The organism is Zoogloea sp. 1C4 (assembly GCF_009469605.1).
In the GTDB taxonomy this organism is placed as follows: domain Bacteria; phylum Pseudomonadota; class Gammaproteobacteria; order Burkholderiales; family Rhodocyclaceae; genus Zoogloea; species Zoogloea oryzae.
In genome coordinates this window covers 1-109,974 of the sequence record NZ_SSXU01000013.1, presented here as the reverse complement: position 1 = coordinate 109,974, position 109,974 = coordinate 1, and the positions used below count along the sequence as shown (strand labels likewise).

The 109,974-nt window shown below is 67.4% G+C and carries 115 protein-coding genes and 1 tRNA gene (1 of these 116 only partly in view); 54 read left to right on the top strand and 62 right to left on the bottom strand.

Annotated features, from left to right (window positions below):
- From lnt to GH681_RS15820, 4 genes are all read left to right on the top strand, one after another.
- Positions 1-1,137: the 3' portion of an apolipoprotein N-acyltransferase gene (gene lnt, locus GH681_RS15835; protein WP_194271254.1), read on the top strand. The gene continues 366 nt to the left of window position 1, outside the view; 1,137 of the gene's 1,503 nt are visible here — the last part of the coding sequence; its start codon lies beyond the left edge, outside the window; its stop codon occupies positions 1,135-1,137.
- Between the two features lie 77 nt (positions 1,138-1,214).
- A complete protein-coding gene (locus tag GH681_RS15830) occupies positions 1,215-1,613 on the top strand; it encodes a TerB family tellurite resistance protein (RefSeq protein WP_153162462.1) in 399 nt (132 codons plus the stop codon).
- A gap of 55 nt (positions 1,614-1,668) precedes the next feature.
- Entirely contained in the window at positions 1,669-3,039 is a 1,371-nt protein-coding gene (locus GH681_RS15825; protein ID WP_153162461.1) for a TrpB-like pyridoxal phosphate-dependent enzyme, read from the top strand.
- Between the two features lie 97 nt (positions 3,040-3,136).
- Positions 3,137-5,815, top strand: coding sequence for a cation-transporting P-type ATPase (locus tag GH681_RS15820; RefSeq protein WP_153162460.1), 2,679 nt, complete (start codon positions 3,137-3,139; stop codon positions 5,813-5,815).
- A 20-nt stretch (positions 5,816-5,835) separates the two neighbouring features.
- Here GH681_RS15820 and GH681_RS15815 read toward each other — a convergent pair whose 3' ends face one another.
- Positions 5,836-7,272, bottom strand: coding sequence for a methyl-accepting chemotaxis protein (locus GH681_RS15815; RefSeq protein ID WP_228111936.1), 1,437 nt, complete (start codon positions 7,270-7,272; stop codon positions 5,836-5,838).
- Between the two features lie 12 nt (positions 7,273-7,284).
- A complete protein-coding gene (locus tag GH681_RS23740) occupies positions 7,285-7,458 on the bottom strand; it encodes a hypothetical protein (protein WP_228111932.1) in 174 nt (57 codons plus the stop codon).
- Between the two features lie 300 nt (positions 7,459-7,758).
- On the opposite strand from GH681_RS23740, the gene glyQ reads away from it, so the two are divergent.
- From glyQ to gloA, 6 genes are read left to right on the top strand one after another with little or no spacing between them, the layout of a single operon-like run.
- Positions 7,759-8,667, top strand: coding sequence for a glycine--tRNA ligase subunit alpha (glyQ, locus tag GH681_RS15810; RefSeq protein ID WP_153162459.1), 909 nt, complete (start codon positions 7,759-7,761; stop codon positions 8,665-8,667).
- Positions 8,667-10,751 (top strand): glycine--tRNA ligase subunit beta, encoded by a 2,085-nt coding sequence (gene glyS / locus GH681_RS15805; protein WP_153162458.1) that lies wholly within the window; start codon positions 8,667-8,669, stop codon positions 10,749-10,751. Before glyQ ends, glyS begins: the two co-directional genes overlap by 1 nt.
- Before the next feature lie 20 nt (positions 10,752-10,771).
- Entirely contained in the window at positions 10,772-11,305 is a 534-nt protein-coding gene (gene gmhB / locus GH681_RS15800) for a D-glycero-beta-D-manno-heptose 1,7-bisphosphate 7-phosphatase (RefSeq protein ID WP_153162457.1), read from the top strand.
- A 14-nt stretch (positions 11,306-11,319) separates the two neighbouring features.
- Positions 11,320-12,072 (top strand): 1-acyl-sn-glycerol-3-phosphate acyltransferase, encoded by a 753-nt coding sequence (locus tag GH681_RS15795; RefSeq protein ID WP_153162456.1) that lies wholly within the window; start codon positions 11,320-11,322, stop codon positions 12,070-12,072.
- Positions 12,069-12,791: a M48 family metallopeptidase gene (locus GH681_RS15790; protein WP_228111931.1), complete on the top strand. Its 723-nt coding sequence runs from the start codon at positions 12,069-12,071 to the stop codon at positions 12,789-12,791. The genes GH681_RS15795 and GH681_RS15790 overlap by 4 nt, the downstream gene beginning before the upstream one ends.
- A gap of 17 nt (positions 12,792-12,808) precedes the next feature.
- A complete protein-coding gene (gene gloA, locus GH681_RS15785) occupies positions 12,809-13,195 on the top strand; it encodes a lactoylglutathione lyase (RefSeq protein WP_153162455.1) in 387 nt (128 codons plus the stop codon).
- Between the two features lie 25 nt (positions 13,196-13,220).
- Here the strand turns inward: gloA and GH681_RS15780 are convergent, their stop codons facing one another.
- The 7 genes from GH681_RS15780 to fliO are packed head-to-tail and all read right to left on the bottom strand — an operon-like array spanning position 13,221 to position 21,832.
- Complete coding sequence (locus GH681_RS15780; RefSeq protein WP_153162454.1) at positions 13,221-16,373, bottom strand: response regulator; 3,153 nt, start codon at positions 16,371-16,373, stop codon at positions 13,221-13,223.
- Positions 16,370-17,410: an HD domain-containing phosphohydrolase gene (locus GH681_RS15775; protein ID WP_153162453.1), complete on the bottom strand. Its 1,041-nt coding sequence runs from the start codon at positions 17,408-17,410 to the stop codon at positions 16,370-16,372. Before GH681_RS15775 ends, GH681_RS15780 begins: the two co-directional genes overlap by 4 nt.
- A gap of 38 nt (positions 17,411-17,448) precedes the next feature.
- The gene (locus tag GH681_RS15770; RefSeq protein ID WP_153162452.1) at positions 17,449-19,551 is read right to left on the bottom strand and encodes an ATP-binding protein; all 2,103 of its coding nucleotides are present in this window, start codon (positions 19,549-19,551) and stop codon (positions 17,449-17,451) included.
- 6 nt (positions 19,552-19,557) lie between these two features.
- Positions 19,558-20,340: a flagellar biosynthetic protein FliR gene (gene fliR, locus GH681_RS15765; RefSeq protein ID WP_153162451.1), complete on the bottom strand. Its 783-nt coding sequence runs from the start codon at positions 20,338-20,340 to the stop codon at positions 19,558-19,560.
- A 4-nt stretch (positions 20,341-20,344) separates the two neighbouring features.
- Complete coding sequence (fliQ, locus tag GH681_RS15760) at positions 20,345-20,614, bottom strand: flagellar biosynthesis protein FliQ (protein WP_153162450.1); 270 nt, start codon at positions 20,612-20,614, stop codon at positions 20,345-20,347.
- A 19-nt stretch (positions 20,615-20,633) separates the two neighbouring features.
- On the bottom strand, positions 20,634-21,389 hold the full coding sequence (fliP, locus tag GH681_RS15755) for a flagellar type III secretion system pore protein FliP (RefSeq protein WP_153162449.1): 756 nt from the start codon (positions 21,387-21,389) through the stop codon (positions 20,634-20,636).
- Positions 21,386-21,832 carry a flagellar biosynthetic protein FliO gene (gene fliO / locus GH681_RS15750; protein WP_228111930.1) on the bottom strand — a complete coding sequence of 149 codons (447 nt, stop codon included), beginning with the start codon at positions 21,830-21,832 and terminating at the stop codon, positions 21,386-21,388. Before fliO ends, fliP begins: the two co-directional genes overlap by 4 nt.
- A 202-nt stretch (positions 21,833-22,034) precedes the next feature.
- Between fliO and GH681_RS15745 the strand changes: the two genes are divergently transcribed.
- Positions 22,035-22,238 (top strand): hypothetical protein, encoded by a 204-nt coding sequence (locus GH681_RS15745; RefSeq protein WP_153162448.1) that lies wholly within the window; start codon positions 22,035-22,037, stop codon positions 22,236-22,238.
- A gap of 75 nt (positions 22,239-22,313) precedes the next feature.
- Here the strand turns inward: GH681_RS15745 and fliN are convergent, their stop codons facing one another.
- The 9 genes from fliN to fliF all read right to left on the bottom strand — a co-directional run bounded on the left by fliN (position 22,314) and on the right by fliF (position 31,002).
- Positions 22,314-22,772 carry a flagellar motor switch protein FliN gene (gene fliN, locus GH681_RS15740; protein ID WP_153162447.1) on the bottom strand — a complete coding sequence of 153 codons (459 nt, stop codon included), beginning with the start codon at positions 22,770-22,772 and terminating at the stop codon, positions 22,314-22,316.
- 3 nt (positions 22,773-22,775) lie between these two features.
- Entirely contained in the window at positions 22,776-23,774 is a 999-nt protein-coding gene (fliM, locus tag GH681_RS15735; RefSeq protein WP_153162446.1) for a flagellar motor switch protein FliM, read from the bottom strand.
- 15 nt (positions 23,775-23,789) lie between these two features.
- Complete coding sequence (fliL, locus tag GH681_RS15730) at positions 23,790-24,359, bottom strand: flagellar basal body-associated protein FliL (protein WP_153162445.1); 570 nt, start codon at positions 24,357-24,359, stop codon at positions 23,790-23,792.
- A 93-nt stretch (positions 24,360-24,452) separates the two neighbouring features.
- The gene (locus GH681_RS15725) at positions 24,453-25,568 is read right to left on the bottom strand and encodes a flagellar hook-length control protein FliK (protein ID WP_153162444.1); all 1,116 of its coding nucleotides are present in this window, start codon (positions 25,566-25,568) and stop codon (positions 24,453-24,455) included.
- A 73-nt stretch (positions 25,569-25,641) separates the two neighbouring features.
- The gene (gene fliJ, locus GH681_RS15720; protein ID WP_153162443.1) at positions 25,642-26,091 is read right to left on the bottom strand and encodes a flagellar export protein FliJ; all 450 of its coding nucleotides are present in this window, start codon (positions 26,089-26,091) and stop codon (positions 25,642-25,644) included.
- Between the two features lie 93 nt (positions 26,092-26,184).
- A complete protein-coding gene (gene fliI, locus GH681_RS15715) occupies positions 26,185-27,588 on the bottom strand; it encodes a flagellar protein export ATPase FliI (protein ID WP_153162442.1) in 1,404 nt (467 codons plus the stop codon).
- Positions 27,588-28,301: a flagellar assembly protein FliH gene (locus tag GH681_RS15710; RefSeq protein WP_153162441.1), complete on the bottom strand. Its 714-nt coding sequence runs from the start codon at positions 28,299-28,301 to the stop codon at positions 27,588-27,590. Before GH681_RS15710 ends, fliI begins: the two co-directional genes overlap by 1 nt.
- A gap of 15 nt (positions 28,302-28,316) precedes the next feature.
- The gene (gene fliG, locus GH681_RS15705; RefSeq protein ID WP_153162440.1) at positions 28,317-29,318 is read right to left on the bottom strand and encodes a flagellar motor switch protein FliG; all 1,002 of its coding nucleotides are present in this window, start codon (positions 29,316-29,318) and stop codon (positions 28,317-28,319) included.
- Positions 29,302-31,002 carry a flagellar basal-body MS-ring/collar protein FliF gene (gene fliF / locus GH681_RS15700; protein WP_153162439.1) on the bottom strand — a complete coding sequence of 567 codons (1,701 nt, stop codon included), beginning with the start codon at positions 31,000-31,002 and terminating at the stop codon, positions 29,302-29,304. Before fliF ends, fliG begins: the two co-directional genes overlap by 17 nt.
- Positions 31,003-31,147: 145 nt before the next feature.
- Between fliF and GH681_RS15695 the strand changes: the two genes are divergently transcribed.
- From GH681_RS15695 to fliE, 3 genes are all read left to right on the top strand, one after another.
- Positions 31,148-32,260: a PAS domain-containing sensor histidine kinase gene (locus GH681_RS15695; RefSeq protein ID WP_194271253.1), complete on the top strand. Its 1,113-nt coding sequence runs from the start codon at positions 31,148-31,150 to the stop codon at positions 32,258-32,260.
- A gap of 43 nt (positions 32,261-32,303) precedes the next feature.
- Entirely contained in the window at positions 32,304-33,704 is a 1,401-nt protein-coding gene (locus GH681_RS15690; RefSeq protein ID WP_153162438.1) for a sigma-54 dependent transcriptional regulator, read from the top strand.
- Between the two features lie 64 nt (positions 33,705-33,768).
- Positions 33,769-34,089, top strand: a complete 321-nt coding sequence (gene fliE, locus GH681_RS15685; RefSeq protein WP_153162437.1) for a flagellar hook-basal body complex protein FliE — start codon at positions 33,769-33,771, stop codon at positions 34,087-34,089.
- A 69-nt stretch (positions 34,090-34,158) separates the two neighbouring features.
- On the opposite strand, the gene GH681_RS15680 is transcribed toward fliE, so the two are convergent.
- From GH681_RS15680 to rpiA, 3 genes are all read right to left on the bottom strand, one after another.
- Positions 34,159-34,923: a flagellar brake protein gene (locus GH681_RS15680; RefSeq protein ID WP_153162436.1), complete on the bottom strand. Its 765-nt coding sequence runs from the start codon at positions 34,921-34,923 to the stop codon at positions 34,159-34,161.
- 161 nt (positions 34,924-35,084) lie between these two features.
- Positions 35,085-35,783 carry a phosphate signaling complex protein PhoU gene (phoU, locus tag GH681_RS15675; RefSeq protein ID WP_153162435.1) on the bottom strand — a complete coding sequence of 233 codons (699 nt, stop codon included), beginning with the start codon at positions 35,781-35,783 and terminating at the stop codon, positions 35,085-35,087.
- 58 nt (positions 35,784-35,841) lie between these two features.
- On the bottom strand, positions 35,842-36,504 hold the full coding sequence (gene rpiA, locus GH681_RS15670) for a ribose-5-phosphate isomerase RpiA (protein ID WP_153162434.1): 663 nt from the start codon (positions 36,502-36,504) through the stop codon (positions 35,842-35,844).
- 203 nt (positions 36,505-36,707) lie between these two features.
- Here rpiA and GH681_RS15665 point away from each other — a divergent pair, with 203 nt between their 5' ends.
- Positions 36,708-37,136, top strand: coding sequence for a YidB family protein (locus tag GH681_RS15665; RefSeq protein ID WP_153162433.1), 429 nt, complete (start codon positions 36,708-36,710; stop codon positions 37,134-37,136).
- Between the two features lie 80 nt (positions 37,137-37,216).
- On the opposite strand, the gene GH681_RS15660 is transcribed toward GH681_RS15665, so the two are convergent.
- The 10 genes from GH681_RS15660 to GH681_RS15615 form a co-directional block, all read right to left on the bottom strand.
- Positions 37,217-38,053: a hypothetical protein gene (locus GH681_RS15660; RefSeq protein ID WP_153162432.1), complete on the bottom strand. Its 837-nt coding sequence runs from the start codon at positions 38,051-38,053 to the stop codon at positions 37,217-37,219.
- A gap of 74 nt (positions 38,054-38,127) precedes the next feature.
- Positions 38,128-38,736: a tetratricopeptide repeat protein gene (locus tag GH681_RS15655; protein WP_153162431.1), complete on the bottom strand. Its 609-nt coding sequence runs from the start codon at positions 38,734-38,736 to the stop codon at positions 38,128-38,130.
- Positions 38,737-39,135: 399 nt separating this feature from the next.
- The gene (gene nifM / locus GH681_RS15650) at positions 39,136-39,954 is read right to left on the bottom strand and encodes a nitrogen fixation protein NifM (RefSeq protein WP_153162430.1); all 819 of its coding nucleotides are present in this window, start codon (positions 39,952-39,954) and stop codon (positions 39,136-39,138) included.
- A 3-nt stretch (positions 39,955-39,957) separates the two neighbouring features.
- Complete coding sequence (locus GH681_RS15645) at positions 39,958-40,434, bottom strand: nitrogen fixation protein NifZ (protein ID WP_228111929.1); 477 nt, start codon at positions 40,432-40,434, stop codon at positions 39,958-39,960.
- A gap of 31 nt (positions 40,435-40,465) precedes the next feature.
- Positions 40,466-40,807 (bottom strand): nitrogenase-stabilizing/protective protein NifW, encoded by a 342-nt coding sequence (nifW, locus tag GH681_RS15640; protein WP_153162429.1) that lies wholly within the window; start codon positions 40,805-40,807, stop codon positions 40,466-40,468.
- A 10-nt stretch (positions 40,808-40,817) separates the two neighbouring features.
- The gene (locus GH681_RS15635) at positions 40,818-41,360 is read right to left on the bottom strand and encodes a hypothetical protein (RefSeq protein ID WP_153162428.1); all 543 of its coding nucleotides are present in this window, start codon (positions 41,358-41,360) and stop codon (positions 40,818-40,820) included.
- Positions 41,361-41,367: 7 nt separating this feature from the next.
- Positions 41,368-42,147 carry a serine O-acetyltransferase gene (gene cysE, locus GH681_RS15630; protein WP_153162427.1) on the bottom strand — a complete coding sequence of 260 codons (780 nt, stop codon included), beginning with the start codon at positions 42,145-42,147 and terminating at the stop codon, positions 41,368-41,370.
- Positions 42,140-43,276, bottom strand: coding sequence for a homocitrate synthase (gene nifV / locus GH681_RS15625; RefSeq protein ID WP_153162426.1), 1,137 nt, complete (start codon positions 43,274-43,276; stop codon positions 42,140-42,142). The genes cysE and nifV overlap by 8 nt, the downstream gene beginning before the upstream one ends.
- A gap of 125 nt (positions 43,277-43,401) precedes the next feature.
- Positions 43,402-46,176 (bottom strand): HD domain-containing phosphohydrolase, encoded by a 2,775-nt coding sequence (locus GH681_RS15620; RefSeq protein ID WP_153162425.1) that lies wholly within the window; start codon positions 46,174-46,176, stop codon positions 43,402-43,404.
- A 129-nt stretch (positions 46,177-46,305) separates the two neighbouring features.
- Positions 46,306-46,725 carry a cyclic nucleotide-binding/CBS domain-containing protein gene (locus GH681_RS15615; protein ID WP_153162424.1) on the bottom strand — a complete coding sequence of 140 codons (420 nt, stop codon included), beginning with the start codon at positions 46,723-46,725 and terminating at the stop codon, positions 46,306-46,308.
- 270 nt (positions 46,726-46,995) lie between these two features.
- Between GH681_RS15615 and GH681_RS15610 the strand changes: the two genes are divergently transcribed.
- On the top strand, positions 46,996-47,358 hold the full coding sequence (locus GH681_RS15610) for a Crp/Fnr family transcriptional regulator (protein ID WP_153162423.1): 363 nt from the start codon (positions 46,996-46,998) through the stop codon (positions 47,356-47,358).
- A 9-nt stretch (positions 47,359-47,367) separates the two neighbouring features.
- Here GH681_RS15610 and GH681_RS15605 read toward each other — a convergent pair whose 3' ends face one another.
- Positions 47,368-47,616, bottom strand: coding sequence for a hypothetical protein (locus GH681_RS15605; protein ID WP_153162422.1), 249 nt, complete (start codon positions 47,614-47,616; stop codon positions 47,368-47,370).
- A 180-nt stretch (positions 47,617-47,796) separates the two neighbouring features.
- Between GH681_RS15605 and GH681_RS15600 the strand changes: the two genes are divergently transcribed.
- Genes GH681_RS15600 through aroQ form a run of 3 tightly spaced genes read left to right on the top strand, consistent with a single transcriptional unit; the run spans position 47,797 to position 49,461 of the window.
- Positions 47,797-48,552, top strand: a complete 756-nt coding sequence (locus GH681_RS15600) for a TerC family protein (RefSeq protein WP_228111928.1) — start codon at positions 47,797-47,799, stop codon at positions 48,550-48,552.
- Positions 48,549-48,977 carry a universal stress protein gene (locus tag GH681_RS15595; protein WP_153162421.1) on the top strand — a complete coding sequence of 143 codons (429 nt, stop codon included), beginning with the start codon at positions 48,549-48,551 and terminating at the stop codon, positions 48,975-48,977. Before GH681_RS15600 ends, GH681_RS15595 begins: the two co-directional genes overlap by 4 nt.
- 46 nt (positions 48,978-49,023) lie before the next feature.
- Entirely contained in the window at positions 49,024-49,461 is a 438-nt protein-coding gene (gene aroQ / locus GH681_RS15590) for a type II 3-dehydroquinate dehydratase (RefSeq protein ID WP_153162420.1), read from the top strand.
- Positions 49,462-49,467: 6 nt separating this feature from the next.
- On the opposite strand, the gene GH681_RS15585 is transcribed toward aroQ, so the two are convergent.
- On the bottom strand, positions 49,468-50,385 hold the full coding sequence (locus tag GH681_RS15585; RefSeq protein ID WP_153162419.1) for a LysR substrate-binding domain-containing protein: 918 nt from the start codon (positions 50,383-50,385) through the stop codon (positions 49,468-49,470).
- A gap of 151 nt (positions 50,386-50,536) precedes the next feature.
- Between GH681_RS15585 and GH681_RS15580 the strand changes: the two genes are divergently transcribed.
- Positions 50,537-51,742 carry a YbfB/YjiJ family MFS transporter gene (locus tag GH681_RS15580; RefSeq protein ID WP_153162418.1) on the top strand — a complete coding sequence of 402 codons (1,206 nt, stop codon included), beginning with the start codon at positions 50,537-50,539 and terminating at the stop codon, positions 51,740-51,742.
- Positions 51,743-51,861: 119 nt separating this feature from the next.
- Positions 51,862-53,469 (top strand): murein L,D-transpeptidase, encoded by a 1,608-nt coding sequence (locus GH681_RS15575; RefSeq protein ID WP_153162417.1) that lies wholly within the window; start codon positions 51,862-51,864, stop codon positions 53,467-53,469.
- Between the two features lie 78 nt (positions 53,470-53,547).
- Here the strand turns inward: GH681_RS15575 and GH681_RS15570 are convergent, their stop codons facing one another.
- From GH681_RS15570 to GH681_RS15545, 6 genes are all read right to left on the bottom strand, one after another.
- Complete coding sequence (locus tag GH681_RS15570; RefSeq protein ID WP_153162416.1) at positions 53,548-54,306, bottom strand: hypothetical protein; 759 nt, start codon at positions 54,304-54,306, stop codon at positions 53,548-53,550.
- On the bottom strand, positions 54,306-55,331 hold the full coding sequence (locus tag GH681_RS15565) for a hypothetical protein (RefSeq protein WP_153162415.1): 1,026 nt from the start codon (positions 55,329-55,331) through the stop codon (positions 54,306-54,308). The genes GH681_RS15570 and GH681_RS15565 overlap by 1 nt, the downstream gene beginning before the upstream one ends.
- A 107-nt stretch (positions 55,332-55,438) precedes the next feature.
- Positions 55,439-56,008, bottom strand: a complete 570-nt coding sequence (locus GH681_RS15560) for a YceI family protein (RefSeq protein WP_153162414.1) — start codon at positions 56,006-56,008, stop codon at positions 55,439-55,441.
- 37 nt (positions 56,009-56,045) lie between these two features.
- Positions 56,046-56,618, bottom strand: a complete 573-nt coding sequence (locus GH681_RS15555) for a YceI family protein (protein ID WP_153162413.1) — start codon at positions 56,616-56,618, stop codon at positions 56,046-56,048.
- Between the two features lie 27 nt (positions 56,619-56,645).
- Positions 56,646-57,185, bottom strand: coding sequence for a cytochrome b (locus tag GH681_RS15550; protein WP_153162412.1), 540 nt, complete (start codon positions 57,183-57,185; stop codon positions 56,646-56,648).
- 5 nt (positions 57,186-57,190) lie between these two features.
- The gene (locus GH681_RS15545) at positions 57,191-58,003 is read right to left on the bottom strand and encodes a dioxygenase (RefSeq protein ID WP_153162411.1); all 813 of its coding nucleotides are present in this window, start codon (positions 58,001-58,003) and stop codon (positions 57,191-57,193) included.
- Positions 58,004-58,139: 136 nt separating this feature from the next.
- Here GH681_RS15545 and GH681_RS15540 point away from each other — a divergent pair, with 136 nt between their 5' ends.
- The 6 genes from GH681_RS15540 to GH681_RS15515 all read left to right on the top strand — a co-directional run bounded on the left by GH681_RS15540 (position 58,140) and on the right by GH681_RS15515 (position 67,810).
- Positions 58,140-59,024 (top strand): LysR family transcriptional regulator, encoded by an 885-nt coding sequence (locus GH681_RS15540; protein ID WP_255425193.1) that lies wholly within the window; start codon positions 58,140-58,142, stop codon positions 59,022-59,024.
- Between the two features lie 173 nt (positions 59,025-59,197).
- Complete coding sequence (locus GH681_RS15535; protein ID WP_153162409.1) at positions 59,198-61,819, top strand: cytochrome c; 2,622 nt, start codon at positions 59,198-59,200, stop codon at positions 61,817-61,819.
- Positions 61,820-61,830: 11 nt separating this feature from the next.
- Positions 61,831-62,706 carry a hypothetical protein gene (locus tag GH681_RS15530; RefSeq protein WP_153162408.1) on the top strand — a complete coding sequence of 292 codons (876 nt, stop codon included), beginning with the start codon at positions 61,831-61,833 and terminating at the stop codon, positions 62,704-62,706.
- Positions 62,707-62,736: 30 nt separating this feature from the next.
- Positions 62,737-64,776, top strand: coding sequence for a hypothetical protein (locus tag GH681_RS15525; RefSeq protein ID WP_153162407.1), 2,040 nt, complete (start codon positions 62,737-62,739; stop codon positions 64,774-64,776).
- Positions 64,777-64,794: 18 nt separating this feature from the next.
- A complete protein-coding gene (locus GH681_RS15520; RefSeq protein ID WP_153162406.1) occupies positions 64,795-66,312 on the top strand; it encodes a cytochrome c in 1,518 nt (505 codons plus the stop codon).
- Between the two features lie 13 nt (positions 66,313-66,325).
- The gene (locus GH681_RS15515; protein WP_153162405.1) at positions 66,326-67,810 is read left to right on the top strand and encodes a c-type cytochrome; all 1,485 of its coding nucleotides are present in this window, start codon (positions 66,326-66,328) and stop codon (positions 67,808-67,810) included.
- A 3-nt stretch (positions 67,811-67,813) separates the two neighbouring features.
- Here GH681_RS15515 and GH681_RS15510 read toward each other — a convergent pair whose 3' ends face one another.
- A complete protein-coding gene (locus GH681_RS15510; RefSeq protein WP_153162404.1) occupies positions 67,814-68,158 on the bottom strand; it encodes a diacylglycerol kinase in 345 nt (114 codons plus the stop codon).
- Between the two features lie 399 nt (positions 68,159-68,557).
- Between GH681_RS15510 and GH681_RS15505 the strand changes: the two genes are divergently transcribed.
- Entirely contained in the window at positions 68,558-69,601 is a 1,044-nt protein-coding gene (locus GH681_RS15505; protein WP_153162403.1) for a polysaccharide deacetylase family protein, read from the top strand.
- A gap of 177 nt (positions 69,602-69,778) precedes the next feature.
- Positions 69,779-71,080, top strand: a complete 1,302-nt coding sequence (locus tag GH681_RS15500; RefSeq protein WP_194271252.1) for a sodium:proton antiporter — start codon at positions 69,779-69,781, stop codon at positions 71,078-71,080.
- Between the two features lie 6 nt (positions 71,081-71,086).
- Here the strand turns inward: GH681_RS15500 and mgtA are convergent, their stop codons facing one another.
- The 7 genes from mgtA to rpsU form a co-directional block, all read right to left on the bottom strand.
- Complete coding sequence (gene mgtA / locus GH681_RS15495; RefSeq protein WP_153162402.1) at positions 71,087-73,852, bottom strand: magnesium-translocating P-type ATPase; 2,766 nt, start codon at positions 73,850-73,852, stop codon at positions 71,087-71,089.
- An 80-nt stretch (positions 73,853-73,932) separates the two neighbouring features.
- Positions 73,933-74,706 (bottom strand): methylmalonyl-CoA decarboxylase, encoded by a 774-nt coding sequence (gene scpB, locus GH681_RS15490; RefSeq protein ID WP_153162401.1) that lies wholly within the window; start codon positions 74,704-74,706, stop codon positions 73,933-73,935.
- Positions 74,707-74,833: 127 nt separating this feature from the next.
- Positions 74,834-74,910: transfer RNA gene (locus GH681_RS15485), tRNA-Ile, on the bottom strand.
- 26 nt (positions 74,911-74,936) lie between these two features.
- On the bottom strand, positions 74,937-76,895 hold the full coding sequence (gene rpoD, locus GH681_RS15480; protein ID WP_153162400.1) for an RNA polymerase sigma factor RpoD: 1,959 nt from the start codon (positions 76,893-76,895) through the stop codon (positions 74,937-74,939).
- Positions 76,896-76,970: 75 nt separating this feature from the next.
- Positions 76,971-78,869, bottom strand: a complete 1,899-nt coding sequence (gene dnaG, locus GH681_RS15475) for a DNA primase (protein ID WP_153162399.1) — start codon at positions 78,867-78,869, stop codon at positions 76,971-76,973.
- Positions 78,870-78,922: 53 nt separating this feature from the next.
- The gene (locus GH681_RS15470; protein WP_153162398.1) at positions 78,923-79,369 is read right to left on the bottom strand and encodes a GatB/YqeY domain-containing protein; all 447 of its coding nucleotides are present in this window, start codon (positions 79,367-79,369) and stop codon (positions 78,923-78,925) included.
- A 149-nt stretch (positions 79,370-79,518) separates the two neighbouring features.
- A complete protein-coding gene (gene rpsU / locus GH681_RS15465) occupies positions 79,519-79,731 on the bottom strand; it encodes a 30S ribosomal protein S21 (protein WP_079432811.1) in 213 nt (70 codons plus the stop codon).
- A 142-nt stretch (positions 79,732-79,873) separates the two neighbouring features.
- On the opposite strand from rpsU, the gene tsaD reads away from it, so the two are divergent.
- Positions 79,874-80,917, top strand: coding sequence for a tRNA (adenosine(37)-N6)-threonylcarbamoyltransferase complex transferase subunit TsaD (tsaD, locus tag GH681_RS15460; protein WP_153162397.1), 1,044 nt, complete (start codon positions 79,874-79,876; stop codon positions 80,915-80,917).
- A gap of 27 nt (positions 80,918-80,944) precedes the next feature.
- On the opposite strand, the gene plsY is transcribed toward tsaD, so the two are convergent.
- Positions 80,945-81,556, bottom strand: a complete 612-nt coding sequence (plsY, locus tag GH681_RS15455) for a glycerol-3-phosphate 1-O-acyltransferase PlsY (protein ID WP_153162396.1) — start codon at positions 81,554-81,556, stop codon at positions 80,945-80,947.
- A 64-nt stretch (positions 81,557-81,620) separates the two neighbouring features.
- Here plsY and GH681_RS15450 point away from each other — a divergent pair, with 64 nt between their 5' ends.
- A complete protein-coding gene (locus tag GH681_RS15450; RefSeq protein WP_153162395.1) occupies positions 81,621-82,016 on the top strand; it encodes a dihydroneopterin aldolase in 396 nt (131 codons plus the stop codon).
- Positions 82,017-82,045: 29 nt separating this feature from the next.
- On the opposite strand, the gene GH681_RS15445 is transcribed toward GH681_RS15450, so the two are convergent.
- The 9 genes from GH681_RS15445 to leuS form a co-directional block, all read right to left on the bottom strand.
- Positions 82,046-82,426, bottom strand: coding sequence for an H-NS family nucleoid-associated regulatory protein (locus GH681_RS15445; protein WP_153162394.1), 381 nt, complete (start codon positions 82,424-82,426; stop codon positions 82,046-82,048).
- Between the two features lie 158 nt (positions 82,427-82,584).
- Complete coding sequence (ybaK, locus tag GH681_RS15440; RefSeq protein WP_153162393.1) at positions 82,585-83,076, bottom strand: Cys-tRNA(Pro) deacylase; 492 nt, start codon at positions 83,074-83,076, stop codon at positions 82,585-82,587.
- Between the two features lie 67 nt (positions 83,077-83,143).
- Complete coding sequence (locus GH681_RS15435; RefSeq protein WP_368666707.1) at positions 83,144-83,683, bottom strand: methylated-DNA--[protein]-cysteine S-methyltransferase; 540 nt, start codon at positions 83,681-83,683, stop codon at positions 83,144-83,146.
- A 16-nt stretch (positions 83,684-83,699) separates the two neighbouring features.
- Positions 83,700-84,290 (bottom strand): chalcone isomerase family protein, encoded by a 591-nt coding sequence (locus GH681_RS15430; RefSeq protein WP_153162392.1) that lies wholly within the window; start codon positions 84,288-84,290, stop codon positions 83,700-83,702.
- Between the two features lie 125 nt (positions 84,291-84,415).
- Positions 84,416-85,693: a glutamate-5-semialdehyde dehydrogenase gene (locus GH681_RS15425; protein ID WP_153162391.1), complete on the bottom strand. Its 1,278-nt coding sequence runs from the start codon at positions 85,691-85,693 to the stop codon at positions 84,416-84,418.
- A gap of 31 nt (positions 85,694-85,724) precedes the next feature.
- Positions 85,725-86,750 (bottom strand): DNA polymerase III subunit delta, encoded by a 1,026-nt coding sequence (gene holA, locus GH681_RS15420; protein ID WP_153162390.1) that lies wholly within the window; start codon positions 86,748-86,750, stop codon positions 85,725-85,727.
- Positions 86,747-87,304: an LPS assembly lipoprotein LptE gene (gene lptE / locus GH681_RS15415; RefSeq protein WP_153162389.1), complete on the bottom strand. Its 558-nt coding sequence runs from the start codon at positions 87,302-87,304 to the stop codon at positions 86,747-86,749. Before lptE ends, holA begins: the two co-directional genes overlap by 4 nt.
- Positions 87,301-87,513, bottom strand: coding sequence for a hypothetical protein (locus GH681_RS15410; protein WP_153162388.1), 213 nt, complete (start codon positions 87,511-87,513; stop codon positions 87,301-87,303). The genes lptE and GH681_RS15410 overlap by 4 nt, the downstream gene beginning before the upstream one ends.
- 17 nt (positions 87,514-87,530) lie before the next feature.
- Positions 87,531-90,221 (bottom strand): leucine--tRNA ligase, encoded by a 2,691-nt coding sequence (gene leuS / locus GH681_RS15405; RefSeq protein WP_153162387.1) that lies wholly within the window; start codon positions 90,219-90,221, stop codon positions 87,531-87,533.
- A gap of 239 nt (positions 90,222-90,460) precedes the next feature.
- Between leuS and GH681_RS15400 the strand changes: the two genes are divergently transcribed.
- From GH681_RS15400 to hisD, 13 genes are read left to right on the top strand one after another with little or no spacing between them, the layout of a single operon-like run.
- On the top strand, positions 90,461-91,264 hold the full coding sequence (locus GH681_RS15400) for an ABC transporter ATP-binding protein (RefSeq protein ID WP_153162386.1): 804 nt from the start codon (positions 90,461-90,463) through the stop codon (positions 91,262-91,264).
- The gene (mlaE, locus tag GH681_RS15395; protein ID WP_153162385.1) at positions 91,264-92,046 is read left to right on the top strand and encodes a lipid asymmetry maintenance ABC transporter permease subunit MlaE; all 783 of its coding nucleotides are present in this window, start codon (positions 91,264-91,266) and stop codon (positions 92,044-92,046) included. The genes GH681_RS15400 and mlaE overlap by 1 nt, the downstream gene beginning before the upstream one ends.
- Positions 92,046-92,519, top strand: a complete 474-nt coding sequence (gene mlaD / locus GH681_RS15390; RefSeq protein ID WP_153162384.1) for an outer membrane lipid asymmetry maintenance protein MlaD — start codon at positions 92,046-92,048, stop codon at positions 92,517-92,519. Before mlaE ends, mlaD begins: the two co-directional genes overlap by 1 nt.
- 58 nt (positions 92,520-92,577) lie before the next feature.
- Positions 92,578-93,318 (top strand): VacJ family lipoprotein, encoded by a 741-nt coding sequence (locus tag GH681_RS15385; RefSeq protein ID WP_153162383.1) that lies wholly within the window; start codon positions 92,578-92,580, stop codon positions 93,316-93,318.
- 48 nt (positions 93,319-93,366) lie between these two features.
- Positions 93,367-93,999 carry a phospholipid-binding protein MlaC gene (locus GH681_RS15380; RefSeq protein ID WP_153162382.1) on the top strand — a complete coding sequence of 211 codons (633 nt, stop codon included), beginning with the start codon at positions 93,367-93,369 and terminating at the stop codon, positions 93,997-93,999.
- On the top strand, positions 93,996-94,280 hold the full coding sequence (locus tag GH681_RS15375; protein ID WP_153162381.1) for a lipid asymmetry maintenance protein MlaB: 285 nt from the start codon (positions 93,996-93,998) through the stop codon (positions 94,278-94,280). Before GH681_RS15380 ends, GH681_RS15375 begins: the two co-directional genes overlap by 4 nt.
- A gap of 21 nt (positions 94,281-94,301) precedes the next feature.
- Positions 94,302-95,204: an ABC transporter ATP-binding protein gene (locus GH681_RS15370; protein WP_153162380.1), complete on the top strand. Its 903-nt coding sequence runs from the start codon at positions 94,302-94,304 to the stop codon at positions 95,202-95,204.
- Positions 95,205-95,223: 19 nt separating this feature from the next.
- On the top strand, positions 95,224-95,979 hold the full coding sequence (locus tag GH681_RS15365; RefSeq protein ID WP_153162379.1) for an ABC transporter permease: 756 nt from the start codon (positions 95,224-95,226) through the stop codon (positions 95,977-95,979).
- Between the two features lie 20 nt (positions 95,980-95,999).
- The gene (locus tag GH681_RS15360) at positions 96,000-96,254 is read left to right on the top strand and encodes a BolA family protein (RefSeq protein ID WP_153162378.1); all 255 of its coding nucleotides are present in this window, start codon (positions 96,000-96,002) and stop codon (positions 96,252-96,254) included.
- Between the two features lie 15 nt (positions 96,255-96,269).
- Complete coding sequence (gene murA, locus GH681_RS15355) at positions 96,270-97,520, top strand: UDP-N-acetylglucosamine 1-carboxyvinyltransferase (RefSeq protein WP_153162377.1); 1,251 nt, start codon at positions 96,270-96,272, stop codon at positions 97,518-97,520.
- 14 nt (positions 97,521-97,534) lie between these two features.
- Positions 97,535-98,812, top strand: coding sequence for an AAA family ATPase (locus tag GH681_RS15350; protein ID WP_153162376.1), 1,278 nt, complete (start codon positions 97,535-97,537; stop codon positions 98,810-98,812).
- Between the two features lie 53 nt (positions 98,813-98,865).
- The gene (gene hisG / locus GH681_RS15345) at positions 98,866-99,510 is read left to right on the top strand and encodes an ATP phosphoribosyltransferase (protein WP_153162375.1); all 645 of its coding nucleotides are present in this window, start codon (positions 98,866-98,868) and stop codon (positions 99,508-99,510) included.
- Positions 99,507-100,823 carry a histidinol dehydrogenase gene (gene hisD, locus GH681_RS15340; protein WP_153162374.1) on the top strand — a complete coding sequence of 439 codons (1,317 nt, stop codon included), beginning with the start codon at positions 99,507-99,509 and terminating at the stop codon, positions 100,821-100,823. The genes hisG and hisD overlap by 4 nt, the downstream gene beginning before the upstream one ends.
- A 74-nt stretch (positions 100,824-100,897) precedes the next feature.
- On the opposite strand, the gene hisC is transcribed toward hisD, so the two are convergent.
- A complete protein-coding gene (hisC, locus tag GH681_RS15335) occupies positions 100,898-101,980 on the bottom strand; it encodes a histidinol-phosphate transaminase (protein ID WP_153162373.1) in 1,083 nt (360 codons plus the stop codon).
- Between the two features lie 110 nt (positions 101,981-102,090).
- Between hisC and hisB the strand changes: the two genes are divergently transcribed.
- From hisB to tatC, 10 genes are all read left to right on the top strand, one after another.
- The gene (gene hisB, locus GH681_RS15330) at positions 102,091-102,678 is read left to right on the top strand and encodes an imidazoleglycerol-phosphate dehydratase HisB (RefSeq protein ID WP_153162372.1); all 588 of its coding nucleotides are present in this window, start codon (positions 102,091-102,093) and stop codon (positions 102,676-102,678) included.
- Entirely contained in the window at positions 102,678-103,316 is a 639-nt protein-coding gene (gene hisH / locus GH681_RS15325; protein WP_153162371.1) for an imidazole glycerol phosphate synthase subunit HisH, read from the top strand. The genes hisB and hisH overlap by 1 nt, the downstream gene beginning before the upstream one ends.
- Positions 103,317-103,382: 66 nt before the next feature.
- Complete coding sequence (gene hisA / locus GH681_RS15320) at positions 103,383-104,129, top strand: 1-(5-phosphoribosyl)-5-[(5-phosphoribosylamino)methylideneamino]imidazole-4-carboxamide isomerase (protein WP_153162370.1); 747 nt, start codon at positions 103,383-103,385, stop codon at positions 104,127-104,129.
- Positions 104,130-104,132: 3 nt separating this feature from the next.
- A complete protein-coding gene (gene hisF, locus GH681_RS15315; RefSeq protein ID WP_153162369.1) occupies positions 104,133-104,891 on the top strand; it encodes an imidazole glycerol phosphate synthase subunit HisF in 759 nt (252 codons plus the stop codon).
- A complete protein-coding gene (gene hisI / locus GH681_RS15310; protein ID WP_153162368.1) occupies positions 104,888-105,292 on the top strand; it encodes a phosphoribosyl-AMP cyclohydrolase in 405 nt (134 codons plus the stop codon). The genes hisF and hisI overlap by 4 nt, the downstream gene beginning before the upstream one ends.
- A complete protein-coding gene (locus GH681_RS15305; RefSeq protein ID WP_153162367.1) occupies positions 105,289-105,615 on the top strand; it encodes a phosphoribosyl-ATP diphosphatase in 327 nt (108 codons plus the stop codon). Before hisI ends, GH681_RS15305 begins: the two co-directional genes overlap by 4 nt.
- Before the next feature lie 21 nt (positions 105,616-105,636).
- Entirely contained in the window at positions 105,637-105,984 is a 348-nt protein-coding gene (locus tag GH681_RS15300) for a histidine triad nucleotide-binding protein (protein ID WP_153162366.1), read from the top strand.
- Between the two features lie 17 nt (positions 105,985-106,001).
- Positions 106,002-106,220: a Sec-independent protein translocase subunit TatA gene (gene tatA, locus GH681_RS15295; protein WP_153162365.1), complete on the top strand. Its 219-nt coding sequence runs from the start codon at positions 106,002-106,004 to the stop codon at positions 106,218-106,220.
- A gap of 101 nt (positions 106,221-106,321) precedes the next feature.
- Complete coding sequence (gene tatB / locus GH681_RS15290; RefSeq protein WP_153162364.1) at positions 106,322-106,861, top strand: Sec-independent protein translocase protein TatB; 540 nt, start codon at positions 106,322-106,324, stop codon at positions 106,859-106,861.
- Entirely contained in the window at positions 106,858-107,595 is a 738-nt protein-coding gene (gene tatC, locus GH681_RS15285; RefSeq protein ID WP_153162363.1) for a twin-arginine translocase subunit TatC, read from the top strand. The genes tatB and tatC overlap by 4 nt, the downstream gene beginning before the upstream one ends.
- Positions 107,596-107,779: 184 nt before the next feature.
- Here the strand turns inward: tatC and GH681_RS15280 are convergent, their stop codons facing one another.
- The 4 genes from GH681_RS15280 to GH681_RS15265 all read right to left on the bottom strand — a co-directional run.
- Positions 107,780-108,358, bottom strand: a complete 579-nt coding sequence (locus GH681_RS15280; RefSeq protein ID WP_153162362.1) for a recombinase family protein — start codon at positions 108,356-108,358, stop codon at positions 107,780-107,782.
- A gap of 213 nt (positions 108,359-108,571) precedes the next feature.
- Positions 108,572-108,910, bottom strand: a complete 339-nt coding sequence (locus tag GH681_RS15275) for a hypothetical protein (protein WP_228111927.1) — start codon at positions 108,908-108,910, stop codon at positions 108,572-108,574.
- Between the two features lie 2 nt (positions 108,911-108,912).
- Positions 108,913-109,200, bottom strand: coding sequence for a DUF6516 family protein (locus tag GH681_RS15270; RefSeq protein ID WP_153162360.1), 288 nt, complete (start codon positions 109,198-109,200; stop codon positions 108,913-108,915).
- Between the two features lie 184 nt (positions 109,201-109,384).
- The coding region (locus GH681_RS15265; protein ID WP_153162359.1) for a DUF3987 domain-containing protein at positions 109,385-109,974 on the bottom strand (590 nt) is incomplete at its 5' end.

Below are 109,974 nucleotides of genomic sequence, written 5' to 3'. Positions count from 1 at the left end.
AGGGCGGTGCCGGATGCCGCGCTTTTCGCCGCCTGCTGGCTGATTTTCGAATGGACCCGCTGCTGGATCTTCACGGGCTTTCCGTGGCTTGCCGTCGGCTACAGCCAGACGCCGCCCAGCCCGCTGGCCGGGTTTGCGCCGGTGGTGGGCGTGTTCGGCGTGGGCGGGCTGGTGGCGCTGGTGTCGGCCTTGGCCGTGGCCGCGCTGGCCGAGCGGCGTTGGCAGCCGCTGCTGGGTGTGGCGCTGGTGATCGGCGCCGGGGCCGGGCTGCGCCAGATCGCCTGGACGGCACCTGTCGGCGAGCCCGTCAAGGTGGCGCTGCTGCAGACCAACATCGAGCAGAGCCTCAAGTGGCGGCCCGAGATGCTCCAGCACTGGCTCGACCGCAACCTGACAATGGTGCGCGACAACCCGGCGCAGATCGTCGTGCTGCCCGAAACCACCATTCCGCTCCTCATCGACTACCTGCCGCCGGGCTACCTGGAGGCCGTCGGCCGCAGCGCGGCCAGCCACGGCGGCGACGTGATTCTCGGCACCTTCACCCGCGACGCGGAAGGCCATATCTTCAACGCAGCGATCAGCCTCGGCGCGTCGCCCTCGGGCCATTATGCCAAGCAGCATCTGGTGCCCTTTGGCGAGTATTCGCCGCCGATGTTCCGCTGGTTTTACGATCTGGCGAACATTCCGATGGCCGACCAGACCCGGGGCCCGGAGCGTCAGCCGCCGCTGGCCCTGGCCGGGCAGAAGGTGGCGATCAACATCTGCTACGAGGACGTGTTTGGCGAGGAGCTGATCCGCAGCCTGCCCGAGGCCACGCTGATGCTCAACCTCTCCAACCTGGCCTGGTATGGCGACTCCTTCGCCCAACCCCAGCACCTGCAGATCGCCCGCCTGCGCGCGCTGGAAACCGGCCGGCCGATGCTGCGCAGCACCAACACCGGGATGACCGCGCTGGTGAGGCCCGACGGCCACGTCGAGGCGGTGCTGCCGCCGTTCGAGGCGGGGGCGCTGCACGTGTCGGTGCGCGGCTATCAGGGCCTGACGCCCTACGCCCGCTGGGGCAACGGTCCGGCGGTTGGCATTGCGCTGCTGTTTCTGGGCGTGACGGTGCTCGCTGGGCGCCGCCGACGGGCCTGAACCTCCGGTGGCGGGAGCGCTGGCGCGTATGAGCGTATGATCGCGTTTCGCCCTTTATCGAACAGGATCATCGAACCATGCGCGCTTATCCGACCAACAGCCCCGAGGCGCTCGCACGCCTGATCGCCATGGCGATTCTCGCCGATGGCCGGCTGGACAACCGGGAAATCGACTGGCTCAAGCACCACGACACCGTCTCCCTCGTCGGCATCGAGCAGGACGTGCTCATCCAGGCGCTGCTCGACTGCTGTCGCGACGTCATCACCGAGGCCGAGCAGGAACGGGTGTTCCTCCTCGAAGAGCGCCGGCTGGCCCGGTTGGCCGACGACATCGTCGATCCGACCCTGCAGAAGGTCGCCCTGTCGGCGATCCTCATCATCGCCAAGGCCGACGGTGCCGTCAGCGAAGGCGAGCAGACCCTGCTGCGCTACCTGATGAAGCACTGGGGCATCGCCCTGGAAGATCTGGCCGCCTGAGCGTCGGCCGCCCCTTTCAAACACGACAAAACCAAGACCGATCAGGAGGAAAACCATGAGCGACCAGATCAAGTATCTGCTCGACGAATCCCGCATGCCCAAGGCCTGGTACAACATCGCCGCCGATCTGCCGGTGCCACTGCCGCCGCCGCTCCACCCGGGCACGCTCCAGCCTCTCGGCCCGTCCGATCTGGCGCCGATCTTCCCGAACGCGATCATCGCCCAGGAGATGTCCACCGAGCGCTACATCGACATCCCCGAGCCCGTCCGTGACGTGCTGTGCCAGTGGCGCCCCAGCCCGCTGTTCCGTGCCCGCCGTCTCGAAAAGCTGCTCGGCACGCCGGCCAAGATCTACTTCAAGTACGAAGGCGTGTCGCCCGCCGGCAGCCACAAGCCCAACTCCGCCGTGCCCCAGGCCTGGTACAACGCCCAGGAAGGCGTGAAGCGCCTCGCCACCGAAACCGGCGCCGGCCAGTGGGGGTCGTCGCTGGCCTACGCCGGCGGCCTGTTCGGGCTGGATGTGACCGTCTTCCAGGTTCGCGTGTCGTATGACCAGAAGCCCTATCGCCGCGCCCTGATGGAAACCTGGGGTGCCCGTTGCATCCCGTCGCCGTCGCCCGAGACCGATTACGGCCGCGCGGTGCTCGCCGAGCATCCGGACCACATCGGCTCCCTGGGCATCGCCATCTCCGAGGCCGTCGAGGTGGCCGCCAAGAACGACGACACCAAATACGCGCTGGGCTCGGTGCTCAACCATGTGCTGCTGCACCAGACCATCGTCGGCGAGGAAGCCATCCTGCAGATGGAGATGGCCGGCGACGACCCGGACGTGGTGATCAGCTGTGTCGGCGGTGGCTCCAACTTCGCCGGCATTGCTTTCCCCTTCCTGGGCCAGCAGCTGCGCGGCGAAACCACCAAGAAGCGCCGCATCGTGGCGGTCGAGCCCTCGGCCTGTCCGTCCCTTTCCCGCGGCAAGTACGCCTACGATTTTGGCGACACCGCCCACCTCACGCCGCTGGTCAAGATGCACACCCTCGGCAGCGACTTCACCCCGCCGGGCCTGCACGCCGGTGGCCTGCGCTACCACGGCATGGCGCCGCTGGTGAGCCACGTGATGGAGCTCGGCCTCATCGAAGCCCAGTCCTACGGCCAGACCTCGTGCTTCGAGGCCGGCGTGATGTTCGCCCGCGCCGAAGGCATCGTGCCGGCACCGGAGTCCACCCACGGCATTCGTGGCGCAATCCAGGAAGCCCTGCGCTGCAAGGCCGAAGGCAAGAGCGAGACCATCCTGTTCTGCCTGTCCGGCCACGGCCACTTCGACATGACCTCCTACACCAACTACCTCTCCGGCAAGCTGGTGGATCAGGCCTACGACGAGAAGGAGCTGGCAATGGCCCTGTCGATGCTGCCCAAGGTCGACGCCTGACGGTTTGCGGGGCGGCCCCGGCAGCGGCCGCCTCGTTGAACCCGCCTGGCCGGGCTGTGGTCCGACCAGGCAAACCGCTTCAATCTGCCACTGTGCCATGACCGCCTCCGCGCCCTCCGACTGGCATGCCCGTCCTCACGACGAGGCATTCACTGAACTGGCTTCGAGCGCCGACACGGGGCTCGCCGAAGGCGACGCTGCCGAGCGCCTGGCCCGCCACGGCCCCAACCGCATCGACGCCAAGGCCGGCCGCGGTCCGCTCCTGCGCCTGGCGCTGCAGTTCCACCAGCCCCTCATCTACATCCTGATCGTCAGCGGGGCCACTGCCGCGTTTCTCGGCGAATGGGCCGACGCCGGCGTGATCTTCGGCGTCGTCGTGGTCAATGCCCTGATCGGCTTCATTCAGGAAGGCCGCGCCGAGAACGCCCTGGCCGCCCTGGCCCGCAGCGTGGCCAGCGACGTGACCGTGCTGCGCGACGCCACCCGCCGCCGGATTGATGCCGTCGAACTGGTGCCCGGCGACGTGGTGTGGCTGGCTGCCGGCGACAAGGTGCCGGCCGATCTGCGCCTCTTCGACGCCCGCGCCCTGCAGGTCACCGAGGCGTCGCTCACCGGCGAATCCACCGCCGTCGCCAAGCACGCCGACCCGATCGCCGCCGACAGCGTGCTGGCCGACCGGGTCAACATGGCCTACGCCGGCACCCTCGTCGTGGCCGGGCAGGCCGGCGGGCTGGTGGTGGCCACCGGCCGCGCCACCGAGACCGGCCGCATCGCCGATCTGCTCGACGCCACCGAAACCCTCGTCACGCCGCTTACCCGGGCGATGGAGCGCTTCTCCAATTTCCTGCTGGTGGTCATCCTGGGCCTTGCCGCCCTTGGTTTTGCGGTGGGCAGCCTGCGCGGCGAGCCGCTCCTCGACATGCTGATGGCCGCCGTGGCGCTGGCCGTCGGGGCGATCCCCGAAGGGCTGCCGGCGGCGATCACCGTCACCCTGGCCATCGGCGTGGCGCGGATGGCGAAGCGCCGGGCCATCATCCGCCGGCTTCCGGCGGTCGAGACCCTGGGCAGCACCACGGTGATCTGCTCCGACAAGACCGGCACCCTCACCGAAAACCAGATGACCGTCCGCGCCCTCGTCGCCGGCGGCCAGCAGTTTGCCGTGGACGGTGACGGCTACGCGCCGGAGGGGGCGGTGACGCTGGACGGCCAGCCCGCCGCCGTCGCCGGACCGCTCCGCGACCTGCTGGTGATCGGCGTGCTGTGCAACGACGCCGGTCTGGCCCGGAAGGACGGCGCGTGGACGATCACCGGCGACCCCACTGAAGCCGCGCTGCTGGTGGCCGCCCGCAAAGCCGGGCTGGACGAGCAGCAGCTGCGCGCCGATTCACCGCGCGTAGACGAGATCGCCTTCGACTCCGCCCGCCAGTACATGGCCAGCCTCCATCGCCTGGACGGCCAGCCGGTGGCGCTGGTGAAGGGCGCGCTGGAGGCGATCCTGCCCCGTTGTTCTAGCCAGCTCGGCCCGGACGGCGAGCCCGTGGCCATCGACGTGGACGCCATCGATGCCCAGGCCCGGGCGCTGGCGTCCGACGGCCTGCGGGTGCTGGCCTTCGCCCGCGCCGAGGTGGCCAGCGAGCAACTGGACGAATCCGCCCTGGCCGGTGGGCTGTGCCTGGTCGGCCTGCAGGCCATGCTCGACCCACCGCGTCAGGCGGCGCTCCGGGCGATCCAGGCCTGCGCTGCGGCCGGGGTGGCGGTCAAGATGATCACCGGCGACCACGCCGAGACCGCCCTCGCCATCGCCCGCAAGCTCGGCCTCGCCGGCCCCACCTCGCGGGCCGTCACCGGGCGCGAGCTCGCCGCGATGGACGATGCAGCGCTGCAGGCGACGGTGGGCGAGGTGAGCGTCTTCGCCCGGGTCGAGCCCGAGCAGAAGCTGCGCCTCGTCCAGGCCCTGCAGGCGCGGGGCGAGGTGGTGGCGATGACCGGCGACGGGGTGAATGACGCGCCGGCCCTCAAGGCGGCCGACATCGGCGTGGCGATGGGCGCCGGCGGCACCGAGGTGGCCAAGGACGCCGCCGCGATGGTGCTCACCGACGACAACTTCGCCACCATCGAGGCGGCCATCGAGGAAGGGCGGGGCGTCTACGACAACCTCGTCAAATTCATCATCTGGACGCTGCCCACGAACTTTGGCGAAGGGCTGGTGATCCTTTTTGCGGTGCTGGCCGGCGTCACCCTGCCGATCACGCCGCTGCAGATCCTGTGGATCAACATGACCACCGCGGTGCTGCTGGGGATGGCGCTGGCCTTCGAGCCGATCCAGCGGGACGTGATGGGCCGGCCGCCTCGGGCGCCGGGCGCGGCCATCCTCGACGCGGTGTTGATCCGCCGCATCGTGCTGGTGGGCGTGCTCCTGCTGGTCGCCTCCTTCGGGCTGTTCCTGCGCTGGCGTGGCCTCGGTGCATCGCTTGAGGAGGCGCGCACGGTGGCGGTCAATGTTTTCGTGGCCGGCGAAATCGCCTACCTCTTCAACTGCCGCAACCTGCGTGGGCCGTTCTGGTGTTGCGGGTGGTGGTCGAACCCGTGGTTCTGGGGTGGCATCGGTGCGATGGTGGCGCTGCAGGCGCTGTTCACCTATCTGCCGGCGATGAACCGCGTGTTTGCCTCGGCGCCGATCGGTCCGATGGCGTGGCTGGAAATCGGGGCTGCGGCGCTTGCGACGGCGCTGGTGGTGGGGATGGAAAAACGCCTCGGCCGGGGCCGAGGCGTTTAGCTTCGTGCGGGGGAGGGGCGTCAGACCCGGAAGCGGGCGATCTGATCCTTGAGCCCGCCCGCGATGCGTTCGAGATTGACCGCCGCTTCGGCCGCGCCGCGGATGTTGGCCGAGGAGTTTTCGACCATGTGCGAGATCTCCTCGACCTGCTGGGCGATGGACGTGCTTGCGGCGCTCTGTTCGTGGGTCGCGTCGGCAATCTCGTGGGCGCGGGCCAGGGCTTCCTGGGCGCCGGCCTCGATGGCCGTCAGGGCGCCGGTGGCCGCGGTGGCCAGGGCGATGCCGTGATCCACTTCGGGCAGCGCGGCGTTCATCGCGCGGACGGCCTCGCCGGTGTCGCCCTGGATGCCGGTAATCATCTGCTCGATCTCGGTGGTGGCCGACGAGGTGCGTTCGGCCAGCTTGCGCACTTCGTCCGCGACCACCGCGAAGCCGCGGCCCTGCTCGCCGGCGCGGGCCGCTTCGATGGCGGCGTTGAGCGCCAGCAGGTTGGTCTGGCCAGCGATCTCCTTGATCACGTTGGCGATCGACGACACCTCGCCGATGCGCTCCTCCAGCGCGCGGATGCGGTCCGAGGCGCCGATGACGGTCTCCGACATCTTGCGGATCGCGCTGACGGCTTCCTCTACCCGGGTGCTGCCTTCGGCGGCCAGGCGCATCGACTGCTGGGCATTGACTTCGGTCTCGCGGGCGCTGGCCGAGATGTGGCTGGAGCTGACGGTGAGTTCCTCCATCGCGGCGGCCATCGCGGCGGTGGCGTCGGACTGCCGTTCGGCGGCGTCGGCCACCTGGGTGGACACCCGGGAGATGTGGTCGGCGTTGCTCACCAGCTGGTTGGCCCCGTCGTTGATCTCGCCCACCATCCGGCGCAGCGCCCGCATCATGCCCGACAGGGCGTGCAGCATGCTGCCTTCCCGGGTCTCGCCCAGGTCGGTGGTGAGATTGCCGTCGGCCGCCTGCTGCATCACCGAGGTGGCGCTCTGGGGCTCGCCGCCAAGCTGGCGGGTCACGCTTTCGCTGATGCGCCAGCCGAACACCCCCAGCACGGCCAGCAGCAGCGAGATGCCGCCCAGGATTGTGGCGATGGCGCGGAACTCCCGGTCCACGTCGTCCACATAGATGCCGGTGCCGATGATCCAGCCCCACGGGGCGAAGCCGGTGGCGTAGGACACCTTCGGGCTGGATTCCTGGGCGCCCGGCTTGGGGAACCAGTAGTCGACAAAGCCGCCGCCGGCGTTGGCCGCTTTCACGATGTCCTGGATGATGAACTTGCCGTTGGTGTCCTTCAGCCCGCTGGCGTCGCGGCCCTCCATCTCGGGCTTGGTGGGGAACAGCACGTAGTGATTGGCGGCGGTGACGACGAAGAGGTAGTTGTTGCCGTCGTAGCGCACCGCGCGCAGGGTTTCGGTAGCGGCCTTCTTGGCGTCGGCCTCGGAGAGCGTCCCGGCCTGGGCCAGCGCGTGGAAGTGCTAGAGAACGCTCGCGCCGCTTTCGACCAGATGCTTGGTCTGCACCTTGCGGTCGTCCATCATGGACGTGCGCAGGCTGCCCAGGCTGACGGCACACAGGGCGACCAGACCGAGCATCATCATTCCGATGAGCAGGCGCATACGTGCGGCGACGGCCAGGTTGGCTAACTTCATGGTCTGGATTCTCCTTGGTGACGCCTGCTTACCGTCCCATTCCCATGGCGGCCGGCCGAAATGGCCGCTCCCGGAGCAACGGCAGGTCGTTTTCATTGGCAAGTGGTGTGGCCCGAGCTATTACGGTTCGTGGAAGTAATTCCTTGAGTTAAGTAGGGATATTTGGCGGTCGCGCGGCTTTGGCGGGGTGGGCAGCGTGGTTTCCTGGGTTGCCCGTGCGGCCGGGCGTTCCCTGACTGCCCAAACACAGTAAAATCGATACTTTGCCCAAAACCGCGCGGCCCTCGCCGCGGAGCATCCATGTCCGTCCAAAAACCGACTTTCCAGCAGATCATCCTGCGCCTCTCGAACTTCTGGGCCGAGCACGGCTGCACGCTGCTCCAGCCTTACGACATCGAGGTCGGCGCCGGCACCTTCCACACCGCCACCTTCCTGCGCGCCATCGGCCCGGAGCACTGGAACGCCGCCTACGTTCAGCCGTCCCGCCGCCCGAAGGACGGCCGCTACGGCGAGAACCCCAACCGCCTGCAGCACTACTACCAGTACCAGGTGGTGCTGAAGCCCTCGCCGGTCAATATCCAGGAGCTCTACATCGACAGCCTGCGCGCGCTGGGCATCGATCCGAACGCCCACGACATCCGCTTTGTCGAGGACGACTGGGAATCGCCCACCCTGGGCGCGTGGGGTCTGGGTTGGGAAGTCTGGCTGGATGGCATGGAAGTCACCCAGTTCACCTATTTCCAGGAAGTCGGTTCGCTCTCCTGCCGCCCGGTGCTGGGCGAGATCACCTACGGTCTCGAGCGCCTGGCCATGTACCTGCAGGGCGTCGAAAATGTGTATGACCTGGTCTGGTCGATCGGCCCGGATGGCACGCCCGTCACCTACGGCAATGTCTATCACCAGAACGAAGTGGAGCAATCCACCTACAACTTCGAACACTCCAACGTGGAGTGGCTGTTCCGCCTGTTCGGCGAATACGAAGCCGAAGCCAAGCGCCTGATGGCCGTGCCGCTGGTGCTGCCGGCCTTCGAGATGGTCATGAAGTGCTCCCACACCTTCAACCTGCTCGACGCCCGTGGCGCGATCTCGGTGACCGAACGCGCCGCCTACATCGGCCGCGTGCGTGCGCTGGCCCGCGAAGTGGCCCAGGCCTATTACAACTCCCGCGAAGCCCTCGGCTTCCCGATGCTGAAGAAGGAGGCCGCGTGATGACCGGCGCGACCCTGCTCGTTGAACTGCTGACCGAAGAACTGCCGCCCAAGGCGCTGCCCAAGCTGGGCCAGGCCTTCTCCAACGCCATCGTGGCCGGCCTGCGCACCCGTGGCCTGGTGGCCGCCGAAGGCGATTTCCGCTGGTTCGCCACCCCGCGCCGCCTGGCCGTGACCGTGCCGCACGTGGTGGCCGAGGCCGCAGCCAAGGACGTCACCGAAAAGATCATGCCGGTCTCCGTCGCCCTCACGGCCGACGGCCAGCCGACCCCGGCCCTGACCAAGAAGCTCGAAGGCAAGGGCATCCCCCTGTCGGCCGTGGCCAGCTTCGAGCGTCGCATGGACGGCAAGGCCGAGGCCCTGTTCTACACCAGCACCGTGGCGGGCGCGAAGCTCGCCGACGTGCTCGCCGGCATCGTCCAGGACGCCCTCAAGGCGCTGCCGATTCCCAAGGTGATGCGCTGGGGCGACGGCGACGCCACCTTCGTGCGTCCCGCCCACAAGCTCACGCTGCTCCACGGCGCCAATGTGGTGCCGGGCCGCGTGCTCGACATCGAATCCGGTCGCACCACCCGCGGCCACCGCTTCATGAGCAAGGGCGACATCGAGATCGCCACCGCCGACGCCTACGAGCCCACGCTGCTGGCCGAAGGCAAGGTCATCCCCGACTTCGCCGAGCGCCGCGCCAACATCGAGAAGCAGCTCGTCACCGAGGCCGGCCGCCAGCATGCCACCCTCGGCGAATACGCCGACCTGCTCGATGAAGTCACCGCGCTGGTCGAGCACCCGACCGTTTACGTGGGCGAGTTCGAGGCCGAGTTTCTGGCCGTGCCGCAGGAATGCCTGATCCTCACGATGCGCGCCAACCAGAAGTACTTCCCGCTGTTCGACGGCGCCGGCAAGCTCACCAGCCGCTTCCTGATCGTCTCGAACATGGAGCTGGCCGACCCCTCCAACATCGTCGCCGGCAACCAGCGCGTGGTGCGCCCGCGCCTGTCCGATGCCCGCTTCTTCTTCGAGCAGGACATCAAGGCCGGCCTCACGCCGCGCGTGGTCAAGCTTGGCTCGGTGGTCTATCACAACAAGCTCGGTTCCCTGGGCGACCGGGTCGAGCGCCTGTCCACCGTGGCCCGCAAGATCGCCGGCCTGCTGGGCGCCGACGAGAACCTCGCCAACCGCGCCGCGCTGCTCTCCAAGGCCGATCTGCTCACCGACATGGTCGGCGAGTTCCCCGAACTGCAGGGCATCATGGGTCGCTACTACGCCCTGGCCGAAGGCGCCCAGCCGGTGGTGGCCGAAGCCATCGAGCAGCACTACCGCCCGCGCTTTGCCGGCGACGCGCTGCCCGACTCCAACATCGGCCGCGCCCTGGCCCTGGCCGACAAGCTCGACGCCCTCACCGGCTTCTTCGGCATCGGCCAGATCCCCACCGGCGACCGCGATCCTTTCGGCCTGCGCCGTGCCGCCCTGGGTGTGCTGCGGATCCTGATGGAGGGTCAGCTGCCTCTCGATCTGGTCACCCTCATCAACGAATCCGCCGGGGCCTTCAACCCGGGCGTGCTCGGCGCCGAGCTGCCCGGCCCGCTGTTCGACTTCATGCTCGAGCGCCTGCGCAACCTGCTGCGCGACGCCGGCCACGCCCAGGACGTGGTGGATGCGGTGCTGGCCCTCAAGCCGACCCGCATCGATCTGGTGGTGCCCAAGCTCGAGGCCGTCGTGGCCTTCCAGCAGCTGCCCGAAGCCGCCGCGCTCGCCGCCGCCAACAAGCGGATCGTCAACATCCTCAAGAAGACCGAGGTCGCCCCGGGCGAACCGGACGTGGCGCTGCTCGTCGAGGACGCCGAGAAGGCCCTGTTCCACGCCATCGTCGAGGTTGCTCCGCTGGCCCGCTCCCACTTCCAGAACGAGGCCTACACCGAAGCCCTGCGCGTGCTCGCCGGCCTGCGTGCGGCGGTGGACCGCTTCTTTGACGAGGTGATGGTGATGGCCGACGAGCCGCTGGTGCGTCAGAACCGCCTGGCCCTGCTGGCTCAGCTGGCGGGTCTGATGAACCAGGTGGCCGACATCTCGCGGCTCTCCGCGTGAGCCGGGCAAGGGGGCAGTCCATGAAGCTCATCGTTCTCGACCGGGACGGCGTCATCAACTTCGACTCCGACCAGTTCATCAAGTCGCCGGACGAGTGGCGGCCGATCCCCGGCTCGCTCGAGGCCATCGCGCGGCTCAACGAATCCGGCTGGCGGGTGGTGGTCGCCTCCAACCAGTCGGGGGTCGGGCGCGGGCTGTTCGACATGGACACCCTCAATGCCATCAACGAAAAGATGACCAAGTCGCTCGCCCAGGCGGGCGGGCGGCTGGACGCCATCTTTTTCTGCCCCCACGGCGCGGATTCCACCTGCGACTGCCGCAAGCCCAAGCCGGGCATGTTCCAGCAGATCGCCGAGCGCTTCAACGTGGACATGCGCGGCGTGCCGGTGGTGGGCGACAGCCTGCGCGACCTGCAGGCCGGCGTCGCCGTGGGTTGCACGCCGTTTCTGGTGCTGACCGGCAGGGGCGTCAAGACCCAGGCCGATCCGGCCCTGCCGCCCGGCACCCAGATTTTCCCCGACCTGGCGGCCGTGGCCGCGCAGCTCACCGTCTGACTGGAAACCCCTCCGTGGTCCTGATCCGCAACCTGTTGTTCATGCTCGCCCTGGGCATCTTCACGCCGCTCTACGCCCTCATCGGCATGGCGACTTTCCCGTTCCGCCCGCAGACGCGCCACAAGCTCATCCGGGGCTGGGCGCGGATCATGATCTGGGTCATCAAGCACGTGCTGGGCATTCCGTACCGGCTCGAAGGCGCCGCCAACATCCCGGCCGGGCCGGCCATCGTGCTCTCCAAGCACATGTCCGCCTGGGAAACCATCATGCTGCAGGATGTCTTTCCGCCGATGGTCTTCGTGATGAAGCGCGAGCTCCACAAGGTGCCGTTCTTCGGCTGGGGGATCTCCCAGATGCCGATGATCGCCATCGACCGGGCTGCCGGCAAGGACGCCCTCAACCAGGTGGTCGAGCAGGGGAGCGACCGCCTCAACCAGGGCTTCTGGGTCACCGTCTTCCCGGAGGGCACCCGGGTGGCGCCCGGCACCACCAAGCGCTACAAGCCGGGCGGCGCCTGGCTCGCGCGCGCCACCGGCACCCCGGTGGTGCCCGTGGCCCATAACGCCGGCGAGTTCTGGCCGCGCAACGCCTTCTTCAAGCGTCCTGGCGAAGTGGTGGTGAGCGTCGGCCCGGCCATCGACACCCACGGGCTGACGGTGGACGAGATCAACGCCAAGGCCGAAGCCTGGATCGAGGCCGAGATGCGCCGGCTGTTCCCGTCCCACTACCGCCACGCCGGCAAGCGTCAGGAGCCGGCCAAGGCGTGACCGCGCCGGCCGTCGAATCCCGCGAGATCCTTCTCGACGGGGTGCGCGTTGCCTACACCCTGCGGCGCAGCGTCCGCAAGACGCTGGGGCTGCGCATCGATCACCGGGGGCTCACCGTGGGCGTGCCGCTCCGGGTGGGTCTGCGCGAGGCCGAGGTCTTCATCCGCAGCCACGCCGCGTGGGTCGTCGAAAAACTCCACAACCGTCCGCAGCCCGAGGCCCGTCCGGCCTTCGAGGCCGTCGATGGCGCGGCCGTGCCCTTTCTTGGCGAGGCCTGGCGGATCTCCATCGGGCGCGGAAACAACCGGGTGCTGTGGCACGAGATCGGCCCGGAGCGGGTGCTGGAGCTGGCCCTGCGTAGCGGCGGCGATGCCCGCCGGCTATTGTTGCGGGAATTGCAACAAAGAGGCCTCGATTTGTTCAAAAACCGGGTCGAGGAGTTCTGCCTGCGGCTTGGGCGCCCGGTGCCGCCGGTGGCGCTCTCCAATGCCCGCACGCGCTGGGGCAGTTGCAGCAGCCGCAGCGGCATCCGCCTGCACTGGCGGCTCATCCATCTGCCCCTGGGCCTGATCGATTACGTGGTGGCCCACGAGGTGGCGCATCTTGTCGAGATGAACCACTCGCCGCGTTTCTGGTCCGTGGTTGAGTCCATCTATCCCGATCACGTCGCTGCCCGCAAGGCCCTGCGCCAGGTGGCGGCGAGTCTTCCTTCCCTCTGACTCTCAGGAAAACAACCATGCGTCTTCTGCACACCATGCTTCGCGTCGTGGACCTCGACCGTTCCATCGCCTTTTACACCGAAGTGCTCGGCATGCGCCTCCTGCGCCGCAACGATTACCCGGAGGGCAAGTTCACGCTGGCCTTCGTGGGCTATCAGGATGAATCGGAAGGGGCGGTGCTGGAGCTTACCCACAACTGGGGCGTCGAGTCCTACGAGCTGGGCACGGCTTACGGCCACATCGCACTGGCGGTGCCGGATGCCTACGCGGCCTGCGCGGCGATCAAGGCCCGCGGTGGCAAGGTGGTGCGCGAAGCCGGCCCGATGAAGCACGGGACGACGGTGATCGCCTTTGTGGAAGACCCGGACGGTTACAAGGTGGAGTTGATCCAGGCCAAGTCCTGACCCGCACCGGCCCCCGGCCGGGGGCTCAGGCGGCGGCGAAGGCTTCGCGCAGGGCAGCAAGCTCGGCGCGCAGGGCTTCGAGGGCCTGGGGTGCGTCGGCCATGCGCTTTTCGCGGCCGATGCGTTCGAGCTGTGCGGCCCCTGTCTGGGCCCGGCCGGCACAGAAGTTTGACACCGCACCCTTGAGGGCGTGGGCCGCGTTGTGCAGGGCTTCCGCGTCGCCCTCGACCACCGCGGCCTCAATGTCGGCAAACAACCGAGGCTCGTCCTCGATGAACATCCCGATGAGCTGTTCCAGCAGTTCTTCGTCACCGCCGAGGTTGAACAGCACTTTCTGACGTTCGAACACCGGGCCGCTGATGCTGGTGGGTTCGCTGGGCGGCGGCGGCGCCGGGTCGCCCCGTCCGGTGTGCTGGATGAGCACCTCGACCAGGTCCGGGGCGTGCACCGGCTTGGAGAGGTAGCCGTCCATGCCGGCGGCGAGGCAGCGCTCCCGGTCGCCCTTCATGGCGTGGGCGGTCATCGCCACGATGGGGGTGTGGGTGGCGCCGGCGGCTTCGCGTTGGCGTATCTGCGCGGTCGCGTCGAATCCGCCCATGATGGGCATCTGCACGTCCATCAGCACCAGGTCGTAGCGGTTGCGGGCGTGGAGCTCCAGCGCTTCCTTGCCGTTGTTGGCCACGTCGGCCTGATGGCCGAGCTTGCCCAGCAGGCGCAGGGCGAGGGTCTGATTCACCACGTTGTCTTCGGCCAGCAGGATGCGCAGCTGGCGCTTCTGCTCGCGCAGGCTGTGGCGGGTGATGAGGGGCGAGCGGTCGGCGCTGCTGCTGTTGCCGGTGTTGTCGTCGATCGGCTCCACCGACAGCAGGATGGCGTTGAGGAGGTCGGACGCCATGATCGGCATCGGCAGGTAGGCGGAGATGCCCATCTCGCGGCAGCGGGCGCCGTCGCCCCGGCGGCCTTCGCCGGCCAGCATGACGATGCACGGGGGCGGCGCGGCGGCGGAGAGGATGGCTTCGGCTAGGTCGAAGCCTTCGATGTCCGGGAGCTGGGTGCTGATCAGCACCACCTTGAAGGGTTTGTTCTCGGCGGTGGCGCGGGCCTGTTCGCGCAGGGCGCCGCTGGCGTCGGATACGGTGACGGGCTTCATCCGCCACTGGCCAAGCAGCTCGACGAGGGTTGCCCGTTCGGTGCTGCTGTCCACCGCGACGAGAACCGGCAGGCCTTCGAGGTGGGCTTGTTCGTCCAGCACCGGCGTGGCGTGGCCGGCTTCGAAGCGGGCGGTGAAGCGGAAGGTGCTGCCTTCGCCCGGAGTGCTGGTGACGCCGATCCGCCCGCCCATGGCCCGGACGAGCTGGGCGCTGATGGTGAGCCCCAGCCCGGTGCCGCCGTAGCGGCGGGTGGTGGAGGAGTCGGCCTGGGAGAAGGCTTCGAAGATCAGGCTCTGTTTTTCTGGCGGGATGCCGACCCCGGTGTCGTGCACGTTGAAGGCGAGCTCGACCTTGCCCGGGTCGCCGTTGCCGGCTTCGGTGCCCGGTTCGACCAGGAGGCGAACTTCGCCGTGCTCGGTGAACTTGATGCCGTTGGAGATGAGGTTGATCAGTACCTGACGCAGGCGATGGGGATCGCCGATCAGGTTGTCGGGCACCGTCGGGGCCACCTGGGCGGTGATGCGCAGGTTCTTCTCGTCGGCCCGCTGCTGGAGGGTGCGCACGGCGAGGGCGACGCAGTCGCGCAGGCTGAAGTCGATGTGCTCGAAATCGAGCTTGCCGGCCTCGATCTTCGAGAAGTCGAGGATGTCGTTGATGATGCCGAGCAGGGAGTTGGCGGAGGTCTTGACGAGGCTGAGGTATTCCCGCTGCTCGTTGTCGAGGGGCGTGTCGAGGGTGAGCTCGGTCATGCCGATGATGGCGTTCATCGGCGTGCGGATCTCGTGGCTCATGTTGGCGAGGAAGTCGCTCTTGGAGCGGCTGGTGGCCTCGGCGACGTCCCTGGCCTGACGCATGGCGGCTTCGGCGGCCTTGCGCTCGCCGATGTCGCGCACGTAGGCGGTGATCAGCCGGCGACCGGCGCTGTGGACGGCGACCAGGGCGACCTCGGCGGGGAATTCGACCGGGCCGCTGCCGGTGTGCCGGACGGCGATGGCCTCGGTACGCTGGGCGAGGGTGCCGGCCTGGGTGTCGGCCTGGGTGTCGGCCAGCAGGTCGAGGAGGGCCTGGGTCTGGGCGTCGCGGACACGCTCGGGGAAGAGCAGGGCCACGGCGCGCTGCCCGATGGCCTCGTGGGCAGGAATGCCGAAGGTGCGCTCGGCGGCCGGGTTGTATTCGAGGATGAGGCCGTCTTCGCCGATGGTGACGATGCTGTCGAGGGAGGCTTCGGTGATGGCCCGGTTGCGCGATTCGCTGGCGGCCAGGGCCGACTGGCCTTCGTGCAGGCGTACGGAGGTCTGGTTGAGGGCGTCCACCAGCTGGCGCAGCTCGGCGATCGGGCTGTCTTCGTCGAGGGTCTTGCCGTGGCTCGTCTCGAGGGTTTCGGCAAAGCGGGTGGCGCGGGCGAGGCTGCGCAGGGGCGGGCGCAGGAACTGGCGGATGACGAGGGTGCCGACGACGAGGGTGACGATCGCGGCGATCAGGCTGTCGATGATGATGTGCTGGAGGTTGTCGCCGGCCGCCGGGGCGACCTCGATGCGCAGCCAGCCGAGGGGGGCTGCCGCACCAATGCCGGCCCAGGCGACGAAGTGCGTGGAGCCGTTGCCGGTATTCCCCTGGGAGGCCCGGCGGGCGCTGTCCGGGACGAGGACGGGGACGCCTTCGATGGGCTCGACGGCGATCGGCGCACCGCCTGCGCTCCGGCCGACGCTGGTGAGCGGCACGCCTTGACGGTCGGTGACCGTGGCGCGGCGGATGTGGGGGTTGTATTCGAGTTTGAGCAGGTGGCCGGTGGCGCTGGCGATGTTGCCGCTGGCCAGGTGGGGTTCGAGAGCCGAGGCGAGGGCGTGGGTCAGTTCGTCAGCGTGCTGGCGTTCGAGCCGCTCGATGAATTCGACCTGCTCGTTGCCCAGGTAGATCGCGTAGGCGCCAAGGGACAGCGTGAGCAGGAGGGCGAACAGGGCAGTGAGCTGCTGTCCGAGGGTGTGCAGCCCAGCGCCTTGCGCCAGGCGGTGGAGGGCGTCTTTCATTCGTCTTTGAACCGCTCGCGGATTTCCAGTACTTCCGGGATCAGGTCCAGGAAGCTGTCGACGCAGGCCGGGTCGAAGTGGCTGCCGCGGCCTTCGCGGATGAAGTTGAAGGCGGTGTCCAGCTCCCAGGCCGGCTTGTAGGGACGCGGCGAGGTGAGTGCGTCGAAGACATCGGCCACGGCGACGATGCGGCCGACCAGCGGGATGGCGTCGCCGGAGAGCCCGTCGGGGTAGCCGCTGCCGTCGTATTTCTCGTGGTGGGTGAGGGCGATCTCGGCGGCCATCTGGATCATCGGTGACGACGAGCCCTTGAGGATGTCGTGGCCGATGCGCGGGTGCTGGCGCATGATCACCATCTCTTCGGGGGTGAGCCGGCCGGGCTTGAGCAGGATGTTGTCGGGGGTGCCCACCTTGCCGATGTCGTGCATCGGGGCGGCGGTGAGGATGCGTTCGCAGGTTTCGGCATCGAGCCCCAGATCGCGGGCGATGATCTGCGAGTAGTGGGCCATGCGCAGGATGTGGGCGCCGGTTTCCGGGTCGCGGAACTCGGCGGCGCGGGCCAGGCGGGTGATGGTTTCCTGTTCGCGGGTGACGATCTCGGCGGTTTTCAGGATCACGGCGGCCTGCAGGTCGTCGTTCCAGGTGCGCATGCGCTGGTGGCTGGCACGCAGCGACAACATGGTGCGCACCCGGGGGTCGAACTCGTGGCGGTCGATGGGCTTGGTGAGGAAGTCGTTGGCGCCGGCCGCGAGGCTTTCGTAGCGCACTTCCTTCTCGTGGGCCGCGGTGACCATCAGGATCGGGACGGTGTCGGCCGGGTAGAGCTTGCGGACGGTCTCGATGAACTCGATGCCGTTGAGGTCCGGCATCATGTAGTCGACGATGACCAGGTCGGGCTCGTGGCTGCCGCACCACTGGAGACCTTCCAGCGGCGAGCTGAAGGTGACGATCTCGGTGCCCGGTGGCGTGAGCTTGCGGACGAGGGCCTGGATCAGTGTGAGATTGAGCGGCGTGTCATCGACGATGGCAATGGCCATGAGTTCTCCCGGTAGGCCGCCGCTCCCGGCGGCCAGCGTCAGATTATCGGCCCGAGGTCGTCGAAGTTGAGTCCCGGGCCGGGGCTTGCGGCTGCGTCGGCGGCAGTCTGACCCTCGCCGCGGGTGGGCGCCGTGCGCGGCAGGGCGAGGACAAAACGTGTTCCGTTGCCGGGCGAGCTGTGCACGGTGATGCGCCCCCCCAGCACCTGGGTGACCAGATTGTAGACGATATGCAATCCGAGACCGGTTCCACCGCGCCCGAGGCGGGTGGTGAAGAAGGGGTCGAAGATGCGTCGCTGGTCGGCGAGCGGGATGCCACGGCCGTCGTCGGCAAACTCAATCTGGACGCTGTCTTCGTCCATCACCCGCGGGGCGACCGTGATGCTTCCCCGGGGGAGACCTTCGAAGGCGTGAAGCAGGGCGTTGGTGACGAGGTTGGTGAAGATCTGCCCGAGGGGGCCGGGGTAGCTGTCTAGGGTGAAGGGCGCCGTCTCGAGCACGTCGAGGGTGAAATCCCCGTGCTTGAACATGGGGCTGATGGTGATGGCCATCTCGCGCAGCACTTCGTTCAGCTCGAAGCGCCGGCGCTGTTCGCTGGTCTGATCCACCGCCACCTGCTTGAAGCTGCGCACGAGTTCCTCGGCCCGCAGCAGGCTGCGCATCAGCAGATCGACGGCCTGCCGGGTACCCTGGGTGAAGCGGTCGAAATCGGTGCGGCGCAGCTTGCCGGTGCTGTAGGCGGTGATCAGGTCGTCGGTGCGGGCGGCGAGGGTCGAGGCGACGGTGACGCTGTTGCCGATGGGCGTGTTGAGTTCGTGGGCGATGCCGGCGACCAGGGAGCCGAGGGCCGCCATCTTCTCGCTGCGGACGAGCTCTTCCTGCGTCTGATGCAGGATGCCGAGGGCTTTGGTGAGTTCGGCGGTGCGTTCGGCGACGCGCAGTTCGAGGCTCTGGTTGAGATCCTCGATGTGGGCCTGGACGCGGCGTAGTTCGGAGATGTCCACCATCGACCACAGGGCGCAGTCCTCGTCACGAACCCGCAGTCGCCGGGCCGAGACGAGGCAGTTGGCGATGCCCGGACGGCCGATGGGGCGCAGGCGGACTTCCCGCTGCCCGACCACGTCGCTGGTGGCGAAGCAGCCGTAGAGGTCGTCGTAGTCGGCGGGGTCGAGCCAGCAGCCGAGCTCGCCGCTGGTGCGGTTGATGATCTCGTCGCGGGGGCAGTCGAACAGGCGCTCCCAGGCCGGGTTGGCGTCGAGGTAGGTGCGGTCGCTGATGCGGGTGAGGGCGAGGGCGAAGGGCGCCGAGTTGAAGATGGTGGAGAACTTGTTCTGGCTGTCGTGGAGGTTGGCGACGGCGGCCTTCTGGTCGGTCACGTCGCGGATGATGCAGATCAGGCAGGTCTGGCCGGCGATGTCGACAGTTGAGGCATTGACCAGGCAATCCCGGTGGCTGCCGTCGGCGGTGCCAAGGGTGCACTGGAAATCCCGCAGCACGGCGTGCTCCTGGAGCAGCTCGACGATGGCGACCCGTTCTTCCGGGTAAGGCCACAGGCCGAGGGCGTAGGCGGTGGTGCCGAGGGATGTATCCCGCTCCCAGCCGGTGAGGGTGACGAAGGCGGGATTGACGGCCAGCAGCTTGCCGTCGCGGAGGCGGCTGAGGGTGATCGCCTCGGGGCTGGAGTGAAAGGCGGTCGAGAACATCACCTCGGAGATGCGCTGGGCTTCGGCGGCCTCCTGCCGGGCTTTCTCGAGGCGCCGCCGGGGGGTGATGTCCTGGCATACCGCGAGGATGCAGGTCTGCCCGTCGATGTCCAGCGTACGGGCGCGGAGCAGGGTTTCGACGGGCGTGCGGGCTTTGGTGAGGAGGACTACCGGGCGGTCCACCACAGTGTGGCCGGCCAGCAGTTCGGCGCGGATCTGGTGCAGATCGTCGGGGTCGTGCCAGATGCCCAGGTCGCTGCAGCTGTGGCCGACGCTATCTTCGCGCGCGTAACCGAGGGCGGCGGTCCAGTTGTCGTTGACGTCGATGAGCCGGTCGTCTTCCAGGGTGGCGAGGGCGACCATTTCGGGCAGGAAGCGGAAGAGGGCGGTGAAGCCGGCGTGGGCGGGGTCGAGGGGTGGTGTGGCGGGCGGTGGCATGGGGTTTCAGCGCAGGGCGCGGACCAGGTCGGCCATGGTTCCGAAGCCGACGTCGTAGAAGTGCTGGAGCAGCGGGGCCAGGTGATTGAGGGCCAGGATCAGCACGCCGAAACCCACCGTCAGGGTGATCGGGAAGCCGATGGCGAACAGGTTGAGCTGCGGCGCGGCGCGGGTCAGGATGCCCAGCGCGATGTTGGTGATGAGCAGCGCGGTGACGATCGGCAGGGCTATCAGCAGGCCGGCCGAGAACACCGTGGCGCCAAAGCGCGCCAGCAGCAGCCAGCCGCCCTTGTGGGGCGGGGTGGCGCTGATCGGCATCCACTCGAAGCTGTGGGCGAGGGCGTCGACCAACAGCAGGTGGCCATTGAGGGCGAGGAAGATGAGCGTGGCCATGAGGATCAGGAACTCGCCGACGACCCCGGTCTGGCCACCGGCCACGGGGTCGAAGAAGGTGGCGAAGGACAGGCCCATCTGCAGGCTGACGATCTCGCCCATCACGTCGAGGGAGGCGAACACGACCCGCAGCACGAGGCCCATCGCCACGCCGGTCATGGTTTCGAGCGCAATGATGAGCAGGCCGTCCCACGAGCCGAGGGGGATCGTCGGGGGCGGCGGCAGGGCCGGGACGATGCCGATGGTGATCGCCAGCCCCACCATCAGCTTGATCCGCCGCGGAATGCCGTTGTTGGAGAACACCGGCGCCATCCCCACCAGCCCGAGGATGCGGGCGAGCGGGAAGGCGAGCATCGCGAGCCAGGCGTCGAGCTGGGCGCTGGTGACCGACAGCATCGGGCTACCCGATCATCGCGGGGATGTTCTCGAACAGGCGGCGGATGAAGTCGGTCATCATCGTGATCATCCACGGCCCGGCCACCACCAGGGTGATGAAGGTGGCGATGAGCTTGGGCACGAAGGACAGGGTCTGTTCGTTGATCTGGGTGGCGGCCTGGAAGATCGACACCACCAGCCCGGTGACCAGCGCGGCGATGAACAGCGGCGCGGAGACGAGCAGGGTGAGTTCGAGGGCCTGGCGGCCGAGGTCGATGACGGTGGTGGGAGTCATGGCGGGATCCTTCCGGCGGCTATCCGAAGCTCTGCACCAGCGAGCCGATCAGCAGGTTCCAGCCATCCACCAGCACGAAGAGCATGATCTTGAACGGCAGGGCGACGATGGCCGGGCTCATCATCATCATCCCCATCGACATCAGCACCGAGGCGACCACCATGTCGATGATGAGGAAGGGGATGAACACGATGAAGCCGATCTGGAAGGCGGTCTTGAGCTCGGAGGTGACGAAGGCGGGGATCACCACGCGCATCGGCAGCTCCTCGGCCTTCTCGACGCGGGGCGTCTTGGCGAGCTTGGAGAAGAGGTTGAGGTCGGGCTCGCGGATCTGCTTGAGCATGAAGGCCTTGACCGGCACGGTGGCCCGGTCGAGGGCTTCGTTGAAGGTGATGCGGTTTTCCGATAGCGGCTGCCAGGCCTCGGTGTAAACCTTGTCGGCCACCGGCGCCATGATGAAGAAGGTGAGGAACAGCGACAGGCCGACGATCACCTGGTTGGGGGGCGAGGTCTGGGTGCCCATCGCGTGGCGCAGCAGCGACATCACGATGATGATCCGGGTGAAGCTGGTCATCATCAGCACGATGGCCGGCAGGAAGCTCAGGGAGGTGAGCAGCAGCAGGGTCTGCACCGACAGGCTGTACTCGGTGCCGCCACCGCCGGCGGGCGCGGTGGTGAGGGCCGGCATGGCCTGGGCCAGCGCCGGCAGGGGCAGCGCCAGGAGCAGGGGCGGGATGAGCGGCGCCACGCGGCGCAGGGCAGTGAAGGCTTTCATCGGGGGCGACGCTCCAGCGTCTGTTTGAGCCAGGCCTGGAAGTCGGCGCCGCTGGTGGCGGGCGACGGGGTGTCGCCGGGGGCGGTGGGCAGGTCGATGGCATCGAGGGTGTGCAGCGGGGTGATCCGGCCGGGGGATACACCCAGCACCAGCACCTTGTCGGCCACTTCAACCAGCACCACGCGCTCCCGCGGGCCGACGGCGGTGGCGCCGCGCACCTTCAGCAGCCCGGCCTTGCCGACCTGACCCGCGCCGAGGCGCTTGAGCAGGTGCAGGCTGCCGATCAGGAGGCCGATGATGAGGGCGAGGCCCAGCAGCATCTGCACGACGCTGCCCGTCACGTCGGCGCTGCCGTCGGCAGGCAGGACGGGGCCGGAGAGGAGCAGCAGGCCGGCTGCGGGCAGGAAGTGGCGCATGGCGATTGGGGGAGGAATCCGGGGCATTCCGGGGGGAGCCTGGAGGGGAGAATAGCCCCGGCTCGCGGCGCGGCATGGGCCGATTAGGCGGGCAAAACGGCACTTTTTCATGCTTTCGGCTTTTGCCTGCTGAACTGCGCCGGGCGCCTATACTCAAAACGCACGGAGCGCCCGATTCTTGCCGGGCGGCTCGGGAAGACTGCAGATCCAACAGAGTGGAGGTGCGATCATGTTGCTGTGGCATCGTGACAGCCAGCTCGCGGCTGGCGTGACGGACGGAGGGGTGCCGGGCGCGGCGTCGTCCGGCTACGAGGAGAAGCGTCAGCGGGCCCTCAAGATTCTCGGCGAGCGCTGGCTGCTCCATCGGGCCAATGCGCCCGACCGCCGCCCGGCGAGTTCGGTGCTGATGAGGGGGCGGACCGGGGCGGTGTGACGTCCGCCAGATCCTGAATGCAGTTCGGCCCCGCGGTGTTGCGCCGCGGGGCCGAGAGCTTTTGTGGGGCGGGGATCAGGAGCGCAGTTTGCGGATGCGCTCGGCGGGCGTGATGATGTCGGTGAGGCGGATGCCGAATTTGTCATTCACGACCACCACCTCGCCCTGGGCGATCAGGGTGCCATTGACGAGCACGTCCATCGGTTCGCCAGCGAGCCCGTCGAGCTCGACCACCGAGCCGTGGGCCAGCTGCAGCAGGTTGCGGATGGCGATCTTGGTGCGTCCCAGTTCCACGGTGAGCTGCACCGGGATGTCCAGGATCATGTCGTAGTCGTTGATCGAGCCGCTCTTGGCGCCGGCCTGGCCGAAATCCGGGAAGAGCTGGCTGGCGGGCTTGGCCTGGAAGGGGGATTCCTCGCCGAGGGCGGGCTCCGCCGGGTCGGTGAGGCCCTCGGCGGCGGCCTGCTCCTGCATTGCAGCGGCCCAGTCGTCGTCGCTGATCTGGTTGTCGTCGGGGGTATCGGTTTCTGACATGGCTCACTCCTGGCTGGGGGCCGGGGTATCTTCTTCCTGGGCGAGGAAGCGCTCGATCTTCAGCGCGTACTGGCCGCGCTGGACGCCGTAGCGGCATTCCATGAACGGGATGCCGTCCACTTCAGCCTGGATGGTTTCGGGGATGTTGAGGGGGATCACGTCGCCGGGCTTCATGTTGACGATGTCGCCCAGGGTGACCTTGGCGTTGCCCAGCCGGGCCACCAGCGTGACTTCGGCGCTCTGCAGCTGCTTGCCCATCATGCTCACCCAGCGGTTGTCCTGGGTGATGTGGTCGCTCTGCATCGTCGAATAGAGCGTCTCGCGGATCGGCTCGAGCATCGAGTACGGGAAACAGAAGTGCATCTCCGCCTGGGCGCCGCCGAACTCCAGCGTGAACGACGCCGCCACCACCACCTCGGCGGGGGTGGCGATGTTGGCGAACTGGGGGTTCATCTCCGAGCGGACGTACTCGAATTCGAGCTTCTGCACCGGCGACCAGGCCTTGGCGTATTCCTCGAAGGTGACCTTCAGCAGACCCTGGATGATGCGCTGCTCGGTGAGGGTGAAGTCGCGGCCTTCGACGCGCGTATGAAAACGCCCGTCGCCGCCGAACAGGTTATCCACCACCAGGAACACCAGGTTCGGGTCGAGCACGATCAGCGCGGTGCCCCGCAGCGGCTTGGACGTGAACAGGTTGAGGTTGGTCGGCACCACCAGGTTGCGGACGAACTCGCTGAACTTCTGCACCTTGATCGGGCCGACCGAGACCTCGACGTTGCGGTGCATGTAGTTGAACAGCCCGATCCGCAGGTAGCGGGCGAAGCGCTCGTTGATGAGCTCCATCGTGGGCATGCGCCCACGGACGATGCGCTCCTGCGTGGCGAGGTTGTACGGGCGTATGCCGTCTCCGCCCTCTTCGCCGGTGTCCTGCTCGTCGGACTCCCCGGTGACGCCCTTGAGCAGGGCGTCAACCTCTTCCTGGGAGAGAAAGTCCTGAGCCATGGTGGTTGTTCCTGCTTACTGCACGATGAACTGGTTGAACAGCACGGCCAGCACGGGGCCGTCATCCTCGGGGCGGCTGCGCTTGTTCTTCTTCTTGGGGTTGGGCGCGTAGCCCAGCACGTCGTTGGCCTCTTCCTTCACCTCGTCGGCGAGCTCCTCGCGGCCCTCGGTGGTGGCGAGGTCGGACGGTTTCTTGGACGACAGCAGCATGATGACCCGGTGCTTCAGCTCGGGCATGTAGAGCTTGAGCGAGTCGCCCACCTTGGCGTCGGACACCCGCAGCACCATCGTGGCCTGCAGGAAGTGGTCGCCCTCTTCGGGGGACAGGTTGACCGTGAACTGCTCGAGCTGCACGAAGACCGGCGGCTTGGACGGGTCCACCTTCACCTTCGGCGGCTCGTGGGATACCGGCTCTTCCTCTTCCTCGCCTTCGGCGTGCTTCTTCTTGCCCAGCAGCATGAAGGCAGCGCCGCCCGCGATCGCCAGGATCAGGACGGCAACGATGATGATGATGAGCTTCTTCTTGCCCCCCTTGGCAGGGGCTTCGCCTTCGGCGGCTTCGGCTTTGGCCGGTGCTTTCGACATGCTGGATTTCTCCTTATCTCAATGCATTGTTATCCATCACGTCCGCCCGGCAAGCCTCGAATAGGGGCCAAAGCCCCCGTCATTTGTGGCGATTCAGGCGAACGTATCCACCAATCCTTCTGCGCGCCGCAGCCAGGGGCTGGCGGCGGCGGTGCTGACGCCGATCTCGTTGGTGCCGCGCGAGGGGTTGAACTGCCCGCCGCGCCGGCCTTCTCCGGAGCCGCCGGGCTGGCCCGAGGTGCCCACGTCGGTCTGGCCCAGGTTGATGCCGCTCTGCTCCAGCACCTCACGCAGGCGGGGCAGGCTCTGTTCGATCAGGTCGCGGGCGGCCGGCGTGGCGGCGACGATCTGCGCAGTGGTCTGGTCGCCGCTGATGGTGATCGACACCTCCACCTTGCCCAGCTGGGGCGGGGTGAGGGTGAGCTCGGCATGGCTTTCCGACTGGCCGACCATCCAGCTCACCCGGTTGCCCACTTCTTCGGGCCAGCCGGGCGCGCCGGCCGGGGTGGCGACGTGCAGGGGCACCGGGCTCGCGACCGGCTGGGCGCTTTCGCCCCGCAGGTTGGCCAGGGCCGCTGCGTGGATCGCCGCGAAGTTGTTGGTGGGGGCGGCGGCCACATCGGCGCCGGTTTCGGGGCCGTGGCGGCTGCTGGTGATTGCGTCGGTGCCGGCGAGGTCGGCTGGCGGTGTCTTGGTGGTGGGGGCGGCATCCTGACCGGCAGGCGCGGCATGGTGGCCGGCAAGATTTGCCGCGTCGGCCGCCAGATCGGTCAGCCCTTGGCTGAGCTTGCCGGCCTCGCCGCCATCCACGCTGAGGCCCGCGGTAGTGTCGATGGCGCCCTTGGCGGATTCCGGCGTGACGCCGGTGGTGGTGCGGGGCAGCGGCGTCGGGATGGCGTTGGCTGCGGCAGCGGCGCCGGCCAGCAGCGCGGAGAGGTCGGCCGGTGCAGTGGGTGCCTGGGCCAGGGCTGCGTCTTCGGTGGGCTTGGCGGCCTTGTCGCTCGCGGCGGCGGCCCTGGCGTCGCTGGAGGCGGCCTCGTCGGGGCTGGATTCGCCGCGCATCTGGCGTTTCAGTTCGGAGGCGAAACCCTGCTCGGGCGCTTCCGTCTTGCCGGCGTCGGCGGACGCGTCGGGGCGCGTGCCGGTGGCGGTTTTGACGGAGGCGACGGGCGCAGTGTTGGCGATCGGGTTCAGGGCCGGTCCGGGCATGATGTTGAGTCCTGGTGAGGATGCTGACCCACGTTACCCAGCAAGCCACGTGCCAGGGCTGCGCCCGGGCGGATCACTCCTCTTCGGGGCGATCGCGGAATTGCTTGGCGGCGTGTTCGTCGGTGAGCCGTTGTTCCTGCTTGGCTTCCTTGCGGGCCTGCTCGCTCTGGTGGCGGTGCGACAGGGTGTCGAAGGCCTTTACCTTGTTGCGTTGATCCACCCAGGCTTGCTGGCCCTGCTCGGTGCGCTGCCGGGAGTCGGAGACAAGGCGCTGCTGCTGGGCGATCGCGTCATCGAGCTTGCCGAGGAAGGCGCTGAAGTTGCGCCAGGCGTCGGGGCCGATGCCGTTGCGGGCCGCTTCAACGAAGCGGGCCTGGTATTCCTTGCGATAGTCCACCAGCAGGGCGAGTTTTTCCTCCACGGCGTGTTCGCTTGCAATGAGCTCGCCGAGCTTGCGCGCGGCGTCGTCCATGCGGCTGTTCGCCAGATCCAGCAGGGTTTGCAGCGGGAACCGCTCAGTCATCTTCACGTTCCTTCGGCGTTATCGGGCAGGGGACGGGAATCTTTAGGGGCGGGGTGACATCACCTTTCGGGCGCCGGGGGGTGTGAAGGCTGCTCATGGCGTGGCTCCGAAAAGGGCGTGGAGCTTTTCAACGGCGGATTCGTAGGGTTCGCACTCTTCGATGCGTTGCTGCAGGAAGGCTTCGAGCCGTGGATACATGGCCACGGCTTGGTCGAGCACCGGGTCGGAGCCGGCGTGATAGGCACCCACGGCGATCAGGTCGCGGGAGCGCTGGTAACGGGAGAACAGCTGCTTGAAGCGCCGCACCATGTCGAAGTGCTGGCTCTTGACGAGGTTGTGCATGGCCCGGGAGATCGACTGTTCGATGTCGATGGCCGGGTAGTGGCCCTGGTCGGCGAGGTTGCGGGACAGCACGATGTGGCCGTCGAGGATCGCTCGGGCGGAGTCGGCGATCGGATCCTGCTGGTCGTCGCCCTCGGCGAGCACGGTGTAGAAGGCGGTGATCGAACCGCCGCCTTCCGGCCCGTTGCCGGCCCGTTCGACGAGCGCCGGCAGGCGGGCGAACACCGATGGCGGGTAGCCGCGGGTGACCGGCGGTTCGCCGATGGCGAGCGCAATCTCGCGCTGGGCCATGGCGTAGCGGGTGAGGGAATCCATGATCAGCAGCACCTGCTTGCCCTGGTCGCGGAAGTACTCGGCCACCGTGGTGGCGTAGGAGGCGCCCTGCAGGCGCATCAGCGGGCTGCAGTCGGCCGGGGCGGCGATCACCGCCGAGCGGGCCAGGCCCTCGGGGCCCAGGTTGTGCTCGATGAACTCCTTCACTTCGCGGCCCCGTTCGCCGATCAGCCCGACGACGATCACGTCGGCGGCGGTGTAGCGGGCCATCATGCCGATGAGCACCGATTTACCCACGCCGGAGCCGGCAAACAGGCCCATCCGCTGGCCGCGGCCGACGGTGAGCAGGCCGTTGATGGCGCGGATGCCGACATCCAGCGACTGGCTGATGGGCGCGCGCTGCAGCGGGTTGATCGGCCGCGCCTGGAGCGAGCGGCTGTGGCGCACCGCCAGCGGGCCGAGGCCGTCCAGCGGGCGGCCGGCGCCGTCGACCACGCGGCCGAGGAGCTCGTCGCCCATCGGCAGGTGCTTGGCCCGGTCGGAGGCGCGGCGGCGCGGTTCGATGCGTTCGCCGGCGATGAGCGGCGGCTGGGTTGGCTCGACGGGCAGCACCTGGGCGCCGGGCGCCAGACCGAACACGTCGTCGGTGGGCATCAGGAAGATTTTTTCTCCGTGAAAGCCCACCACTTCGGCCTCCACCGAGGCGCCGCCCGGGATCACGATGCGGCAGCCGGAGCCCAGCGGCAGCTTGAGCCCGGAGGCTTCCATCACCAGCCCGTTGATGCGCGTGAGGCGGCCGGACAGCTGATAAGGGGCGGTGGCGCCCACCAGCTTGCGGCTGTCGGCGAGGTAGGCGCGCCAGGTTTCGGTGCCGTGGTCCATCAGCTGCCGTCCCCATCCCACAGGACATTGCGGCCCAGGTTGTCCATGATGCGGCGCCAGCGGGTCTGCAGGGTGGCGTCGATCTGGCTGCCGGCGGCTTCGATGCGCGCGCCGCCACGGGCGATGCTGGCGTCTTCCACCAGCCGGTGGCCGCCGTGGGTGAGCTGCTCGCCCAGGTAGTCGCGGACCATCGCCAGGTCTTCGGGGTTGAGATGCACCATGGCGTGGGCCTGGGGTAGCTGCAGCAGGGCCTCGCGGATCAGTTCGGCGACGGATTCGGGGTTGTGGGCCAGGCTGTGGCGCACCATCTGGCGGGCCACCTCGATGGCGACGGCGAGAATCTCGTCGGCCACTTCCTGGTCGAGGCTGGTCATGGCGTTCTCGAGGCTCTGCACCAGGCCGTGGAGCTGCATCGCCTCCATCCGGCCGCGGGCCGTGGCCTCCTCGTAGCCGGCGTCGTAGCCTTCCTTGCGGGCTTCCTCGTGGATGCGCTCGATCTCGTCGGCGGTGGGCAGGTGGATGTGCGGTTCGGGGATCGGAATCTCGGGCTCGAGCTCGACGGGCGCCTCGAAGACGGGTTCGGGCGGTAGCGGTTCGGGCTCGGGTTCGGCGGCGAGGGCAGGGGCGTCGTCCACGGGCGCCGGCATCAGCGGCTCGTCGAAGGACGGCAGCTGCCAGCGCCGGTAGGCGCCGGATGCCTGGGTCGGGCTCATCGCAGCGCTCCGCCTTTACACGAAGGCATCGTCGCCGCCTCCGCTGGACAGCGCGATCTGGCCTTCCTCGGCCAGACGGCGGGCCGTCTTGAGGATTTCCTTCTGCTCGGCCTCGACCTCGGACAGGCGCACCGGGCCGCGGGATTCCAGATCCTCGCGGAGCATCTCGGCGGCGCGCTGGGACATGTTCTTGAAGATCTTCTCGCGCATCTCGGGCGGCGCACCTTTGAGGGCGATGACCAGCGAGTCGCTCTGGACTTCGCGCAGCAGGGTCTGGATGCCCCGGTCGTCGAGATCCATGAGGTTCTCGAAGACGAACATCTCGTCGAGGATCTTCTGGGCGAGGTCCGGGTCGTACTCGCGCACGTTGTCGAGGATCGCCGTCTCGGCGGCCGAGCCGACGAAGTTGAGGATGTCCGCCGCGTGGCGCACGCCGCCCATGGCGGTCTTCTTGACCGTGGTGGCGCCGGCCAGCATGCGGGTGAGGGCTTCGTTGAGTTCGCGCAGGGCCACCGGCTGCACGCCGTCGAGGGTGGCGATGCGCAGCAGCACGTCGTTACGCAGGCGATCGGTGAAGTGTTTGAGGATCTCGCCGGCCTGGTCGAACTCCAGGTGCACCAGGATCGTCGCGATGATCTGCGGGTGTTCGTTCTTGATCAGGTCGGCGGCGGTGGCGGCGTCCATCCACTTCAGGCTTTCGATGCCGGCGGTGTCGGAGCCCTGCAGCACGCGGCCGATCAGGTGGTTGGCGCGCTCGTCGCCGAGGGCCTTGGTGAGCATGGCCTTGATGTGCTCGTGGTCGGCCTCGATGGGCGAGCCCTTGTCGGAGAAGACGATCAGCTCGTCGAGGATGCCCTCGACCCGTTCCCGTGGCTGGGCCGTCATGGCGGCCATCGACGCGCCCAGCTTCTGGACTTCCTTCGGGCCGAGCAGCTTCAGCACTTCGGCGGCCTCGTCGGCGCCGAGCGTCAGCAGGAGCAGGGCGCTCTTTTCCAGCCCTTCATCGTTGCTGCTCATTGCTTCCCATCCATTCCTTGATCAGGTTGGCAACCATCCGCGGGTTGTCCTTGGCCAGGGCCAGGGCCTTGGCGAGCTTTTCCTCATAGGCGAGGCGCGCGGCGGCTTCGGGCGACAGGGCCACTTGGGCACCTTCCTCTTCGCCTTCCTCGCCCTCTTCGCCCTCCTCGCCGGCGGCAGCGGCCTCGGCGGCGGCTTCTTCTTCCTTGGTTTCCGGCTGCGGCATGACCTGCTTCAGGAGCGGGCGGATCACGCCAAAGGCCACGAAGGCGATCACCCCGGCGATGACCAGATACTTGATGAGCTCCTTGAACAGCGCGACGTTGTCCGGGTCCTTCCAGATCGGCGTCTCGAGCTGGTCCTTGTCCGAGGTCACGAAGGGGCTGCTGGCCACGCTGATGGTGTCGCCGCGGTCCTTGCTGTAGCCCACCGCGTCGCGCACCAGATCCTCGACGCGCTTGCGCTCTTCGTCGGTGAGCGGAACCGGCTTGGCGACGCCGTTCTTGTCCTTCTCTTCCTTCTGGTTGAGGGCCACCGCCACCGACAGCCGGCGGATCTGGCCCAGTGCCTTGCGGGTGTGCTGGATGGTCTTGTCCACCTCGTAGTTGATGGTGGCGCTCTTGGTGGTGCTCAGGGGCGGCTGCTGGTTGGGGCCGGCGGCACCGCCGACCGGCGGGGTGGTGAGCGGCGCGGTGGCCGGCACCGGCGGCTGGTTCGTGAGCGCGCCCGGCACGCCCTGGGCGGCCTGCTCGCGGGTGGTGCTCTCGTTGCTCTGCTGGCTGCGGATGGCCTGCTCAGGCGACGGGTTGGGGCGGTACGTTTCCGCGGTCTGCTCGGTGACGTTGAAGTCCACGTCGGCCGACACCTGGGCGCGGAAGTTGCCCTTGCCGAACAGCGGCGTGAGGATGGCGTTGATGCGCTCGATGTAGCCCTCTTCCAGTTCGCGGGTGTATTTGATCTGGGTGGCGTCGAGGTTGGTGCGCAGCGGGTCCGGCTTCTTGGTGAGCAGGGTGCCGTCCTGGTCGATCACGCTCACGTTTTCGTTGGTGAGCTGGGGCACGCTGGACGCGATGAGGTGCACGATGCCGGCGATCTGGCCCGGGTCGAGGGCGCGGCCGGTGTGGAGGTTCACCATCACCGAGGCGGTGGGTTTCTGCTCGTCACGCAGGAAGGCGGTCTGCTTGGGGATGGCCAGATGCACCCGGGCGCCGGCCACGCTGGCGATGGCGGAGATGGTGCGCGACAACTCGCCTTCGAGAGCGCGCTGGTAGTTAACCTGTTCGTGGAACTGCGACAGCCCGAGCTTCTGGTTCTCCATCAGCTCGAAGCCCACCAGCCCGCCCTTGGGGATGCCCTGGGCGGCCAGGCGCAGGCGCAGGTCGTGCACGTTGGCGGCGGGGACGAGGATCGCGTTGCCGTTGTCGGAGAACTTGTAGGGGATGTTCTGCTGCTGGAGGCTGGCCACGACGGCGCCCCCGTCCTTCTCGGCGAGATTGGAGAACAGCACGGCGTAGTCCGGCTGCCGGCTCCACAGGAGCACGCCGACGACCAGCGCAATGGCGAAGGCCAAGGCGGCGCCCGCGGCGAGCTTCTGGCGCTGCGACAGATTGCGGATGTTCTCCAGCACCTGATTGAAAGGTGAGGCGGGCGGCGGTGGAGCGACGGCGGCGTCTTCTGCTGCCATGGAAACATTCCCCTCTTACGGATGCTCGCATTCTCGGCGAGGCGCAATCCGATCAAGGGCAGGATTAGCAGCAGTTTTTGCCGCCTATTTGCCGGCTTGTCTTGCCGCCGACGGGCCTAAGCTGCGAACCGGTGAATTTCGCCCCATGCCCTTCATGAATCTGCCCGCCACCGAAGACCGTCTCGACGCCCGCCAGCTGGCCGAAGCCTTTCGCCAGTTCAGCGAGGCGTCGGAGGCCCTGACCGGTGCCTACGCCGGCCTGCAGACGCAGGTCGGTCAGTTGACCGAACGTCTCAGCGTGCTGATGGGCGCGCTGCCGGCAGGCGTCGTCGTGCTCGACCGGGACGGCCGCGTGGTGCAGGCCAACCGGGCCGTCGAAGCGATGTTCGAGGCGCCGCTGGCCGGCGTCGACTGGGCGGCGTTTTCTGCCGCCCGCCTGGCGCCCACCGAAACCCCGGGCGAATGGCAACTCGGCGCCGGCACCGAGACCCGCCGCCTGACCCGCGACGACGCCGCGCTTGAATCCGGCGAAGGCCACATCGTGCTCCTCACCGACGTGACCGATGCCCACCGGATGCGCCTGGCCGCCGAGCGCAACGAGCGCCTCGCCGCGATGGGCGAGATGGTCGCCGGGCTGGCCCACCAGCTGCGCACGCCGCTGTCGGCCGCGCTGCTCTACACCGCCAACCTCGTCCAGCAGGAAATGGGCCCCGCCGACCGGGAGCGCATCGGCAATCGGGCGATGGAGCGCCTGCGCCATCTGGAAAAGCTGATCCGCGACATGCTGCTGTTTGCCCGCGGCGAGACCCTCGGCCGCGAGCCCTTCGGCATCTGCGATCTGGTGGCCGAGCTCACCCACACCCTCGAACCCCTGGCCCGCGCCAAGGGGCTGACCCTCGAATCCGCCTGCGCCTGCGGCGACACCCTGGTGGTGGGCGACCGCAAGGCGATTGCCGGCGCCCTCACCAACCTGCTCGAGAACGCCGTCCAGGCGCTGGACGCCGGCGGCGTGATCCGCTTTCAGGCCCGGCTGGACGGCGCCATGGCCCGTTTCACGGTGGCCGACAACGGCCGCGGAATTGATCCGGCACTACAGTCGCGGCTCTTCGAGCCGTTCTTTACCACCCGGCCCGACGGAACAGGATTGGGCCTGGCGATAGCGCGGGGCGTTGCCCGGGCCCACGGGGGAGACATCGGCATCGATTCCGAACCCGGTCGTGGAACGGTTTTTTCGCTGACCCTCGCCATGGGCGGCTGACGCCCGGCTCGCCCAGTTGCACCCAGTTTTAGAGAGACGTCCCATGCCCGAAGCCCTCAACATCCTGGTAGTCGAAGACGATGCGCCCCTGCGCGACGCCGTGTGCCTGACCCTCGAGGTCGCCGGCCACGCGGTGACCGGCGTGGGCGACGGCCCGGCGGCCCTGTCCGAGGTGGAAAGACAGGCGTTCAACCTGGTCCTGTCCGACCTGAAGATGCAGCCGATGGACGGCCTGCAGCTGCTGGCCGAGCTGCGCCAGCGCCTGCCCCAGCTGCCGGTGCTGCTCATGACCGCCTTTGGCGACGTCGAGAAGGCCGTGGACGCCATGCGCGGCGGCGCCTGCGACTTCCTGATGAAGCCCTTCGAGCCCAAGGTGCTGCTCGAACACGTCGAGCGCTACGCGGTCACCCGGCGCGACGACGACATGATTGCCGCCGACCCCCACACCCGCAAGCTGCTGGCCCTGGCCGACAAGGTGGCTGAGACCGACGCCACGGTGCTCCTCAACGGCGAATCCGGCACCGGCAAGGAAGTCTTTGCCCGCTACCTGCACGAACACTCCTCCCGCCGCAGCGGCCCCTTCGTGGCCATCAACTGCGCGGCGATCCCCGATAGCTTGCTCGAAGCCACGCTCTTCGGCCACGAGAAGGGCGCCTTCACCGGCGCCACCAGCAGCCAGGCCGGCAAGTTCGAACAGGCCGAAGGCGGCACGCTGCTGCTGGACGAAATCTCCGAGATGCCCCTGGGCCTGCAGGCCAAGCTGCTGCGCGTGCTGCAGGAGCGCGAGGTGGAGCGGGTGGGCGGCAAGAAGGCGATTCCGCTCGACATCCGCGTGCTGGCCACCACCAACCGCGACATGAGCAAGGAAGTGGCCGCCGGCCGTTTCCGCGAGGATCTGTTCTACCGCCTCAACGTGTTCCCGCTGGCGATCCCGTCGCTGCGCGAGCGGCCCGGCGACATCGTGCCCCTGGCCCGGCATTTCGCGCTGCTCCATGGCGTGCGTCTCAAGCGCGTGGGGCGCCTGTCGCCCGAGGCCGAGGAGGTGCTGCTCACCTATCACTGGCCGGGCAACGTGCGCGAGCTGGAAAACACCGTCCAGCGGGCGCTGATCCTCAGCAGCGGTCAGGCCGTGTCGGGCGAGACCATCCGCCTGTGCCTGCCCCACTGGAACGGCGAACCGGTGCGGATGGTGGTGCCGCCGCCGGCGACGATGCCGGCACCGTTTGCCGTGGATCCGGCAATTTCTGCCGTCGATGCCGCAGCCGAAGCCCGCGAGGCCGCCCGCCCGGCCAACATGAAGGATCTGGAGCGCGAGCACATCCTGCAGGTGCTGAAAGAGGTCGGTGGGTCGCGAAAGCGAGCCGTGGCGCAGCTTGGCATCTCCGAGCGCACCCTCCGCTACAAGCTCCAGCAGTACCGGGAAGAGGGGCTTTTCAGCGGCTGACGCGCACCTTGTGCTCTGTGGCACGTCACTTGCTCTGCTATAGTCGAGTCAAAGGAGCAGGATCATGGATACCCGCGGAATCGATCAGATGTTGTCGGAGCTTCGCGCCACCTCGCAGGTGGCGTCGGGCAAGTCCGCCCAATCGGCCCAGGCTGCCGGCGAGACCGATTTCGGTCAGGTGCTTCAAACCGCCATCGACCAGGTGAGTTCCGCCCAGATGCAGGCCCAGGAAATGTCCAAGGGCTTCTCGGCGGGCGATCCGAACGTCAATCTGCAGGACGTGATGGTCAATCTGCAAAAAGCCAACCTGTCGTTCCAGCAGATGGTGCAGGTGCGCAACAAGCTCGTCACCGCCTATCAGGACATCATGAACATGTCGGTGTGACGGCAGCTCAGGATTTAAAGACAAAAGCCGGCGAAAGCCGGCTTTTGTCTTTGTGCGTGACCGCGGGACTCAGCGGATGCGTTCGCGGGCGTTGCGTTCCCGTTCGGCCTTGAGGATGTAGCGCTGGATCGTCGAGGCCATGCTGGCGGGGAGGTCGGTGAACTCGCAGCCGGCGCGGAGCATGGTGCTGCCGTCGCGGTTGGTGATGCGGAAGATGTTGCGGACCCGCAGCGAGGTGACGATCGGGCCCGTCTCGGGGAGCATCAGGCGGCAGTCGTTCAGGATGGTTTCCGGCTCCAGGGTCGGCTCGTTGGGCGGCAGGAGGATCGCCAGCCCGCCGCTGCTGATGTCGAGCACGGTGGCCTCCATCGACACCATGCGCTTCTCGCCGCCGCTGCTCACGGGGATCAGGCAGCTGAGGCTGTGGGGGTTGCTGGCGATCAGCCGGTAGTACTCGCGGCGTTGCAGGCGCAGCAGCACCTCGGGGAGCGCGATGCGGAAGGCGGTGTGGCCTTCGTGGTTGATGCGCACGGGCCTGTTCGCGGCAAACTGAATCTTGATCTTGTCGAGTTGGGTGACGCAGATCAGCTGCTCGGTACCATCCACGCGGTTGTTGATCACGTCGCTGCTGGCGGCGTCGAGGATCAGCGTGTCGTTGTCAGGATTGACGTCCAGGATGGCGGTGAGGAAGGAATCGGCGCTGGCGTCGATGAAGGCACTGATCATCGCCCGCTTCTGCACGAGGCTGCGCAGGTTGTAGAGGATGTCGGTCTTTCCGCGGAGCAGGTAGCGGGAGTGTTCGTCGGCCTGCAGGAGTTCGAACTTGAGCGGCATGATGGCAGTGGCGTTCGGAGATCGGCTGAAACACCGATTCTAACAGTCGGGTGGATGACCCCGACGGTGGAGCAAGTCGCATGCCCGATGAAATCTGCGATACAAAATGAATCGGGGGACGGTAAACCGTCCCCCGACTGACTGACCGACGGCCAGGTGGATCAGCGCGTGGCTTCCCGCTCGATTTCCTCGAGGCTGGTGTGGCGCACGTCGCGGCCCTTGACCATGTACACCACGTACTCGGCGATGTTCTTGGCGTGGTCGCCGATGCGCTCGACCGACTTGGCGACGAACATCAGCTCGATGGCCTGGGAGATCGTGCGCGGGTCTTCCATCATGTAGGTGATGAGCTGGCGCATGATGCCCTTGAACTCGGCATCCACCTCCTTGTCGTGACGCACCACCTGGGCGGCAGCCACGGTGTCGAGGCGGGCGTAGGCATCCAGCGCGGTGCGCAGCATGTCCACCACCGCGTCGGCGATGTGGCCGAGGCGGATCTGCGGCATGAAGGGCGAGCCGTTGCTGTGCAGCTGCTTGGCCGTCTTGGCGATCTTCTTCGCCTCGTCGCCGATCCGCTCCAGATCGGTGATGGTCTTCTGGACGGTGCTCACCATGCGCAGGTCGACTGCGGTGGGCTGGCGCTTGGCAATGACCTGGTTGCAGGCTTCGTCGAGCTCGATCTCGAGCAGATTGACCCGGTTGTCGTTTTCGATGACCTGATCGATCAGCAGCGGATCGCCGTCGGAAAGCCCTTCCATCGCCTTCACGATCTGCAACTCGACCATCCCGCCCATCTGGAGAACCCGGTTGCGGATTCCTTCCAGTTCGGAATCGAACTTCTTGGAGGTGTGCTCGTTCATTGAAAATCCTAAGGCTGGTAAGCGCAGCAGATTAACAGCGGTTCATGACGTTTTTGTTTCAAGTGCGTTCGTAGGTGACGACCCCGCCGGCCGTGGCGAGTAGCAGCACATCGGCGCCGCGACGGGCGAACAAGCCGTTGGTGACAACGCCCACGATACCGTCAACGGTGGTCTCGAAGGCTACCGGATCGGCGATCTGAAGGCCATGCACGTCGATGATGATGTTGCCGTTGTCGGTGACGAAGCCTTCGCGCAGCACCGGACGGCCGCCCAGCGCCGCGAGCTGGCGGGCGACCTGGGCGCGGGCCATCGGGATCACCTCGACGGGCAGCGGAAAGCGGCCGAGGCATTCGACCCGTTTGGTGGCGTCGCAGATGCAGATGAACTTGTCGGCCACCGCCGCGACGATCTTCTCGCGGGTGAGCGCGCCGCCACCGCCCTTGATCATCGCGAGGGAGGCGTCGATCTCGTCGGCGCCGTCAACGTACACCGGCATCTGGTCCACGTCGTTCAGATCGAACAGGCGGATGCCGTGGGCGGCAAGGCGCTTGGCCGAGGCTTCGGACGAGGCCACGGCGCCGACGATGCGGTCTTTCATCGTGGCCAGGCCATCGATGAAGAAGTTGGCCGTGGAGCCGGTGCCGACGCCGACGATGCTGCCTTCGACGATGTAATCGAGAGCACGCAGCGCCGCCTGTTGCTTGAGTTCGTCCTGAGTCATGGTGTGAGCTGCTTGAAAGCCAAAGCCCGGATTTTACCCTTCCCGGTGCGTGGTTTGCGGTTTGTCACGCTTGCATCTCCATTCCACAAAGCCTTACACCCGGGTAGCAGGGAGCGCGTAAAGTGTTACGCCGCTGCCACAATTTCCCGCTGCGGCGGGCCGGCAGGGTTTCCCGAAACAACACTCAAAGAAGGAGCTTCACGATGGGTTTGCTCGATCAACTGGCAGGTCAGGTTCTGGGGTCGCTGGCTGGCGGCGGCCAGCAAGGCGGTGGTGGTCAGGCTGCCCTGCTGCAACTGGTGATGAGTCTGCTCCAGAACAACGGCCAAGGTGGCCTTGGCGGGTTGCTGGAGCGGCTTGGCCAGGCCGGTCTGGGTGAGCAGGCGGCGTCGTGGGTGGGCACTGGCCAGAATCTTCCGGTTAGCGCAGATCAGATCGGTCAGGTCTTCCGCGGCGGTGAGCTGGGCGATCTGGCGGCCCAGCTGGGCATCCCGACCGAACAGGTGGCCGGCCACATCGCCAACGTGTTGCCCCAGGTGGTCGATCAACTGACCCCGAACGGCCAGGTGCCCGAGGGCGACGTGGACCTCGGCCAGGCGCTGTCCGGCCTGGTGGCCATGCTGGGCAAGTGATCGCCTGATGGCAAGAAAGCCCTGCCGAAGTGGCAGGGCTTTTTTACTGGAACGATGTTCCGTCTGGCGCCGGGTTCAGGTTAGTTCACCTTGAGCTGACCGCCCCGGCCGAGGCCGCCCTTGACGTCCTGGGCCTTGTAGTTGCGCAGGGCGACGACCATCTTGTTGTAGGCGTCGGTGAAGGCGGCGACGGTGGCCTTGCCTTCCGGGGTCTGGGAGAAACCACCCAGGCCGGCAGCGGCGCCAGGGCCGAAGCCGCCGAGGGCCGCACCGAAGTTGGTGGCGGTGGCGTTGCCTTCGGAGATGGCCAGCTGCACGCCCGAGCGGATGTCGAAGATGGTCATGGTGACCACCGAAACCTTGCTCTCGAGACCGGCGGCGAGGAGCGCGCCACCTGCGCCCAGGCGGCCGCCCAGGGCGCCGGCCATGCGGCCGGTGGAGGAGTTGTCGATGATGATCGACGGTTCCATGTAGTAGTCGGCGGCGACGCGCTGGCCTTTCTGCTGCTTGGAGCCGGCCCGGAACTCGCCCGAGTTGCGCTGCTTGTCGGTGATCGCCGACAGCTTGCTTTCGGTGCGGGCGTTGCCGATCGAGGTGATCACGAAGCAGTTGGACTGCTGCACCGCCAGGCGGATCAGCGGTTCGATGGTGGTGACTTTGGTGGCGGCGCCAAAGCTGGCGAACCATTCCTTGCCGCGGCCATCGTCGACTGCCAGCGTGCCCAGCGGGGCGGGGCAGCGTTCGAGGGTGGCATTGGCGCCAGCGCTGGTGCCGCCGCCGGCTGCGCCGCTAACCGCGGTGGCATCGGACGAGCCGGTGCTGATGGAGCCGCCGGCCAGCGGGTTGTTGGCGCAGCCACCAAGGGCCAGGGATGCGGCAATGACGCCGGCAAGGGAAGTCAGTTTAGTGTTCAGCATCGGCACTCATCCTTTGGAAGTAAGTCGTGGGGTGTTTTGTCGCAACCCCGGGGCCTGACGCCCCGGCGTGCTTTTCAGTAGCGTGGCCCGTAATAGGGCCGGTACTCGTACCAGCCGCCGTTTCGCCATTGCCACTCATATTGGTAGCGGTCCATCCAGTAGCTGTTCCAGATCGCCTTTTGCGAATCGACCCAGCGTCGATACGCCACCTCATTCTGCTTTGCCTTGGTGGCCTGGGCCAGCAGGGTCTTGGCTTCCTTGTCACCGCGACCGGCGGCGATGGAGAGCCATTTTTCGGCTTCGGCTGGGTCGGAACCCATTTCTTCGAGGCCCATCAGGTAGAGGCGCCCGACGGCGGTCTGGGCCTTGAGGTAGCCCCGCTCGGCGGCGTCGCGCATCCATTTGAGGGCCTGGTAGCTGTCCTGGCGCACGCCGTCGCCCCGGAAGTAGCGCAGGCCCAGGTCGTAGGCGGCGCGGGGGTCTTTCTCGGCCAGCGCGATTAGCTTGGCGGCCTGCTGTTCGGCGGCGGAGTCGCCCGGGGCGTTGGGGTTGAAGGTGACGGCGTCGCGCGGGCGTTCTTCGCAGCCACGGTCGTCGCAGATACGGACGGTCGGGGACTGCGTCTGCGCCAGCACGGCGGACGACAGCAGTATCAGCAGCAGGCAGACGGCGTGTTTCTTCATCTCGGCGCTCCTACGAATCCATCGGGAAAGATCACTCCGCGATTGCTGGTGGCTCGCCGCGCCCGCCTTGATGGCTGGGCTGCGCGGCAGGCCGGGGTGACGCAGATGCCCCGATGCAGCGAGAAACCAAGCGTGCCATCCAAGGATAGACGCCAATCCGCAAAACGGCGTGATCCGCGAACGGCGATGACTGCTGGATGGCGTGACAAGGGGGCAGAAACCTGCGTCAAGCTGACGGATTATCCCGCTGACCTTGGCCCTGTACAACCGGGTTTTGCTGTCGGGATGGAAGGATTTGGCAATGGGATTTCGATGGCGGGTGCATTTTCCCGCGCCATGCCTGCGCCGCCGGCTGGAGCCGGCGGGCAGCATGCCCTGGCGTCGATATCGCGACGGCGCTCAGCGCGGTGCGCCGAGGCGCTTGATCCAATCCCGCTGGGCTGTCTGGCGGCGTTTGTCGGCGAGGCGTTCGATGATGCGGTCGCGGACTTCCTCGAAGGGCGGTATGCCGAAGGGCAGGATCTCCTCGCACAGGATGATGTGCAGCCCGATGGGCGATTCGAGCACGGCGCTGATCTCGCCGGTTTCCAGCGCGAAGGCGGCGGGTTCGAGCTCGGGGAAGAGCTGGCCGCGCTTGACCGTGCCCAGCTTGCCGCCTTCCATCGCGGTGGGGCACTGGGAGTGGCGCAGGGCGACCTTGCCGAAGGCGTCGGCGTCTTTCACCGTGTGGCGCAGGGTTTCCAGGCGGGCGGTGGCGTCGGCCTTGTCCTTGCGGCTGTCGAAAGTGATGAGGATGTGGCGCAGGCGGCGGGCTTCGGGGCGGTCGAAGGCCTCGGGGTGCATCCGGTAGTAGATCTCGGCATCCACCGCGGTGACGGCGGGTACGGCCGCGGCGATACGTTCGAGCACGGCCTCGATGCGCAGGTCGCGGGAGACGGCCTCCTCGAGTCCGGCTTCGTCGAGCCCGCTGCGGGCGAGGTCCTGGGCCATGGCGTCCGGGTCGGTATAGCGCTGGCGGATCTCGCCCAGGCGGGCGGCGAGGGTGGCGGCGGGCACCACCACCTGGGCGGCCTCGTCGCTCTCGAGGATGCGCTGCTCGATGCCGTACTGGCGGCTGAGCACCTCGCTCACCCGGTTCATCTGGGCTGCGTCCAGCTCGCCCGGTGCGGTCTGGAAGAGTTCCCAGGCGAGCTTGAGCTGAAGGTAGGCGTCGTGCATGGCTTACTCTCCGTCGTCCTCGGCGGTGTTGCGGCCGGCGCCCTCCAGGATGCTCTCGGGAATCTGCAACACCCGGCCGGGCAGGTCGTCGAAGTGGATGTGGTAGGCCACGCCGCCGGGGGCGTCGCGGATGACCTTCATCACCTCGCCGATGGCGCCGTCGCGGATCAGCACCTCGCCGCCCACGGCGAGCTGGCGGGTGGCCTTCACCTTGTCGCGGAACTCGAAGCGCGAGGGCGTCCAGGCCTCGTCGGCGCCGATGAGTTCTTCCTCGCGGCAGCCGACGATCTTGCCTTCGTCCAGGAAGTTCACCGAGTAGATGACCTGATCCTGCAAGAACGTGCCCACGTCCACCACGTAGCCGATGCTGCCGCGGCGGACCAGCGGGGCGCCGGGGTCGAGGCCCGGGTAGGTGCCGTCGTTGCGCACGTTGCGCGTGAGGCGCACGGCTTCGCCGTATTCCCAGCGGGCGTTCATCATGGCGGTGTCTCCTGGCGTTGGCAGGGGCTCGTTACTGGACGAAGACCTTGTCGATGGACACGAAGGATTCCATGCCGCCGTCGGGCTTCGAGACGGTCTGGAACACCGCGAAGACCTTCTCGGTGAGGGAGTTGGAGACGACGAAATCCTGATACGCGCGCTCCAGCCACAGGCGGTAGATGCCGCGCTGCTTGTCCTCTTCGGGCGGCATGTTGGGCACCTGGCGGGCCAGGTAGTCGTGGAAGCGCTGCAGGATGTGCAGGCGGTTCACATGCACCACCGAGGGCTCGTAGGGCACTTCGAAGTAGTCGAGAAAGTCTTCGGCGGAAACCAGTTCTTCCATGGCTTCGGCGAGGGTCAGCGTGTCTTCCATGGCAGCCTCCTCAGGCTAGGGCAAGGTCATCGGTTGAGGGTGTTTCGTCGTCGGTGGCCGGCGATTCGTAGATGGCCACCACTTCCAGCAGGCGGGCGGTGCCGAGCTGGTCGCGGCTGTCGAGGGACGACAGTTTTTGCAGGCGCCGCCGCGAATCGTCGATCCGCCCCAGGCGCAGCAGCACCACGCTGGCGGCCTTCAGGGCCAGCAGGTAGAAGCGCAGCAGCCCGAAGGATTTGGCGGCGGCGTGGGCCAGCCAGGCTTCGTCGAGCTTTTCCCAGTTGTCGGGCAGGTCGAGGTGATGGCCGGAGAGCTGCATCGCCCGCTCGGCCACCTGCAGGGCGTCGTCGAGCCGGTGCTGGTAGAAGTAGTAGCGGTAAAGGCCGACCAGCACCGTGAGGTTCTCGGGCGCCAGCAGGTGGGCGCGCAGCAGGGCGGTTTCGGCCGACGGGTCGCCGTATTCGGCGGAGGCCTGGGCGAGCAGTTGCTCGGCCGCGGCCGGCATCGGCACGTCGAAATACAGTTCGCAGTCGGAGAAGTCGAGCAGGTCCATGGGGGCCTCAGTGGATTTCGGGGTTTTCGCAGCACAGGTCGCCGGCGGAGCAGACGGCGCACTGGCCGCTGTGGTCGGCGGGCGGGGCGTCGTGCCGGAGCGTGGCCAGTTCGCGTTCCAGCTGGTCGATGCGCTCGACGAGGCAGGAGATGGATTTGGCGACCGGATCGGGCAGCACGTTGTGATCGAGGTTGATGCCGTCCTCAAGGCGGCCACCGGCGGCGCGGGTATTGACGATGCGGCCGGGAACGCCGACAACCGTGCGGTCGGCCGGCACGTCGCGTACCACCACCGAGTTGGCGCCCACGCGCACGCGCTCGCCGATGGTGATGGGGCCGAGGATCTTGGCGCCGGCGCCCACCACCACGCCGCTCGACAGCGTCGGGTGGCGCTTGCCGCGGTTCCACGAGGTGCCGCCGAGGGTGACGCCGTGGTAGAGCGTCACGTCGTCGCCCACCTCGGCGGTCTCGCCGATCACCACACAGGCGCCGTGGTCGATGAAGAAGCGCCGGCCGATGGTGGCGCCGGGGTGGATGTCCACGTTGGTGACGAGCCGCCCGACGAAGGACAGGAAGCGCGCCGGGTAGCGCCAGCCGGCCTGCCACAGGCGGTGGGCCACGCGGTGGGCGAGGATGGCGTGGACGCCCGGGTAGGTGGTCATCACCTCAATGGTGGAGCGGGCGGCCGGGTCACGCTGGAACACGCAGGCGAGGTCTTCCTTGAGCAAGGTCCACAGGGCGGGCTGCGCGGCGAGGGCGGGTGGGGTCATGGTGATGGTGTCAGACATGGCGGTGGCTCCGGGCCGAGGCGAGCAGGGCGTGCAGGTCGGCCACGTCGGGCGAGTGCTTGTGGGCGGCGACGAAGAGCCGGATGTGACCGAGGAGGGCGCTGGCTTCGGCCTCGCCGAGGCTGATTCCCAGCCCGGCATAGACCACCTGCACCGCGCGGGGGCCGGAGTGCTTGCCGAGCACGATGCGGTGGCTGCGGCCCACGTCCACCGGGTCGAAGCCCTGGTAATTGTCCGGGTGCTTGAGCAGGCCGTCGATGTGGATGCCGGCCTCGTGGGTGAAGGCGCCGGGGCCGACCACGCTCTTCTGCCAGGGCACGTCGCGGCCCGAGGCGTGGGCGACGCTGCTCGACAGGGCCAGGAAGCCCTTCAGGTCGATGTCGGTGCGGATGCCGTGGAGCTTCTCGAGGCCGACCACCACTTCTTCCAGCGGGGCGTTGCCGGCCCGCTCGCCCAGCCCATTGACGGTGGTGTTCACGTGGGTGGCGCCGGCCTTGCACGCGGCCAGGGTGTTGGCGGTGGCGAGGCCGAGGTCGTCGTGGGCATGCATCTCGATCTCGAGGTCGGTGCGTGCCCGCAGGTGGGCGATGCGCTCGAAGGTGCCGAAGGGTTCGAGCACGCCCAGGGTGTCGGCAAAGCGCAGGCGGCGGGCGCCGGCGCGTTCGGCGGTCTCGGCCAGCTGGGCGAGGAAGTCCGGATCGGCGCGGGAGGCGTCCTCGCAGCCGATGCCCACGTCGAGGCCCAGGTCGAGGCCCATCGCCACGTAGCGGGGAAGCTCGTCCAGCAGCCACTGGCGCGGGCGGCGCAGCTTGTGGGCGAGGTGCTGGTCGGAGGCGGGCACCGAGATGTCGATGAGGTTGGCACCCAGGTTGGCGCAGGCGTCGATGTCGGCGGCGTGCATGCGGCTCCACACCATCAGCCGGGCGTCGAGGCCGAGGTCGGCCACCGCGCGGATCGATTCGCGCTCCTCGGCGCCCATCGCCGGGATGCCCACTTCCAGCTCGGGCACGCCGATGGCGTCGAGCTGGCGGGCGATGTGCAGCTTTTCGTCGAGGGAGAACGCCACGCCCGCCGACTGCTCGCCGTCGCGCAGGGTCGTATCGTTGATGGTGACAAAGGGCTGCTTCATGGCGTTCGGCCTCCTTGCTGGGGATATAGCAAGGCCGATGCCAGGCGCTAAGTCACTGATTTATATGATGGCAGTTTTCGGGCGTCGGGTTCGTGTCGGGAAACCGACAAGGCGGATGGCGGCTGTCAGCCCAGAACGCCCGGCGGCGGAGCGTGGCGCCACACCTCGTCCTGCACGAAGCGGGCGAAGAGGTCGGCGTCGATGATCCGCTGTTCGGCCATCCGGCCCATGATCGCCAGGGCTTCGTCGACGGTGTTGGCGCTGCGATAGGGTCGGTCGGCGGCGGTGAGGGCTTCGAAGATGTCGGCGACGGCGAGGATGCGGGCGGTGACGCTCATCTCGTCGGCCCGCAGGCGGCGGGGGTAGCCCCGGCCGTCGATGGTCTCGTGGTGGCCGCAGGCCATCTCGGGCACGGCGGCCAGATCGCGGGGGAAAGGCAGCCGGGACAGCATGATGATCGTCTGGACGATGTGCTCCTTGATCTTGAAGCGCTCTTCGTCGTTGAGGGTGCCGCGGACGATCTTCAGGTTGTGCAGCTCGCCGTGGTTGTAGAGCCGCTCGGGCACGGTCATCCGGAAGCCCCACGGGTTGCCGGCGGCAAAGAGGTTGTCGTTGGCGCGGGGAATCACCTTGTCGGGCCCGTCGGCGAGGAGGGGTTCGGTTGCCGGCAGGGGGGCGGGGGTGTCGGGCAGGCGGGCGAGTTCGGCGTTGGAGAGCCCCAGCCGATGGTCGAGGGTGCGCTGCCAGGTGCGGGTGGCGATCAGGTCGAGGCGCGCCAGATCGGCCTCGTTCATGCCTTCGCTGCCGCGGTTGCAGTGGGCGATGAAGGCGAAATCGTCGTCGAGCCGGCGCCATTCGGCGTCGCGGGTGGCCTGCAGATTTGCCTGGTTGCCACCGCCCGCCACGCCTTGCCAGAAGGCGATGTCGGCGTCGCGCTTGAGCACTTCGAAGCGGGTGCGGATCTCGTGGATGCGGTTGTGGAGGGTTTCGAGCTTGGTGGCCTTGTCGATGACGTATTCGGGGGTGGTGAGCTTGCCGCAGTCGTGGAGCCAGCAGGCGATCTCCAGCGCTTCCCAGCCGGCGGCGTCGAGCCGGTAGGCGGCCAGCGGGCCGTCGGTGGCGGCCTGGGCCGAGCGGGCCAGCGCCTGGGCGATCACCGTGACGCGCCGGCAGTGGCCGCCGGTGTAGGGCGATTTGGCGTCGATGGCTTCGGCCACCATGCTGATGACGCCCCGCAGCAACGCCTTGCGGCCCCGCAGGAGGCGCTGGTTTTCGAGGGCGACGGCGGCGCTGCCGGCAAGGGCGAGGAGAAAGCTGGCAACTTCGGCGCGGGCCAGTCCGCTGCCGGGGTGGCGCCGGTCCACCAGCATCAGGGTGCCGAGGGCATCGCCGTCGGGCGTGCGCAGGGGGATGCCGAGCACGTGCTCGTCCGGGCTGTCGGGGGTGGCGGCGATGAGGCTGGCCGGGCCGTCGGCTTCGAGGATGCATCGCGCCAGTCGGTCGGCGGCGAGGGCGGGCGGCATGGCGTCGCCGGCGGCGCGGCGCAGCGGGCCTTCGGCTTCGTCGATCACTTCGACCACGCTCAGACGGGCGCCGGCCACTTCCCGGGCGCAGGCCGCCACGTCGTCGAGCACGCCGCCCACGTCCCGCGCGGCGCCCAGATCGCGGCCCATTTCGAGGAAGCGGGAGATGGCGGAGCGCATCAGGGTGATGGCCAGGGCGAGCTGATCCACCTCCAGGATCACCGAGCGGGTTTCGGGCTGGGGCTGGAACTGCAGGGCCGACAGGGCGTGGGCCACGTGGGCGAGGCGGTGGAGCGGGGTGGTCAGGAGGCGCGACAGCCCCCAGGCGAGGGGAAAGCAGAGGAGCACGGCGATCACCGTGAAGCGCACCGCGTGGCGGCGCTGGCGGTCGGCTTCGGCAAAGATCGCGGCTTCGGGGGAGGCGATGACGAGGGTCCAGTGCTGTTCGCCAAAGCCGGTCAGGGGCGCGGTGGAGACCCGCCAGGCGCGCCCGCCGGCATCCTCCAGCTGCAGGCTGCCGGTGTGCCCGGTCGGGTGCGTGCGCAGGGCCGAGGTGATGACTTCGGCGCTGCCTTCTCCGTCAGCGTCGCCCGGGGTGTCGCGGCTGGCGACGGGGGCGTGGCGCCGGTCCACAAGCTGCAGGCGCGAGCCCGGCGGCGTGGCCGGGCGGGCCAGCAGTTGCGACAGGTTGTGCAGCCCGACGTTGACGGCGAAGACCTCGGCGCCACTGCGACGCGCGAAGGTGATGCCGGTCTGCCGGGTCTGGGGCAGGATTTGCGGCGGAGTGACGATCAGGCTGTCGCTCGCCGCGGCAAGCCGGTACCAGTTCGACAGCCGGGGCTCGTAGCGCGCGCTCGGCTGGGTGCTGGCGTCCACCAGCCGCAGGGCGGCGTCGAAGCGCGACACGATGGCGACCGGCTCCTCGTCCACATCGCCCTCGCGGCTCACGTCCACCACCTCCCACGGGCCGCGGTCGTCGCCCACCCGGCGCACCAGCAGGAAGTCGCCGTCGCCGTAGCCGATCATCACCGAGTCGATCACCGGGTCGGCTTCGAGAAAGCCGGTGAGTTCGGGCAGGAAGCGCAGCCGCTCGGCAAAGGTGGTGGCCTCGGCCAGGGGCGAGCCGGTGAGGAGGACGAAGCCGCGCTTCACCGCCCGGTCGGCGTCGCCGAGGGTGCGCTCGACCTCGGCGGTGATGCCCTGGAAGAGCTGGTCGTTGGCGGCGTCCAGGAGACGTCGGGTTTCGCTGAAGTGGTACAGGGTGATGGCCGTGCCGACGCCAAGGATCAGCAGCGAGAACAGCACCGCCACCGGGATGTGCAGCGGGAGGCGCCACGGCAGCATGGGGCGGGCATGGGGACGTGCGAGGGTTGGCACAGGCGGGTTCCGGCAGAGTGGGCGCGGCCATGCGCCGATGGGACGCGCGTCGCCCCACGCCCGCGTGGGTGGGCGCAGGGCGGTTCGATCAACGCCGGGCGGGGTGGCCCGGGGCCGCGGAAACGGACCTCAGCAGATGCGTTCCCAGAGATTCGTCTCACCCTCGAGCAGATCGAGTTCGAGGCCCTGGAAATCGCCACGGGAGACAATGCCCACGACGCGCTGCCCATCCACGATGGGCATGTGCCGGTAGCCGCAGTCGTGCATTCGCCGCAGGGCGTCGATGGCGGTGGCGTCGGGCGCGATGGTGTCGGGGTTCGGGGTCATCGCCTGGGACAGGGGCGTGCGCTCCGGATCAAAGCCCCGGGCGAGGGCGTGGACGGCGTCGCGTCCGGTGAAGATGCCGGCCAGACGCCCGTCGTCAACGACCATCACTGCGCCGACGTGGCGATCCCACATGCACTGGCAGGCTCGCTGGACGCTCACCGCCGACCCGAGCGTCAATGGGTCCTGATTCTTGACGATGTACTGCAGGCTGCGATTCGTCATGATGTGCTCCGCACAGGACAGGAAGAGGCCGCATTTCTCTTACTTTAGTGCTTCGGCACGGGGGGCGGGTTACAAGTTGAAGACAGTTGCTGCCTGCCTGTAAACAGGTTGTCACGTGCCTGAATTAGGCTTGTCATCATGTGGATTCTTGCCTTCCTGAAGCCCGACCGTCCGGCTCCGCAGTCTGTCGGTGGCGGGCTTTTTGCGTCGGGTGAGGCGAGTCCACTTCCTCTCCAACGACCCGCAGTACCTGCCAGGGAGCGTGCCACCATGGTCTTCTTCGAACTCTTCTCCAAAGCCCCCGAAATCGTTCGTGTTCCCCGCGGGGCGGTGCTGTTCCGGGAGGGGGCGCCGGGGGCCGCGATGTATGTGCTGATCCTCGGGCAGGCGTCGGTTGCCATCGGCGGGCGCGAGCTTGAGATCCTCACGCCCGGCGCCATCGTGGGCGAGATGTCCATCGTCTCGCCGGGCCCCCGCTCGGCGACGGTCACCGCCAGTGACGATTGCGAGTTTGTGGAGATCGACGGCCGCCGCTTCAACGAGCTGGTCCGTCAGGTGCCCGAATTTGCGCTGCAGGTGATGCGCACCCTGAGCGAGCGCTTGCGCCGCGCCGACTTTGCCCTGAGTGCCTGACGGCCGGCTTCAGGTAAGCCGCACCGGGCGGGCCGCGAGGGCGGCTTCGAGGGTGGCGAAACGCCGCCGTGGATCGGCGGTGAGGCGGAAGTAGCGGCAGTTGTCTTCTTCGCGGCCACAGTAGCTCTGCACCGTGACCCGCTGGATGCCGGGAAAGCCGGGGTTGTCCTCGATGCTGCGGATGGCGCCGGTGCCGGTGTCGTAGACGCCGGGTTTCTCGCACAGCCAGTCGGGCTTGAGGGGGAAGGCGTTGTTCATGGCGGGCCTCGCTGAGAACGGTTCGCAATCGTGGAAAAGCATAGCACCGGCGCCGCCCGGCTGCGGTTGGCGCATTGCGAAAGCGCGTGGCGGGCGCTTCGCCTCTACAATTCCATCTTTGTGCCCGGCGGCCTGTCGGGCGGCGTAGCGGGCGCGTGTCCGGCCCGGGGACATGGAATCATGCAGGGAATGGTGTTCGACCACGCCTTCTGGATCGCCCTGATCCAGATCGTGGGCATTGATATCGTGCTGTCGGGCGACAACGCGGTGGTGATCGCGCTGGCGGCCCGCGGCCTCAACCCCGTCGACCGCAAGCGCGCGGTGATGTGGGGCAGCACGGCAGCGGTGGCGATGCGCGTCACCCTGACCATCGTGGCAGCCGAGCTGCTGCGACTGCCGCTGCTCAAGGCGGCCGGTGCGCTGCTGCTCCTGTGGATCGCGGTTCAGCTGCTGGTGCCCGAGGACGAGAGCGACGGCGAGGGCGGCGCGGTGGTGTCGGGCATGGCGGCGGCGATCAAGACGATCATGCTGGCCGACCTGGTGATGAGCATGGACAACGTGGTGGCCATCGCCGGCGCCTCCAAGGGCAATCTGGCGCTGCTGATCTTCGGCCTGGGCCTGTCGATTCCGCTGGTGGTGTTCTCCAGCACCTTCCTGATGAAGCTGATGGAGCGCTTCCCGATCGTGGTGACGGGCGGCGCGGCGCTGCTGGGTTTCGTGGCCGGCGAGATGCTGGTCACCGACCTGATGCTCGGCCCGTGGATTGACGCCCACGCCCCGTGGCTGCACCGGGTGCTGCCGGTGGCCGGCGCGGTGCTGGTGGTGCTAGTGGGCCGGCTGCTCGCCGCCCGCGCCACCGAAGTCGAACGCGAAACCCTCGAACTCGATCTGGGCGAGGCCGCTGCCGGCGAGCCCGCCGCGAAAGGAAAGCCATGACCCGCATCCTGCTGCCCATCGACGGCTCTCCGGTGTCGCGCCGCGTGGCCGACGCGCTGCTGGCCCGGATCGACGCGGGCCTGACGGCGCCCGAGATCCACCTCATCAACATCCAGCGGCCGGTGAGCCAGGACGTGGGGCAATTTGTAAACCACGAGGCCCTGCGCGACTTTCATCGGGACGAAGGCCTCAAGGCCCTGGCCGAGGCCCGCGCCGTGCTGGAGGCCGCCGGGCTTGCGCCGGTTCCCCACGTAGTGGTGGACGACCAGCCCGCCGCGGCCATCGTCCGCTTTGCCGGCGAGCAGGCCGTCGACGAGATCGTGATGGGCAGCCACGGCCGCGGCGCGGTGGCGGCGATGCTGCTTGGTTCGGTGGCGCGGGAGGTCTCGCGGCTCGCCGGGATTCCCGTCACCCTGGTCAAATGAGACGCCGGCCCGCGCCGGCAATCTCAGCGTTAAAAGGACAGTTCAAGTGAAGACCATCCTCGTGCTCAACGGCATCAACCTCAACATGTTCGGCAAGCGCGACCCGGCCCAGTACGGCACGGCCACGCTGGCCGAGATCGACGCCGCCGTGGTGGCGCTGGGCGCCGAGCTGGGCGTGCAGGTGGAATGCTTCCAGACCAACCACGAGGGCGAAATGGTGGAGCGCATCCACCGGGCCTTTGAAGAAGGCGTGGCGGCGGTGGTCATCAACGCCGGCGCCTGGACCCACTACAGCTACGGACTGCGCGATGCGCTGGCGATCCTCAAGGCGCCCATCGTCGAGGTGCACATGTCCAACATCCACGCCCGCGAGGCCTTCCGCCACCAGTCGGTGCTGGCCGAGATCGCCAAGGGGCAGATCTGCGGCTTCGGGCCTGATAGTTACCTGCTGGGCCTGCGGGCGGCGGTCAATCTGATCGGCTGATCCGTCTCAGCGCTGGCTGGCGAAGGCCTCGACCCGCAGCCAGTCGGACAGCAGCCGCACCTCGGGCCGCGGATCGCCCGAGGCGGCGACCAGAAAATACGCCCGCTGGGAGACATGCCGGTAGCCGCAGGCCATCGGCAGCAGGCGCCTGCTGGCGAGGTGCTCGGCCAGCAGCACGCTGCGCCCCAGGGCCACGCCCTGGCCGGCCACCGCGGCGGCGATCAGCTGGTCGTAGTGGTTGAAGTGCAGCACCGCCTTGGGCTGCACGTCGGCCAGATCCAGTTTCTTCAGCCAGATCGACCACTCCAGCCACGGCTCCGGGGTCGAGTCGTCGTAGTTGAGCAGGGTGAGCCGGGCGATGTCCTCCGCCCGGGCCGGACGCACCGCCAGCTCGCCCAGCACCTCGGCCGTCGCTACCGGAAAGATGTCCTCGCCGAACAGCAGATGGCTGGCCGGCGGCGGCGGGTCGGCCATCACATAGCGCAGGGCCAGGTCGATGCCTTCGCGCTGGATGTCCACCAGCCGGTTGTTGGCCGAGATGCGCACGTCGATCTCCGGGTGCTCGGCCAGAAAGCGCGACAGGCGCGGCACCAGCCACAGGGCCGCGATGCCGATGGTGGTGGACAGCGTCACCGGCCGGCGCTGCCCGACGCGGATCGACTCGACGGTGCGCGTGAGGGTGCGGAACACCTCCTGCACGCTCGTCAGCATCGCCTCGCCGGCGGGGGTGAGGGTGAGCTTGCGATGGCCGCGCACGAACAGCGGCACGCCCAGCTGTTCTTCCAGCGTCTGCACCTGACGGCTGATGGCCGACTGGGTGAGGCACAGCTCGGCGGCGGCGAGGGTGAAGCTCAGGTGGCGGGCGGTGGCCTCGAAGCCCTGCAGCGGGGCGAGGCAGGTGAGCTGTCGGATCGGGTTCTGCATGCGGATTTCGCATTCGTTGGATGAAGATTCAGCGTTTGCTTGTATGCCTTCCGCCGACAATAATCAAGCTGAAACGGTGCGTTCCCGGCGTAGGAACGCATGCACCCGGCGCATGCGCTGCCGCGCCCCCAGCCTTACCGGAGACACATTCATGAACGACGAAGACCGCCAGCGGCTGAAAGTCCTCACGGCCGGCATCCTCGGCCTGCTGTTGTTCCTGGGCATCGCCCGCTTTTCCTATACCCCGCTGCTGCCCCTGATGCGCGAACAGGCCGGCCTCGGCGTGGCCGCCGGCGGCTGGCTGGCGGCGATCAACTACGCGGGCTACTTATCCGGTGCGCTGCTGGCGATGACCATCAGCAGCCTTGCCCTGAAGGATCGGCTGTACCGGGCCAGCATGGTGCTGGCGGTGGCGAGCACGGTGCTGATGGGCTTATCGACCAGCGAGCTGGTGTGGGCGGTGTCGCGCTTTGCGGCGGGGCTGTCCACGGCCGGCGGCATGCTGCTGGGTTCCGGGCTCATCATGAACTGGCTCATGCGCAACCGGCATCGCAGCGAGCTGGGCATCCATTTTTCGGGCATCGGCCTCGGCATCGCCGGGGTGTCGGCGGTGGTGGCATTGCTGAGCCTGTGGCTGGACTGGCGTACCCAGTGGTTCGCCCTGGCCGCGCTGGGCGCGCTGGTGGCGGTGCCCGCCTGGCGCTGGCTGCCGCGGCCCGACGTGACCCCGCTGGCCGGTAGCGGCGCCCACATGCAGGACAAGCCGCCCGGCCGAGCCTTCCTGCTGCTGATGATGCTCGCCTACTTCTGTGCCGGCGCCGGCTTCGTGGTGAGCGCGACCTTCATGGTGGCTCAGGTGGGCAGCCTGCCGGGCATGGCCGGCAAGGGTGCGCTGGTGTTCCTGGTGGCGGGCGTGGCGGCGGCGCCAGCCTGCATCGTGTGGGATCTGATCGCCCGGCGTATCGGCCAGCTGCAGGCGCTCACCCTGGCGAGCGGCCTGCAGGCCTTCGGCATCCTGCTGCCGGTGATCGGCGACGGGCTGCTGGCGGCGCTGGCTGGCGCGGTGCTGTTCGGCGGCACCTTTGCCGGCATCGTGAGCCTGGTGATGGCGATGGCCGGGCGCTTTTACCCGACCCGTCCGGCCAAGCTGATGAGCAAGCTCACCGCCGCCTACGGCGTGGCGCAGATCGGCGCGCCGGCCATCACCGGCCTGCTGGCGGGCCAGCAGGGCAGCTACGCGGCGGGCTTCTATCTGGCCTCCGGCGTGATGGTGGTGGGTACGCTGCTGTTCGGCGTGCTGTGGCTGGTGGAGCGGGCCGGCGGCGCGGCACCGGCGGGCACCCCGCGCACGGCCTAGGTTTGTGGCGGAGCGTCGCGGTGCCGTGCATTGCGGGGGCGCTCAGGGTAACCTGTCGCGCCTCGAACACATGAAAGTTTCATCCCGCGATGTTTGTGTCTCTCTTCCGGCCTCTGCAGATGCGCCCGCTGCGCATCCGGCAGGGGCTGCTGGCCGCCCTGATGGCGGTGTCCGGCCTGGCCTGTGCCGCCAATGGCGAGGCAGGGCTGCAGTGGTTTGACGCCGGCCGGCCCCGCAACACCGCGTGGACGGCGGTCGATCTCCTCCTCAAGGCGCCCGACGACGGGCTCGATGCCGACGACTACGACGCCGGCGGCCTGCGTCAGGTGCTCACCGCGCTGGAGGGCGGCACCAGCCTGCCCGAGGCCGATCTCGCTTCCCTCGACGGCGCGCTGACCAACGCGCTGCAGCGCTTTCTTTCCGACCTGCACTTCGGGCGCGTGCCGCCCAAGGCCGTGCGTGACAACGGCGGCTCCGCCAGCCTCGACCGCTTCGACCCGGCCGCTACCCTGCGCGCAGCGCTGGCCGCCAATCGGCTGGCTGATGTGGTGACCGACGCCGCCCCGGCCCAGCTGCCCTACACCAGCCTGCGTGAGGCCCTGCGCCGTTACCGCGAGCTCGCCGACGACCCGGCCCGAATCAAGGCGTGGAAAACGCCGCTCCCGGCCTTGGCCGGCCGCAAGCTGGAGCCCGGCCAGCCGTGGCCCGGCGTGCCCCTGCTGGCCGCGCGACTGGCGGCCCTGGGCGACATGCCGGCCACGACGCCCGGCGCCCGCTACGACGGCGCGGTGGTGGACGGCGTGAAGGCCTTCCAGGCCCGGCACGGCCTGCTCGCCGATGGGGTGATCGGCCGCGACACCCTGGCCCAGCTGGCGGTGAGCCCGGCGGAGCGGGTGCGTCAGATCGGCGTGAACCTCGAGCGTCTGCGCTGGACGCCCCAGCAGCGGGCCGCGCGGATGATCGTCGTGAATGTGCCGGAGTTCGCCCTGCGCGCTTACGCCCAGGAGGACGGCCAGCCCAAGGCCAGGCTGCAGATGAAGGTGATCGTCGGCAAATCCCTCGACACCCGCACGCCGCTGTTCGCCGAGGACATGCGCTTCATCGAGTTCAGCCCCTACTGGAACGTGCCGCCGTCGATTGCCCAGGCCGAGCTGGTGCCCAGGCTGCGGCGTGATCCGGCGCATTTCACCGATCAGGGTTTCGAGTTCGTGGCGGGGGACGGCCGGGTGCTCACCACGTTGTCGGACGAGAACCTGGAGGCGGTGATGCGCGGCCAGATGCGCATCCGCCAGCGGCCGGGGCCGAAGAACGCGCTGGGCGACATCAAGTTCGTGTTTCCCAACAACGACAACATCTACCTGCATCACACGCCGTCCACCCAGCTGTTTGCGCGGGCGCGGCGGGATCTCAGCCACGGCTGCATCCGGGTCGAGGCGCCGGTGGAGCTGGCGAAGTTCGTGCTGCAGGATCAGCCCGAATGGAGCGAGACGCGCATCCGTGAGGCGATGGAGCGGGGCAAGTCGGCGACGCTGCGGCTGAAGGAGCCGCTGCCGGTGGTGATCACCTACCGCACGGCGGTGGCGAAGGGCGGCAAGATGTATTTCTTCCCCGACATCTACGGGCACGACGCCCAGCTGGACGAGGCGCTGCGCAAGGTGGCAGGGCCGCTGCCCCGCGCCGCGGAGAAGACGCGGGGGGTGGGTTTGCGACCAAGACCACGGGCGTGATGCGGTCGGCGCGGCGCTGAGTCGTCAGTTGCAGCGGATTGCAGGGTGTGCCGGCTGGCCGTGCGCTTCCCCGTGACTCTAACGGAACAGACGGGCTGGCCAACTGTCACGGCGGGCGGCTTCCAGTTGGGGAAGGGCTTCGTGGCTAAAGAGCCGGCCGGGAAATCGGCTTTCAAGTTGGTGCAGGCGCAAGCCTTGGCCGAGGATCTGGCCCAGCGCTCCGAAATACACAAAGAACGACACCGCGTTCATTGCAATCACCGCGATGGCGATGCGCTCGGGCAGATCGAAACGGGTCTTGAGCCAGCCGTACAGCAGCACCGATCCTACGCCGGCGGCCAGCGCGCCGGGCAGGCCGGACGATTCGCCATGCTGTGCCGACAGCGTGCGCTGGCGCAGGTTGATCCGCGTTCCCGGCCAGTCGAGATGCTTTGCTTGCGCGTCGGCGGCGGGCAGTGGGGCGAAGCGCGCATGCCACAGCGCTGCGGTGATCAGGCTGCCGGCGTGAAGCGCGAGGGTGAAGAGGTCAATGCCCGCGATCTGCGCGCCTGTCACGTCCAGGAAGGCCGGCGCCAGCGCCTGGCTGGCTGGCCACAGCATGATGGCGGAGAGCGCCCAAGGCGCCCACAGGTTATGGGCCGAGCCAAATCGCGACCACACCGCGACATATCCGAACCATGCGGCTGAAAGCAGCGCCGCCGCGCCGGCAATGCCCCACGCCCAGCCGCGTTCGTCAAAGCGCAGCGCCGCCCAGCATCCCCACAGCAGGGCCGACAGCAGCGGGCTGCTCCAAAGCGCGGCGTAAAGCTGGTCGACGCGTGACGGTGGATTCAGCATCAGTCGAGCCATCCCTTGATGAGGTTGGCGCTGGCGTCGTCGCCGCCGAAATAGCCCCACGCCGCCTGAACGACGATGCCGACACCGAGCCCGACGAGGATCACCGGCGCGCCGGTGATGCCGATTGCGGTGACGGCTGCACCTGCGGCCAGTCCGGCGCCGAAGCCGAGGGCATTGCCGCTCTGGCTCTTGGCCGAGCGAACCGCGAAATCAGTGGCGAAGCCGGCGCCGGATGGCGCAGTGTAGCTGTCGTAAAGATCGATGGCGGCGCTCGGGCCGAAGGCCAGCACGCTGCCCTTGCCGTAGCTGGCGTAGCGCAGGACCCGGGAAGCCTGGGCACGCGCGCCGGCGACCGAGGTGGCGGCCTCCTCGATGCGCTGCACGTCGCGCGCGCCGATCCGTACCGTGGCCGTGCTGCCGCTGGGTTTGACGACGAAGGGCTGCTCCAGCTTCTGCAGGACGGTGGTTGGCAGGCCCTTGACGTGCACGACGAGCCGCGCGCCCTTGCGCAACTCGCCGCCCTTGCCGATCCGCGAGGCGGTGATGGTGATGTAGGGGCTGACACGGATGCTCGGCGCGTCGCCGGCGAGCAGCGTCTTGAAGCCGGCAGCGGCCTGCTTGCGCCACGCGGCGCGAAGGCCGGCCTCGACGCTGGCGCTGAGGTTGCCACCGATGTTGCCGCCGCCGATAAGGGTGTCCTGCAGCGATTTCAGCATTTTATCGAGCCAGCGGTCGGCGGCGGCCGGCGGGAGGGATTGCTCTGGCGGAAAGGTCGCGGCGAGCAGTACGGCGGTGCCGTCGGGGTCGGTCTGGGCGAGCTGCGGCAGCAGCGCCGCGAAAACGGGAAGGTCGAGCCCGAAATCCTGGTCGAGCGTGCTGCCGTAGGTGTCGAGATAGCCGAGCGGGGCGCTGACGCCGGGGGTGCGCTGGCCGGTGTACCCGGGCGCTGCGCAGAAATTGCGCAGGTCGTCTGTGCGAGAGAAGTTGATCTTCTCCGCGCGAGTGTGCGTCGCGTTCGATGCCATGGATACACCCTCCGTATGTCTCTGTGCTGCAGACGATTATCCACGCAGAACGCGTGTGGCGGAAGGCGGAAGGCGCCGCGCAGGAGGTCGCGCGGCGCCGGGCAGGCTTACTGCTTGATCGCTTCGATCGGCAGGGTGATGGTCACTTCGTCGCCCACGTAGGGGGCGTACTTGCCCATGTTGAAGTCGGTACGCTTGACCTTGGCGGTGGCGGTGGCGCCACAGGCGTCCTTCTTTACCATCGGGTGCGGCATGCACTGGAAGGAGACGACGGTCAGGGTCACCGGCTTGGTGACGCCCTTGAGGGTCAGGTTGCCTTCGACTGCGGCCACCTTGTCGCCATCGAAGACGACCTTGGTGGACTTGTAGGTGGCGGAGGGGTACTTCTCGGTGGCGAGGAAGTCCTCGCCCTGGATGTGCTGGTTGAACAGGGCCGAGCCGGTGCTCACCGAGGTGGTGTCGATGGTCACGTCCACCGAGCCGGTCTTGGCGGCGCGGTCGATGGTGACGCTGCCGGTGGTCTTGTCGAAGCGCGACAGCTGCTGGGAGTAGCCCATGTGGTTGTATTCGAAGCGCGGCAGGGTGTGGCTGCCGTCGATCACGTAGGTTTCCGGGGCGGCCAGGGCCGAAGTGGAGATCGCGGCGGCGGCAAGGGCGAGGGCGGTGAGTTTCTTCATGCTGTTTTCCTTTTAGGTCTTGAGTTGGGGTTGGGGCTTACTTCTTCGTCGGGGCTGCATTGGCCACGACGTGGAACTTGATGTCGATCTCGTTGGCGACGGCGGACACATCAGCCCACGGGCCTTCGCCGATGCCGTAATCCATCCGCTTGAGCACGAAGCCGCCGTCGAACACGCCGCTGGCGCCTTCCTGCTTGAAGGTGAAGGGGGCGACCACGTCGCGGGTCTGGCCCTTGATGGTCATCTTGCCGCTGGCTTCGTACTTGTTGCCGCCCAGCGCACGCACGCTGGTGGACACGAACTTCGCGGTGGGGAAGGCCTTCACGTTGAACCACTGCTTGCCGACCACCTCATCGTTGGCGTCCTTCGAGCCGGCGTCGATGCTGGCGAGGTCGATCTCGAGGGTCGTGTGGGCGGCGGTGGGCTTGGCCGGGTCGAAGCTGATCTGGCTGGTGAAGCGCTTGAAGTTGCCAGGCACCGGCACGCCCATCTGCTTGGAGCTGAAGGCGAGGGTGCTCTTGCCGGCGTCAACCTGGTTGAATTCGACGGCCTGGGCGGTGCCGGCGGCCAGCAGCACGGCGGCGGGCAGGGCGATGAAGCGGATGTTCATGGGTTTCTCCTGGAGATTCGAGATTCGTTATTTGCCGAAGGGCAGCATGCGGCGCAGGGTGGCATCGCGGTCGATGACGTGGTGCTTGAGGGCGCCCGCCACATGCAGGCCGACAAGCAGCAGCAGGCCGAAGTTGAGGGCTTCGTGGACCTCCTTCAGCAGGTCGCCGAGTTCCTCGCTCTTGGCCACCAGATCGGGCAGCGGCAGCACGCCGAAATACACCGTCTGAAAACCCTTGGCCGAGCTCATCAGCCAGCCCGACAGGGGCACCAGCACCATCAGCAGATAGAGCAGGTGATGGGTGCCTTCGGCGATCTTGTGCTGCCACGCGGGCATCGGCAGCGCGGCCGGCGGGCGGTGGGTGATCCGCCACAGGATGCGCGGCACGAAGAGCAGCAGCACGGTGATGCCGATCCACTTGTGATACGAGTAGAGCTTGAGCTTGGTGGGCGACAGGGGCAGTTCGTGCATGTAGGCGCCCAGCGGCCAGGCGGCGAGGATCAAGAGCGCGATGATCCAGTGGGCGGCGATGGCGGGGCCGGAGTAGCGTTGGGAGGCGGTGTTCATTCGGGTCAGTGTTCCGGAGTGAAAGGGGCGGGGCTGGCGTCCTGCCAGAGATAGGCGTCCATGGCCAGACCGCCATAGGTGGTTTCGGGTTCCAGGCGCAGCGGTTTTTCGCCGGGATTGGCGGCACCCAGGGCGGCGAACAGGGGCAGCAGGTGCTCCTCGCTGGGGTGGGCCTCGGCGCCGTAGGGGGCGAGGCGGCGGTAGTCGAGCAGGGCCGGGCGGTCGTCCCGTTCGAGGGCGTCGCCCACCCAGTTGGCAAAGGCCACCGACTTGGCCAGCGGGGCGCTGTTGGTGCCCCAGGTGAGCCAGCCGAAGTTGTGGGTGACCGCGCCGGAGGCGAGGATCAGCACGCCTTCGTCCCTCAGCGGGCGCAGCGCCGCGCCGATGCGGCGATGCCAGTCGGGCCCGGCGAAGGGCTGGAGCGCCAACTGCACCACCGGCACGTCGGCGTCCGGGTACATGGCCTTGAGGGGAATCCACGCGCCGTGGTCGAGGCCGCGGTCGGGCACCTGAGCGTTGGGCAGGCCGGCGGTGGCGAGGAGTTCGCGCACCCGGGCGGCCAGCTGCGGCGCACCGGGGGCCGGGTAGTTCATCGCGTAGAGCGCCGGCGGAAAACCGCCGAAATCATGGATGGTGTCCGGCGTGGCGACGGTGCTGACGGTCGGCTCGCGGGCGGCCCAGTGGGCGGAGATCACCAGGATCGCCTTCGGGCGGGGCAGTTCGGCGCCGAGCTGCGCCCACGCGGCCACGGTGGCGCTGGCGTTGAGCAGCACGTCGGGTGCGCCGTGGGAAACGAAGAGAACAGGGTGTCGGCTCATCTGGGGGCTCCTGACGGCAGTTCATCGACTGCCTGCATTGATGCAGACGAACTTTAGGCTTTTGATTCGTTCAAAAATAGCCTTTAATCGAGACATCTTTGTTGCTGAAATTGAAACAATGGACCGACTGAATGCAATGGACGTCTTCGTCCGGGTGGCCGAGACGGGCAGCTTTACCGCCGTGGCCGAGCATCTGGGCCTCGCCCGCTCGATGGTGACGCGCCAGATCACCGGGCTCGAGGCCCATCTGGGCGTCAAGCTGATCGCCCGCAGCACCCGCAGCCTCAAGCTCACGGCCGAGGGCGAGGTGTACCTGGAGCGCTGCCGCGAGATCCTCGGGCTGGTGGGCGCCGCCGAGGGCGATCTGTCGGGGGGCGGGCGGGCGCCCCGAGGGCCGATCCGGATCAGCGTGCCGGTGAGCTTCGGGGTGCGGCATCTGGCGCCGCTGGTGGCGGATTTCGTCAATCTGTACCCCGACGTGACGCTGGACGTGGATTACAACGACCGCCAGGTGAATCTCATCGAGAGCGGCATCGACATGGCGGTGCGCATCACCGGCCAGCTCGACCAGACCCTGGTGGCGCGGCGCCTGAGTTCGTCGCGGATGCTCACCCTGGCCTCGCCGGATTACCTCGCCCGCCACGGCATGCCCGAGCGCCCCGAAGATCTGGGCTGGCATCACTGCCTGGGCTACACCGGCACGCCCCGGTCGAGCTGGCCCTTCCGGGTGGGCGACGAGACGGTGTGGGTGCCGGTGAAGAGCCGCCTCCAGTCCAACAACGGTGAGGCCTTGCTGGATGCCTGCGAGCGGGGGCTGGGCATTTGCCGCCAGCCGAGCTTCATTGCCGCGCCGGCGGTGAAGGCGGGCCGGCTGGCGGTGATCCTGCAGAACTACCCGGGCCCCGAGGTGGGCATCAACGCGGTGTTCCCGAGCAACCGCTACCTGCCCACCCGGGTGCGGGCGCTGGCCGACTACCTGGCCGAACGTCTCGGCCCGGTGCCGGCGTGGGATCAACTGTGAAATTCATCGGGCGGGTTGACCTTAGGGCATGTTGCATTGCGACGGTCATGATCTTTGCTATAACACCATCATGACCGGCCCCGACAGAGAGCCCCGCGACCGACCGACGGAACATGGATTCCCAGGCGGTGGGGATAGGTGCCGGACTGCAATCTTCGGAAGGGGATGCAACCATGAAACGCACCTATCTGGCGGCGCTTGCCCTGGCCGTTGCCGCAATCGCTTTCTGGTCCTTCCGTCCTGAGGCCGATGTCTCCGGCGTATCGGGGGCGCTGGCCCAGAACACCCCCGCGGTGCAGCCCGCACAGCCCCACGCCCAGGCGCCCGAAACCGGCGTGCAGGATCAGAACCAGCCTTACGTCGAAGCCTGCGCCCGCGAAGGGCTGAGCGAATCGGAGTGCGTGGGCCGGCTGATCTGGTTCAAGGCCACCGGCGGCAACGAGCGCTTCCACACCTACACCTTCCAGCAGCGCGTGGGCGTGCTGGTGGATTGGTACCGGGTGCTGCGCACCGACCAGCGGGACGACCGCTTCTGGGCCTGGGGCATCATCAACGATCCGTCCTGCTGCAAGCCCGGCGACGCCAACTGCCCGGCCAAAACGCCCGACGAAACCTTCGGCCTCGACTGGTGCCCGGGCGACGACGTGCTCCTCAAGTACGTGGGCAAGCAGGGCTACATCGACCCCGCCTGCGGCCTGAAGGACGCTGCCCTCGACGCGGACGACCCCCACAGCCAGGGCGGCAAGCTCGACCAGCGCCACTCGGCGTGCGACCTGCGCTTCGGCAGCTCCACCGGTGCGCTGGGCATCCGCAAGTTTCCCAACCCGCGCTTCGACCCCGAAAAGTGGAAGGCCCTCAACGGCGGCACCGCCAGCTGGGCCGGCTTCGACAGCAAGCTGGATGCGCGTACCGGCGTCGAATCCGACAGCCGGGTGAGCAAGCTGGCCGATGGCTCCATCGAGCCGCCTTTCCTCATCGGCACCAGCTGCGGCTCGTGCCACATCGCCTTCGACCCCCTCAACCCGCCGGCCGACCCGGCCCACCCCAAGTGGGAGAACATCAAGGGCCTGGTGGGCAACCAGTACACCCGGATGTCCGAGCTGCTGGGTTCCGGCATGCCCAAGTCGGCGCTGGAATGGCAGATGTTCGCCCACGCCCGCCCTGGCGTGACCGACACCTCGGCGATCTCCCACGATCAGGTGAACAACCCCGGCACCATCAACGCGCTCGTCAACGTGGCCCAGCGCCCGGTGTTCAAGGGTGAATCGGTGAGCAAGTGGCGCAAGGTGGCGGACTGCGGCGCCGAGAAGGACGAGGCCAAGTGCTGGTGCGAGCCGAACCGCCAGGGCAAGTGCTGGCAGTTCTCGACCCGCAGCGACGACGTGACGCCGGTGTTTCTGGGCGGCACCAAGGTCAATCTGCCGGGCATCCACCACATCCTGAAGGGCGGCGAGGATTCCACCGGCGCCCACGAGGCGATCCAGCGGGTGTATTTCAACATCGGCTCTTGCTCCGAGCAGTGCTGGGTCAATCACTTTACCGACATGCGCCAGGTGGACCCGGAGCAACGTGGCTTCGGTCAGACCCCGTTCAACGTCGGCCAGTGCCGGCGCGATTGCCCGAACTTCCGGGCGGTGGAGGATCGCCTGCAGAACCTCCTCGACTTCTTCGCCTCGGCCGAATCCGATGAGACCGACCTGTACGTCGCCCGCGCCAACGCCCGCAAGGCCAAGGGCGCTGCCGGCAGCTATGGGCGCGCCGAGCTGATCGCCGATCTGGACAAGGAATTCGGCAAGGGCGCGGTGGCCCGCGGTCAGGAAGTGTTTGCCGAGAACTGCGCGCGCTGCCATTCGAGCATCCCCGAAGCCGAAGGCGGCCCCTTCAAGAGCCGCGACTTTGCCGCGCCCAGCGACGCCCACCCGCGCAAGGTGAGGGCCGATTTCCTCGGCAACGACCAGGCCACGCCGGTCACCGAAGTTGGCACCTTCCGCTGCCGCGCGCTGCACTCCAACCACATGGCCGGCCACCTCTACATGGAATACGGCAACGAGACCCTGCGCGCCCGCCCGGTGGTGGCCGACATCCCCGAGGCGGACGCCATGAAGAACGGCGGCCGCGGCTACTACCGCAACGTGTCGCTGGTGAACGTGTGGGCCACCGCGCCCTTCATGCACAACAACGCCATCGGCCCCGAGGTGTGCGGCAAGCCGGCCAACAAGGAGAACGACTTCCACCGCGCCCGCTACGCCGGCGAGAACAACGCCCTGCTGGCCAGCCAGCCCGACTGCGTGCGTTACGACCCGAGCGTCGAAGGCCGCTTCGAGCTCTACAAGCGCTCGATGGCCGAACTCCTTCACCCCACGTCCCGCGGCCGCAAGATCACTTTGACCAACGCCGACCTGCTCATCGACATGGGCATCCGTCCGCTGGAGGGCAAGGTCGAAAAGCCGCTGCATGGCTTCGGGCAGGTGAAGATCCCGATGGGCACCAGCGCCGGTTATCTCAACGGCCTGCAGCACAAGCAGCTGGTCGGCGATCTCTTCCTCGCCAAGCGCGACCCGGCCCGGCTCGAGGCCGCCGGCAAGAAGGCCCTGGTGCCGACCCTGCAGGCGATTGCCGACGAGGTGCTGAAGAACCCCTCGCGCTTTGTCGACGTCCTGCGCCAGCACCACGACTTCATCGCCGCCAACTACCAGAGTTGCGACCAGCTGGTGGAAAACGAGGGTCACCGCTTCGGCGAGGATCTGTCCGAGGCCGACAAGAAGGCCGTCACCGCCTTCCTCGCCACCCTGTAGGGAGAGCCGCCATGAAAGCACTCCAAGCCGTCGTCGCGCTGTGTGCCGCGGCAGGCCTCGCCGCCTGCGGGCCCGAGAAGACCGCCCAGCCCAACATCCCCTTCGCGCCCTACGACAAGAGCTACGCCTCCAAGCCCGACCTGGCCCAGGTGGATCACGCCTTCCCGATCCCCACCGCCGAGATCGCCAGGATCACCCCGGATTACCTGGCAACCCTCGATCAGGAGCAGCTCGACCAGATCTACGCCCGCCTGACCGCCGGGCCGATCCCCGACGGTGCCTTCGACGGCCGCATCCTGCTGCCCAAGGGCGGCAGCGGCAAGCTGCGGCTGGCCGAGCTCGTCGGTGGCTTTGCCGGCACCGCGCTGCAGCTCAAGGGCCTGGTGCTGGAGGAGGTGGGCGAGACCCTGTGGCGGGGCAAGGTCTTCTACCGGGACGAGCGGGTGCTGCGCAACCGCATCGAGGATCTGTCCGTCCTCAAGAGGCTCGAACTGGTGAGGGGCGAGCCCCAGAAGATGAACTTCAATGGCAAGGAAACCTGGCTGCTCTTCCCGGCCAAGCTCTACTGCGGGCAAAGCCTGCTCGACGCCCGGCGCGAGTCGATCATCATCGACTACTTCTTCACCGACGAGATCTCCGGCTATCAGGAATACCCCGATTTCCTCGCCGGGCGCCGTGGCCTGCGGGTGCGCGACGAGATCCGCATGATCCGCCCGGGCCTCTACCTGGGCCGCGCCTATCTCGACAAGGGCTTCGCCCTCAACTTCACGCTCTACAACAAGGCGATGGACGAGCAGGGGCGGGAAGCCTTCATCAAGACCGGCCAGGCCCAGGAGGACTGCTGGCCCGGCACCCAGCAACGCAAGCTGCTGGCCTCGGCAGGCTGACCCCGGCCGGCGCAACCCGGGTGGCGCGCCGTGACGATCCGCCGGGCCTTGCAGTCGATGCTGCTGGCCGCGTTCGTCATCGTCCGGGCGCCGCTGACGGTGGCGGCTGAGCCCGCACCGATGCGCGCCTGGGTCGTCGATCCGGCCGCGCCGGGGCCACACATGCCGCCGGTGGGCGTGTCGCTGTTCGACCAACTTTTTGCCGACGGCCGTGGTGGCCACATGGTGCCCTTTCCCCTCGACACGCTCCTCGCCCGACTCGACCCGCTGCTGGCCCGCGACGGGGCGAGCACGCTGCCGCCGGTCAAGCCGGTGCTGATCCCCCTCGGCCGCTCCCTGCAGCGCACCGCAGCGGCGCCGGATTACTTCCGCTTTCCCCGCGTCGTGCTGGCCGTCGATGCGCCTCCGGCGCCGGGCGCGCCGCTCCTCAAGGACCGGCTCTACATCGGCTACGCCGAGAAATCGGCAGTGCTGGAAGTCATCAGCTACAACGAGGCCGCGGGCCGCTTCGAGTTCCAGCTGGTCAAGGATTACCGGGCCGGCGGCCAGCCGCGGGTCTTCTACGCCAACCGCAACATCTGCTTCGCCTGCCACCAGAACGGCGCGCCGATCTTCTCCCGCGCCCTGTGGGACGAGACCAACGCCAACCCGGCCATCGCCGCGCGGCTCGACGCCGTGGGGCGGCGCTTCTACGGCATTCCGACCGGGCGCGGTGTCGATCTGCCCTACGCCATCGACAAGGGTGTGCGGCGCGCCAACCTGTTCGCCCTCTCCCAGCGCCTGTGGCGCGAGGGCTGCGGGCCGGGCGACCCCGGCACAGCCTGCCGGGCCGGGCTGTTTGCGGCCGCCGTCCGCCTGCGCCTGGCGGGTGGCCGGGCTGGGCGCCCGGACGCCGCCTTCGACGAAGCCGTTGCCCGCCCCCTGCGCAGCCGCGCAAACCAGTTGTGGCCGGACGGGCTGGCCATCGGGCGCTCCGACCTGCCCAACCGCAATCCGCTCCAGGGCGTCACCTGCTGGCCCGACGCGCTGCCGGCGCAGCTGGCGCTGTCCCATGTGCCGGCCCGCTTCGAGCCCCTCGCGCCGCGCCCGCCGGACGCGTGGTGGCGGGCCGATGCGCCGGAAGCGCTGGCCGAGGCCGTGGCCGGCGTTGCCGAGTTCGTCGCCGACGGCCAGTGGCCGCGCGTTGAGGCTGCGCTTGCGCGTCGGGCAGGTAGCCTGCCGCGCGGGGTGCTGGCGCTGGACTGCGTGCCGCAGCCGGCCTCCCGGGCCTCCCGTTGCCGTGGGCCGGGCGGCACCACGCTGGATCTGGCGGATGGGCGGATCAGTCGCCTGTCCCTCGCCGGCGAGCCGCCCCAGCCGGCCTTCGCCCTTGGTGAGGCCGCGCGCCTGGCCGGGGGCGACTGGCTGGAGCGCGTCGACGCCCGCGCGCTGAAGGCCGGCGCCGGCCCGCTGCAGCTGCGCCTGCGCACCGACAGCCGGGCACTCGCCAGCGCGATGGACGCTCTCGCTGCCAGCCCGGAGGGCGCCGCCCTGCTGGCGGACAGGCCGATCCCCGGCGCGGCGTTGGTCACGGCCTTGCTCAAGATGCTGGGTGAGGCCCCGCCCAAACCACCGCAAGGCGTGCCGCCCACGCCCCGCCTCGAAACCCCCGACACGCCGCCCCGGGATGCGCCCATGGGCACGCCGCAGCCCAGGCCGCTGGCGGCCTTCCACGCCTGGTGCGCCGCCTGCCACCTGAGCGCCGAGCAGTTTCCGCCCAACTTCCTGCAAGGCCCGCGGGACGAACTGGAGGCGCGCCTCCGCCAGTGCGCGCCACGCATCCTGGTGCGGCTGACGATGGCCCGGCGTCTGCCCGCCGCGCGGGAGAAGACGCCGATGCCGCCCGAATCCATGCTGCCCGCCTTCGGCATCCATCCGGCCGCCTGGGCGACAAGCCCCGAGCGGGCGGAGATGGAGGCCGTGGTCGCCACCATGCTGCGGCTCGAGACCGGCCGCGAGCCCGACCCCGACGCCCTGCTGGCGGGCGGTTACGAATCCCTGCGCCCCTGCCTTGCCACCGGGGCGCACTGAGAGAGAACGGAGGCCATCATGCCCCACCGCGCCGTGCCGCCCACCCACCGCTGGAAACGCCGTTTCCTCATCCTCTTTGCGCTCACCGTGGTGCTGCCGGCCACCGTCGTCCTGTGGCTCGTCGGGCGCTTCGGCGGCGATTCGCCGGTGGATTACGCCGACCCGGTGGAGCACTTCAAGTACGGCTCCACCGGCGGCGAGCACGAGATGGGTTTTCCGTACTGGATCTGGCGGGCGCTGCCCGAAGTGTGCGGCCACCTGCTGCCCGGCAAGGGCTACGCGTCGCTGGGGATGCTCTACGAGACGAACCCCGACGGCAGCCTGAAGGATCTGCCGGTGGGCACCTCGAAGCGTCGCTACCAGGGCGTGGACCGGGTCTTCGTGAATTGCGCGGTGTGCCACACCAGCACCGTGCGTACCGCGCCCGGCCAGCCGCCGCTGCTGGTGGCGGGCATGCCGGCGGCGCTCTTCAACATGCAGGGCTTCGAGACCTTCTTCTTCAACTGCGCGGCCGACCCGAAGTTCTCGAAGGAATACCTGATCCCGGAAATCCAGCGTCAGGGGGCTGATCTCGACCTGCTCGACCGCTACGTGGTGTATCCGCTCGCCATCGGCATCATGCGCGACCGGGTGCTGGCCCTGAAGGGGCGCTTCGACTGGGTGTATCGCCAGCAGCCCTGGGGGCCGGGGCGGGTCGATACCTTCAACTCGGCCAAGGTGATCTTCAACTTTCCGATGGATCACCTGCCGCCCGAGGAATTCGACGCCCCGGCGGATTTCCCGTCGATCTGGCTGCAGCGCCCGCGCCGCGAACCCCGGCCGATGGAGCTGCACTGGGACGGCAACAACACCGACATGACCGAGCGCAACAAGAGCGCCGCCTTCGGCACCGGCACCACACCGCCGACCCTCGACGTACATCGCATCCGGCGGGTGGAAGAGTGGATCCTCGAGGCCGAGCCGCCGCCCTTCACGCGCTTGTTTCCGGTCGACGCGGCGCTGGCCGCGCGCGGCGCGCCCATCTACAAGGAATATTGCGCCGAATGCCACGGCGCCTCCGGGCGGGATTTCAGCGGCGATCAGGTGGGGCGGGTCACGCCGCTGGCGCAGATCGGCACCGACCGTCGCCGGCTGGATTCCTACACCTACACCCTGGCAGTGAATCAGGCCACGCTCTACGCCGACTACCCGTGGCGCTTCACCCAGTTCCGCAAGACCCACGGCTACGCCAACATGCCGCTCGACGGCATCTGGCTGCGCGCGCCCTATCTGCACAACGGCTCGGTGCCCAGTCTGCGCGACCTGCTGGAGCCCGCGGTCCGGCGCCCGGCGGTGTTCTGGCGCGGCAACGACGTGTTCGACCCGGTGAAGGTGGGCTTCGTGTCGAACCTGCCCGAGGCCGGCGGCAAGCCCTTCTTCCGCTTCGACACCACCCAGCCGGGCAACGGCAACGGCGGCCACGAGGGCCGGGCCTACGGCACCGAACTCCCGGCCGACGACAAGGCCGCCCTCGTCGAATTCCTCAAAACCTTCTGAGCGGGAGCACACCATGAATTCCCGAACCCTGGAAATCCGCCGCGCCGCCCTGAGTGCCGGGCTGCTGGCCCTGGTCTTGCTGGTGGTCGCGGGCATCTACCTGGGCTGGAGCCGGGGCTTCCGCGAGGAGCCGCAGCCCGCCTGGGTGTTTGAATCCGCCGAGAGCCGCTTCAAGTACGGGTCGATCGGCGCCGAGCACGACGCCGGCGTGCCCTACTGGATCTTCTACGTGCTGCCCCGGGTGTTTCCCGAGAAGTTCCGCCAGGACGGCAAGGTCGCCCCCGGTGGCTATGCGGCCCTGGGCGTGGCCTGGGAGCAGGGCCAGGAGCTGCCCGTGGGCTTCACCCGCAAGACCATCGGCTTTGCCCGCGTCGCCAACAACTGCGCGGCCTGCCACACCACCAGCTACCGCACCAGCCCGGATTCCAACCCCGTTTTTGTGGTGGGCGGGCCGGGCCATACGGTGAATATCGAAAACTTCTTCCGCCTGCTGATCGACTGTGCCCGCGACCCGCGCTTCAACGCCGACATCCTGATGGCCGAGATCGACCGGGTGACCGACCTGGACATCATCGACCGGCTGCTCTACCGCTTCGTGATCATCCCGATCACCAAGAAGCGCCTGCTGGAACGCGAGGCCCAGTTCGCGTGGATCTACCGCAGCGATTTTCCGGACTGGGGGCGCGGCCGGGACGACGGGATGAACCTCACCCGCTACTTCATGATCCGTGCGCCCATGGACGATGCCTTTGGTCCGGCGGACATCCCGGCGGTGTGGAACCTCGGCAAGTACCACGCCGAGACCGGCCAGCTCCCCAATTACGCCGGCGACACCCACGACGTGCACTCGGTGATGGTCGATTCGGCCCTCGGCGTGCTCGGCGCGGCGCCGGCCAACAAGGCGGATTTCCTGGCTCAGGTGAAGTGGCTGCAGGACTACCTCTCGAACCTGCCGCCGCCGAAGTATCCCTTCCCCATCGACGCCGCCCGGGCCGCCGCCGGCAAGCCGGTGTTCGACGCCCACTGCGCCGCCTGCCACGCCAGCCCGCGCACCGGCACGCGGCTGCCGCTGGCCGAGGTGGGCACCGACAAGGGGCGTCTCGATACCTGGAACAAGGACGCCGCCATCAAGGCGAATCGCATCGTCGCCGGCATGGGCATCGACCGGCGCGGGCTGGTGGAGGAAGACCTGCCCGGCTACAAGATCCCCTTCCTCGACGGCATCTGGCTGCGCGGCCCCTATCTGCACAACGGCTCGGTGCCGACCCTGCGCGATCTGCTGGAGCCGGCCGCCGACCGCCCCAAGGCCTTCTGGCGGGGCTACGACGTATTTGATCCGGTGAAGGTGGGCTTCGTGACCGAAGGTGAAGGGGCGAAGCAGGTCGGCACGCGGATGGACACCACCCAGCGGGGCAGCGGCAACCAGGGCCATGAGTTCGGCACAACCCTTGGCCGCGCCGACAAGGAGGCGCTGGTCGAATACCTCAAGACGCTCTAGCGCCTAGCGCAGCAGATAGGCCACGCCGACCACGATCGCCACGATGGTGGCCACCAGCACCGCGCCGGCGGCCACATCCTTGACCACGCCGATCTCAGGGTGCTGGCCGGGGTGGAGGCGGTCGGCCAGGGTTTCGATGGCGGTGTTGGCCATCTCGGCCACCAGCACCAGCCCGACGGCCAGCCCGATCAGCGCCCACCACACGGCCGGGGCGCCAGTGAGGGTGAGGAAGATGACCACCGCCACCACGGCCGCGCCGTGAGTGCGCATGCTGCGCTCGCGCCGGAAGGCCACGGCGATGCCGCTACGGGCATAGCCGAAGCGGCGCAGGAATCTTTGTCCTTTCATTCTTCCAACTCTACGCCAAGGCTCGTCGGGCTGCCAGCCTGCGGGGAGCGCCGGGCTGGTTGATCATGACACGAAAATTTTTATTTCAGACAGCTAAAGAAATCGGATTCATCCGTCGTTAAGGCAATGACTCCTCCATACCCGTATCGGGTTTGCGCTGACCGCCGGGGAGGCCTCCAGGCAGCATCCCTCTTCCGGCGGTCGCACTTTTCTTCCTCCCCGCTCCGTTCCCGTCCTGGCCCATGCCGGGCAGTGCCATTCGGCCGATCGAACGCCGGATGTTCACCTTTTCACACCTGATCTGCATGGCGGCGTGCCCTTGCGCACCCGGCCGTCGGCGAGACTCTGCTACAGTGCGCAGTCGCTGGCGCAGGCTGGCGTGATGGTCAATCGATCCGCATGAAAAAGACGCTCAAACTCTCTGTTCTGTGGCTCGCGCGTGCGCTGGGCCTGTTCGGTCTTTCCCGTCGCCTCACCCGCTCGAAGCTGCGCATCCTGTGCTACCACGGGGGCAACATCGGTGACGAGCGCCAGTTCAACCCGCTGCTGTTCTGCTCGGCCGAACACCTGGACGCCCGTGTGCGCTGGCTGAAGGACAAGGGCTTCACCGTGGTGCCGCTGGATGCGGCGGTGGATGGCCTTGCCACGCCCCAGGCCCGCCCGGCGCTGCCGGTGGTGCTGACCTTCGACGACGGCTGGTATTCCACCTATCAGGCGCTGCTGCCGGTGCTCGCCCGCCACGGCGTGCCCTCCACCCTTTACCTGTGCACCCAGTATTTCGAGCGGGGCAATCCGATCCCGCCGGTGGTACTCAACTACATCCTCTGGAAATCCGGCAAGTCCGAGATCGACCTGTCCGGCTTCGGGCCCGGCATCGATGGCCATCACGTGCTAGCCGATCGGCCGGCCACCCGCCGGCTGGTGGAGGCGCTGGTCGAGCAGCTCGAAGCCATCGCCGATCCCGTCGCCAACCGGGCATTCGTCGAACGCTTTGCCGCGGCGGTGGGCGTGAGCGACGCCGAGCTGGATCTGGCCTCGCGCCGCTTCGACTACGTGACCCCCGACGAGCTCGCCCGGATCCCGGGCCTCGGCTGCGCCATCGAGCTCCACGGCCACGTCCATCTTTACCCGGTGGGCGTGCCCCAGCGCCTGAAGGACGACCTCGCCGCCTGCGCGAGCGTGATCCGCGGCCAGGGCCTGCCGGAGCCGCGCCATTACTGCTACCCCAGCGGCGATTACGACCACAACGCCCACGCTGCGCTGCAGGAGATTGGCGTCAGATCCGCCACCACCTGCCTTCCGGGCCTGATCGACACCGCGACGGGGCGCGATGTCTCCTACCTGCCGCGCTTCCTGGACGGCGAGCGCATCCACGCGCTGGAGTTCGAGGCCGAGATGAGCGGCTTTTCGGATTTCCTCAAGCGGCTCGCCGGACGCGGCTGAACATCCGCATCGCCCCATCGAACGAAGCCAGGCCCCGCCTGGCTTTTTTTGCGCCTCGTTTCGGCCGGCCGGGCGACGCAAGGGCGCACGGTGCAGCCCGCTTGGGCGCATGATGGTCGACCACGCTTGCGCGAGACTCCGCGTGAGACACGCGCGCGTGTTCCGTGGTGTCTTCTCATGACTGTCTACCACTGGTCGCTGCTGCTCGGCGTCCTTCTCATCAGCATGGTGCTGGCGGGCACGCTGCTCCAGCGGCTGCCCCTCAGCAGCGCGATGATCTATCTGGGCATGGGTTACCTGCTCGGGCCCGGCGGCCTGGGGCTGGTCGAGCCCGACCCCACCCGCTACGCCGACGCGCTGGGCCTGATGGCCGAGATCGCGGTGCTGATTTCCCTGTTTGCCGTTGGCCTCAAGCTGGGTGTGCCGATGTTCGACCGGCGCTGGGTGCTGCCCTGCGTGCTGGCGTTTCCGGCGATGGCGCTCACCGTTGCGCTGATTGCAGTGGTGGGCGTGTGGGGGCTGGGCCTGTCGCCGGGCGAGGCGGTGCTGCTGGGTGGCATCCTGGCGCCGACCGATCCGGTGCTGGCCTCGGGTGTGCAGTCGGAGCCCGGCTCGCGGCCCGACCGGGTGCGCTTCAGCCTGGCCGGGGAGGGCGCGCTCAACGATGGGGCGGCCTTTCCCTTCGTGCTGCTGGGCCTCGGGCTGATGAACCGGCACGAGCTGGGCGAAGGGGGTTGGCGCTGGTTGCTGGTCGATCTGCTGTGGACGACGGCTGGCGGGCTGCTGATCGGGGCGATCCTCGGGGCACTGATCGGCAAGCTGGTGATCTACCTGCGCACCCGCCACCACAGCGCCGTGGGGCTGGACGAGTTCTTGTGCCTCGGGCTGATCGCCATCTCCTACGGGGTTGCCCAGCTGTGCCTGGCGTCGGGTTTTCTGGCGGTGTTCTCGGCCGGGCTGGCCCTGCATCGGGTGCGGGAGGATCCGCTGCCGGGGTCGGTGTCGCTGGACGCGGCGCCCCAGGCCGCCGCGCACGAGGAGCGGGAGACCCATTCCCACCACGCCAGCGCCGCCATGAGCCACGCGGTGGAGGTCTTCAACCAGCAGCTTGAGAAGCTCGCCGAGCTGGCCATCGTGCTGATCATCGGCGCGATGCTGCCCTACGCGGGGTTCCGCCTGTCGCAGGCGTGGTTCATCCCGCTGCTGTTCGTCGTGCTGCGCCCGCTGGCCGTGCTGGTGGTGACGTATCGGCGCCGCCTGCCGGGGCACCAGCGGGCCATGCTCGGCTGGTTCGGCATCCGCGGCATCGGCTCGGTGTTCTATCTGATGTTTGCGCTGCGCAGCGGGGTTTCCGGCCCGCTGGCGGATGAGCTGATCTCGATGACGCTGCTCACCGTGGCGGCGTCCATCCTGGTCCACGGCATCTCGGTGCAGCCCATCATGCGGTGGTACGCCCGGCGCAAGGCCCGCGCGGCCTGAGCGGGCTCACCAGCCGAAGCGCCGGCCATACCAGGCCTTCATGGCCTGGATCAGCCCCGCGTAGCCCAGCAGGATCGCCGCCAGCCAGCCGAAGTAGCTGCCGGGCAGGGGCGCGAGCTTGAAGTAGGGCGCCAGCGGCCCCATCACGATGGCGATGCCGGTGAGCACCGTGAATGCCGTCATCGCCGCCAGGGGCAGGGCAGGGCGGCTCTCCACAAAGGGCAGCTTGCGGGTGCGGATCATGTGCACCACCAGCGTCTGGGAGAGCAGGCCTTCGACGAACCAGCCGGACTGGAACAGCGTCTGGGCCGCCGGGGTGGTGGCGTGGAAGACGAACCACATCAGCCCGAAGGTGAGCAGATCGAAGATCGAGCTGATCGGCCCGAAGCACAGCATGAAGCGGCCCAGCCCTTCCACGTTCCAGTGCTGGGGCGTGCGCAGGGATTCCTCATCCACGTTGTCGAAGGGGATGCCGGTCTGGGAGATGTCGTAGAGCAGGTTCTGCAGCAGAAGGTGCATCGGCAGCATCGGCAGGAAGGGCAGGAAGACGCTCGCCACCAGCACCGAGAACACGTTGCCGAAGTTGGAGCTGGCCGTCATCCGGATGTACTTGAGCATGTTGGCGAAGGTCTTGCGGCCTTCGCGCACGCCGTCGGCCAGCACCATCAGGCTCTTCTCGAGCAGGATGATGTCGGCGGTCTCCTTGGCGATGTCGGCGGCGGTATCCACCGAGATGCCGATGTCCGCCGCGTGCAGCGCCGGCGCGTCGTTGATGCCATCGCCGAGAAAGCCCACCACATGGCCGTTGGCCCGCAGCGCCCGCACCACGCGCTCCTTGTCGAGGGGCGACAGCTTGGCGAAGACGGTGGTGGATTCCACCGCCCGGCGCAGCGTGGCGTCGTCCATCCCGGCCACCTTACTGCCCAGCAGGGTGCCGGCGACATCGAGCCCGACCTCCCGGCACACCCGCGCGGTGACGAGCGCGTTGTCGCCGGTGAGCACCTTGGCGGTGATGCCGTTGGCGCGCAGGCTGGCCAGCGCGGGTGCGGCGCTGTCCTTGGGCGGGTCGAGGAAGGCCACGTAGCCGGCGAGGGTGAGGCCGGCCTCGTCGGCCACGCTGCAGCGATCCTGGCCCGGCGGCAGGGGCTTGGTTGCCACGCCCACCACGCGCAGGCCGTCGGCGTTGAGGGTGTCGGTCTGCGCGCGGATGTGGGCGAGCAGCTCGGGCGTCAGGGGCTCGGTGGCATCGCCGCGGCGCACCGCGCTGCAGGCCGCCAGCATCTCCTCGATGGCGCCCTTGCAGATCAGCAGGTGCTGCGGGTCGCTGCCATCCTGCCGGGCCACCACCACCGACATGCGCCGGCGCTGGAAGTCGAAGGGGATCTCATCCACCTTGCGGAAATCCCGCGCCGGATCGAGCTTGCCCAGTTCGTCGCTCCCGGCCAGCACGGCCACGTCGAGGAGGTTCTTGAGGCCGGTCTGGTAGTGGCTGTTGAGCCAGGCGTATTGCAGCACCTCGACGGATTTCCGGCCGTCGATGTCGGTGTGGCGCTGCAGGACGATGTGGTCCTGGGTGAGGGTGCCGGTCTTGTCGGTGCACAGCACGTCCATCGCCCCGAAGTTCTGGATCGCATCGAGCCGCTTGACGATGACCTTGCGCCGCGAAAGCAGCACCGCGCCCTTGGCGAGGGTGGAGGTGACCACCATCGGCAGCATCTCCGGCGTGAGACCGATGGCCACCGACATGGCAAACAGTCCTGCCTCGAGCCAGTCGCCCTTGGTGAGGCCGTTGGTGACGAAGACGATGGGCGTCATCACCGCCATGAAGCGGATCAGCAGCCAGCTCACCTTGTTCACGCCGGCCTGGAAGGCGGTGGGGGTCTGCTCGACAGCGGCGACCCGGTCGGCCAGGGTGCCGAAATAAGTCTGCGCGCCGGTGGCGAGCACCACGCCGGTGGCCGAGCCGCTGAGCACGGTGGTGCCCATGAAGGCGAGGCTGTCCATCTCCAGCGGGCTGGTGGCGGTGGCGCGGCGCTGGGTGTCGAACTTCTCGACCGGCAGGGCCTCGCCGGTCATCGCGCCCTGGCCCACGAAGAGATCCCGGGCCGACAGCAGGCGCAGGTCGGCAGGCACCAGATCCCCCGCCGACAGCACCACGATGTCGCCGGGCACGAGATCGCGGGGGGCGATCTCGACGCAGCGCACGTTACGCCCTTCCACCTCCACGTGGCGCGTCTCGACCGGGGCGGCGGGGTTGTCGGTCTGCCGTCGCAGCACCGTGGCCGTGCTGCTCACCATCGCCTTCAGGGCGTCGGCGGCGCGGCTGGAGCGGCGCTCCTGGATGAAGCGGATCAGCGTGGACAGCACCACCATGCAGCCGATCACGGTGGTCGCCTTCAGGTCGCCCGAATACCACGACGCGGCGGCGAGCACCGACAGCAGCAGGTTGAAGGGATCGACGTAGCAATGCCACAGGTGCAGCCAGGCGGGCAGGGGCTTCTCGTGGAGGACCACGTTCTCGCCGGTGCGCCGGCGGATGCGGGCCGCCTGCTGGGCGTCCAGCCCGTCCGGGTGGCTGTGCAGGCGGGCGAGCAGCTGATCCGGCGCTTCGGTGGCGGCGGCGGTGAGGGTGCGCGCCAGATCCGGCGGCACCGTCTTGCTGACCGGCGCGTGGCGGAACAGCTCGAAGCTGAAATGGCGCAGGAAGTGCCGGGCGGCGCGGCGCCGCTGCAGGTGCGAGACGAAATGGGCACGCAGGCGCGATGGCTTCATCGGAAGAGCCCTGATCAAGCCTTGACTCTACGCCGATCAGGCCCGCGCCGCCGTACGCTTGCGCACGTAGCGGGCGGGGGCTATTCGCCCCTGAACACCGGCTTGCGCTTCTCCCGGAAGGCCTGCACGCCCTCGGCGTAATCGCGGCTGTTGTACACCACCCGGCGCAGGCCCTGGATGCGCTCGAAGTCCTCTGGCGACATGGTGTGGGCGCCGGCCAGGATGCGCAGCTGCTCCTTCATCACCGCGATGGACAGCGGCGCGTTGGCGGCGATGCGGTGCGCCATGGCGAAGGTGACGGCCTCGAGCTCGGCCTTGTCCACCACCTTGTTGATCACGCCCAGGCTGCACAGGCGCTCCACCGACAGCGGATCGGCGGTGAACAGCATCTCCTTGGCGATGTTGAGCGGCGCGGCGTTGAGGAAGGTGAGCAGGCCACCCACGTTGTAGGGCACGTTGAGGCGGGCGGGCGTGGCGGCGAATGTGGCGTCGCTGGCGGCAACGATCAGGTCGCAGGCGAACACGGTTTCGCAGGCGCCGCCCCACACGCTGCCTTCGATCATCGCGATCACCGGCGCCGGAAACAGCTCGATCTCGCGGATCAGCTTGCGCATCGGATCACGCCAGGCCAGCGGGTCGAGCCCGGCGGCCGGCAGCTCGTCGATGTCGTGCCCCGCCGACCACACCGTGCTGCCCGGCTTCGCCCGCAGCACCACGCAACGCACCCCCGCCGAGCGGAAGGATTCCAGCGCCGCGGTGAACCCCTGGACCATCTCTTCGCAGAAGGCGTTGCGCCTGTGGTCGCGGTCGAGGGTGATGGTGCCGATGTTGTCGGCAATGGCGAGCAGCAGCATGGCAGGGCCTCGTGGTCGAAACGCAGATGATAACCAGCGCGGCCCCGCTTGGCCGGCGTGGCGGTGCAGAGACCGCCAAAAGCAAAAGGCCAGCCCTCATGAGGCTGGCCTAAGTGCTTGATGCGATTGGTGGGCCCAACAGGACTTGAACCTGTGACCAAGCGATTATGAGTCGCCTGCTCTAACCAACTGAGCTATGGGCCCGACGAAACGGGGTGCGGCCCGACGGGTCAGGCTTCGTTGTCGAGGAAGCTGCGCAGGCGTTCCGAGCGGCTCGGGTGGCGTAGCTTGCGCAGGGCCTTGGCTTCGATCTGGCGGATGCGTTCGCGGGTCACGTCGAACTGCTTGCCGACTTCTTCCAGGGTGTGGTCGGTGTTCATCTCGATGCCGAAGCGCATGCGCAGCACCTTGGCTTCCCTCGGGGTGAGGGAGTCCAGCACTTCCTTGGTGGCGTCGCGCAGGCTGGAGTACAGCGCCGCTTCGGCCGGAGCCAGGGTGGCGTTGTCTTCGATGAAATCGCCCAGGTGGGAGTCGTCGTCGTCGCCGATGGGGGTTTCCATCGAGATGGGTTCCTTGGAGATCTTGAGGATCTTGCGGATCTTCTCCTCGGGCATTTCCATCTTCTCGGCCAGGGTCTGCGGATCGGGCTCGTTGCCGGTTTCCTGCAGGATCTGGCGGGAGATGCGGTTCATCTTGTTTATCGTCTCGATCATGTGCACCGGGATGCGGATGGTGCGCGCCTGGTCGGCGATCGAGCGGGTGATGGCCTGACGGATCCACCACGTGGCGTACGTGGAGAACTTGTAGCCGCGACGGTATTCGAACTTGTCCACGGCCTTCATCAAGCCGATGTTGCCCTCCTGGATCAGGTCGAGGAACTGCAGGCCGCGGTTGGTGTACTTCTTGGCGATGGAGATCACCAGACGCAGGTTGGCCTCGGTCATCTCGCGCTTGGCGCGGCGGGCCTTGGCTTCGCCGGTGGACATCTGCTTGTTGATGTCCTTGAGTTCCTTCAGCGGAATGCCGATGCGGTCTTGGAGGTCGATGAGCTTCTGTTGCTCTTCAAGCACGGCCGGCTGCATGCGCATCAGCACCGGCGCGTTGTTCGGGCCGGCGGCGATCTCGGCCTTCAGCCAGTCGAGGTTGGTCTCGTTGCCCGGGAAGCTCTTGATGAAGTGCGGACGCGGCATGCTGGCCTTGTCGACGCACAGGTGCAGGATTTTGCGCTCATGGGCACGGGCCTGGTCGACCATGTGACGCACGGCGTCGCACAGGCGCTCGGTGGTGCGGGCGGTGAAGCGGATGTTCATCAGCTCGGTGGAGACCTGCTCCTGGAGCTTCAGATAGTTCTTGTCCTGGTAACCCTTCTTCTGGAGGGCTGCGGCCATCTTTTCGTAGAGGCTGCGCAGGTTGGCGAAGCGCTCGAGGGCCTCGGCCTTCATCTTGATGAGGGACGCGGACTGGGCGCCGCTGGCGCCGTCGCCGTCTTCCTCTTCGTCGTCCTCGGCGTCGTCGACCTCGAGATCCTCGGTCTCGGCGAGGGCTTCGATGTCCTCGACGGCGTTCGGATCGATCAGGCCGTCGATGAGCTCGTCGATGCGCATCTCGTCGCGGGAGATCTTGTCGGCGGACTCGAGGATGTCGGCGATGGTGGTCGGGCAGGCGGAGATCGCCTGGATCATGTGCTTGAGGCCTTCCTCGATCCGCTTGGCGATCTCGATTTCGCCTTCGCGGGTGAGGAGCTCCACGGTGCCCATCTCGCGCATGTACATGCGGACGGGGTCGGTGGTGCGGCCGAATTCGGAATCCACGGCGGACAGGGTCTGCTCGGCTTCGGCTTCGGCCTGCTCGTCATCAACGACCGTGGGCGCGACTTCAGACATCAGCAGGTCTTCTGCGGCCGGGGCCACGTCGAACACCTGGATGCCCATGTCGTTGAAGGTGCTGATGATCGACTCGATCTGCTCGGCGTCGACGAGGTCGTCCGGCAGGTGGTCGTTGATCTCGGCGTAGGTCAGGTAGCCCCGTTCCTTGCCGAGGGCGATCAGGGTCTTGAGCCGCGTGCGGCGGACTTCAGCCTCTTCTGCCGAGGGAGCCTCGGCGATCATCGGGGCGAGTTTGTCCTTGACCTTCGCGGCGCGCGGCTTGGCCGGGGCCTTGCGAGGTTGTTTGGGCTTGTCCGTGGTCATGGCGGTCCTCGATTTGTCGTCCGATTGATGGACGGTTGTCTCGGCGGCGCGTTTTGCGCGAAACCGAAAATTATATTACGAATCCGATGCTTTTGGGCGAGGCTTAAGTCTCTGTTTGGCGGAAATCAGCTCCTTGAGGCGCTGTTTTTCGGCCGTATTCAGGCTCGTCTCGCGGGCTCTGGCGTTGAGGCTGACGATTTCCTTCTCGATCAGATCCGCTTCAAGCTTGTAGAGCGTGTCGTTGAAAAGGCGTTCAATGGTCGTGTCGTCGATGGTCTCGTCGGCCAGTTGGCCGGCTGCGCGGGACAGCGCCGCCGCATGGGGCGTGTCGCGGTAGTGCTCGATCAGGGCGCCCAGGCCGTGGGTGGGCAGGTCGCCGACGCTCATCGCATCGACGATGGCGATCAGGGCGAGGCCTTCCGGGGTGTCGCCGGGCAGCAGGTCGATGGGCAGGCGGGCGGCCCACACGGGGTGCTGGACGACCAGCTTGAGGAGCGTCTCGATGGCCGACTGCGGCGCCTGGCGCGGCGGGAGGCGCGGCAGGCCCTGGCGGCGCTTGCCGCGGAATCCGCCGTTGCCGCCGAAGCCGTTGTTGCCACCAAAATCGCCCCGGTTGCCGAAGCCGCCACGATCGAAACCGCCTCGCCCGAAGTCGTCGAAGGGGGGCGGTTCGTCGTTGCGGCGAGGCATGGCCGAGGCGTTCTTGAGACCGAAGGATTGCTCGATCTCGGCCTGGGTGAAGCCGGCGGTCTCGGCCAGCATCTTGATGACCTGCAGGCGCAGCAGCGGGGCGCCGATCCGGGTGACCAGCGGCTTGGCTTCGTGGACGAGCCTGGCGCAGCCTTCGGCGGTGGCGAGATCCACGTCCTTCTTCAGCTCGGCGAGGAGGAATTCGGCCAGGGGCTGGGCGCGGTTCATCGCGGCGCGGAAGGCGTCCGGGCCTTCGGTGCGGACGAAACTGTCCGGGTCGTGCTCTTCGGGCAGGAACAGGAAGGTGAGGGTCTTGTTGTCAGCCAGATGTTCGAGGCTGACTTCGAGCGCCCGGCCGGCGGCGCGGCGACCGGCGGCGTCGCCGTCGAAGCAGAACACGACGCGGTCGGTGAGGCGCAGGAGCTTCTGGATGTGGTGCGGTGTGGCGGCGGTGCCGAGGGTGGCGACCGCGTTACCCACGCCGAACTGGGCGAGGCCGACTACGTCCATGTAGCCTTCGACGACGAGCACGCATTCCTGGTCGCGGATCGCCTGGCGGGCCTGGACGAGGCCGTAGAGCTCGCGGCCCTTCTCGAAGATCGGGGTTTCGGGCGAGTTGAGATACTTGGGCTCGCCCTTGCCGAGGACGCGGCCGCCGAAGCCGATCACGTTGCCGCGCTGGTCCTGGATCGGGAACATGATGCGGTCGCGGAAGCGGTCGTAGCGGCGGCCTTGCTCGTTTTCGAGCACCAGCCCGCATTCGAGCAGGCTGGCGGCGGAATAGTCGGGGAAGGCGGCCTGCAGCGCCTGCCAGCCTTCGGGCGCGTAGCCCAGGCCGTAGCGGGCGGCGATCTCGCCGGTCAGTCCGCGGCCCTTGAGGTAGTCGATGGCGATCGGGCTACGCTTGAGCTGCTCTTTATAGAAGCGCGCGGCCTGGGCCATGAGTTCGGTGAGGGATTGCTCGCGGACGCGGTCGCGGTTGGGTGTGAAGTCATCCTGGGGGACTTCCATCCCGACGTTGCTGGCGAGCTCCTTCACCGCGTCGATGAAGCCGAGGCCGCTGTACTCCATCAGGAAGCTGATGGCGCTGCCGTGGGCGCCGCAGCCGAAGCAGTGATAGAACTGCTTGGTGGGGCTTACCGAAAACGACGCGGATTTCTCGCCGTGGAACGGGCAGCAGGCGAAATAGTTCGCACCGCCCTTCTTGAGCGGCAGATAGCGTTCGATCACCTCGACGATGTCGACGCGGGCGAGCAGATCCTGGATGAAGGATTGCGGAATCATGATGGCCAGCCGGCGCCGGCGGCCTGGCCGCTACGGCGCCATCTTCATGAATCCTAGTTGGTGAGGCGGGATTTCACCAGTTTGGAAACCTCGGCCATGTCGGCCTTGCCGGCGAGCTTCGGCTTGAGGACGGCCATCAGCTTGCCCATGTCGGCGGCGCTGGCGGCGCCGGTCGAGGCGATGGCGGCATCCACCTCGGCGGCGATCTGCTCGACGGTGAGGCCGGCGGGCTTGTAGGCGGTGAGCACGTCGATCTCGAAGCGCTCGGCGCTCGCCAGATCAAAGCGCTGGGCGGCCTCGTACTGGGTGACGGAGTCGCGACGCTGCTTGAGCATCTTGTCTAACACCGTGATGACCGCGGCGTCATCCAGTTCGATGCGTTCGTCTACTTCCTTTTGCTTGATGGCGGCCAGCAGCAGGCGCAGCGCCGACAGGCGGGCGGTTTCCTTGGCACGCATGGCGGCCTTCATGTCTTCGTTGATCTGGGCTTTGAGGGACACGAAAGAGATTCCTGGCGAAAGGGTGGGCGACGCGACGCAGGCCCGACAAGGCAAGGCTGCGGGCTGGCGAACCAAAAGGCAAACGCCACGCGCTCGCGCTGAAGCGCGTATCGCGTGGCGAAGCGGGAAGCGTGTACTCGGGGTGTTGCTTAGTACATCTTCGGGGGCAGGGTCTGGCTGCGCAGGCGCTTGTGGTGGCGCTTGACGGCGGCGGCCAGCTTGCGCTTGCGTTCGGCGGTCGGCTTTTCGTAGAACTCGCGGGAGCGGAGTTCGGGCAGGAGGCCCACTTTTTCAATGGTGCGCTTGAAGCGACGGATGGCTACTTCGAACGGCTCGTTTTCTTTGACGCGAATACCCGGCATTGCGTGCTTCCTCGAAAATTCTTTGGACGGAAAAACGAAGAGTATAACCAAGTCGTTCGGGTCCACCAAGCCCAATTTTCAGTTTTGGGTGTGGCCCAGAGGCCTGGAAGGGTAAAATCGCGTTTTTTCTTCGGGCTGATCCATGCGCGTTCTGGGCATCGAAACCTCCTGCGACGAGACTGGCGTGGCCATCTACGAGACCGGCCGGGGCCTGCTGGGCCATCGTCTCCACTCCCAGATCGACCTGCACGCCGCCTACGGCGGGGTGGTGCCGGAGCTGGCTTCTCGCGACCACATCCGCCGTCTGCCGCTGCTGCTGCGCGAGACGCTGGAAGTCACCGGGCTCGCGATGGCCGACATCGACGCGGTGGCCTACACCGCCGGCCCCGGTCTGGCCGGTGCGCTGCTGGTGGGGGCGAGCGTGGCCGAATCCCTGGGGGTGGCGCTCGAAGTGCCGGTGCTGCCGGTGCATCACCTGGAGGGGCATCTGCTGTCGCCGCTACTGTCGGCTACGCCGCCGAGCTTTCCGTTCGTGGCGCTGCTGGTGTCGGGCGGCCATACCCAGCTGATGCGGGTGGCGGGCGTTGGCGATTACACCCTGCTCGGCGAGACGGTGGATGACGCCGCAGGCGAAGCCTTCGACAAGACCGCCAAGCTGATCGGCTTGGGCTATCCGGGCGGGCCGGCGCTGGCGAAGCTGGCGCAGCAGGGCAAGCCGGGGCGCTTCAAGCTGCCGCGGCCGATGCTGCACAGCAAGGATTTCGATTTCAGTTTCAGCGGCCTGAAGACGGCGGTGCTCACCGCTGCGTCGGCGCCGGATTTCGTGCCGGAGGATCGGGCGGACCTGGCGGCGGAATTTCAGGCGGCGGTGGTCGAGGTGCTGGTGGCCAAGTCGATGGCGGCCCTCAAGCACACGGGGCTCAAGCAGCTGGTGGTGGCGGGGGGCGTTGGGGCGAATCTCGCGCTACGGGCCCAGCTCGATGTGGCGGCAGCGAAGCGCAAGGCGCGGGTGTTCTATCCGGAGCTGGAGCTGTGCACCGACAACGGCGCGATGATCGCCTTTGCAGGCGCGCTGCGTTTTGCCGCCGGCGAAACGGTTGAGCCCGCCGCGGGGCGGTTTGCGGTACGGCCGCGCTGGAGTCTGCAGGACATCCGGCCGCCCATGGTGGTCGGGCAGGCAGATTGAGTTTTGGATTGTGGTTGGGCCGGCGTTTCAGCCGGCCTTTTTCTTGCTGCCGATGCGGCTTTCCTGGCCGGCGACGAGGCGCTTGATGTTGTCCTTGTGGCGCCACACGAGCAGCGCCGACATCACGGCGATGGCGGTGATCCAGTTGGGGCCCAGGTCGAACAGGTAGGCCAGCGCCGGAGCGGCCAGCGCGGCGCACAGGGCTGCGAGGGACGAGTAGCGAAGGGTGAAGGCCACGCCAAGCCAGACGCCCAGCACCGCCAGCCCCAGCAGACCCTTGGCGCCGATCAGCACGCCGGCAGCGGTGGCCACGCCCTTGCCGCCCTTGAAACCGAGAAACACCGGAAACAGGTGGCCGAAGAAGGCAGCAAGGCCCGCTGCCGGCGCGGCGATGGCGCCGATCCCGAAGCCCGGCGCAAAGCTGTCGGCCAGCCACACGGCCAGCCAGCCCTTGAAGGCGTCGCCCACCAGGGTGAGGGCGGCGGCGAGCTTGTTGCCGCTGCGCAGGACGTTGGTGGCGCCCGGGTTGCCGGAACCGTAGGAGCGGGGGTCGGCCATGCCGAAAAGCCGGCTTACGACAACCGCGAAGGGAATGGAGCCGATCAGGTAGGCCGCGAGGAGCAAAAGGGCGAAATGCATTTTGGCGTGAGTGCTTTTGGAGGCGTACGGGCTAGAATGTGCGCGATTTTAGCTGGGACACACGATGGATTTCATTTTTATCGAAGCGCTGCGGGTCAAGTCGCGGGTGGGCATCTATCCGCGGGAGCAGGTTGCCGATCAGCCGCTCGAACTCAACCTGACTTTTGGCGTGCCGGATGCGGCAGCCGAGCATGACGACATTGCGGACACGATCGATTACGCCAAGGTGATCGAGCGGATTCGCGCCGAACTGGCGGTGCGTCAATTCAATCTGATCGAGACACTGGGGGAATTCATCGTCAAATTGTTATTCGACGAATTTGGCGCCCCGTGGGTGAAGCTGGCGATTGCCAAGATTGGCGTGATGAAGGATGTGCGGCGGGTTGGCGTATTCATCGAACGCGGCCGCAATGGCGCCGAACCTCCGGCTCACGCTCCCACTGCCGGCCTGCCGGGCTGAGCCCGGCGGGGGCGTGGCAATGCGCTGAATCAGGCTTCGGCGCTGGTGGCGCGCAGGTCGTCGAGGGCCTTGCCCTGGGCGAGCCAGTCGATCACCCACTGGGGCTTGCGGCCGTGGCCGGTCCAGCCGATGGCGGCGTTTTCCGGGTGACGGAACTTGATCACCGAGGCGGGCTTGGCGGCCTTCTTGGCGGCGGGCTTGGCTGCAGCCTTCTTGGGCGCGGGGGCGGCCTTTTCGGTGGCTTCCTGGCCGCCGATCACGTCGGTGAGGCTCATGCCGTGTTCGGCGGCGAGCTTCTGCATCCGCTTCAGCAGATCCTTCTTGGCCGTGTCGGAACGGCGCCGGATTTCGGTCTCGACTTTGGTCTGGAGACGGCGCAATTCGGCAAGGGAAAGGGTGGAGATATCCATGGCGGTGTTGTCCTTCGGCGTGGCGTTTTGAGTGCGATCAGCGTTTGAGATGAATGTGGCGGCTGGACGACCAATCGCCACGGCAGGCATTTCAATGCCTTTATTCAGGCGCTTATTCTGCCACTTTTATTTGACGATCGGGCAAGTCTTTTTGTTATTCATTCAAGCGCCACTGTGACGATGGTTGGCTTGAGTATCCGCAGAATGTCGTGGGGATGGACGCCGACGAGAAAGCCTCTTTTGCCGCCATTGATGTAAATCAGCGGCAGGTCGAGGATGCTGCGCTCCATGAATAGAGGCATGGCCTTGCGGGTGCCGAAGGGCGAGGTGCCGCCGACCATGTAGCCCGTGTGGCGCTGGGCGACGGCCGGGTCGCAGGGGCTGATCTGCTTGTGCCCTGCCTGGCGGGCGAGTTCCTTGGTGGAGACCTTGCGGTCGCCGTGCATCAGGATGATCAGCGGCTGGCGGCTTTCGTTTTCCATCACCAGGGTTTTGACGACCGCGTGTTCGGCGACATTCAATTCCCGGGACGAGACTTTCGTTCCGCCGTGATCCTCATACGCATAGAGGTGGGTGGAGAAGGGAATCTGGTGCTGCCGCAGGAAGCGGGTGGCCGGCGTTTCCGGCGCGTGCTGGTCGGGACGGGACATGATGGCGATTGGTTGAATGTGAATTTCTGATGAAACGGCGGGCGATGATCCGGCGTATTGCCGGAATTCAGATCGCGCCTTCGTGGCGCAATAACCAGCGTTTTGTGTCTATTAGGTGGCCATGATTCTCGTGGGCGAATCCGCCCACGCCGGCGGCCGCGACGACCCGGTGACACGGAATGACGAGCGGAAAGGGATTGTCGCCACAGGCCTGGCCGACGGCCCGGGCGATGCTGCCGGCGTCGCGGGCGAGTTCGCCGTAGCTGCGGGTGGCGCCCCGGGGAATCGCGGCGATGGCGGCCCAGATGCGGCGCCGGAAAGGCGTTCCACGGCCGGCCAGCGGGAGATCAAAGGGGAAATCCGGGTCCGACAGATAATTGGCCAGCTGCCCGATGGCCTTTTCGGCGAGCCGATTGGCCGGGGAAATCTCCGGCTGGCCGGGGGGCAGGAATTCGATTGTCTGGATCAATTGATCGTCGCTGAGGACGCCGACCGCGCCGAATGGCGCTGACATCACCGCGGAAAAAGCCGGAATGGAGGAAGGCGGCCGATCGGTGGCGGTGGGATTGAACAAGGGGGCCATGCCGGAATTCTGCGCCTGCGGCACGGCCCGGGCAAGGTGCTCAGCCTTTGCCGAGCAGGGCGTTTTTCAGGTCGGCGTCGACGGGCTTGTCGCCCAGCCAGATACGCAGCAGGGCGCGATAGAAGTCTTCGCCGGGAATGTCCTTGCCGCGGGCGTCATTGCCAACCGAGAGGCGGGTGCCGCTGGCGGGCAGCCATTCGAGGCGGATCTGGGTGCCCGCGGGGGCGGCCTTGATGGCCAGCAGGGCGTTGCGGAACTCGTCGCTGCGGGCCTGGAGCTTGGCGAACTCGGCTTCGCTGTGATTCTTCTTGAGGCCCTCGACGAGGGCGTCGGCGAATTGTTCGGCGGTGAGGTCGCGCAGGGTGACGATCTGGATGCGCTTGGGGCCGGCCAGGGTGGCGATGGCGTCGGGGGTGTCGGCGTGGCGGGGCAGGTAGAGGCCCATTGCGTACACCTTGAGCATGAAGCGGGTGCGCAGGCCGGCGCCGTTGAGGGCGAGGTCGCTGCCGGCGACGGTGCTCCGGTCGTCAAAGCGCACGCCGGCGACGTCGGCTGCATGGGCCGGCAGGGCGGCGAAGAGGGCGGTGGTGAGGCTGGCTGCGACGAATGCGCGGCGAAGGATGGGTTGCATGGCTGTCTCCTCGGTTTTGATGGGCAAACGCCCGTTCATCGAGTTTCTACTCGATTTCGAACGGGCGTTTGAATCTTAACCGGAAGACTTCCGGCAGGGAAAGCGCGATGTGCGTCGGGCGGGTGTCAGGCGCGTACGTCTCCGTTGCCGAAGACGATCCACTTCTGGCTGGTGAGGCCTTCGAGGCCGACCGGGCCGCGGGCGTGGATCTTGTCGGTGGAGATGCCGATCTCGGCGCCGAGGCCGTATTCGAAGCCGTCGGCGAAGCGCGTCGAGGCGTTGATCATCACCGACGCGGAGTCGACCTCGCGCAGGAAGCGCATCGCCCGGGTGTAGTCCTCGGTGACGATGGATTCGGTGTGCTGGGACGAGCAGGTGTTGATGTGCTCGATGGCATCGTCGAGGCCGGCGACGACCTTGATGGCGATGATCGGGGCGAGGAATTCCTCGGTCCAGTCGGATTCGACGGCGGCCTTGAGCTGGGCTTCGGGCACGCCGGCTTCGCGCAGGATCGCCAGCGACGCCGGGCAGGCGCGCAGCTCGACGCCCTTGCCGGCGAGCATGGCGCCGATGGCGGGCAGCTGGGCGTGGGCGATGGCGGCATCCACCAGCAGGGATTCGGTGGTGTTGCAGGTGCCGTAGCGCTGGGTCTTGGAGTTTTCGACGATGGCGAGGGCCTTGGCCGGATCGGCGCGTTCGTCCACGTACACGTGGCAGTTGCCGTCCAGGTGCTTGATGACGGGCACGCGGGCGTCGTTGGAAATGCGCTCGATGAGGCCCTTGCCACCGCGGGGGACGATCACGTCCACGAACTGGGGCATGGTGATGAGCTCGCCGACGGCGGCGCGGTCGGTGGTCTCGACGACCTGGATCGACATCTCGGGCAGGCCGGCGGCGGCCAGGCCGGCGCGCACGCAGGCGGCGATGGCCTGGTTGGAGTGCAGGGCTTCCTTGCCACCGCGCAGGATGGCGGCGTTGCCGGACTTGAGGCACAGGGCGGCGGCATCGGCCGTCACGTTGGGGCGGGCTTCGTAGATGATGCCGATGACGCCCAGCGGCACGCGCATCTTGCCGACGGTGATGCCGGACGGGCGGCGCTTGAGGTCGGTCATCTCGCCGACCGGATCGGGCAGGGCGGCGACTTGCTCGAGGCCCTGGGCCATCGATTCGATGCCTTTTTCAGACAGGGTGAGGCGGTCGACCATCGCCGGCTCGAGGCCATTGGCGCGGGCTTCGGCGAGATCCTGAGCGTTGGCGTCGAGGAGCTGCGCCTTGCGGGCGCGGATCTCGGTGGCCATGGCCAGGAGAGCCTTGTTCTTGGCGTCGGTGGAGGCGGCGGCGACAGCGCGGCTGGCGGCGCGGGCCTGACGGCCGACGGTCTGCATGTAGGTCTTGATGTCCATCTTTTCTCGCTTTGAATCGATTGCCGGCGGGTCAGCGCCGTGCCGGCGTGGCGCCGCGGGTGAGGCGCAGGCATAGCTGGAGGAATTCGTCCCACACGTCGCCGCCGACCAGACCCTTGATCATCCGGTCAATCCGGGCGGCGTGCAAGATGGCGGTGCGCAGGGGGGCGCCGTCGAGGCGGGGCAGGGCGCGCTGGATGGCCTGACGGCGCCGGTCGTCGAAGATCCGTTCGGCCTTCATCAGGCCCTGCAGGGGCTGGCCTTCGTCAAGGCCCTGGCGCAGGTTGGCGAGGGTGCGGATCTCGTTGGCGAGCGCCCACAGGATGAGCGGCGGGGCCTCGCCTTCGCCCTTGAGGCCTTCGAGAAGGCGTGCGCAGCGGGCCGCGTCGCCTTCGAGCATGGCCTGGCGGAGGGAATCGACGTTGTAGCGGGCGACGTTGAGGATGGCCTCGCGCACTGCATCGAAACTCAGCTCGCCCGGGGGGTGGAGCAGGCCCAGCTTGAGGATCTCCTGGTGGGCGGCGAGGAGGTTGCCTTCCACGTGGTCGGCGATGAACGCGAGGGCCTCGGGGCCGGCCTTCTGCTGCTGGCGGGCGAGGCGCTGGGCGATCCAGTCGGGCAGGCGGTCGCGCTCCGGGGCGTTGGTCTCGATGGCCACGCCGGCCTCGCAGAGCGCCACGAACCACGCGGCTTTGCGGGTCGCCCAGTCGAGCTCGGGCAGGGTGATGAGGGTGACGATGCCGTCGTCGAGGGTCTTGGCGTAGCGCTGCAGGGCTTCTCCGCCATCGCGGCCGGGTTTGCCGTTGGGGATGCGCAGATCGACGAGCTTGCTGGCGCCGAACAGCGACAGGTTGCCGGCGGCGGACTGCAGCTCCGTCCATTTGAAACCCTGGCCGGCCACCAGCACCTCGCGCTCGGCGTAGCCCTGCTTGCGGGCGGCGGCGCGGATGGCGTCGCCGGCTTCGAGGACCAGCAGCGGCTCGTTGCCGTGCAGGACGTAGAGCGGGGCGAGGGGCTTGTCGAGGTGCGCGGCGAGTTGCTCGGGGCGCAGGTTCACGGCTTGGCTGCGGGCGCCGGGGCGGGCGCGGCGGCAGGCGGCGCTTCCGGCATCTTGGCGGCGGCGAGGCGACGCATCAGCTGCTGGACGAGGTCGTTCTGCATGTCGCGGTAGAGCAGGGTTTCTTCCTGCTGCTTGGCGAGGAGCTGGGTGTCGTCGAAGGCCAGGTCGCGGCGCAGGAAGATCTCGCTGGAGGGCATGATCTCCTGACCGTTCTTGCCGACCAGCCGGAAGATGAAGCGCTGGCGCAGCTGGTATTCGCGGACGCGGCCCTGGGTGTTGAGGGCGAGGATCACCTTGTCCTTGACGTCGGCCTGCACCTCGAGACGCACCTGGGCGTCTTCGGCCTTGTCGGTGACGATGGTGTTGCCGTTGGCCCGGATCTGGCGCCGGATCGCGGCGGCCAGCTCCGAGTACTGGTACATGTTCAGGTAGATCGAGTCGAAGGGCAGCGGGCGGGCGCCGCGCAGCTGGAAGCCGCAGCCTGCGAGGAGCGTGGCGCCGCCGAGGGCGAGCAGGGCCCGGCGACGGCCGGCGGAGTGGGGCGCGTTCATTTGGCTTGGTTCTCTCTCAGGCGTCGGCGTTCCTGCTCGTAGGCATCAAAGCTGGGCGGCGGAGGTTCGCGGTTGATGTCGCGGCCGGGTTCGTACTGCCGGCGGGCGTTTTCGTTGGCGAGGCTCTGGTACCACGTACGGTCGCCAGGGGTGCTGGCGCACCCGGTGGCGAGCAGGACGAGCAGCAGGCAGGCTTGGATGCGCATCACGCGAAACCTCCGTTCGATCAGCCGACGATGTTGACGAGACGGCCGGGCACGACGATGACCTTCTTCGCCGGGCGGCCTTCGAGGAACTTGATGGTCATCTCATGGGTGAGGGCGACCGCTTCGATGGTGTCCTTCGGCGCATCGGCGGCCACGCGGACCGAGCCGCGCAGCTTGCCGTTCACCTGCAGCATCAGCTCGACCTCATCCTGCACCAGCGCGGCTTCGAGGGGCTCGGGCCAGGCGGCGGCCAGGATGTCGTCGCCGTAACCCAGCTGGGCCCACAGGGCGTGGCTGATGTGCGGGGTGAGCGGCGAGAGCACGCGCAGCAGGATGCCGAAGCATTCCTCGATCACCTCGGCGGCGAGGGCGCCTTCGCGCGGGGCCTTTTCGAGGGCGTTGAGCATCTTCATGGTCGCGGAGGCCACGGTGTTGAACTGCTGCTTGCCCAGGTCGTAGTTGGCCTGCTTGAGGAGCAGGTGGATCTCGCGGCGGAAGGCGGCCAGGGCTTCCGGCAGCTTGGCGCCGGCGAGCTGGCGTTGGACGCCGATCTGCGGGCGGATCTCGCTGCCGAAGACGTGGCCGAAGCTCCACACGCGACGCAGGAAGCGGTAGGCGCCTTCGACGCCGGCGTCGGACCATTCGAGGGTCTGCTCGGGCGGTGCGGCGAACATCATGAAGAAGCGCGCGGTGTCGGCACCGTACTGCTCGATCAGGGCCTGCGGGTCCACGCCGTTGTTCTTCGACTTGGACATGGTGGTGAGCTCGTGCTCGAGCACCGTGCCGTCCTTCTTGAGCGTCGCGCCGGTGATCTGGCCCTTGGCGTCCTTCTGGATGTCGATCTCGCTTTCCCAGAAGTAGTTCTTGCCGCCGCCTTCGGGTTTGTGGAAGAAGGCGTTGTTGAGCACCATGCCCTGGGTGAGCAGGTGGGCGAAGGGCTCGCGGTACTCGACGAGGCCGAGATCGCGCATCACCTTGGTCCAGAAACGCGAATACAGCAGGTGCAGGATCGCGTGCTCGATGCCGCCGATGTACTGGTCGACGGTCATCCAGTAGTTGGTCTCGTCGTCGACCATCTTGTCGGCGCCGAACGTGGTGGCGTAGCGGGCGTAGTACCAGGACGAATCCACGAAGGTGTCCATGGTGTCGGTCTCGCGACGGGCCGGCTTGCCGCACTTGGGGCAATCGACGTGCAGGAAATCCTCCCGCTTGTGCAGCGGGTTGCCGGAGCCATCCGGCACGCAGTCTTCGGGCAGCACCACCGGCAGCTGGTCGTCGGGCACGGGCACCGAGCCGCAGCTGTCGCAGTGGATGATGGGGATCGGGCAGCCCCAGTAGCGCTGGCGGGAGATGCCCCAGTCGCGCAGGCGCCATTGCACCTTCTTCTCGCCGACTTCCTGGGCGGCGAGGTCGGCCGCGATGGCATCGACGGCTTGAGCAGCTGAGAGGCCATCGTACGCGCCAGAGTTCACCAAAACCCCATATTCCGCGTAGCTGGGCCTCCAAGCATCTACGGAGAAGTCATCAGTATTTCCCTTCCAGTAGAGCTGCTGTTCTTTGTCTTGGAGGGTGCCCGTGATTCCTACGAGTTGAATCGGCGCGATGACTTGCTTGATTTCAATGCCGTACTTTTTCGCAAACGCGAAATCCCGCTCGTCGTGAGCGGGCACGCCCATCACGGCGCCGTCGCCATAGCTCATCAGCACGTAGTTGCCGACCCACACCTCGACCTGCTTGCCGGTGAGCGGATGGGTGACGTAGAGGCCGGTGGGCAGGCCTTCCTTCTCCATCGTGGCCATGTCGGCTTCCATCACCGAGCCGTGCTTGCACTTCTCGATGAAGGCGGCGAGGCCCGGATTGGACTTGGCGGCGTGCAGCGCGAGCGGGTGTTCGGCGGCCACGGCGCAGAAGGTGACGCCCATGATGGTGTCGGCGCGGGTGGTGAACACCCACAGCTTGCCGTCGCCGATCGGGCCGCCACCGTTATCAGCGTCGGCGATGTCGTGCTTGAAGGCGAAGCGCACGCCGGTGCTCTTGCCGATCCAGTTGGCCTGCATCAGCTTGACGCGCTCGGGCCAGCCGCCAAGCTGGTCGAGATCGCCCAGCAGTTCGTCGGCGTAGTCGGTGATCTTGAGGTAGTAGCCAGGGATCTCGCGCTTCTCGACCACCGCGCCGGTGCGCCAGCCGCGGCCGTCGATGACCTGCTCGTTGGCGAGCACGGTCTGGTCGACCGGATCCCAGTTGACCACCTGGGTCTTGCGCTCGGCGATGCCCTTTTCAAGCATGCGCAGGAAGATCCACTGGTTCCACTTGTAGTACTCGGGCGTGCAGGTGGCCAGCTCGCGGCTCCAGTCGATGGCAAAGCCGAGCGACTTGAGCTGCTGCTTCATGTAGGCGATGTTGTCGTAGGTCCACTTGGCGGGCGGCACCTGGTTCTTGATCGCGGCGTTCTCGGCGGGCAGGCCGAAGGCGTCCCAGCCCATGGGCTGCAGGACGTTGAAGCCCTTCATCTTGTGGAAGCGGGACAGGACATCGCCGATCGTGTAGTTGCGCACGTGGCCCATGTGCAGCTTGCCCGACGGGTACGGGAACATCGACAGGCAGTAGTACTTCGGCCTGGATGCGTCGGCGGAGACGCGGAAGGCGGCGCTGTCGTCCCAATACTGTTGGGCGGCACGTTCGATGTCGGCGGGGAGGTATTTGTCCTGCATTTTTTCCTGCATCGGCGGGGAAGATCGAAGAGAATGTCGCGCTACGCGTGGCAGGCCGGGTTGGGTCTGGTGCTGCGGGCGGACCGAAACCGTGCATTATAAACGGCTCTGGCGAAGCCCGCTTCGGGATGCTCAACGCCTTGATGTCACGAGGTAATTCTGGCCGGCATGGGGCTTCCCCGCATGCCACGAAACAAACCCTCTGCTACAATCGACTTCCCGCATTGCAACATTTTTCCATGTCAGAGCCTCTCGTCCGACTCGAAAACGTGCGCTTCGCCTATGGCGAACGAGCGATCCTGCGCGACATCTCCATGTCGATCCCGCGGGGCAAGGTCGTGGCCATCATGGGCGGCAGTGGCAGCGGCAAGACGACCCTGCTGCGTCTCATCGGCGGGCAGGAAAAGGCCTGCGGCGGGCGCGTCACGGTGGATGGGCAGGATGTGGCCGGCCTTGGTCGCGATGCGCTCTACGCCATGCGCCGGCGGATGGGCATGCTGTTCCAGTTCGGGGCGCTGTTCACCGACATGACGGTCTTCGACAACGTGGCCTTTCCGCTGCGCGAACACACCGATCTGTCGCCCGAGCTCATCAACGATCTGGTGCTCATGAAGCTCCACGCGGTCGGCCTGCGCGGTGCCGCGCGCTTGATGCCCGGCGAGCTCTCCGGCGGCATGGCGCGCCGGGTTGCGCTGGCCCGGACGATCGCCCTCGACCCCATGCTGCTGATGTACGACGAGCCCTTCACCGGCCTCGACCCGATCTCCCTCGGCGTGATCGGCCAGCTGATCCGGCGCCTCAACGATGCCCTCGGGGCGAGTTCGGTGATCGTCACCCACGACATCCACGAATCCCTGCAGATCGTCGATTACATTTACTTCATCTCGGAGGGCCGGGTGGTCGCCGAAGGCACGCCCGACGAGATCCGCAACTCCACCGACCCCTTCGTGCATCAGTTCGTCAACGCCGAGGCGGACGGGCCGGTGCCTTTCCACTATCCGGCCGGCGACTACGCCACGGCCCTGACCGGAGGCGCAGCCTGATGGGGGGCGTGTTCCGCAAGCTCGGCCGCATGGCCATCAATGGCGTCTGGCAGCTGGGCTTCATCACCCGCTTCCTGTGGCTGATCCTGGTGTATTCGGGGCAGTCCTTCACGCGCCTGCACCTCACCATCCGTGAGCTGTATTTCAGCGGCGTCCTCTCGCTGCTCATCATCCTGGTGTCGGGCCTGTTCGTCGGGCTGGTGCTCGGCCTGCAGGGCTACGAGATCCTCCAGCGCTACGGTTCCACCGAGGCGATGGGCACGCTCGTCGCGCTCTCCTTGCTGCGCGAGCTGGGGCCGGTGGTGGCCGGGCTGCTGTTTGCGAGCCGTGCCGGTTCTGCCGTCACCGCCGAGATCGGGCTGATGAAGGTCACCGAGCAGCTCAAGGCGATGGACATGATGGCGGTGAGCCCCATCGCCCGCGTGGTTGCGCCGCGCTTCTGGGGCGGAGTGATCTCGATGCCGCTGCTGGCGGCGCTGTTCTCGACGATGGGCATCTTTGGCGGCTGGCTGATCGGCGTGGTCTTCATCGGCGTCGACCACGGCGCCTTCTGGGGGCAGATGCAGTCCGCTGTGGATTTCCAGTACGACGTGCTCAACGGCGTCTACAAGAGTTTCGCCTTTGGCGTGGCGGTGGCGCTGATCGCCGTCTTCGAAGGTTACGACTGCGTGCCGACCGCCGAAGGCGTGTCCCGGGCGATCACGCGGACGGTGGTGAGTTCGGCGCTGGCCATCCTGGCGCTCGATTTTGTGATGACGTCTTTCATGTTCAGAGGTCTATGATGAGTCGCACGACGCTCGATCTGTGGGTCGGGGTTTTCGTGGCGATGGGTATCGCCGCGCTGCTGTTCCTGGCGCTGAAGGTGGGCAGCATTTCCGGCTCCGAGATCCAGTCGCCCTATACCCTGCGTGCCAATTTCGACAACATCGGCGGGCTCAAGCTGCGTGCGCCGGTCAAGAGCTCCGGCGTGGTGGTCGGGCGAGTCGAGCAGATCCGCTACGACAATGAACGCTTTCAGGCCGAGGTGGTCTTCACGGTGGATGGGCGCTACAAGTTCCCGACCGACACCTTCGCCAACATCCTCACCTCCGGCCTGCTCGGCGAGCAGTACCTCGGGCTCGATCCCGGCGGCGAGGAGAAGACCCTGGCGCCCGGTGAAGTCATCAAGAAGACCCAGTCGGCCGTTGTGCTTGAAAAGCTGATCAGCCAGTTCATGTTCGGCAAGGCCGAGGGCGATTCCGCACCGGCCAAGTAAGGCAGAACCGGAACAACGACAGAGAGCGGAGGCGGCCCGGCCAGCCTCCGGAAAAGCCATGAAGAACAGCACACCCGATTCGACCCCCGTGCGGCGCGGCGCCCTGGCGCTGCTGCTGGCCCTTGGCCTGTCGGCCTGCGCCGGCACTGGCGGACATCCCAAGGACCCGCTGGAGCCCCTCAACCGGGCAACCTTCAGCTTCAATGAAACCGCCGACCGCTACGTGATGCGCCCGGTGGCCCAGGTCTACGATCTGGCGCCGCTGCCGGTAAAGGTGGGGGTGGGCAACTTCTTCGGCAACCTCGGCGACTTCTGGATCGGGGTGAACAACCTGCTCCAGGGCAAGTTTGTCGATGGCCTGTCGGATGGCGGGCGCCTGCTGATCAACAGCACCATCGGCATCTTCGGCATCTTCGACATCGCCACCGAAATGGGCCTCGAGAAGCACGACGAGGATCTCGGCCAGACGCTCGGCCGCTGGGGCGTGGGCGATGGCCCCTACCTGGTGCTGCCGCTCCTCGGTCCGAGCAATCTGCGTGACACCGTCGGCCTGGTGGGTGATCTGAACGTTGACCCGATCTGGGGCGTCGAGGACATCGGCGAGCGCAACCGCCTGACGGCCCTGCGCTTCATCAACCGTCGCGCCCAACTGCTCGGTGCCGACACCACCGCCGATCAGGCTGCCCTCGACAAGTACGGCTACATGCGCAGCTTCTACATCCAGTACCGCCGGAGTCAGGTCTACGATGGCCGCCCGCCGCGGGAAAAGGATGAAGACGACGATTCCGGCGCCGAATAAGCCGGAGCGCGCCATCCCCAATACGAACAAGAACACAGAGAATACGCGATGAAGAAAATCTCCTCCCTGATTGCCACTCTCGTCCTCGGCCTTGGCGTGCAGTTCGCCGCCCTAGCCGACACCGTCGCCCCGGACGCCCTCGTGAAGGGCGTGACCGACGACGTCATCACCATCGTCCGCCAGGACAAGGCGATCCAGTCCGGCGACACCCGCAAGGCCGTCGAGCTGGTCGAGACCAAGGTGCTGCCGTACTTCGATTTCGCCCACATGACCCGCCTCGCCGTGGGCAAGGACTGGAAGCAGGCCAGCGCCGACCAGAAGGCCCAGCTCACCCAGGAGTTCAAGACCCTGCTGGTGCGCACCTATTCCAACGCGCTCACCCAGTACCGCAACCAGCAGATCGACTTCAAGCCCCTCAAGGCCAAGCCCGAAGACACCGACGTGGTGGTCCGCACCGAAGTCCGCCAGGCCGGTGCCAAGCCGGTGCAGATCGACTACAGCCTCGACAAGCAGGGCGACAACTGGAAGGTCTACGACGTGATGGTGGCCGGCGTCAGCCTCGTCACCAACTACCGCGACAGCTTCGGCCAGGAAGTGCGGGCCGGCGGCATCGACGGCCTGATCAAGTCCCTCAAGGACAAGAACAAGCAGCTCGAAACCACGGTCTCTGCCAAGAAATGATCCGCGAAGACGGCGCCCGGCTGACCCTCGAAGGTCCGCTCACCCTTGCCACCGTCGCGCCGCTGGGCGAGGCGGGGCGGGCGCTCGTGGCCGCGGCCGACCGGGTTGTCGACCTGGCTGCCGTCACCCAGGTGGATTCGGCCGCACTGGCCCTCTTGCTCAGCTGGACGCGGGCAGCCCGTGGCGCCGGCCGGCAGTTCTCCATCACCGGCGCCCCCGCCGCGCTGGTGAGCTTGGCGTCCCTCTACGACGTCGATACCATTCTGCCTCTCGGGCGCTGAGCGCCTCTCCCGGTTTTTCCCATGAGCCCTGCGATCCGCATTGCCGGCGTCACCAAGCATTTCCGTTCCCTGCAGGCGCTCGCCGGCGTCGACCTGGAGATCGGGCAGGGCGAATTCTTCGGCCTGCTCGGCCCCAATGGCGCGGGCAAGACGACGCTCATTTCCTGTCTCGCGGGCCTGGCGCGGCCTGACTCCGGCACTCTCGAAGTGATGGGGCACGACGTGGTGCGCGACTACCGCGCCGCCCGCATGGCCCTTGGCGTGGTGCCCCAGGAGCTGGTCTTCGATCCGTTCTTTTCGGTGCGCGAGATGCTGCGCATCCAGTCGGGCTACTTCGGACTCAAGAACAACGACGACTGGATCGACGAGATCCTGCACCACCTGGATCTCACCACCAAGGCCAACGCCAACATGCGGATGCTCTCGGGCGGCATGAAGCGGCGGGCCCTGGTGGCCCAGGCGCTGGTCCATCGCCCGCCAGTGATCGTTCTCGACGAGCCCACCGCCGGCGTCGACGTGGAACTGCGCCAGGGCCTGTGGCAGTTCATCCGCAAGCTCAACGAGGACGGTCACACCATCGTGCTGACCACCCATTACCTCGAAGAAGCCGAAACCCTGTGCGGTCGCATCGCCATGCTCAAGACCGGCCGCATCGTCGCGCTCGATACCACTGCCAATCTGCTGCAGCGCTTTGCCAGCCACACCCTCACCCTCAGCCTCGCTGCGCCCATCGTGCTGCCGGCGCCGCTGGCGGCACGGGTGGCCCGGGCCGACGGCGCCGAGCTTGCCTTCGGCTTCGACAGCTTCGATGAAGTGGCGGGCCTGCTGGAGGGCGTCCGTGCGGCGGGCGGCAACGTCCTCGACATGGCCCTCGGCAAGCCCGACATGGAGCAGGTCTTCGTCGGCATCATGAATCAGAACTAGAACGCGAGCCGACGACCCCATGGAAGGTTTCAAGACCCTGCTCTACAAGGAGTGCCTGCGATTCTGGAAGGTCGGTTTCCAGACCGTGCTGTCGCCAGTGCTCACCGCGGTGCTCTACCTGCTGATCTTCGGGCACGTGCTGGAAGACCACGTCCAGCCTTTCCCTGGCGTCAGCTACACGGCCTTTCTGGTGCCGGGCCTGGTGATGATGACGGTGCTCCAGAACGCCTTCGCCAACAGCTCGTCGTCCCTTATCCAGAGCAAGATCACCGGCAACATCGTGTTCGTGCTGCTGCCGCCGATCTCCTACCGGGAGTTCTACGCCGCCTACGTGATCGCCGCCGTGCTGCGTGGCGCAGCCTGTGGTGTCGGGGTGCTGGCGGTGTCGCTGCCCTTCGTGTCGTTCAACATCGCCCAGCCGGGCTGGATCATCGCCTTCACCCTGCTGGGCGGCGCCTTCCTCGGCAGCCTGGGAGTGATCGCCGGCATCTGGGCCGACAAGTTCGACCAGCTCGCGGCCTTCCAGAATTTCCTGATCATGCCGCTGACCATGCTCTCCGGCGTTTTTTACTCGATTCATTCCCTGCCGGCTTTCTGGCAGGGGGTGTCGCATTTCAATCCGTTTTTCTTCATGATTGACGGTTTTCGCTACGGCTTTTTCGGCGCCTCCGACGTGTCGCCGTGGACCAGCATCAGTGTCGTGACCGCCTGCTTCGTCGTGCTCGCAGTCGTCACCCTGCAGATGCTTGCCCGCGGTTACAAGCTGCGCGCCTGAGTTTCTCCAAGGATCAAAAGATGTTTGACGCACGCGAAATCGAACGCCTGATCGTTGCCGGCCTCGACTGCGACTTCCTGCAGATCGAAGGCGATGACGGGGTTCACTTCTCCGGCATCGTCGTGAGCAAGGTTTTCGAGGGCAAGCCCAAGGTCCGCCAGCACCAGGCGGTCTATGCCACCCTCGGCAAGCTGATGGGCAACGAGATCCACGCCCTCCAGCTCAACACCTACACCCCCGCCCAATGGGCCGAATTTCAGAAGGAACTGGGCTGATCGCCCGGACTGTCGATGGATAAACTTTTGATTGCCGGCGGCGCCCGCCTGTCCGGCGAGATCGCCATTTCCGGCGCCAAGAACGCCGCCCTGCCGATCCTCTGCGCTGCCCTGCTGACCACCGAGCCGGTCACCTTCACCAACGTGCCGCGCCTCAACGACATCGGCACGCTGCTGCGCCTGCTCGAGCAGATGGGCGTCAAGGTCACCCGCGATGGCGACACCGTCACCCTCGATGCGGCCGGCGTGAACAACCCGGTCGCCTCCTACGAGATGGTCAAGACCATGCGCGCCTCGATCCTCGTGCTCGGCCCGCTGGTGGCGCGCTTCGGCGAGGCCCGCGTGAGCCTGCCCGGCGGCTGCGCGATCGGCGCCCGTCCGGTGGATCAACACATCAAGGGCCTGCAGGCCATGGGCGCCGAGGTGAAGGTCGAGCACGGCTACGTGCACGCCAAGGTGCCGCGCCTCAAGGGCGCCCGCCTGTTCACCGACATGGTCACCGTCACCGGCACCGAAAATCTGATGATGGCCGCCTGTCTGGCCGATGGCGAGACCGTCATCGAGAACGCCGCCCGCGAACCCGAAGTCGTCGACCTGGCCAACTGTCTGGTGGCGATGGGCGCCCAGATCTCCGGCGCCGGCGGCGACGTGATCCGCATCCGCGGCGTGAAGGCCCTGCACGGCGCCACCTACCGGGTGATGCCCGACCGCATCGAGACCGGCACCTACCTGTGCGCCGCGGCCGTCACTGGCGGTGAAGTGCGCCTCACGCAAACCTCCGGCAGCTACCTCGACGCCGTCATCGACAAGCTGATGGATGCCGGCTGCGAGATCGTCACCGAGCGCGATGCGATCCGCCTCACCGCCCCGGCGCGCCTCAACGCCGTGAGCCTGCGCACCGCCCCGTATCCGGCTTTCCCCACCGACATGCAGGCCCAGTTCATGGCCCTCAATGCGGTGGCCGACGGCACGGCGGTGATTCGCGAGACCATCTTCGAAAACCGCTTCATGCACGCGGTCGAGCTGCAGCGCCTGGGCGCCGACATCAAGATCGACGGCAACACCGCCTTCGTGAAGGGCGTGCCGCGCCTGCAGGGCGCCACCGTGATGGCGACCGATCTGCGCGCTTCCGCCAGCCTGATCATCGCCGGCCTGGTGGCCGAAGGTGAAACCACGGTCGAGCGCATCTACCACCTGGATCGCGGCTACGAGAAGCTCGAAGCCAAGCTCGCGGCGCTGGGCGCCAACGTCCGCCGCCTGAGCTGACCGGCCTGCCCGCCGTGGAAGCGTGGATCGTTTCGCTGGCGGGCAGCAACCCTGTGTTCTCCGGCGGGCTCGCCCTGGGCCTGCTGGGGGCGGTGGCCTACTGGCTGAAGGATGCGCTGCCCGCCACGGCGGTCTTCCTCAGCCGCTACATCGTCTCCACCGTCACCGTCGACAACCGGGACGAGATCCTCTTCCCGACCGTCGTCGAATACATGCACGCCCGCGACGTGCTGCGCCGGATCAACCAGTTCACCGTGCGCGCGGTGAAGGATTCCGACGCCTACCAGAGCTTCTCCGACGACCTGCGCCAGGGCGTGCGCCCGCGGGCCTTTTTGTCGCCGGCCGAGGGTTTCCACATCTTCTGGCTGGACGGCCGGCTGATGTGGATGAAGCGCGAGGTGAGCGTCGGCCAGACGATCTTCGAGAAGATCACCCTGTCGTGCTTCGGGCGCGACAAGTCGGTGCTGGAAGCCTTCATCCACGCCGCCATCGAAGAGCGCGTCGCCCGCGAACTCGACAAGATCGCGATCTACATCCCCAACCCCTACACCCACGGCGACTGGTCGCGGGCGCGGCTGGGCAACAACCGCCAGCTGGCGTCCATCGTCCTCAAGGCCGGGCAGACCGAGCAGATCCTGGCCGACCTGGGCCGCTTCTTCGCCGACAAGGCCCGCTACGACGACCTGGGCATTCCCTGGCGGCGCGGCTACTTGCTGTATGGCGCCCCGGGCACCGGCAAGACGTCGCTGGTCACCGCGCTGGCCTCCGAGATGCGCCTCAACGTGTGCAGCCTGTCGCTGGCCGCGTCGGGGATCACCGACGACAAGATCGGCAGCCTGCTGGCCAGTGTGCCGCCGCGCTCGATCATCCTGATTGAAGACGTGGACGCCTTCTTCCGCCAGCGCGAACAGCAGAGCCAGCAGGTCAGGCTGTCTTTCTCGGGCTTCCTCAACGCGCTGGATGGCGTGGCGGCTCACGAGGGCTCGGTGGTCTTCATGACCACCAACCACCCGGAAACCCTCGACGAGGCGCTGGTGCGATCGGGCCGGATCGACTTCCGGATGGAACTCGGCCCCTGTGACCGGCATCAACTGGCGGGGATGTTCCGCAAGTTCCACGACGACCCGGCGCTGGCCGAGGCCTTTGCCGCCGCGCTGCCCGAAGGCGAGTTGTCGCCGGCGGCGGTGCAGGAGCGGCTGCTCAAGGCCCGCAGCCCCGCCGAGGCCTTTGTCCGCTTCGATCTGCCGGTGCCCGCAGGGCTTGCCGGCGCTGCGGTAACGGCGGCCGACTGACGGCCACCCCCGCGATCGGCTAAAATCACTTTTTGCTCAGACAGATCATCACCTTGAACGGCATCACGCTTGCCCTTTCGAAGGGCCGAATCTTCGAAGAAACCCTGCCGCTGCTCGCCGCCGCAGGGATCACGCCGACCGACAACCCCGAGACGTCGCGCAAGCTCATCATCGGCACCAACCGGCCGGACGTGCGCCTCGTCATCGTGCGCGCCACCGACACGCCGACCTACGTCCAGTACGGCGCCGCCGACCTCGGCATCGCCGGCAAGGACGTGCTGATCGAGCATGGCGGCGCCGGCCTGTACCAGCCGCTGGACTTGAACATCGCCAAGTGCCGGCTGTGCGTGGCGGTGCCCAAGGAGTTCGACTACGCCGCGGCGGTCAAGCGCGGCGCGCGCATCCGCGTGGCCACCAAGTACGTCAATGCCGCCAAGGCGCACTTTGCCGCCAAGGGCATGCACGTGGATCTCATCAAGCTCTACGGCTCGATGGAACTCGCGCCGCTGGTCGGCCTCGCCGACGCGATCGTCGATCTGGTCTCCACCGGCGGCACCCTCAAGGCCAACAACCTGGTCGAGGTCGAGGACATCATGCCCATCAGCTCCCGGCTGGTGGTCAATCAGGCCTCCCTCAAGCTGAAACGCGAACTCATCCAGCCCGTGCTGGAAGCCTTTGCCGGAGCCATCAAGCCATGAGCGAGCAGATCCGCCGCCTTTCGTCCGCCGAACCCGGCTTTGCCGCCACCCTCGACGCCCTGCTGGCCTTCGAAGGCAGCACCGATGCGGCCATCGAACAGGCCGTTGCCGACATCCTCGCCGCCGTGCGCAAGGACGGCGACGCGGCGGTGGTCGAATTCACCCGTCGCTTCGATCACCTCGACGTGGCCGACATGGCCGCGCTCGAACTGCCCCGCGCCGAGCTCGACGCGGCGCTGGCCGGCCTGCCCGCCGAGCAGCGCGCCGCGCTCGAATCCGCCGCGGAGCGCGTGCGCCTTTACCATGAGCGCCAGCGCCTCGAATCCTGGAGCTACACCGAAGACAGCGACGCCATGCGCGGCACCCGTCTCGGCCAGCAGGTCAACCCGCTGGATCGCGTCGGCCTGTACGTGCCGGGCGGCCGCGCGTCCTATCCCAGCTCGGTGCTGATGAACGCCATTCCCGCCAAGGTGGCCGGCGTGGGCGAGCTGATCATGGTCGTGCCCACCCCGCGTGGCGAGAAGAACCCGCTGGTGCTGGCCGCCGCGGCGATCACCGGCGTTGATCGCGTGTTCACCATCGGCGGCGCCCAGGCCGTGGCTGCGCTGGCCTACGGCACCCAGACCATCCCGCAGGTGGACAAGATCGTCGGCCCCGGCAACGCCTATGTGGCCAGCGCCAAGCGCCGGGTGTTCGGCACCGTCGGCATCGACATGGTGGCGGGCCCGTCTGAAGTGCTGGTGATCTCCGACGGTTCCGGCAATCCGGACTGGGTGGCGATGGATCTCTTCGCCCAGGCCGAGCACGACGAGCTTGCCCAGTCCATCCTGCTGTGCACCGACGAGGCCTTCATCGGCCGCGTCGAAGCCAGCATTGCGAAGCTGCTGCCCGAGATGCCGCGCCGCGAAACCATCGCCACGTCGCTCAAGAACCGTGGTGCGCTGGTGCTGGTGCGTGATCTGGCCGAAGCCTGCGAGATCGCCAACCGGATCGCCCCGGAACACCTGGAGCTGTCGCTGGCGGAGCCCGGCCCGTGGGTCGAGAAAATCCGCCACGCTGGCGCCATCTTCATCGGCCACCACTCGGTCGAGGCGCTGGGCGACTACTGCGCCGGCCCCAACCACGTGCTGCCGACCATGCGCAGCGCGCGCTTCTCGAGCCCGCTGGGCGTGTATGACTTCCAGAAGCGCACCAGCCTCATCGAAGTGTCCGAAGTCGGCGCCCAGACCCTGGGCAAGGTCGCGTCCATCCTCGCTCACGGCGAAGGCCTGCAGGCCCACGCCCGCTCGGCGGAGATGCGCCTGAAGGGCTAAATCCCTCTCAGGTTGCGCCCAACAAAAAGCCGCGTCCACGGACGCGGCTTTTTGCCATCTGAAGGTCCCAAAAATCAGCCGAGGATGTCCTTCAGCGCCGCCACCAGCAGATCGCACTGTTCATCCGTGCCCACGGTGATACGCAGGAACTGGTCGATCCGCGCCGCCTTGAAGTGGCGCACGATGATGCTGCGCTCCCGCAGGCGGGCCGACAGCGCGGCGGCGTCGTGGCCCGGGTGGTGGGCAAACACGAAGTTGGCGGCCGACGGCAGTACCTCGAAGCCCAGCGCGGCCAGATCGGCAGCGAGGCGCTCGCGGCTGGCGATCACCTTGCGGCGGGTTTCGTCGAACCACACCTCGTCGTCCATCGCGGCGCTGGCGCCCACCAGGGCGAGGCGATCGAGCGGATAGGAGTTGAAGCTGTCCTTGACCCGGGTGAGGGCCTCGATCAGCTCGGGCTGGCCGATCGCAAAGCCCACCCGCAGGCCCGCCAGCGAGCGCGACTTGGAGAGCGTCTGCGTGACCAGAACGTTCGGGAAGCGGCGCACCAGCGCCACCGCCGTGGGGATTGCGTCGAGCCCACCGAAGTCCACGTAGGCCTCGTCGATCACGATGGGCGCGTCCGGCAGCGCGGCGGCGAGGCGCTCGACCTCGGCCAGCGGCAGCAGACGGCCGGTGGGGGCGTTGGGGTTCGGGAAGATCACTGCGCCGGCGTCGCCCGCGAGGTAATCATCGACGCGGATCGAGAAGTCGTCGGCGAGCGGCACGACGCGGTAGTCGATGCCGTACAGCCCGCAGTACACCGGGTAGAAGCTGTAGGTGATGTCCGGGAAGAGCAGCGGCTTGTCGTGCTTGAGCAGCGCCTGGAAGGTGTGGGCCAGCACCTCGTCGGAGCTGTTGCCCACGAACACCCATTCGGCCGGCACGTCGAAGTGGCGGGCGACGGCGGCCTTGAGCTGGCTCCCGAGGGGGTCGGGGTAGAGCTTCAGGCGGTCGGCATCGGCGCCGAGTTCTGCGTGGATCGCGGCCAGCACGCGGGGGCTGGGCGGGTAGGGGTTTTCGTTGGTGTTGAGCTTGACCAGGTTGGCGAGCTTGGGCTGCTCGCCCGGAACATACGGGGTCAGGCCGTGAACGACGGGGCTCCAGAAGCGGCTCATGGCGATCGACTCGGGCGGCGGTTTGCGCCGCAAGGGACGGTGAAAACGCTAAATGCTATCATGGCCGTTCTCATTACCTCGTTTCGACCGTTTCTCCTGGAAAACCCCCAATGCGGCAAGCCGAAATCTCCCGCGACACCCTCGAGACCAAGATCCGGGTCAAGATCAACCTGGACGGTTCGGGCAACAGCCAGCTCAACACCGGCATCGGTTTCTTCGACCACATGCTCGACCAGATCGCCCGTCACGGCGCCTTCGATCTCGAGATCGAATCCGTCGGCGACCTGCACATCGACGGCCATCACACCGTGGAAGACGTGGGCATCACCCTCGGCCAGGCCTTTGCGAAGGCGGTCGGCGACAAGAAGGGCCTGACCCGCTACGGCCACGCCTACGTGCCGCTCGATGAAGCCCTCTCCCGCGTGGTGGTCGATCTGTCCGGCCGCCCGGGCCTCGAATTCGACATTCCCTTTACTGCCGCGATGATCGGTGCCCTCGACACCCAGCTGGTGTATGAATTCTTCCAGGGCTTCGTCAATCACGCCGGCGTCAGCCTGCACATCGACAACCTCAAGGGCCGCAACGCGCACCACCAGTGCGAGACCGCCTTCAAGGCCTTCGGCCGCGCGCTGCGCATGGCGGTGACGCCCGATCCGCGCCAGGCCGGCGTGGTGCCGTCCACCAAGGGGGCCCTGTGATGAGCAAGGTCGCCATCATCGATTACGGCATGGGCAACCTGCGTTCGGTGGCCAAGGCCATCGAGCACGTCGCCACCGCTGCCACCGTCGTCGTCACCGCCGATCCGGCTGAAGTGCTGTCGGCGGATCGCGTCGTCTTCCCCGGCCAGGGCGCGATGCCCGACTGCATGCGCGAGCTCGACGCCCGCAACCTGCGTCCGGCCGTGCTCGAAGCCGCGCGGAACAAGCCTTTCCTGGGCATCTGCATCGGTCAGCAGATGCTCTTCGATCACAGCGAAGAGGGCAACGTGCCCGGCCTCGGCATCTTCAAGGGCGAAGTGCGGCGCTTTCCTGCCGACAAGATGGTGGCTGCCGATGGCGCCCGCCTGAAGGTGCCCCACATGGGCTGGAACGAAGTCTGGCAGAAGCAGGCTCACCCCCTGTGGGCCGGCATCCCCGACGGCGCGCGCTTCTACTATGTGCACAGCTACTACGTCGATCCCGCCGATCCGGCCATCGTCGCCGCGACCACCGACTACGGCATCCCCTTTACCGGGGCGGTAGCGCAGGCTAATATCTTCGCCATCCAGTTCCACCCGGAAAAGAGCGCCCAGGCAGGTCTGCAGCTGCTGTCCAACTTCATGTCCTGGAAGCCCTGAATCGCTCCCCATGGGTAGCCAAATCCATCCCGTCGTTCCGTTCCCTCCCTTACCGCACTTCTTCCTATGCTGCTGATTCCCGCCATCGACCTCAAGGACGGTCACTGCGTGCGCCTTAAGCAAGGCGAAATGGATGCCGCCACGGTCTTCTCCGAAGACCCGCGTGCCATGGCCCGTCACTGGGTCGAGCAGGGCGCCCGGCGCCTGCATCTGGTGGACCTCAACGGCGCCTTTGCCGGCAAGCCGAAGAACGAAGCCGCCATCAAGGCCATCCTCGAGGAAGTCGGCGACGAGATCCCCGTCCAGCTGGGCGGCGGCATCCGCGACCTCGATACCATCGAGCGCTATCTCGACGCGGGCCTCACCTACGTGATCATCGGCACCGCCGCGGTCAAGAACCCGGGCTTCCTGCACGACGCCTGCAGCGCCTTCGCCGGCCACATCATCGTCGGCCTCGACGCGAAGGATGGCAAGGTTGCGGTGGATGGTTGGTCCAAGCTCACCGGCCACGATGTCGTCGACCTCGCCAAGAAGTTCGAGGACTACGGTGTCGAAGGCGTGATCTACACCGACATCGGCCGTGACGGCATGCTCTCCGGCGTGAACATCGAAGCCACCGTCAAGCTCGCCCAGGCCCTGCGCATCCCCGTCATCGCCAGCGGCGGCATCGCCACCCTGACCGACGTGGAAGCCCTGTGCGCCGTCGAATCCGAAGGCGTGGCCGGGGCCATCACCGGCCGGGCGATCTACGAAGGCACCCTCGATTTCGGCGCAGCCCAGGCCCGCGCCGACGCCCTCAACGGGGCCGCCTGATCCATGCTCGCCAAACGCATCATCCCCTGCCTCGATGTGAACGCCGGCCGCGTGGTCAAGGGCGTCAATTTCCTTGAGCTGCGGGATGCCGGCGATCCGGTCGAGGTCGCCCGCCGCTACGACGAGCAGGGCGCCGACGAGATCACCTTCCTCGACATCACCGCCAGCTCCGACGACCGCAACATCATCCTGCACGTGGTCGAGCAGGTGGCCGAGCAGGTCTTCATCCCGCTCACTGTCGGTGGCGGCGTGCGCACCGTCGATGACGTGCGGCGCCTCCTCAATGCCGGTGCCGACAAGGTCAGCATCAACACCGCCGCGGTCAATAATCCGCAGGTCGTGGCCGACGCCGCCCACAAGGTGGGCAGCCAGTGCATCGTGGTCGCCATCGACGCCAAGCAGGTTGCGCCGGGCAAGTGGGAGGTCTTCACCCACGGCGGGCGCAACCGCACCGGCCTCGATGCCGTCGAATGGGCGCAGAAGGTGGCCGAGCTCGGTGCTGGCGAGATCCTCCTCACCAGCATGGATCGCGACGGCACCAAGAACGGCTTCGACCTCGGCCTCACCCGTGCCGTGTCCGACGCGATCTCGATTCCCGTCATTGCCAGCGGCGGCGTGGGCAGTCTCGATCACCTCGCCGACGGCGTCACCCTGGGCCGTGCGGATGCCGTACTGGCCGCCAGCATCTTCCACTTCGGCGACCACACGGTGCGCGAAGCCAAGGAACTGATGCGCGCCCGCGGCATCGAGGTGCGCCTGTGAGCGCCGCGCCTGGTTCCAACGCCTGGCTGGATGAACTCACCTGGGACAAGGACGGGCTGATCCCCGCCATCGCCCAGGATGCTGAGACCGGCGACGTGCTGATGTTCGCCTGGATGAACCGCGACGCCCTGGCGCGTACGGTCGAGACCGGCGAGGCCGTCTATTTTTCAAGATCCCGCGGCAAGCTGTGGCACAAGGGCGAGGAGTCCGGCCACACCCAGAAGATCCGCGAGATCCGCATCGATTGCGACAACGACGTGGTGCTTCTGAAGATCGAGCAGGTGGGCGGCATTGCCTGTCACACCGGGCGGCGCAGCTGCTTCTTCCAGAGATACCTCGCCGACGGCCGCTGGGAGGCCGTTGATCCGGTTCTGAAAGACCCGAAGGAGATTTACAAATGATCGATATCGAAGTGCTGCACCGGGTGTCCGAGACCCTGGCTTCCCGCAAGGACGCAAGTCCCGAGTCGTCCTACGTTTCCGGCCTGTTCCACAAGGGCACCGACGCCATCTGCAAGAAGGTCGCCGAAGAGGCCGCCGAAACCATCATGGCCGCCAAGGACAAGGATCTGCTGCATGTGGTCTGGGAGGTCACCGACGTGTGGTTCCACACCATGATCCTGCTGCATCACTTCGGCTTGTCGGTGGACGACGTGCTCGCCGAGTTCCGCCGTCGCGAAGGCGTGTCGGGCATCGACGAGAAGAAGGCCCGGACTGCAAACTGACGAAAACCGGTAAGGATTCCCATGCAGGATTGCCTGTTCTGCCGTATTGTTCGCGGCGAGATTCCCGCCGCGAAAGTCTATGAAGACGAAGAAGTCCTGGCTTTCCGGGATATTCAGCCGCAGCGGCCTGTCCACGTGCTGGTGATCCCGAAAAGGCACATCACCTCGCTGGCGCACGCTACCGAGGCAGATATCCCCGTGCTGGGGCGGATGCTCGCAGTGGCCAACCAGATTGCCGTCGATCAAGGAAGTACCGACGGCTTTCGGTCCATCATTAACACAGGCCGCGTCGGCGGGCAGGAAGTCATGCATGTGCACATGCACATCGTAGGCGGGCAGGAGCCGGTCGGGCCGATGCTTAAACGGTAGTTTTCCAGGAGATTCAAATGGGTTCCTTCAGCATTTGGCATTGGCTGATTGTTCTGGTCATCGTCATGCTCGTGTTTGGCACGAAGAAGCTGCGCAACATCGGCCAGGATCTGGGCGGTGCGGTCAAGGGCTTCAAGGACGGCATGCGCGAAGCCGAGGGCGACGCGAGCCAGAAGATCGCCGATGGTGGCAAGCAGACCATCGACGCGGAAGCCCGGGACAAGAGCAAGTCCTGATTCCTGGCCCGCAGCCGGCGCGGAAGGGGCGCTATCCAGCCGCCCCTTTTTCGTTTCTGGTGCCGGCTCTCCGGGTTGTTTTGATAAGTTAGGCGAAGCGGATGTTCGATATCGGTTTTTCCGAACTCGTGGTCATCGGGATCGTGGCCCTTCTGGTGCTCGGCCCCGAGCGTCTGCCCAAGGTGGCGCGTACCACGGGTCACCTTCTGGGGCGTCTGCAGCGGTATGTCTCCGACGTGAAGTCGGACATCAACCGCGAGATGCAGCTCGACGAGCTCAAGCGTCTGCAGGAAGAGGCTCGCACTTCGGCGATGGCCTTCGAGTCGTCGGTTCGCAGCGAGATCGCGGGCGTCGAGAGCAGCGTCAATGCCTCCGTGGCGTCGGCTTCGTCGGCGGTGGCCGATCTCGAGAAGAGCCTGACGTCGTCGGCCGAAGCCGCGCCCGTCGAGGCCCACGACACCGCTGCGGCACAACTGGACCGTCAGCTTGCCGAGGCGGACGCCCATGCCGGGCCAATGCCATCGTTCGCGACGACGCCACCGGTCGAGCCTGCCGCCGTGCCTCCCGGGCCCGCAGCCCCGGAGCCCCAGCTGGGGTTCGATTTCGTCCCGCCTTCTGACTCAAAGAATCCCAAGTCATGAGCGCCCAGGAAGACACTTTCATTTCCCACCTCATCGAACTACGCGACCGCCTGCTGCGGGCGGTGGTGGCGGTGGTGGCGGTTTTCGTCTGCCTGATGCCCTGGGCCGGCGACATCTACGACATCCTGGCCCATCCGATGATGCAGGCTTTGCCCGAAGGCACGCGGATGATCGCCACGGGCGTTGTGACGCCCTTCTTCGTGCCGATGAAGGTCACCCTGCTGGTGGCCTTCGTGATCGCGCTGCCTTTCGTGCTCTACCAGGCCTGGTGCTTCATCGCCCCAGGCCTCTACGCCCACGAAAAGCGCCTGGGCCTGCCGCTGGTGGTGGGGAGCACCATCCTGTTCCTGGCGGGGATGGCCTTCTGCTATTTCTTCGTGTTCGGGACGGTGTTCAAGTTCATCGCCCAGTTTTCGCCCAAGAGCATCACCCCTGCGCCGGACATCGAGCAGTACCTGGCCTTCGTGATGTCCATGTTCCTGGCCTTCGGCATCACCTTCGAGGTGCCGGTGTTCGTGATCGTGCTGACCAAGATGGGTATCGTCGATGTGGCCAAGCTGAAGGAAGCGCGGCCTTACGTGATCGTCGGCGCCTTCGTGATCGCCGCAGTGGTGACGCCGCCGGATGTGGTCTCCCAGCTGATGCTGGCGATTCCCATGTGCCTGCTCTACGAACTGGGGATCTTCCTGGCGCGCTTCGTCACCAAACGCCAGCCAGAGGCAGTGGCCGAGTAGGCCAGACAACAACAGTAAAGGGCGCCGTAGCGCCCCGTTTGCATGACAGAAAGGGCGTCCCGAGGGGCGCCCTTTCTGCTTAGACGTTGGACGGGAAGTCAGGCCACGCAAACCCTTTAAATGCAGCTCTTGGGTTCTCTCGGTTGCCAGTTTGTACCCGGCCCCGTACCCGGTTTTGACGCGGTTATTCTGTATGCCTCGCCGCTTGCAGTGAGCAGGCCCGCTTTACGCTCGCTGCTGAGATGCCGAAGTGATCCGCAGTCGCCTTGATGCTGGCAGAGTGCTCCGCACGCCATGCGACCACGGCGGCATCATCAATGGCCTTGGTTCGCCCAAGGCTCTTGCCTTCGGCCCTTGCTCGCTCAAGCCCCGCGAGCTGGCGGGCCTTGAGGTTTTCCCGCTCCAGTTCCGCCACCGCCGCCAGCATCGTGAGCATGAGCTTGCCGGCCGGGGTCGCCAGGTCGAAGCCTTCCCGCATCGAGACGACCGAGACGCCCTTCGCCTTCAGGGCTTCCACCGTCGAAAGCACGTCAATGGTGTTGCGGCCCAGACGGTCGATTGCCGCGACGATCACCACGTCACCTTCGCGCACGTAGGCGAGCAGGGCGGACATGGCCGGGCGCTGGGTGGCGGCCACCGCACCCGATACGCCGTCATCGGAGAACCACTTTCCCACGGTGTAGCGGGTCGAGATGGTGCGGCGCTGGTTCTCACAGGTTTGGTCGTCAGTAGAGACGCGGACGTAGGCAACGATTGCGGACATGGCAGGCCTCCTTCTGGCTCAAAATCTATGGGTCAGATGTTAGCCTAGCTCAAAACTCAAAACAACTGTTTTGAGCTATTGAGGAAGCGCCCCTTTTGGGGTGGCTCAAAAGGTTAGGGTTTTGATCTACTCGAAAGGTTCACACCGGGCCAGAAAGCACGACGCCGGGGCGTGCCCGGCGTCGGTCTGGTCGAGAACAGGGAAGGGGGTGATCTACGCGGCCCGGCGTAGGTGCATGTCCACATGAATGTCGTCGAAGGGGCACACCAGCCCGCCCCGGTCGGTGCGTTCGATCAGGCCGAGTTCCACCAGCACCCCCGCATCTTCATGGACGCGCTTCACGTCGCGTTCAAGCCGGCGGGCAAGCTCCCTTACCGCCACCTCGCCGACCCCCTGCAAGGCGTGGAGCATGGCCCATCGGTTTTCGGTCAGGCGGGCAAAGAAGGCGGCGGGGCTTTCAAAGTTGAGGGTTTCGCCCTGGTAGGCATCGGCCGCGAAGGCGGCACCCGCGGCGGCGCGAAGGGCTGACCGCCAGTCGGGGTTAATCGTCACGGTTAGTGTTCGCTTTTCCATCGCTCCACCTCCTGAATGAAGTCATCGATCAGCCTATCAACGCCGGCAAAGGCATAGGGCCGCTCTTCGTCGCCGACGTGCTTGTGATCGCCCTTGCCGCGTTCGTTGTCGAAGCCGACCACACGCCGGCCTGCCACCACATAGACGAGCCGATACTTGAAGCGGTGTTCGGACGGCGGCACCGGATCGGGCACCCGCCACACGACCATCTCAAGCCCGGTTCCATCCTCGGCGATGTCACGGAAGCGGGTTATCAGCTCGGCTTTCATGTTGGCGAATGTGCCAACATGAACAGGCGTTGTCAATCGTGCCAACAATCCGGCATGTGGCGCCTGTGCCACTCCCGAAAATTTCCCTCATACCCCCCTGCGTGGTCACTGCCAAAACTGCCAAATTGAGAAAAGACAGTTTTGGCAGTGCCCGCCCGGCACGTATGGGCGGTTTTTTCTGCAATCAGTGCCGGGCCGGCGGGTTCGCCTTGGGGTTGGCGAAGTACAGCGTTCGGGGCTTGGTCCGGGTCGGTTCCTGCCACGCCTCTAGGTGCCCCAGCTCAACGAGCAGATCAAGCCCGGAAGCGACCCGCTTTTGATCGGCCAGGCCGGACCATCCCCGGCGCCACACGTCCCGGCTGCCGAACCCATCCCGCGGCAGATCGCCCTTCTTGATCCGCTCCACGATCCGCCGGGCCGCGTCGGCCTCGCCGTCGTGGGCCATGCCGTAGCAACGGCGGGCATGGCTTTCGAGATAAACGGCCCAATGCAGGGCGCGCAGGGTGGAGGCGAAGCCCACCGGGCCGGCGTGCCCGTCCGCCAGGTGGAAGGCCAGGGCGAGGGCGGGAACCAGCTTGCGGTACTTGGCAAGGTGGCTTTCGAGGGCCGGGAACAGATCGCCACCCCGCAAGCCCGCCTCAAAGCCCGTGCGCCAGTCGGTGAAGGCTTCGAGGGCGTCCGGGGCGAGGCGCAGGAAGGGCGGCGCGTCGGGGGCGTCCTGCTCGGCACCGCGGGCCAGGGCATCGAGCACGTCCAGTTCATCAAACACCGCAA

Bases quoted from the DNA above. Each gene is read 5' to 3' on its own strand.
- fliL (WP_153162445.1), bottom strand. From the start codon at position 24,359: ATGTCGAAAGCACCGGCCAAAGCCGAAGCCGCCGAAGGCGAAGCCCCT.
- GH681_RS15610 (WP_153162423.1), top strand. From the start codon at position 46,996: ATGGTCTTCTTCGAACTCTTCTCCAAAGCCCCCGAAATCGTTCGTGTT.
- fliE (WP_153162437.1), top strand. From the start codon at position 33,769: ATGGATACCCGCGGAATCGATCAGATGTTGTCGGAGCTTCGCGCCACC.
- dnaG (WP_153162399.1), bottom strand. From the start codon at position 78,869: ATGATTCCGCAATCCTTCATCCAGGATCTGCTCGCCCGCGTCGACATC.
- GH681_RS23740 (WP_228111932.1), bottom strand. From the start codon at position 7,458: ATGAAGTTAGCCAACCTGGCCGTCGCCGCACGTATGCGCCTGCTCATC.
- GH681_RS15680 (WP_153162436.1), bottom strand. From the start codon at position 34,923: ATGCCGCTCAAGTTCGAACTCCTGCAGGCCGACGAACACTCCCGCTAC.
- GH681_RS15500 (WP_194271252.1), top strand. From the start codon at position 69,779: ATGACTGTCTACCACTGGTCGCTGCTGCTCGGCGTCCTTCTCATCAGC.
- GH681_RS15595 (WP_153162421.1), top strand. From the start codon at position 48,549: ATGACCCGCATCCTGCTGCCCATCGACGGCTCTCCGGTGTCGCGCCGC.
- GH681_RS15565 (WP_153162415.1), bottom strand. From the start codon at position 55,331: ATGGCATCGAACGCGACGCACACTCGCGCGGAGAAGATCAACTTCTCT.
- hisB (WP_153162372.1), top strand. From the start codon at position 102,091: ATGCGGCAAGCCGAAATCTCCCGCGACACCCTCGAGACCAAGATCCGG.
- GH681_RS15775 (WP_153162453.1), bottom strand. From the start codon at position 17,410: ATGGCCATTGCCATCGTCGATGACACGCCGCTCAATCTCACACTGATC.
- GH681_RS15580 (WP_153162418.1), top strand. From the start codon at position 50,537: ATGAACGACGAAGACCGCCAGCGGCTGAAAGTCCTCACGGCCGGCATC.
- GH681_RS15745 (WP_153162448.1), top strand. From the start codon at position 22,035: ATGTTGCTGTGGCATCGTGACAGCCAGCTCGCGGCTGGCGTGACGGAC.
- fliI (WP_153162442.1), bottom strand. From the start codon at position 27,588: ATGGACCACGGCACCGAAACCTGGCGCGCCTACCTCGCCGACAGCCGC.
- murA (WP_153162377.1), top strand. From the start codon at position 96,270: ATGGATAAACTTTTGATTGCCGGCGGCGCCCGCCTGTCCGGCGAGATC.
- fliG (WP_153162440.1), bottom strand. From the start codon at position 29,318: ATGAGCAGCAACGATGAAGGGCTGGAAAAGAGCGCCCTGCTCCTGCTG.
- phoU (WP_153162435.1), bottom strand. From the start codon at position 35,783: ATGAACGAGCACACCTCCAAGAAGTTCGATTCCGAACTGGAAGGAATC.
- GH681_RS15400 (WP_153162386.1), top strand. From the start codon at position 90,461: ATGTCAGAGCCTCTCGTCCGACTCGAAAACGTGCGCTTCGCCTATGGC.
- plsY (WP_153162396.1), bottom strand. From the start codon at position 81,556: ATGCATTTCGCCCTTTTGCTCCTCGCGGCCTACCTGATCGGCTCCATT.
- GH681_RS15645 (WP_228111929.1), bottom strand. From the start codon at position 40,434: ATGATGAACGCCCGCTGGGAATACGGCGAAGCCGTGCGCCTCACGCGC.
- fliR (WP_153162451.1), bottom strand. From the start codon at position 20,340: ATGCTGTCGGTCACCAGCGCCCAGCTCGACGCCTGGCTCGCGATGCTC.
- GH681_RS15825 (WP_153162461.1), top strand. From the start codon at position 1,669: ATGAGCGACCAGATCAAGTATCTGCTCGACGAATCCCGCATGCCCAAG.
- cysE (WP_153162427.1), bottom strand. From the start codon at position 42,147: ATGTCTGACACCATCACCATGACCCCACCCGCCCTCGCCGCGCAGCCC.
- GH681_RS15575 (WP_153162417.1), top strand. From the start codon at position 51,862: ATGCGCCCGCTGCGCATCCGGCAGGGGCTGCTGGCCGCCCTGATGGCG.
- GH681_RS15360 (WP_153162378.1), top strand. From the start codon at position 96,000: ATGTTTGACGCACGCGAAATCGAACGCCTGATCGTTGCCGGCCTCGAC.
- GH681_RS15425 (WP_153162391.1), bottom strand. From the start codon at position 85,693: ATGGACATCAAGACCTACATGCAGACCGTCGGCCGTCAGGCCCGCGCC.
- tatB (WP_153162364.1), top strand. From the start codon at position 106,322: ATGTTCGATATCGGTTTTTCCGAACTCGTGGTCATCGGGATCGTGGCC.
- GH681_RS15520 (WP_153162406.1), top strand. From the start codon at position 64,795: ATGCCCCACCGCGCCGTGCCGCCCACCCACCGCTGGAAACGCCGTTTC.
- hisF (WP_153162369.1), top strand. From the start codon at position 104,133: ATGCTCGCCAAACGCATCATCCCCTGCCTCGATGTGAACGCCGGCCGC.
- GH681_RS15560 (WP_153162414.1), bottom strand. From the start codon at position 56,008: ATGAAGAAACTCACCGCCCTCGCCCTTGCCGCCGCCGCGATCTCCACT.
- hisD (WP_153162374.1), top strand. From the start codon at position 99,507: ATGAGCGAGCAGATCCGCCGCCTTTCGTCCGCCGAACCCGGCTTTGCC.
- GH681_RS15780 (WP_153162454.1), bottom strand. From the start codon at position 16,373: ATGAAAGACGCCCTCCACCGCCTGGCGCAAGGCGCTGGGCTGCACACC.
- GH681_RS15570 (WP_153162416.1), bottom strand. From the start codon at position 54,306: ATGCTGAATCCACCGTCACGCGTCGACCAGCTTTACGCCGCGCTTTGG.
- GH681_RS15635 (WP_153162428.1), bottom strand. From the start codon at position 41,360: ATGGACCTGCTCGACTTCTCCGACTGCGAACTGTATTTCGACGTGCCG.
- mgtA (WP_153162402.1), bottom strand. From the start codon at position 73,852: ATGAAGCCATCGCGCCTGCGTGCCCATTTCGTCTCGCACCTGCAGCGG.
- GH681_RS15535 (WP_153162409.1), top strand. From the start codon at position 59,198: ATGAAACGCACCTATCTGGCGGCGCTTGCCCTGGCCGTTGCCGCAATC.
- gloA (WP_153162455.1), top strand. From the start codon at position 12,809: ATGCGTCTTCTGCACACCATGCTTCGCGTCGTGGACCTCGACCGTTCC.
- GH681_RS15585 (WP_153162419.1), bottom strand. From the start codon at position 50,385: ATGCAGAACCCGATCCGACAGCTCACCTGCCTCGCCCCGCTGCAGGGC.
- rpoD (WP_153162400.1), bottom strand. From the start codon at position 76,895: ATGACCACGGACAAGCCCAAACAACCTCGCAAGGCCCCGGCCAAGCCG.
- GH681_RS15510 (WP_153162404.1), bottom strand. From the start codon at position 68,158: ATGAAAGGACAAAGATTCCTGCGCCGCTTCGGCTATGCCCGTAGCGGC.
- hisA (WP_153162370.1), top strand. From the start codon at position 103,383: ATGCTGCTGATTCCCGCCATCGACCTCAAGGACGGTCACTGCGTGCGC.
- mlaE (WP_153162385.1), top strand. From the start codon at position 91,264: ATGGGGGGCGTGTTCCGCAAGCTCGGCCGCATGGCCATCAATGGCGTC.
- hisC (WP_153162373.1), bottom strand. From the start codon at position 101,980: ATGAGCCGCTTCTGGAGCCCCGTCGTTCACGGCCTGACCCCGTATGTT.
- fliP (WP_153162449.1), bottom strand. From the start codon at position 21,389: ATGAAAGCCTTCACTGCCCTGCGCCGCGTGGCGCCGCTCATCCCGCCC.
- tatA (WP_153162365.1), top strand. From the start codon at position 106,002: ATGGGTTCCTTCAGCATTTGGCATTGGCTGATTGTTCTGGTCATCGTC.
- GH681_RS15605 (WP_153162422.1), bottom strand. From the start codon at position 47,616: ATGAACAACGCCTTCCCCCTCAAGCCCGACTGGCTGTGCGAGAAACCC.
- GH681_RS15430 (WP_153162392.1), bottom strand. From the start codon at position 84,290: ATGCAACCCATCCTTCGCCGCGCATTCGTCGCAGCCAGCCTCACCACC.
- GH681_RS15385 (WP_153162383.1), top strand. From the start codon at position 92,578: ATGAAGAACAGCACACCCGATTCGACCCCCGTGCGGCGCGGCGCCCTG.
- GH681_RS15830 (WP_153162462.1), top strand. From the start codon at position 1,215: ATGCGCGCTTATCCGACCAACAGCCCCGAGGCGCTCGCACGCCTGATC.
- GH681_RS15655 (WP_153162431.1), bottom strand. From the start codon at position 38,736: ATGAAGAAACACGCCGTCTGCCTGCTGCTGATACTGCTGTCGTCCGCC.
- rpiA (WP_153162434.1), bottom strand. From the start codon at position 36,504: ATGACTCAGGACGAACTCAAGCAACAGGCGGCGCTGCGTGCTCTCGAT.
- ybaK (WP_153162393.1), bottom strand. From the start codon at position 83,076: ATGTCCCGTCCCGACCAGCACGCGCCGGAAACGCCGGCCACCCGCTTC.
- lptE (WP_153162389.1), bottom strand. From the start codon at position 87,304: ATGAACGCGCCCCACTCCGCCGGCCGTCGCCGGGCCCTGCTCGCCCTC.
- GH681_RS15270 (WP_153162360.1), bottom strand. From the start codon at position 109,200: ATGAAAGCCGAGCTGATAACCCGCTTCCGTGACATCGCCGAGGATGGA.
- nifW (WP_153162429.1), bottom strand. From the start codon at position 40,807: ATGGAAGACACGCTGACCCTCGCCGAAGCCATGGAAGAACTGGTTTCC.
- GH681_RS15305 (WP_153162367.1), top strand. From the start codon at position 105,289: ATGATCGATATCGAAGTGCTGCACCGGGTGTCCGAGACCCTGGCTTCC.
- tsaD (WP_153162397.1), top strand. From the start codon at position 79,874: ATGCGCGTTCTGGGCATCGAAACCTCCTGCGACGAGACTGGCGTGGCC.
- hisH (WP_153162371.1), top strand. From the start codon at position 102,678: ATGAGCAAGGTCGCCATCATCGATTACGGCATGGGCAACCTGCGTTCG.
- GH681_RS15695 (WP_194271253.1), top strand. From the start codon at position 31,148: ATGCCCTTCATGAATCTGCCCGCCACCGAAGACCGTCTCGACGCCCGC.
- GH681_RS15450 (WP_153162395.1), top strand. From the start codon at position 81,621: ATGGATTTCATTTTTATCGAAGCGCTGCGGGTCAAGTCGCGGGTGGGC.
- GH681_RS15710 (WP_153162441.1), bottom strand. From the start codon at position 28,301: ATGAGCCCGACCCAGGCATCCGGCGCCTACCGGCGCTGGCAGCTGCCG.
- GH681_RS15515 (WP_153162405.1), top strand. From the start codon at position 66,326: ATGAATTCCCGAACCCTGGAAATCCGCCGCGCCGCCCTGAGTGCCGGG.
- nifM (WP_153162430.1), bottom strand. From the start codon at position 39,954: ATGCACGACGCCTACCTTCAGCTCAAGCTCGCCTGGGAACTCTTCCAG.
- GH681_RS15660 (WP_153162432.1), bottom strand. From the start codon at position 38,053: ATGCTGAACACTAAACTGACTTCCCTTGCCGGCGTCATTGCCGCATCC.
- GH681_RS15375 (WP_153162381.1), top strand. From the start codon at position 93,996: ATGATCCGCGAAGACGGCGCCCGGCTGACCCTCGAAGGTCCGCTCACC.
- GH681_RS15445 (WP_153162394.1), bottom strand. From the start codon at position 82,426: ATGGATATCTCCACCCTTTCCCTTGCCGAATTGCGCCGTCTCCAGACC.
- fliO (WP_228111930.1), bottom strand. From the start codon at position 21,832: ATGCCCCGGATTCCTCCCCCAATCGCCATGCGCCACTTCCTGCCCGCA.
- leuS (WP_153162387.1), bottom strand. From the start codon at position 90,221: ATGCAGGACAAATACCTCCCCGCCGACATCGAACGTGCCGCCCAACAG.
- GH681_RS15690 (WP_153162438.1), top strand. From the start codon at position 32,304: ATGCCCGAAGCCCTCAACATCCTGGTAGTCGAAGACGATGCGCCCCTG.
- glyS (WP_153162458.1), top strand. From the start codon at position 8,667: ATGACCGGCGCGACCCTGCTCGTTGAACTGCTGACCGAAGAACTGCCG.
- GH681_RS15530 (WP_153162408.1), top strand. From the start codon at position 61,831: ATGAAAGCACTCCAAGCCGTCGTCGCGCTGTGTGCCGCGGCAGGCCTC.
- GH681_RS15725 (WP_153162444.1), bottom strand. From the start codon at position 25,568: ATGCCCGGACCGGCCCTGAACCCGATCGCCAACACTGCGCCCGTCGCC.
- GH681_RS15365 (WP_153162379.1), top strand. From the start codon at position 95,224: ATGGAAGGTTTCAAGACCCTGCTCTACAAGGAGTGCCTGCGATTCTGG.
- scpB (WP_153162401.1), bottom strand. From the start codon at position 74,706: ATGCTGCTGCTCGCCATTGCCGACAACATCGGCACCATCACCCTCGAC.
- GH681_RS15300 (WP_153162366.1), top strand. From the start codon at position 105,637: ATGCAGGATTGCCTGTTCTGCCGTATTGTTCGCGGCGAGATTCCCGCC.
- rpsU (WP_079432811.1), bottom strand. From the start codon at position 79,731: ATGCCGGGTATTCGCGTCAAAGAAAACGAGCCGTTCGAAGTAGCCATC.
- GH681_RS15550 (WP_153162412.1), bottom strand. From the start codon at position 57,185: ATGAACACCGCCTCCCAACGCTACTCCGGCCCCGCCATCGCCGCCCAC.
- nifV (WP_153162426.1), bottom strand. From the start codon at position 43,276: ATGAAGCAGCCCTTTGTCACCATCAACGATACGACCCTGCGCGACGGC.
- GH681_RS15380 (WP_153162382.1), top strand. From the start codon at position 93,367: ATGAAGAAAATCTCCTCCCTGATTGCCACTCTCGTCCTCGGCCTTGGC.
- GH681_RS15555 (WP_153162413.1), bottom strand. From the start codon at position 56,618: ATGAACATCCGCTTCATCGCCCTGCCCGCCGCCGTGCTGCTGGCCGCC.
- GH681_RS15665 (WP_153162433.1), top strand. From the start codon at position 36,708: ATGGGTTTGCTCGATCAACTGGCAGGTCAGGTTCTGGGGTCGCTGGCT.
- GH681_RS15540 (WP_255425193.1), top strand. From the start codon at position 58,140: ATGGACGTCTTCGTCCGGGTGGCCGAGACGGGCAGCTTTACCGCCGTG.
- fliJ (WP_153162443.1), bottom strand. From the start codon at position 26,091: ATGACTGAGCGGTTCCCGCTGCAAACCCTGCTGGATCTGGCGAACAGC.
- fliQ (WP_153162450.1), bottom strand. From the start codon at position 20,614: ATGACTCCCACCACCGTCATCGACCTCGGCCGCCAGGCCCTCGAACTC.
- fliM (WP_153162446.1), bottom strand. From the start codon at position 23,774: ATGGCTCAGGACTTTCTCTCCCAGGAAGAGGTTGACGCCCTGCTCAAG.
- GH681_RS15545 (WP_153162411.1), bottom strand. From the start codon at position 58,003: ATGAGCCGACACCCTGTTCTCTTCGTTTCCCACGGCGCACCCGACGTG.
- GH681_RS15600 (WP_228111928.1), top strand. From the start codon at position 47,797: ATGCAGGGAATGGTGTTCGACCACGCCTTCTGGATCGCCCTGATCCAG.
- GH681_RS15370 (WP_153162380.1), top strand. From the start codon at position 94,302: ATGAGCCCTGCGATCCGCATTGCCGGCGTCACCAAGCATTTCCGTTCC.
- fliN (WP_153162447.1), bottom strand. From the start codon at position 22,772: ATGTCAGAAACCGATACCCCCGACGACAACCAGATCAGCGACGACGAC.
- GH681_RS15505 (WP_153162403.1), top strand. From the start codon at position 68,558: ATGAAAAAGACGCTCAAACTCTCTGTTCTGTGGCTCGCGCGTGCGCTG.
- glyQ (WP_153162459.1), top strand. From the start codon at position 7,759: ATGTCCGTCCAAAAACCGACTTTCCAGCAGATCATCCTGCGCCTCTCG.
- GH681_RS15820 (WP_153162460.1), top strand. From the start codon at position 3,137: ATGACCGCCTCCGCGCCCTCCGACTGGCATGCCCGTCCTCACGACGAG.
- tatC (WP_153162363.1), top strand. From the start codon at position 106,858: ATGAGCGCCCAGGAAGACACTTTCATTTCCCACCTCATCGAACTACGC.
- GH681_RS15280 (WP_153162362.1), bottom strand. From the start codon at position 108,358: ATGTCCGCAATCGTTGCCTACGTCCGCGTCTCTACTGACGACCAAACC.
- fliF (WP_153162439.1), bottom strand. From the start codon at position 31,002: ATGGCAGCAGAAGACGCCGCCGTCGCTCCACCGCCGCCCGCCTCACCT.
- GH681_RS15615 (WP_153162424.1), bottom strand. From the start codon at position 46,725: ATGACGAATCGCAGCCTGCAGTACATCGTCAAGAATCAGGACCCATTG.
- GH681_RS15770 (WP_153162452.1), bottom strand. From the start codon at position 19,551: ATGCCACCGCCCGCCACACCACCCCTCGACCCCGCCCACGCCGGCTTC.
- mlaD (WP_153162384.1), top strand. From the start codon at position 92,046: ATGAGTCGCACGACGCTCGATCTGTGGGTCGGGGTTTTCGTGGCGATG.
- gmhB (WP_153162457.1), top strand. From the start codon at position 10,772: ATGAAGCTCATCGTTCTCGACCGGGACGGCGTCATCAACTTCGACTCC.